The 115,343-nt window shown below is 48.5% G+C and carries 102 protein-coding genes and 1 other RNA gene (2 of these 103 running past the window's edge); 80 read left to right on the top strand and 23 right to left on the bottom strand.

Annotated elements, in window-relative coordinates:
• The 3 genes from rnr to Q9292_RS13575 all read left to right on the top strand — a co-directional run.
• Positions 1 to 1,877 carry the 3' portion of a ribonuclease R gene (gene rnr / locus Q9292_RS13565; RefSeq protein WP_313988989.1) on the top strand. 601 nt of this gene lie to the left of the window's left edge, so only the last 1,877 of its 2,478 coding nucleotides appear in the window; the start codon falls outside the window, past its left edge; the stop codon is at positions 1,875 to 1,877.
• Between the two features lie 188 nt (positions 1,878 to 2,065).
• Positions 2,066 to 2,818, top strand: a complete 753-nt coding sequence (gene rlmB, locus Q9292_RS13570; protein WP_194746855.1) for a 23S rRNA (guanosine(2251)-2'-O)-methyltransferase RlmB — start codon at positions 2,066 to 2,068, stop codon at positions 2,816 to 2,818.
• Between the two features lie 18 nt (positions 2,819 to 2,836).
• A complete protein-coding gene (locus Q9292_RS13575) occupies positions 2,837 to 4,615 on the top strand; it encodes an ABC transporter ATP-binding protein (RefSeq protein ID WP_313988993.1) in 1,779 nt (592 codons plus the stop codon).
• Between the two features lie 47 nt (positions 4,616 to 4,662).
• Here Q9292_RS13575 and Q9292_RS13580 read toward each other — a convergent pair whose 3' ends face one another.
• Both Q9292_RS13580 and mqo read right to left on the bottom strand, forming a co-directional pair.
• Entirely contained in the window at positions 4,663 to 6,411 is a 1,749-nt protein-coding gene (locus Q9292_RS13580) for an adenylyl cyclase (RefSeq protein ID WP_313988996.1), read from the bottom strand.
• Between the two features lie 141 nt (positions 6,412 to 6,552).
• Positions 6,553 to 8,040 carry a malate dehydrogenase (quinone) gene (gene mqo / locus Q9292_RS13585; protein ID WP_313988999.1) on the bottom strand — a complete coding sequence of 496 codons (1,488 nt, stop codon included), beginning with the start codon at positions 8,038 to 8,040 and terminating at the stop codon, positions 6,553 to 6,555.
• Between the two features lie 535 nt (positions 8,041 to 8,575).
• On the opposite strand from mqo, the gene Q9292_RS13590 reads away from it, so the two are divergent.
• From Q9292_RS13590 to cimA, 5 genes are all read left to right on the top strand, one after another.
• Positions 8,576 to 9,067 carry a urate hydroxylase PuuD gene (locus Q9292_RS13590; protein ID WP_275355042.1) on the top strand — a complete coding sequence of 164 codons (492 nt, stop codon included), beginning with the start codon at positions 8,576 to 8,578 and terminating at the stop codon, positions 9,065 to 9,067.
• A 62-nt stretch (positions 9,068 to 9,129) separates the two neighbouring features.
• Positions 9,130 to 10,320, top strand: a complete 1,191-nt coding sequence (locus Q9292_RS13595) for an aspartate aminotransferase family protein (RefSeq protein ID WP_313989003.1) — start codon at positions 9,130 to 9,132, stop codon at positions 10,318 to 10,320.
• Positions 10,321 to 10,341: 21 nt separating this feature from the next.
• Positions 10,342 to 11,256, top strand: coding sequence for an ornithine carbamoyltransferase (argF, locus tag Q9292_RS13600; RefSeq protein ID WP_313989006.1), 915 nt, complete (start codon positions 10,342 to 10,344; stop codon positions 11,254 to 11,256).
• A 267-nt stretch (positions 11,257 to 11,523) separates the two neighbouring features.
• Complete coding sequence (locus tag Q9292_RS13605) at positions 11,524 to 12,747, top strand: argininosuccinate synthase (RefSeq protein WP_275355048.1); 1,224 nt, start codon at positions 11,524 to 11,526, stop codon at positions 12,745 to 12,747.
• A gap of 5 nt (positions 12,748 to 12,752) precedes the next feature.
• Entirely contained in the window at positions 12,753 to 14,333 is a 1,581-nt protein-coding gene (gene cimA / locus Q9292_RS13610) for a citramalate synthase (protein ID WP_313989010.1), read from the top strand.
• Positions 14,334 to 14,355: 22 nt separating this feature from the next.
• On the opposite strand, the gene Q9292_RS13615 is transcribed toward cimA, so the two are convergent.
• On the bottom strand, positions 14,356 to 15,144 hold the full coding sequence (locus Q9292_RS13615) for a helix-turn-helix transcriptional regulator (RefSeq protein ID WP_313989013.1): 789 nt from the start codon (positions 15,142 to 15,144) through the stop codon (positions 14,356 to 14,358).
• Between the two features lie 150 nt (positions 15,145 to 15,294).
• On the opposite strand from Q9292_RS13615, the gene leuC reads away from it, so the two are divergent.
• The 29 genes from leuC to Q9292_RS13760 all read left to right on the top strand — a co-directional run bounded on the left by leuC (position 15,295) and on the right by Q9292_RS13760 (position 47,100).
• The gene (gene leuC, locus Q9292_RS13620) at positions 15,295 to 16,701 is read left to right on the top strand and encodes a 3-isopropylmalate dehydratase large subunit (RefSeq protein WP_275355054.1); all 1,407 of its coding nucleotides are present in this window, start codon (positions 15,295 to 15,297) and stop codon (positions 16,699 to 16,701) included.
• Positions 16,702 to 16,713: 12 nt separating this feature from the next.
• On the top strand, positions 16,714 to 17,352 hold the full coding sequence (gene leuD / locus Q9292_RS13625; protein ID WP_194746846.1) for a 3-isopropylmalate dehydratase small subunit: 639 nt from the start codon (positions 16,714 to 16,716) through the stop codon (positions 17,350 to 17,352).
• A gap of 176 nt (positions 17,353 to 17,528) precedes the next feature.
• Positions 17,529 to 18,593 carry a 3-isopropylmalate dehydrogenase gene (leuB, locus tag Q9292_RS13630; RefSeq protein ID WP_275356369.1) on the top strand — a complete coding sequence of 355 codons (1,065 nt, stop codon included), beginning with the start codon at positions 17,529 to 17,531 and terminating at the stop codon, positions 18,591 to 18,593.
• 107 nt (positions 18,594 to 18,700) lie between these two features.
• Positions 18,701 to 19,012: a pyrimidine/purine nucleoside phosphorylase gene (locus Q9292_RS13635; RefSeq protein ID WP_194746844.1), complete on the top strand. Its 312-nt coding sequence runs from the start codon at positions 18,701 to 18,703 to the stop codon at positions 19,010 to 19,012.
• Between the two features lie 103 nt (positions 19,013 to 19,115).
• Complete coding sequence (locus Q9292_RS13640; protein WP_194746843.1) at positions 19,116 to 19,610, top strand: YajQ family cyclic di-GMP-binding protein; 495 nt, start codon at positions 19,116 to 19,118, stop codon at positions 19,608 to 19,610.
• Between the two features lie 34 nt (positions 19,611 to 19,644).
• Positions 19,645 to 19,767 carry an entericidin A/B family lipoprotein gene (locus Q9292_RS13645; protein ID WP_313989020.1) on the top strand — a complete coding sequence of 41 codons (123 nt, stop codon included), beginning with the start codon at positions 19,645 to 19,647 and terminating at the stop codon, positions 19,765 to 19,767.
• A gap of 63 nt (positions 19,768 to 19,830) precedes the next feature.
• Positions 19,831 to 20,943 carry an aspartate-semialdehyde dehydrogenase gene (gene asd / locus Q9292_RS13650; RefSeq protein WP_313989022.1) on the top strand — a complete coding sequence of 371 codons (1,113 nt, stop codon included), beginning with the start codon at positions 19,831 to 19,833 and terminating at the stop codon, positions 20,941 to 20,943.
• Positions 20,944 to 21,152: 209 nt separating this feature from the next.
• On the top strand, positions 21,153 to 24,125 hold the full coding sequence (locus Q9292_RS13655) for a FimV/HubP family polar landmark protein (RefSeq protein ID WP_313989025.1): 2,973 nt from the start codon (positions 21,153 to 21,155) through the stop codon (positions 24,123 to 24,125).
• A 77-nt stretch (positions 24,126 to 24,202) separates the two neighbouring features.
• Complete coding sequence (truA, locus tag Q9292_RS13660; RefSeq protein ID WP_313989028.1) at positions 24,203 to 24,991, top strand: tRNA pseudouridine(38-40) synthase TruA; 789 nt, start codon at positions 24,203 to 24,205, stop codon at positions 24,989 to 24,991.
• Between the two features lie 15 nt (positions 24,992 to 25,006).
• Complete coding sequence (locus Q9292_RS13665; protein WP_194746838.1) at positions 25,007 to 25,654, top strand: phosphoribosylanthranilate isomerase; 648 nt, start codon at positions 25,007 to 25,009, stop codon at positions 25,652 to 25,654.
• A gap of 22 nt (positions 25,655 to 25,676) precedes the next feature.
• On the top strand, positions 25,677 to 26,879 hold the full coding sequence (trpB, locus tag Q9292_RS13670) for a tryptophan synthase subunit beta (protein ID WP_194746837.1): 1,203 nt from the start codon (positions 25,677 to 25,679) through the stop codon (positions 26,877 to 26,879).
• A gap of 79 nt (positions 26,880 to 26,958) precedes the next feature.
• Positions 26,959 to 27,759 carry a tryptophan synthase subunit alpha gene (trpA, locus tag Q9292_RS13675; protein WP_313989032.1) on the top strand — a complete coding sequence of 267 codons (801 nt, stop codon included), beginning with the start codon at positions 26,959 to 26,961 and terminating at the stop codon, positions 27,757 to 27,759.
• 50 nt (positions 27,760 to 27,809) lie between these two features.
• On the top strand, positions 27,810 to 28,676 hold the full coding sequence (gene accD / locus Q9292_RS13680) for an acetyl-CoA carboxylase, carboxyltransferase subunit beta (RefSeq protein WP_194746835.1): 867 nt from the start codon (positions 27,810 to 27,812) through the stop codon (positions 28,674 to 28,676).
• A complete protein-coding gene (folC, locus tag Q9292_RS13685) occupies positions 28,676 to 29,971 on the top strand; it encodes a bifunctional tetrahydrofolate synthase/dihydrofolate synthase (protein ID WP_313989035.1) in 1,296 nt (431 codons plus the stop codon). Before accD ends, folC begins: the two co-directional genes overlap by 1 nt.
• Positions 29,972 to 30,018: 47 nt before the next feature.
• Entirely contained in the window at positions 30,019 to 30,822 is an 804-nt protein-coding gene (locus Q9292_RS13690; protein WP_313989039.1) for an SPOR domain-containing protein, read from the top strand.
• A 6-nt stretch (positions 30,823 to 30,828) separates the two neighbouring features.
• Positions 30,829 to 31,347 carry a CvpA family protein gene (locus tag Q9292_RS13695; RefSeq protein ID WP_313989042.1) on the top strand — a complete coding sequence of 173 codons (519 nt, stop codon included), beginning with the start codon at positions 30,829 to 30,831 and terminating at the stop codon, positions 31,345 to 31,347.
• Between the two features lie 33 nt (positions 31,348 to 31,380).
• Entirely contained in the window at positions 31,381 to 32,916 is a 1,536-nt protein-coding gene (purF, locus tag Q9292_RS13700; RefSeq protein ID WP_313989045.1) for an amidophosphoribosyltransferase, read from the top strand.
• A 193-nt stretch (positions 32,917 to 33,109) separates the two neighbouring features.
• Positions 33,110 to 34,297, top strand: coding sequence for an O-succinylhomoserine sulfhydrylase (locus Q9292_RS13705; protein WP_313989047.1), 1,188 nt, complete (start codon positions 33,110 to 33,112; stop codon positions 34,295 to 34,297).
• A gap of 210 nt (positions 34,298 to 34,507) precedes the next feature.
• Positions 34,508 to 37,081, top strand: coding sequence for a DNA gyrase subunit A (gene gyrA / locus Q9292_RS13710; protein ID WP_313989050.1), 2,574 nt, complete (start codon positions 34,508 to 34,510; stop codon positions 37,079 to 37,081).
• Between the two features lie 24 nt (positions 37,082 to 37,105).
• Positions 37,106 to 38,185: a 3-phosphoserine/phosphohydroxythreonine transaminase gene (serC, locus tag Q9292_RS13715; RefSeq protein WP_313989053.1), complete on the top strand. Its 1,080-nt coding sequence runs from the start codon at positions 37,106 to 37,108 to the stop codon at positions 38,183 to 38,185.
• 23 nt (positions 38,186 to 38,208) lie between these two features.
• Complete coding sequence (pheA, locus tag Q9292_RS13720) at positions 38,209 to 39,291, top strand: prephenate dehydratase (protein ID WP_194746827.1); 1,083 nt, start codon at positions 38,209 to 38,211, stop codon at positions 39,289 to 39,291.
• 14 nt (positions 39,292 to 39,305) lie between these two features.
• Positions 39,306 to 40,427 (top strand): histidinol-phosphate transaminase, encoded by a 1,122-nt coding sequence (gene hisC, locus Q9292_RS13725; RefSeq protein WP_313989055.1) that lies wholly within the window; start codon positions 39,306 to 39,308, stop codon positions 40,425 to 40,427.
• A complete protein-coding gene (locus Q9292_RS13730; RefSeq protein ID WP_313989058.1) occupies positions 40,424 to 41,506 on the top strand; it encodes a 3-deoxy-7-phosphoheptulonate synthase in 1,083 nt (360 codons plus the stop codon). Before hisC ends, Q9292_RS13730 begins: the two co-directional genes overlap by 4 nt.
• Before the next feature lie 251 nt (positions 41,507 to 41,757).
• Positions 41,758 to 42,699 (top strand): pyrroloquinoline quinone biosynthesis protein PqqB, encoded by a 942-nt coding sequence (gene pqqB, locus Q9292_RS13735; RefSeq protein WP_194746824.1) that lies wholly within the window; start codon positions 41,758 to 41,760, stop codon positions 42,697 to 42,699.
• A gap of 9 nt (positions 42,700 to 42,708) precedes the next feature.
• Positions 42,709 to 43,470 (top strand): pyrroloquinoline-quinone synthase PqqC, encoded by a 762-nt coding sequence (gene pqqC, locus Q9292_RS13740; RefSeq protein ID WP_194746823.1) that lies wholly within the window; start codon positions 42,709 to 42,711, stop codon positions 43,468 to 43,470.
• A 14-nt stretch (positions 43,471 to 43,484) separates the two neighbouring features.
• Complete coding sequence (gene pqqD, locus Q9292_RS13745; protein WP_194746822.1) at positions 43,485 to 43,769, top strand: pyrroloquinoline quinone biosynthesis peptide chaperone PqqD; 285 nt, start codon at positions 43,485 to 43,487, stop codon at positions 43,767 to 43,769.
• A 14-nt stretch (positions 43,770 to 43,783) separates the two neighbouring features.
• On the top strand, positions 43,784 to 44,965 hold the full coding sequence (gene pqqE / locus Q9292_RS13750; protein WP_313989063.1) for a pyrroloquinoline quinone biosynthesis protein PqqE: 1,182 nt from the start codon (positions 43,784 to 43,786) through the stop codon (positions 44,963 to 44,965).
• A gap of 65 nt (positions 44,966 to 45,030) precedes the next feature.
• A complete protein-coding gene (locus tag Q9292_RS13755) occupies positions 45,031 to 46,230 on the top strand; it encodes a multidrug effflux MFS transporter (RefSeq protein WP_313989300.1) in 1,200 nt (399 codons plus the stop codon).
• A gap of 177 nt (positions 46,231 to 46,407) precedes the next feature.
• A complete protein-coding gene (locus Q9292_RS13760) occupies positions 46,408 to 47,100 on the top strand; it encodes a hypothetical protein (RefSeq protein WP_313989066.1) in 693 nt (230 codons plus the stop codon).
• Positions 47,101 to 47,165: 65 nt separating this feature from the next.
• On the opposite strand, the gene Q9292_RS13765 is transcribed toward Q9292_RS13760, so the two are convergent.
• Both Q9292_RS13765 and ppsA read right to left on the bottom strand, forming a co-directional pair.
• Positions 47,166 to 47,969, bottom strand: a complete 804-nt coding sequence (locus tag Q9292_RS13765; RefSeq protein WP_313989068.1) for a pyruvate, water dikinase regulatory protein — start codon at positions 47,967 to 47,969, stop codon at positions 47,166 to 47,168.
• Between the two features lie 44 nt (positions 47,970 to 48,013).
• The gene (gene ppsA / locus Q9292_RS13770; RefSeq protein ID WP_194746818.1) at positions 48,014 to 50,386 is read right to left on the bottom strand and encodes a phosphoenolpyruvate synthase; all 2,373 of its coding nucleotides are present in this window, start codon (positions 50,384 to 50,386) and stop codon (positions 48,014 to 48,016) included.
• 203 nt (positions 50,387 to 50,589) lie between these two features.
• Between ppsA and Q9292_RS13775 the strand changes: the two genes are divergently transcribed.
• From Q9292_RS13775 to miaA, 8 genes are all read left to right on the top strand, one after another.
• A complete protein-coding gene (locus Q9292_RS13775; protein ID WP_313989071.1) occupies positions 50,590 to 51,564 on the top strand; it encodes a hypothetical protein in 975 nt (324 codons plus the stop codon).
• Positions 51,565 to 51,684: 120 nt separating this feature from the next.
• Entirely contained in the window at positions 51,685 to 52,578 is an 894-nt protein-coding gene (locus Q9292_RS13780; protein ID WP_313989074.1) for an NAD(P)-dependent methylenetetrahydromethanopterin dehydrogenase, read from the top strand.
• A 7-nt stretch (positions 52,579 to 52,585) separates the two neighbouring features.
• Positions 52,586 to 53,695 carry an ATP-grasp domain-containing protein gene (locus tag Q9292_RS13785; protein WP_313989076.1) on the top strand — a complete coding sequence of 370 codons (1,110 nt, stop codon included), beginning with the start codon at positions 52,586 to 52,588 and terminating at the stop codon, positions 53,693 to 53,695.
• On the top strand, positions 53,661 to 54,656 hold the full coding sequence (gene mch / locus Q9292_RS13790; protein WP_275355092.1) for a methenyltetrahydromethanopterin cyclohydrolase: 996 nt from the start codon (positions 53,661 to 53,663) through the stop codon (positions 54,654 to 54,656). The genes Q9292_RS13785 and mch overlap by 35 nt, the downstream gene beginning before the upstream one ends.
• A 76-nt stretch (positions 54,657 to 54,732) precedes the next feature.
• A complete protein-coding gene (locus Q9292_RS13795) occupies positions 54,733 to 55,629 on the top strand; it encodes a RimK family alpha-L-glutamate ligase (protein ID WP_313989079.1) in 897 nt (298 codons plus the stop codon).
• Between the two features lie 9 nt (positions 55,630 to 55,638).
• Positions 55,639 to 56,499: a triphosphoribosyl-dephospho-CoA synthase gene (locus Q9292_RS13800; protein ID WP_313989082.1), complete on the top strand. Its 861-nt coding sequence runs from the start codon at positions 55,639 to 55,641 to the stop codon at positions 56,497 to 56,499.
• Positions 56,500 to 56,561: 62 nt separating this feature from the next.
• Positions 56,562 to 56,936 (top strand): 4a-hydroxytetrahydrobiopterin dehydratase, encoded by a 375-nt coding sequence (locus Q9292_RS13805; protein WP_313989086.1) that lies wholly within the window; start codon positions 56,562 to 56,564, stop codon positions 56,934 to 56,936.
• 32 nt (positions 56,937 to 56,968) lie between these two features.
• Positions 56,969 to 57,919 (top strand): tRNA (adenosine(37)-N6)-dimethylallyltransferase MiaA, encoded by a 951-nt coding sequence (gene miaA / locus Q9292_RS13810; protein ID WP_313989088.1) that lies wholly within the window; start codon positions 56,969 to 56,971, stop codon positions 57,917 to 57,919.
• 69 nt (positions 57,920 to 57,988) lie between these two features.
• Here the strand turns inward: miaA and Q9292_RS13815 are convergent, their stop codons facing one another.
• Complete coding sequence (locus Q9292_RS13815; protein WP_313989303.1) at positions 57,989 to 59,296, bottom strand: undecaprenyl-phosphate glucose phosphotransferase; 1,308 nt, start codon at positions 59,294 to 59,296, stop codon at positions 57,989 to 57,991.
• Between the two features lie 339 nt (positions 59,297 to 59,635).
• Between Q9292_RS13815 and epsL the strand changes: the two genes are divergently transcribed.
• From epsL to Q9292_RS13890, 15 genes are all read left to right on the top strand, one after another.
• Positions 59,636 to 60,838: an XrtB/PEP-CTERM-associated polysaccharide biosynthesis outer membrane protein EpsL gene (gene epsL, locus Q9292_RS13820; protein WP_275355102.1), complete on the top strand. Its 1,203-nt coding sequence runs from the start codon at positions 59,636 to 59,638 to the stop codon at positions 60,836 to 60,838.
• 213 nt (positions 60,839 to 61,051) lie between these two features.
• Entirely contained in the window at positions 61,052 to 62,080 is a 1,029-nt protein-coding gene (locus Q9292_RS13825; protein ID WP_275355104.1) for an SLBB domain-containing protein, read from the top strand.
• A gap of 17 nt (positions 62,081 to 62,097) precedes the next feature.
• Positions 62,098 to 63,456 carry a chain length determinant protein EpsF gene (gene epsF, locus Q9292_RS13830; RefSeq protein WP_275355106.1) on the top strand — a complete coding sequence of 453 codons (1,359 nt, stop codon included), beginning with the start codon at positions 62,098 to 62,100 and terminating at the stop codon, positions 63,454 to 63,456.
• Positions 63,457 to 63,491: 35 nt separating this feature from the next.
• Positions 63,492 to 64,358, top strand: coding sequence for a chain length determinant protein tyrosine kinase EpsG (gene epsG, locus Q9292_RS13835; RefSeq protein WP_275355107.1), 867 nt, complete (start codon positions 63,492 to 63,494; stop codon positions 64,356 to 64,358).
• 1 nt (position 64,359) lies between these two features.
• Positions 64,360 to 65,256 carry an exosortase B gene (gene xrtB, locus Q9292_RS13840; RefSeq protein ID WP_313989094.1) on the top strand — a complete coding sequence of 299 codons (897 nt, stop codon included), beginning with the start codon at positions 64,360 to 64,362 and terminating at the stop codon, positions 65,254 to 65,256.
• Positions 65,257 to 65,263: 7 nt separating this feature from the next.
• A complete protein-coding gene (locus tag Q9292_RS13845; RefSeq protein ID WP_275355111.1) occupies positions 65,264 to 65,980 on the top strand; it encodes an exosortase C-terminal domain/associated protein EpsI in 717 nt (238 codons plus the stop codon).
• Positions 65,981 to 65,996: 16 nt separating this feature from the next.
• On the top strand, positions 65,997 to 67,427 hold the full coding sequence (locus tag Q9292_RS13850) for a lipopolysaccharide biosynthesis protein (RefSeq protein WP_313989099.1): 1,431 nt from the start codon (positions 65,997 to 65,999) through the stop codon (positions 67,425 to 67,427).
• A 6-nt stretch (positions 67,428 to 67,433) separates the two neighbouring features.
• Positions 67,434 to 68,282, top strand: coding sequence for a glycosyltransferase family 2 protein (locus Q9292_RS13855; protein ID WP_275355114.1), 849 nt, complete (start codon positions 67,434 to 67,436; stop codon positions 68,280 to 68,282).
• A gap of 56 nt (positions 68,283 to 68,338) precedes the next feature.
• A complete protein-coding gene (locus Q9292_RS13860; protein WP_313989103.1) occupies positions 68,339 to 69,763 on the top strand; it encodes an O-antigen ligase family protein in 1,425 nt (474 codons plus the stop codon).
• An 11-nt stretch (positions 69,764 to 69,774) separates the two neighbouring features.
• Entirely contained in the window at positions 69,775 to 70,995 is a 1,221-nt protein-coding gene (locus tag Q9292_RS13865) for a glycosyltransferase family 4 protein (RefSeq protein WP_313989107.1), read from the top strand.
• 1 nt (position 70,996) lies between these two features.
• The gene (locus Q9292_RS13870) at positions 70,997 to 72,655 is read left to right on the top strand and encodes a GMC family oxidoreductase (protein ID WP_313989109.1); all 1,659 of its coding nucleotides are present in this window, start codon (positions 70,997 to 70,999) and stop codon (positions 72,653 to 72,655) included.
• Positions 72,652 to 74,073, top strand: coding sequence for an Atrophin-1 multi-domain protein (locus tag Q9292_RS13875; protein ID WP_275355122.1), 1,422 nt, complete (start codon positions 72,652 to 72,654; stop codon positions 74,071 to 74,073). Before Q9292_RS13870 ends, Q9292_RS13875 begins: the two co-directional genes overlap by 4 nt.
• A 39-nt stretch (positions 74,074 to 74,112) precedes the next feature.
• Positions 74,113 to 75,297 carry a glycosyltransferase family 2 protein gene (locus tag Q9292_RS13880; RefSeq protein ID WP_313989113.1) on the top strand — a complete coding sequence of 395 codons (1,185 nt, stop codon included), beginning with the start codon at positions 74,113 to 74,115 and terminating at the stop codon, positions 75,295 to 75,297.
• Positions 75,298 to 75,332: 35 nt separating this feature from the next.
• On the top strand, positions 75,333 to 76,436 hold the full coding sequence (locus Q9292_RS13885; protein ID WP_313989115.1) for an acyltransferase: 1,104 nt from the start codon (positions 75,333 to 75,335) through the stop codon (positions 76,434 to 76,436).
• 50 nt (positions 76,437 to 76,486) lie between these two features.
• Positions 76,487 to 77,551, top strand: coding sequence for an acyltransferase (locus tag Q9292_RS13890; protein WP_313989118.1), 1,065 nt, complete (start codon positions 76,487 to 76,489; stop codon positions 77,549 to 77,551).
• Positions 77,552 to 77,588: 37 nt separating this feature from the next.
• Here the strand turns inward: Q9292_RS13890 and Q9292_RS13895 are convergent, their stop codons facing one another.
• From Q9292_RS13895 to Q9292_RS13905, 3 genes are all read right to left on the bottom strand, one after another.
• Positions 77,589 to 78,554, bottom strand: coding sequence for an acyltransferase (locus tag Q9292_RS13895; RefSeq protein WP_313989120.1), 966 nt, complete (start codon positions 78,552 to 78,554; stop codon positions 77,589 to 77,591).
• A 252-nt stretch (positions 78,555 to 78,806) separates the two neighbouring features.
• Positions 78,807 to 79,775 carry an NAD-dependent epimerase/dehydratase family protein gene (locus tag Q9292_RS13900; RefSeq protein WP_275355129.1) on the bottom strand — a complete coding sequence of 323 codons (969 nt, stop codon included), beginning with the start codon at positions 79,773 to 79,775 and terminating at the stop codon, positions 78,807 to 78,809.
• Between the two features lie 10 nt (positions 79,776 to 79,785).
• On the bottom strand, positions 79,786 to 81,468 hold the full coding sequence (locus Q9292_RS13905; RefSeq protein ID WP_313989125.1) for a GMC family oxidoreductase: 1,683 nt from the start codon (positions 81,466 to 81,468) through the stop codon (positions 79,786 to 79,788).
• Positions 81,469 to 81,723: 255 nt separating this feature from the next.
• On the opposite strand from Q9292_RS13905, the gene Q9292_RS13910 reads away from it, so the two are divergent.
• From Q9292_RS13910 to Q9292_RS13935, 6 genes are all read left to right on the top strand, one after another.
• Positions 81,724 to 82,497, top strand: a complete 774-nt coding sequence (locus Q9292_RS13910) for a WecB/TagA/CpsF family glycosyltransferase (RefSeq protein WP_275355132.1) — start codon at positions 81,724 to 81,726, stop codon at positions 82,495 to 82,497.
• Positions 82,498 to 82,528: 31 nt separating this feature from the next.
• Positions 82,529 to 83,695, top strand: a complete 1,167-nt coding sequence (locus tag Q9292_RS13915; protein ID WP_275355133.1) for a nucleotide sugar dehydrogenase — start codon at positions 82,529 to 82,531, stop codon at positions 83,693 to 83,695.
• An 18-nt stretch (positions 83,696 to 83,713) separates the two neighbouring features.
• Positions 83,714 to 84,688, top strand: coding sequence for a UDP-glucose 4-epimerase GalE (gene galE / locus Q9292_RS13920; protein ID WP_313989130.1), 975 nt, complete (start codon positions 83,714 to 83,716; stop codon positions 84,686 to 84,688).
• Positions 84,689 to 84,718: 30 nt separating this feature from the next.
• The gene (locus Q9292_RS13925; RefSeq protein ID WP_313989133.1) at positions 84,719 to 86,131 is read left to right on the top strand and encodes a mannose-1-phosphate guanylyltransferase/mannose-6-phosphate isomerase; all 1,413 of its coding nucleotides are present in this window, start codon (positions 84,719 to 84,721) and stop codon (positions 86,129 to 86,131) included.
• Positions 86,118 to 87,563 carry a phosphomannomutase gene (locus Q9292_RS13930; RefSeq protein WP_313989136.1) on the top strand — a complete coding sequence of 482 codons (1,446 nt, stop codon included), beginning with the start codon at positions 86,118 to 86,120 and terminating at the stop codon, positions 87,561 to 87,563. The genes Q9292_RS13925 and Q9292_RS13930 overlap by 14 nt, the downstream gene beginning before the upstream one ends.
• 358 nt (positions 87,564 to 87,921) lie before the next feature.
• Positions 87,922 to 88,440 carry a PEP-CTERM sorting domain-containing protein gene (locus Q9292_RS13935; protein WP_313989138.1) on the top strand — a complete coding sequence of 173 codons (519 nt, stop codon included), beginning with the start codon at positions 87,922 to 87,924 and terminating at the stop codon, positions 88,438 to 88,440.
• 71 nt (positions 88,441 to 88,511) lie between these two features.
• Here the strand turns inward: Q9292_RS13935 and dapC are convergent, their stop codons facing one another.
• Entirely contained in the window at positions 88,512 to 89,705 is a 1,194-nt protein-coding gene (dapC, locus tag Q9292_RS13940; protein ID WP_313989140.1) for a succinyldiaminopimelate transaminase, read from the bottom strand.
• Positions 89,706 to 89,720: 15 nt separating this feature from the next.
• Here dapC and Q9292_RS13945 point away from each other — a divergent pair, with 15 nt between their 5' ends.
• On the top strand, positions 89,721 to 90,641 hold the full coding sequence (locus tag Q9292_RS13945) for a DMT family transporter (protein WP_313989142.1): 921 nt from the start codon (positions 89,721 to 89,723) through the stop codon (positions 90,639 to 90,641).
• Here the strand turns inward: Q9292_RS13945 and Q9292_RS13950 are convergent.
• The 11 genes from Q9292_RS13950 to Q9292_RS14000 all read right to left on the bottom strand — a co-directional run bounded on the left by Q9292_RS13950 (position 90,627) and on the right by Q9292_RS14000 (position 102,292).
• On the bottom strand, positions 90,627 to 92,408 hold the full coding sequence (locus Q9292_RS13950; RefSeq protein WP_313989144.1) for a tetratricopeptide repeat protein: 1,782 nt from the start codon (positions 92,406 to 92,408) through the stop codon (positions 90,627 to 90,629). The two genes, Q9292_RS13945 and Q9292_RS13950, sit on opposite strands and share 15 nt — an antisense overlap.
• Positions 92,405 to 94,381, bottom strand: a complete 1,977-nt coding sequence (mnmC, locus tag Q9292_RS13955; RefSeq protein ID WP_313989146.1) for a bifunctional tRNA (5-methylaminomethyl-2-thiouridine)(34)-methyltransferase MnmD/FAD-dependent 5-carboxymethylaminomethyl-2-thiouridine(34) oxidoreductase MnmC — start codon at positions 94,379 to 94,381, stop codon at positions 92,405 to 92,407. The genes Q9292_RS13950 and mnmC overlap by 4 nt, the downstream gene beginning before the upstream one ends.
• A gap of 36 nt (positions 94,382 to 94,417) precedes the next feature.
• Complete coding sequence (locus Q9292_RS13960; protein ID WP_313989148.1) at positions 94,418 to 95,707, bottom strand: cyclopropane-fatty-acyl-phospholipid synthase family protein; 1,290 nt, start codon at positions 95,705 to 95,707, stop codon at positions 94,418 to 94,420.
• Positions 95,708 to 95,723: 16 nt separating this feature from the next.
• On the bottom strand, positions 95,724 to 96,497 hold the full coding sequence (locus Q9292_RS13965) for a DUF1365 domain-containing protein (RefSeq protein WP_313989151.1): 774 nt from the start codon (positions 96,495 to 96,497) through the stop codon (positions 95,724 to 95,726).
• On the bottom strand, positions 96,494 to 97,747 hold the full coding sequence (locus tag Q9292_RS13970) for an NAD(P)/FAD-dependent oxidoreductase (protein ID WP_313989154.1): 1,254 nt from the start codon (positions 97,745 to 97,747) through the stop codon (positions 96,494 to 96,496). Before Q9292_RS13970 ends, Q9292_RS13965 begins: the two co-directional genes overlap by 4 nt.
• Entirely contained in the window at positions 97,747 to 98,691 is a 945-nt protein-coding gene (locus Q9292_RS13975; protein WP_313989156.1) for an acyl-CoA desaturase, read from the bottom strand. The genes Q9292_RS13970 and Q9292_RS13975 overlap by 1 nt, the downstream gene beginning before the upstream one ends.
• 73 nt (positions 98,692 to 98,764) lie before the next feature.
• Complete coding sequence (locus tag Q9292_RS13980; RefSeq protein ID WP_313989159.1) at positions 98,765 to 99,262, bottom strand: lipocalin family protein; 498 nt, start codon at positions 99,260 to 99,262, stop codon at positions 98,765 to 98,767.
• A gap of 38 nt (positions 99,263 to 99,300) precedes the next feature.
• Positions 99,301 to 99,939 (bottom strand): DUF6134 family protein, encoded by a 639-nt coding sequence (locus tag Q9292_RS13985; RefSeq protein WP_313989161.1) that lies wholly within the window; start codon positions 99,937 to 99,939, stop codon positions 99,301 to 99,303.
• Positions 99,936 to 100,703, bottom strand: coding sequence for a DUF1295 domain-containing protein (locus tag Q9292_RS13990; RefSeq protein ID WP_275355156.1), 768 nt, complete (start codon positions 100,701 to 100,703; stop codon positions 99,936 to 99,938). Before Q9292_RS13990 ends, Q9292_RS13985 begins: the two co-directional genes overlap by 4 nt.
• Positions 100,700 to 101,233, bottom strand: a complete 534-nt coding sequence (locus tag Q9292_RS13995) for a DUF2878 domain-containing protein (RefSeq protein WP_313989164.1) — start codon at positions 101,231 to 101,233, stop codon at positions 100,700 to 100,702. The genes Q9292_RS13990 and Q9292_RS13995 overlap by 4 nt, the downstream gene beginning before the upstream one ends.
• Before the next feature lie 15 nt (positions 101,234 to 101,248).
• Positions 101,249 to 102,292: a cyclopropane-fatty-acyl-phospholipid synthase family protein gene (locus Q9292_RS14000; protein ID WP_313989167.1), complete on the bottom strand. Its 1,044-nt coding sequence runs from the start codon at positions 102,290 to 102,292 to the stop codon at positions 101,249 to 101,251.
• A gap of 206 nt (positions 102,293 to 102,498) precedes the next feature.
• On the opposite strand from Q9292_RS14000, the gene Q9292_RS14005 reads away from it, so the two are divergent.
• The 7 genes from Q9292_RS14005 (at position 102,499) to Q9292_RS14035 (ending at position 108,646) form a co-directional block, all read left to right on the top strand.
• Entirely contained in the window at positions 102,499 to 104,292 is a 1,794-nt protein-coding gene (locus Q9292_RS14005; RefSeq protein WP_313989170.1) for a pyrroloquinoline quinone-dependent dehydrogenase, read from the top strand.
• Between the two features lie 181 nt (positions 104,293 to 104,473).
• The gene (locus Q9292_RS14010; RefSeq protein ID WP_275355161.1) at positions 104,474 to 104,989 is read left to right on the top strand and encodes an FxDxF family PEP-CTERM protein; all 516 of its coding nucleotides are present in this window, start codon (positions 104,474 to 104,476) and stop codon (positions 104,987 to 104,989) included.
• Positions 104,990 to 105,016: 27 nt separating this feature from the next.
• On the top strand, positions 105,017 to 105,556 hold the full coding sequence (locus tag Q9292_RS14015; RefSeq protein WP_313989175.1) for a PEP-CTERM sorting domain-containing protein: 540 nt from the start codon (positions 105,017 to 105,019) through the stop codon (positions 105,554 to 105,556).
• 437 nt (positions 105,557 to 105,993) lie between these two features.
• Positions 105,994 to 106,362 (top strand): hypothetical protein, encoded by a 369-nt coding sequence (locus Q9292_RS14020; RefSeq protein WP_275355163.1) that lies wholly within the window; start codon positions 105,994 to 105,996, stop codon positions 106,360 to 106,362.
• 121 nt (positions 106,363 to 106,483) lie between these two features.
• Positions 106,484 to 106,981 (top strand): chemotaxis protein CheX, encoded by a 498-nt coding sequence (locus tag Q9292_RS14025; protein ID WP_194746764.1) that lies wholly within the window; start codon positions 106,484 to 106,486, stop codon positions 106,979 to 106,981.
• On the top strand, positions 106,978 to 107,877 hold the full coding sequence (locus tag Q9292_RS14030) for a response regulator (RefSeq protein ID WP_313989179.1): 900 nt from the start codon (positions 106,978 to 106,980) through the stop codon (positions 107,875 to 107,877). The genes Q9292_RS14025 and Q9292_RS14030 overlap by 4 nt, the downstream gene beginning before the upstream one ends.
• A 10-nt stretch (positions 107,878 to 107,887) precedes the next feature.
• Positions 107,888 to 108,646, top strand: coding sequence for a hypothetical protein (locus tag Q9292_RS14035; RefSeq protein WP_313989182.1), 759 nt, complete (start codon positions 107,888 to 107,890; stop codon positions 108,644 to 108,646).
• An 88-nt stretch (positions 108,647 to 108,734) separates the two neighbouring features.
• On the opposite strand, the gene ssrA is transcribed toward Q9292_RS14035, so the two are convergent.
• Positions 108,735 to 109,100: a transfer-messenger RNA gene (gene ssrA, locus Q9292_RS14040) on the bottom strand.
• Positions 109,101 to 109,182: 82 nt separating this feature from the next.
• Between ssrA and Q9292_RS14045 the strand changes: the two genes are divergently transcribed.
• Positions 109,183 to 110,052 (top strand): prephenate dehydrogenase, encoded by an 870-nt coding sequence (locus tag Q9292_RS14045; RefSeq protein WP_313989185.1) that lies wholly within the window; start codon positions 109,183 to 109,185, stop codon positions 110,050 to 110,052.
• Between the two features lie 12 nt (positions 110,053 to 110,064).
• The gene (gene aroA, locus Q9292_RS14050) at positions 110,065 to 111,363 is read left to right on the top strand and encodes a 3-phosphoshikimate 1-carboxyvinyltransferase (protein WP_313989188.1); all 1,299 of its coding nucleotides are present in this window, start codon (positions 110,065 to 110,067) and stop codon (positions 111,361 to 111,363) included.
• A gap of 6 nt (positions 111,364 to 111,369) precedes the next feature.
• Here the strand turns inward: aroA and Q9292_RS14055 are convergent, their stop codons facing one another.
• Positions 111,370 to 111,597: a DUF2061 domain-containing protein gene (locus tag Q9292_RS14055; protein ID WP_275355173.1), complete on the bottom strand. Its 228-nt coding sequence runs from the start codon at positions 111,595 to 111,597 to the stop codon at positions 111,370 to 111,372.
• Between the two features lie 94 nt (positions 111,598 to 111,691).
• Between Q9292_RS14055 and cmk the strand changes: the two genes are divergently transcribed.
• From cmk to lapB, 4 genes are all read left to right on the top strand, one after another.
• Positions 111,692 to 112,366 carry a (d)CMP kinase gene (gene cmk, locus Q9292_RS14060; RefSeq protein WP_313989193.1) on the top strand — a complete coding sequence of 225 codons (675 nt, stop codon included), beginning with the start codon at positions 111,692 to 111,694 and terminating at the stop codon, positions 112,364 to 112,366.
• Positions 112,367 to 112,543: 177 nt separating this feature from the next.
• The gene (rpsA, locus tag Q9292_RS14065) at positions 112,544 to 114,040 is read left to right on the top strand and encodes a 30S ribosomal protein S1 (RefSeq protein WP_124551649.1); all 1,497 of its coding nucleotides are present in this window, start codon (positions 112,544 to 112,546) and stop codon (positions 114,038 to 114,040) included.
• A gap of 14 nt (positions 114,041 to 114,054) precedes the next feature.
• A complete protein-coding gene (locus Q9292_RS14070) occupies positions 114,055 to 114,342 on the top strand; it encodes an integration host factor subunit beta (RefSeq protein WP_018985241.1) in 288 nt (95 codons plus the stop codon).
• 127 nt (positions 114,343 to 114,469) lie between these two features.
• Positions 114,470 to 115,343, top strand: partial view of a lipopolysaccharide assembly protein LapB gene (lapB, locus tag Q9292_RS14075; RefSeq protein ID WP_194746693.1) — the 5' portion only. It continues 359 nt past the right edge of the window; the window shows 874 of its 1,233 coding nt (coding positions 1-874); the start codon lies at positions 114,470 to 114,472; the stop codon falls past the right edge of the window.

The raw sequence follows: 115,343 nt of genomic DNA on the forward strand, positions 1-115,343 counted from the left end.
GGCAGGTGGTGACGGTTGAGTTAACCGAATATCCTTCTTCGCACTCCAACCCCATGGGCAAGATTGTTGAGATTTTGGGCAATTATGCGGATAGCGGCATGGAGATTGAGATTGCCTTGCGCAAGCATCATTTGCCGCACCAGTTCAATCCTGCGGCGCTCAAGCAGGCAGAAGACTTTCCTAAAACCGTACAAGCCAAAGATTATAAAGGTCGCAAGGATTTGCGTGATTTGGCTTTGATTACGATTGATGGTGAAACCGCACGTGACTTTGACGATGCTGTGTTTGCTGAGCCGCAAGGCAAAGGTTGGCGCCTGGTGGTGGCGATTGCGGACGTGAGCTTTTATGTGCAGCCTGGGGACGCGCTGGATAAAGAGGCGTTTGACCGCGGTAACTCGGTATATTTTCCGCGTCGTGTGATCCCGATGTTGCCAGAGGCTTTGTCTAACGGGCTGTGTTCGTTGAACCCGGATGTTGAGCGCTTGTGCATGGCGTGCGATATGCAGGTGGACGGGCAGGGCGTGGTCAAGCAATACCAGTTTTACCCGTCGGTGATGCGGTCTAAAGCGCGCATGACGTATACCAAAGTCGCTGCTTTATTGCAGGGCGAAGATGCTGCGTTGAGTGAGGAATATACCTGGCTGTTACCGCATTTGCAGAACTTGAATAGCGTATTCAGACTCATGCTCACGCAACGCGAAAAACGCGGTGCGGTGGAGTTTGAATCCACTGAAACCATGATGGTGTTTAACGATAATGGCAAAATCGACAAGATTGTGCCTGTGGTGCGCAATGATGCGCATAAACTGATTGAAGAGTGCATGCTGGCGGCCAACGTCTGTGCCGCTGACTTTTTGCTTAAAAACGAGCAGACCTGCCTGTTCCGTATTCATGAAGGGCCGACGCCAGAAAAACTGGAGGCCTTGCGCCTGTTTATGGGCGAATTTGGTTTTGGTGTGGGTGGGGGCGAGAGCCCGCACGCCAAAGACTACGCCAAACTCATGCAGCGTATCAAAGAACGTCCGGATGCGCAGTTGTTACAGACGGTCTTGTTACGCTCGATGCAGCAGGCGGTGTACAGCCCGGATAACGTCGGCCACTTTGGCCTGGCGTATGAGGCGTATACGCATTTCACTTCGCCGATCCGCCGCTATCCTGACCTGCTGGTGCATAGAGCGATCAAGGCGGTGGTGGAAGGTAAGCGATATCAGGCCAAAGACTGGCATCACCTTGGTGTGCATTGCTCCATGACCGAGCGCCGTGCCGACGACGCAACCCGCGATGTGACGAACTGGCTCAAATGCTTTTACATGCAGGATAAAGTGGGCGAGGTGTTTAGTGGCACCGTGGCAGGTGTCACCAGCTTTGGTTTGTTTGTGGCGCTGGATGAGGTTTATGTGGAAGGCTTGCTGCATGTTACCGACCTGGGCAATGATTACTTCATTCATGACAAAGCCCGTCATGAGATGGTGGGCGAGCGCACCGGCGTGCGCTATCGTTTAGGCGACCGCTTAACCGTGAAGGTGGTGCGTGTGGATCTCGAAACCACGCGTATTGACTTTACCCTGGTCGGCAAGTCTGAGGGCGTGGTTGATCCGGCAGACAGTACTGTCGCTGAATCGTTGGCCGTGTCCAGCGTGAAAAAGACACGGTCTGCCAAGCCGGTTGAAAAGGTGGTGCCCGCAGTGTGGGAAGCACCCAAAACGGCTAAACAACCAGCCAAAAAATCAACCAGATCCGGCACCAGCACGCCTCGCAGCGCCGCAGAAAAGCCCGCTGCGAGCAAACCTGCTCCGGCCAGAAGCCGCTCAGCCAAAGACAAGGGCCGCCATTCTGCGCAAAAAAATAAAGGCAAACCCAAGGCGAAAGCCCGATAATCCCAGCCGTTCAATCAGATTGAAAAATCGCTTTACGAAAAATCTGGGATAATAGCGGTTAATGCAATATTGCCCTGCTTGGGGCATCTCGTCGCGCACGGGGCAGTGAATGTAGCTGCCTCTGCGCGATTCGTATTTTCACTTTTGCCAAAGCATAAGCAAAAGAGATCAAAAATTTAGGAGTGATTATGTCGGAAGCCCGCATTTTGTTTGGTTTTCATGCGGTGTTGAGTCGCATGCGTCAGCATGGTAGCAGCATTCAGGAAATTATTATTGACCAGGATCGGGTAGACGCGCGGATGCGTGATTTGCTTGAGATGGCTAAAGGGCAGAATATCCGCGTGATTCAGGCGGATCGCCAGCGCCTGGATGGCTTTATCGGTGCGCATGGCCGCCATCAGGGCGTGATTGCGCGCGTGATTGAAACGCCCATGCCTTACAAGGATATCCACGATGTGTTGGAGTCTGATCTGGATGAACCGCCGTTCTTCCTGGTGTTGGATGGTGTGCAAGACCCGCATAACCTCGGGGCTTGTTTACGTGTGGCCGATGCCATGGGCGTGCATGCGATTATTGCACCCAAAGATCGCTCTGTCGGCCTGAATGGCACGGTGCGCAAGGTAGCCAGTGGTGCGGCCGAAACGGTGCCATTTATTGCCGTGACCAATCTGGCGCGCACCTTACGCGAGCTGAAAGAAGCGGGGGTGTTTATTGTTGGCACTACCATGGATGCGCCAGGCTCTCTGCACAATACCAAGCTGCAAGGTCCTATTGCCCTGGTGATGGGGGCTGAGGGCGATGGCATGCGTCGATTGACCGAGGAAACGTGTGATGCCCTGATTACCATCCCCATGTTTGGCACGGTACAGAGCCTGAATGTGAGTGTGGCCAGTGGCATTGCGTTATACGAGATTCGCCGTCAGCGCGTCTTGGCCGTCTAACTAAAGACCTCAATCCCCATGACCCTAAGCTTGCAGGATTTATGGCAGCAACTGCGCCAGCAGGCCCGCCGTTTGTGGTTGGGGCAATGCCTGGCTTTTTGCGGGGCGATGGTGGCGGTACCGATTCCGCTATTGATGCCCTTGCTGGTGGATGAGGTATTACTGCACCAACCGGGCAAACTCACAAAATTGATGACGGCGCTGCTCCCCGCCGAATGGCTGGGGCCGATTGCCATTATCGTGGTGGTGACGGTGTTCACGATCAGCTTGCGCTTAAGTAGTGTGTTGCTCGGCGTGGCGACCACCCGTATTTTTGTCGGCTTATCCAAACAGGTGACGCTGGGGGTGCGGCAAATGCTGCTGGATAAACTGGGCAGGATACGCATGCAAGTCTATGAAAGCCTGGGTGCAGGGCAAGTCACTGCCAGGCTGCTCACCGATATTGAGACGCTGGACAAGTTTTTAGGTGAAACCATCGCCAAAGTGCTGGTCGCCGTCTTAAGCGTGATTGGCGTGGCTGGTGTCTTGCTCTGGATGCATTGGCAACTGGCGTTGATTATCCTGTTCTTGAATCCGTTTGTGATCGCGCTGACCATGGTCTTGGGCAAAAAAGTCAAAGCCTGGAAGCAGCGAGAAAATGGCGCCTTTGAAGTTTTGTCGCAATCGGTGAACGAGACGCTGGAAGTGATGCAGCAACTGCGGGCCAGCAATAGCGACCGCCGCTTTCTGGGTAAAGCCAAGCAGGCGGCAGAGGCGGTAAGAGCCGCCGCCACGGCTTCCGGCTGGAAGTCTGATGCTTTGGCGCGTTTGTCATTCGGCGTGTTTTTATTTGGCTTTGAGATTTTTCGTGCCGTCGCCATGTTGATGGTGGTGTTTTCCAACTTGTCTGTCGGCCAGATGATCGCCGTGTTTGGCTACTTGTGGTTCATGATGGGCCCGGTGCAAGAGCTGTTGTCGGTACAAGTGTCTTATTACGCGGCCAAGGCGGCGCTGGGTCGGATCAACCAGGTATTGGCGGCGGATGAAGAACCCCATTATCCTGCCACCGTACAAGCCCTGGATGCACATTCACCCGCAGCAATCCGCCTGCAAAACGTGACCTTTGCTTATGGCGAAGGCGATCCTATTCTGGCTGATGTGACGCTGGATATTGCACCGGGTGAGCAAGTGGCGCTAGTCGGCGTCTCAGGCGCGGGCAAGTCCACCCTGGTGCAACTGTTGCTGGGCTTATATGCCCCCACTCAGGGCCAGATCTTATTCAACGGCCAGCCGATTGAGCAGTTGGGCTATGCACAAGTGCGCGAACACTTGGGCGTGGTGTTGCAACAACCCATGTTGTTTAATGACAGCGTGCGCCAAAACCTGAGTCTGGAGACCGCTTATTCGGATGATGCCTTATGGCAGGCGCTTGAAGTTGCGCAGCTGGCGCAATTTGTGCGCGATTTGCCACAAGGGCTGGCGTCGCAGCTCGGGCGCAGTGGGGTGCGCTTGTCCGGTGGCCAACGTCAACGGCTGGCGATTGCTCGCATGATGCTGAAACAGCCGCAAATCGTCATCTTGGATGAGGCGACCTCCATGCTGGATACGCATACAGAAGCTTTGCTGCATCAGGCAATGCGCACTTTTTTGCGTGGGCGCACGACCATCATCATTGCTCACAGATTATCTGCCGTGAAAGAGGCTGACCGCGTGCTGGTGTTTGATGGGGGCCGCATCATTGAGGAAGGGCAGCATGACACGCTGGTACAGCAGGCCGGCAGTGTCTATCAACGCTTGTATGGCCAGCAGGCCAGCTAATATTTGAACCGCCTGCAGCTAAATGCAGGCGCTCACAAGGGAATACGTTAAGGCTTCAACAGACGAGACACTTCACTACCTGGTTTGGCAGCGTCGCCACTGGTATTGAGCACATGGGTGATTTCGCCCGTCCCACCCAGCGAAACGCTGGTCATGCGCTCAAACTGGATATGTTCACCCAGTGGTGCCTCAATCGCGCTACTCAGTTTGACTTCCGGGTTGTCATTAAAAAAGCAGTACACGCCCATGCCGATGGCCCTGTGCTGTGTGACGTGATCAGCCACCTTGTAAGAGGCAAAGCCGTTGCTGTTGCCATTCATCCAGCTGGCCTGGTTGGGGACATCATAGGGCGCTTCACTCTGATAAAAATACACAGCGCCATTTTCGCCATTCCACACGGTTTGGTAGTCGTGGAAGTGCTCGACAAACAAGCCATACATGGTGACACCATCCCCGTTCACCACGATGCCATGCTTGGTTTTATTCATAGACCAGCCGATGCCGTTGCCATGGTCGCCGCGCCATACCCACAAGTTATCGCCAATCACGTGATTGCTATTGATGATGACGCTATGCGTGGCATTACCCGCGCTGGCGCCGCCTACCCGGAAAAACACATCATGCAGGCTGATCGGGTTTTGGGCATGCGAAGTGGCGGTTTTGCTTTGGCCAACTTGCAATAACACCTCACTGTTTTTCTCACCTGCATCAAACAGCAGGCCGCCCAGGATCACGCCATCGACATCTTGCACTTGCATGGCGGGGTTGCCATGGGTCGGCAGCAGGGTGGCGATGCCTAAGCCGAGCACCACGGTATTGGCGCGCGAAATGTTGAGGGCTTTGTCTAGCGGGTAAATGCCCGGCGTCAGCAACAGATGCAGGCCTTTGGCAAGCGCCGCATTCAGGCTGTCAGCGTTATCTGTTGCCGCTTTGGCAATATAAAAACGGCGCAGGGGAATCGTCGTGCCGTCCAGGTGGGCGTCTTGCCAACTGATGCCTTGCGTCTGCTGACGCAAGGGTGGGACGTAAACCTGGTATTCACCAGCCGCGGTCACTGTCAAAAACGGCTTCTCGCGTACGATAGGCGTTTGCGGGACGTCGGTATAGGGTGGGTTAGGCCAATGCGACGCATCCGGGGCATGCTTGACGCCAACAAAGACCATATTCCAGTTGGCATTGGTCCAGCTGCCAATGTTGCTGTTTCGGGTTAACCATTGCTGCTGGGTGCCCGAATTGACTTGCTGGTCAATCAGGCTGTCAGCGATAAAGCCGCCACTGGACCAGCCGCCATTATCATCCAGCAACATATTGCCACGCACATGCAGACGGCGTAGCGGTGAAGCTTGCGACACCGCCCATTGCATGGTGCCATTATCCGGCGTCACCGACAGGTTCTCTACGCTACGCCAGAAATTTTGTGTGGCATCTTCTTCGTGCCAGGTGGCCTTGACCTCAATCCCGCCCTGCAACATGACGTCATCAGGGTAGCGGCCCAGACCCATGAGTTGGGTATAAAAGCCCAACTTGATCTTGTTATGGTAGACGCCCGGTTTGAACAATACCGCATAGCGTTCAGGCCCAAACTGGTTACTTTCTTGTTGTTTGAACAGGGCATCCATCCTGGCCTGTACTTCTTCCGCCGGCATTTGTGGGTCGAGTACAAACACGTTCTCGCCAAAGTCGGGGGCACTGGCTTGCACTTTATGGGCATCCGCCGGGCATCCCGCTAAAAACAAAGCGGTGAGGCCCGCGCCAAATAGGGTAAACAGTGTTTTGTCGGCAATCCCGGAATACATAAACAGTTCGCTTTCTCTTACAAGTCCTCTAGTCAGGACCACGCTATTGTCCAGAAAATTCAAATTTTGTTGGCTTGCATGGCCGTCAGCAATGGGTGGTGCGATCCCGGGTTGCCAGACCTGATGAGCTAGTTCAGCGAACTAACCCAGTTGCAAGGTACTCAAGGTTTCGCTACGCACACGTGCCAGTAGTTGCGCATCGTCAATCAATGATTCTCCATAGGAGGGAATCATGGACTTGAGCGTCTCTTGCCAGGTCTGGCTTTGCATGCGTTTGGCAAAGCAGCGCTGTAATACATCCAGCATGGCCTGGACGCTCACCGATGCGCCAGGCGAAGCGCCGAGCAAGGCAGCCAGGCTGCCATCGGCGCTGGCCACAATCTCAGTGCCAAATTCGAGTTTGCCCCAATGCTGATGGCAGCGCTTGATGATTTGTACCCGCTGCCCGGCGTGCGCCAATTGCCAGTGCTGGCTATCGGCCGCAGGCAGAAATACGCGCAAGGCAGACATGCGCTGCTCATGCGTTTGAAACACTTCCTTGATCAGGTATTTGGTCAGGTCCAGATTGTGTCGGCCCGCACCGAGCAGGCTCTTGATGTTTCTGACTTTGACGGATTTGGCCAGGTCGAAACGCGAGCCTTGCTTGAGAAAACGCGTGGTGAATCCGGCATAGGGCCCAAATAGCAGCGCAGGCTTGCCTTGTATCATGCGCGTATCCAGATGCGGCACCGACATGGGTGGTGCGCCGACCGCAGCCTGGCTGTAAACCTTGGCATGATGGGTGTTGATCAGCGAGGGTTCATTACAAATCAACCATTGGCCACTGACCGGAAAACCGCCATAGCCATTCGCTTCAGGGATCCCCGACTGCTGCAACAAGGGCAAGGCGCCGCCGCCGGCACCTAAAAACACAAACTGGGCTTCCAGAGTTTGTTTTTTACCAGTGACCAGATCCTGCACTTGAACTTGCCAGGGATGTTTTTCGCGTTTATTCACTTGCTTGAGCTTGGTCACGCGGGATTGGGTGAGCAAGGTAAAGTTGGCTTGTGTCTTGAGGTGAGTCACCAACTGCCTTGTCAGTGCGCCAAAATTGACATCCGAGCCATGGGCAACGCGTGTGGCAGACATGTGCGCGCCGCTTTCACGGCCACGCATCATCAGGGGCATCCACTCGTTCAGGGTTTCCGGCTGGTTGCTCCACTGCATCTCTGCAAATAAAGGATGTGCTTGTAACAACTCAAATCGCTGACGCAAAAAAGCACCGTCTTCAGCACCCCAAACCGCACTCAGGTGCGGGACGCGCTGGATAAATGCTGCCGCTTGCAGTGCCCCTTCTTTTGTCAGGGTAGACCAATATTGCAGAGACACCTCAAAGGCGGCGTTGATCTCCAGCGCGCGCCGAATCTGAATGTCTCCCTGCCGGTTTTTGGGGGTGTAGTTGAGCTCACAATACCCCGCATGGCCAGTGCCTGCATTATTCAGTGCATCAGAACTTTCAAGCGCAACGTCTTCGAGTTGCTCCACCATGCATATGCTTAAGGTCGGGTCGAGTCTATGCAATAGAGACGCAAGCGTTGCGCTCATAATGCCGCCGCCAACCAGCACGACATCGATGTCTGTTGTTGCCATGGTGCGAGTGTCCCCTCATTGTCGCGCCTGCAGATTGGGCGCAAATTATATTGACGCCGCGCATTATAAATCGAAAAACCACGCGTATCATCTAAACTTGATGCTTTCGTGACGCATGCCAATGAGCCTGGGGCTAACTTGTCAATAAATTGCTTTTACGGTAAGCTTGAGGATGAAATTAAAAAGGTTCAAAACCACAAAAAAATCAAGCCTGGCTTGGGTTTATCTTCAACCGGATTTGACTGGAACAAGATTTACTGGGTCGTTGATCTGAATTTCCGATTTGGTGTTGTCTCATGGCAGTCGTTATGCTCTTGAGACACCTAAATTTAGGCGCATGAAAATGTTTGCGAGTGGCTAGCCGGCATAGCCACCATGCGGATCTAGTCCGATCAGACTTAAAAACACAAAAGGGTTGGGGTGTATATGAAAAATCCGTTGGAATCTGTTGCAGGATCCGTTCTCTCTGGTGTGTTGCTCACGCTGGCGCTGGTTTTTTTCCTCAAAAATTTTGTGGTTGCAGGAGGCTGATACGATGGAACTGGTTCCGGCACTCGCAAGATGGTTTCATGTATTGGCAGGCATTACCTGGGTGGGCCTGCTTTATTATTTTAATCTGGTGCAAATGGCAGGCTTGAAAGCGGCCGCTGCAGACGGTACGGCTGCGGGTATTAACAAACATATCGCGCCACGTGCCTTGCTGTGGTTTCGTTGGTCTGCTGTGGTGACCTGGCTGGCAGGTGCGGCATTGTTGGGCCCACATTTTACCGATGCGTTCGCCTTGCGAGGCGGGTTTGAATTGATTGGTGTGGGCGCCTGGCTGGGGACCATTATGCTGTTTAATGTTTGGGTACTGATTTGGCCCAATCAGAAAAAAATACTTGGCATGGTGGCGGCAGATGAGCAGGCCAAAAACAATGCAAGACGTGTCGCCATGCTTGCCTCACGCACGAACTTGATGCTTTCCTTGCCCATGCTGTTTTTTATGGCCAATGGGTTGAGTCATCGAGCCGTATTAGGGTTTTAGCGGGTTTAAGACGTTTACGGCGGCTTAAGCCGCCGTTTTTGTTTTTTGAAAAAGGGTTTGAAATGCATTCGGAACATTTAATGAACACCTATGGCAGACAGCCAGTGACCTTTGTTAAAGGTGAGGGCGTCTGGCTCACAGACACTGCCGGTGATCGCTATCTGGATGCGTTGTCTGGCGTGGCGGTGAATGGCTTGGGGCATACCCACCCCAAATTTGTAGCGGCGCTCAATGCACAAATCGCCAAACTGATCCATGTCTCCAATATCTACCAGATTGCAGAACAAGCTGCGTTGGCCGACAAAGTGGCCGAGTTGTCTGGCATGGATCGCGTATTTTTCTGTAACTCAGGCTGTGAAGCCAATGAGGCCGCGATTAAATTGGCGCGTTTGTACGGACACAACAAAGGCATAGACCATCCTGAAATCATCGTCATGGATCAAAGCTTTCACGGCAGGACCATGGCTACTTTGTCAGCGACCGGTAACCGCAAGGTGCAAGCCGGTTTTGAGCCCTTGGTAAGTGGGTTTGTCCGCGTGCCTTTTGATGACATCGAAGCCGTCAAAGCGATTGCAGCCCATAAAAACAATGTGGTGGCTATTCTGGTTGAGCCTGTGCAAGGTGAGGGCGGGATTCATATTCCAGCTAGTTTGAAAGCCTATTTGCAAGGCTTACGTGCGCTGTGCGATGCCAATGGCTGGTTACTGATGCTGGATGAAGTCCAGTCAGGCATTGCCAGAACCGGCACCTGGTTTGCTTTTCAGCACAGTGGCATCCTGCCGGACGTGATGACATTGGCCAAAGGCTTGGGTTCAGGCGTGCCGATTGGGGCTTGTGTCGCGCGTGGCGTGGCTGCAGAAACCTTTACGCCTGGTAAGCATGGGTCAACCTTTGGCGGGAACCCGCTGGCCACGGCTGCTGGTCTGGCCACGCTGAATATCATCGCCGAAGAACAATTACGTGAAAACGCACAGACGGTTGGCGACTATATTCGCGAACAGTTTACGCTTGCGCTCAAAGGCGAAGCCGGAGTCGTCAATGTACGCAATGCCGGCATGATGATCGGCATTGAGCTGGACAAACCATGTGCCGAGCTGGTCAAGCAGGCGTTGGCAGCAAAACTGTTGATTAACGTCACCTCAGAAAAAGTGATTCGTTTGTTACCACCGCTGATCATGAATAAGCAGGAAGCAGATGAGTTGGTAAGCAGGTTAACGCCCCTGATTTTAAATTTCTTAAAGGCAAATGCTTGATTACGCAAGCGTCTACACATCATGAGTATTAAACATTTTTTGCAATTTAATGACCTGACACGCGACGAGATAGAGCACATCTTTACCCGTGCCAAATGGATTAAATCGCAATTCAAGGATTACAAGCAATATTGGCCGCTGGTCGATCGCACGCTGGTCATGATTTTTGAAAAAGCCAGTACGCGTACCCGCTTGTCTTTTGAAGCTGGCATGCAGCAACTGGGCGGCTCAGCCATCTATCTCAACACCCGTGACTCGCAACTGGGGCGTGGCGAGCCGGTAGAAGATGCGGCACAGGTGATTTCGCGCATGAGTGACATCGTTATGATCCGCACGTTTGAGCAAAGCATCATTGAGCGTTTTGCGCAAAACTCGCGCGTGCCGGTGATCAATGGTCTGACCAACGAATATCACCCATGCCAGATCCTGGCGGATATTTTTACCTTTATCGAGCACAGAGGTTCGATCCAGGGTAAAACCGTGGCCTGGATTGGCGACAGCAATAACGTCTGTAACACCTGGTTGCAGGCGGCAGAAGTGCTAGACTTTAATGTACATGTGTCGACCCCGCCTGGCTATGAAGTCGAACCAGAGCGCGCTAACTTGTACGGCACGGATCATTTCGAGTCATTTGCTGACCCGATGGAGGCAGCTCTCGGCGCCGATCTGGTCACGACCGATGTCTGGACCAGCATGGGCTTTGAGGCCGAAAACGAAGAGCGCCGCAAAGACTTCGCCGATTGGCAAGTCGACGCTGACATGATGAAGGTCGCAAAAGCCGATGCCGTGTTTATGCACTGCTTGCCTGCGCACCGTGGTGAAGAAGTTTCGGCCGAGGTCATTGATGGCGCGCAAAGCGTGGTCTGGGACGAAGCCGAGAACAGACTGCACACGCAAAAAGCGCTGATGGAATATTTGTTGTTGGGCAAAGTTTGATTTTTCACCACAGAAACCCAGAGTGTTTCAAGGTGGTTTTCTCCTTGCCCTCTGTGATCTCTGTGGCAAAAAATTGTTTTTTATAGGTTCACTCTGACACGACGTTGAAATTAAGCGTGCCAGACTGGCGTGACAACAAATGTGACGCCAAAAACATGTGTTAGCCACAGAGAACAAAGAGGTCACAGAGAACAAGTGCTTTTACAGATTTTCTCTTTATCTCGTTAGCTGTGAGGTAAAAATATTTTTTATGGAAATACAACTTCAATGAGCGATATTAAAAAAGCCGTATTGGCCTATTCTGGCGGCCTGGACACTTCCGTGATTCTGAAATGGTTGCAGGACACTTATCAATGTGAGGTGGTCACGTTTACTGCTGACCTTGGTCAGGGTGAAGAGCTGGAGCCCGCGCGCGAAAAAGCCAAAAAATTTGGCGTAAACGAAATCTATATTGATGACCTGCGTGAAGAGTTTGTGCGTGACTTTGTGTTCCCGATGTTCCGTGCCAACACTGTTTACGAAGGTGAGTATTTGCTTGGCACCTCGATTGCGCGTCCGCTGATTGCCAAGCGCCTGATTGAAATTGCCAACGAAACTAAAGCGGATGCTATTTCGCATGGTGCCACCGGCAAGGGTAACGACCAGGTGCGTTTTGAGCTGGGTGCCTATGCCTTGAATCCCAACATCAAAATAATCGCCCCATGGCGTGAATGGGATCTGTTGTCCCGTGAAAAACTGCTGGCCTATGCCGAAAAACATGGCATCCCGGTTGAGATGAAGCACAAGCAAGGGGGCAGCCCTTATTCAATGGATGCCAACCTGTTGCATATTTCCTACGAAGGCCGCCACCTGGAAGACCCGGCAGCGGAAGCCGAGGAAGACATGTGGCGCTGGACCGTATCCCCTGAAAAAGCCCCAGACGCGGCCGAGTATCTGGACCTTGAGTTCAAACAGGGTGACATTGTTGCGCTTAATGGCAAATCCATGAAAGCACACGAGATTCTGGCTGAGCTGAACCGCTTGGGTGGCAAACATGGTGTGGGTCGTCTGGACCTGGTGGAAAACCGCTATGTAGGCATGAAGTCCCGTGGTTGCTACGAAACTCCGGGCGGCACCATTATTCTGAAAGCGCACCGTGCGATTGAAAGCATTACGCTGGACCGCGAAGTGGCGCACTTGAAGGATGATTTGATGCCACGTTACGCCAGCCTGATCTATAACGGCTACTGGTGGAGCCCAGAGCGTGTTGCCTTGCAAACTTTGATCGACCATACCCAGGCGACGGTGAATGGCTGGGTGCGCGTGAAGTTGTACAAAGGCAACGTGATTGTGGTTGGCCGTGACAGCAAAACTGATTCGTTATTTGACTCGACCATTGCGACGTTTGAGGATGACAAAGGCGCTTATGACCAGAAAGATGCCGGCGGGTTTATCAAGTTGAATGCTTTGCGCATGCGTATTGCAGCCAACTTGCACAGCCGTAAAAAATAATTCTTATGGCTCATCGACGCGTCATTGCCTACGACTCTACCTTGCGCGATGGCGCGCAAGCGCAGGGAGTGTCTTTTTCGGTTGAGGATAAACTCAAGGTGGTTCAGCGTTTGGACCAATTGGGCATTGGCTACATTGAGGCCGGTAATCCTGGCTCTAACCCGAAAGACCTCGAGTTTTTTGCCCGTGTCGGCGAGCTCCATCTGCAGCATGCCAAAATTATTGCGTTTGGCAGTACACGCCGGATTGGCATTACCGCAACAGAAGACAAGAATTTGCAGTCACTGTTATCAGCCAACACAACGGCGGTGGCCATTTTTGGCAAGAGTTGGGATTACCAGGTCACTGACATTCTGCGTACGACGCTAGACGAAAACCTGGCCATGATTGCCGATACCATTGCCTACCTCAAGGCGCAAGGCAAAGAGGTGGTGTTTGACGCCGAGCATTTTTACGATGGCTATCAAGCCAATGCCGACTATGCCATGCAGACATTGCAAGTGGCGGTAGACGCTGGGGCGGATGTGTTGGCCTTATGTGATACCAATGGCGGCACTTTCCCGAACGAGGTATTCAGCATCACGCAAACAGTGGTGAGCCGTTTCCCTGCAGTGCAGATCGGCATTCATTGCCATAACGACTGTGAAATGGCGGTCGCCAACTCGGTGGCTGCCGTGCAGGCTGGCGCCATCCAGGTGCAAGGCACCATCAACGGCATCGGTGAGCGCTGTGGTAACGCCAACCTGGTGTCGATTATCCCTAATGTGCAGCTAAAACTGGGTTTGGCCTGTATTTCAGAGTCGCAATTATCCGAGTTGACGGCCGCCGCACGCTTTGTCAGTGAAGTCGCCAATGTTGCGTTTAACGACAAGGCGCCTTATGTCGGGCAGGATGCCTTTGCGCACAAGGGCGGCATGCATATTGATGCAGTGAATAAGAATCCGAAATCTTATGAGCACATCAACCCTGGCATGGTTGGCAATGAGAGACATATTCTGGTCTCTGAAGTCGCGGGTCGCGGGGCGATTTTGCGCAAGTTGCAACAAATTGATCCTAGCCTGACCAAAGAGTCTCAAGCGGCAGTAAATATCCTGGAGCAGCTGAAAGCACTGGAGCATGAAGGGTATCAGTTTGAAAATGCCGAGAGCTCGTTTGACTTGCTGATGCAGAAGTTACTGGGCAAGTTCAAGCCGTTTTTCAGCCTCAAGCAATACCATGTCAATATTTACGAACCGTCCGCGGATGGGTTGAATTCCTCGGTGACGATACACGTCAGCGTGAATGGCCAGGAAACCAGCGCAACCGCTCAGGGCGATGGTCCCGTGAACGCCCTGGACAAGGCCATGCGCAAGTCGCTGCAGCCGTTTTATCCGGCCATCGATGAAATCAAGCTGGTGGATTACAAAGTGCGGGTGCTGGACTCCAATCTGGCCACGGCAGCGAAGGTGCGTGTCTTGATTGAGTCTACCGATCAGCAAAGCAACTGGACGACCATCGGTGTTTCTTCTGACATCATTCAGGCATCCTGGCTGGCCTTGAAGGATGCGATTGAATATAAGTTGTCGCAATCGCGGACAAGCCCATAAGCGCAGCAAACCCGAACGCTGATTAGTCAGCAGGTTGCAGCAACACCAGTTTAAGGTGTTCCTGTTCTACCGGACGTAGCGTCACCTGCTGATATTGAATCAAGCCTTGCGTCGGATGTTGAAAGGCGCGCTGTCCGCCTTGTCTTTCCAGCACATCATGCTGTTTCCAGAACGCTGCAAACTCTGCACTGGCATTACTCAGTTCGTCGATGAGTTTCTTGATTTCAGGCTCTTCCAGCCGTGTGCGGCTGTCCGCTCTGAATTCTGCCACCAGTCTGCGCGCGCGCATGTCCCAGTTCACTACAAACTGTTTTGCCGCCGGATGCGCAAACACAAAGCGTAGCAGGTTAGGGTGTTCGCCAGCAGGCCACTCAATATCCAGCAGTCCACTAAATAAATCACTTGCTGCGGTATTCCAGGCCAACATGTCCCAGGTGCGGCCCATGATATACGCCGGAATCTGGATGTGTTTCAGCATGGTCACCAGGGTTTTCGGCGCCGTATCAACTTGGTTCTGGTGGGCATGCGGGTCACGGCGGTCTGCCATGTCAAACAGATAGCTACGTTCAGATTTGCTCAGTTTGAGCGCATTGGCCAGGCGGTCCAGGGCTTCGGCCGACACATTGACTTCGCGCGCTTGCTCGATCCAGGTGTACCAGGTAGCGCTGATCCCTGCCAATTGAGCCACTTCTTCGCGGCGTAGCCCTTGGGTGCGACGGCGAACGCCTGATGGAAAACCAAAGGCTTCCGGGCTGCCACGCTGGCGCATGGCTTGTAAAAATTCTGCGAGCTCCTGGCGTCTTGAATCCATCTTTTCCTGTTGAGCATCAATTGCTTGCGTGTGCAGCGGCTGTTTAAAGTGGTAGTTTCAATACTAGTATAAATCATATTCTTGTAAGGGTATTGAAACTTAGGTATTCTGCGCAGGTTATTTATTTTGTGTGGTTTGAAAGGAACTGTCATGGCAGGTAAAACGCTGTACGACAAATTATGGGATTCGCATGTGGTGCGTGAAGAAGCAGACGGCACCTGTCTGATTTACATTGACCGCCATCTGGTGCATGAAGTGACCAGCCCACAGGCTTTTGAAGGCTTGCGTCTGGCCGGGCGTAAACCATGGCGTAATTCCAGCATTGTGGCTAACCCTGACCACAATACACCGACCAAAGACTGGGACAAAGGCATTGAAGATCCAGTGTCCCGTTTGCAGGTGGAAACGCTGGATAACAACATCAAAGAGTTTGGTGCCTTGGTGTATTTTCCTTTTAAAAACAAAGACCAAGGCATTATTCATGTGATTGGGCCTGAAAATGGCACGACCTTGCCTGGTATGACCGTGGTCTGTGGCGATAGCCATACCTCAACTCATGGTGCCTTTGGCGCGTTGGCGCACGGCATCGGTACCTCAGAGGTTGAGCATGTCTTGGCTACACAAACCCTGGTCGCGAAAAAATCCAAGCGCATGCTGGTGAAGGTCGATGGCCAATTGGGCAAAGGCGTGACGGCCAAAGACGTGGCGCTGGCGATTATCGGCAAAATCGGAACCGCTGGCGGTACGGGTTACGCGATTGAGTTTGGCGGCGAAGTAATCCGTGGTTTGTCCATGGAAGGGCGCATGACACTGTGCAATATGGCGATTGAAGCCGGCGCACGTGCGGGCCTGGTGGCCCCGGATGAGAAAACATCGGCTTACCTTGAAGGTCGCCTGCATGCGCCTAAGGGCGAGCATTGGGCGCAGGCTGTCGCTTACTGGAGCACCCTCAAATCCGACGCCGATGCCGAGTTTGATACCATCGTCACATTGAACGGTGCAGAGATTGCCCCGCAAGTGACCTGGGGGACCTCGCCTGAGCAAGTGCTGCCCATCGGCTCCACTGTGCCGGATCCTGCCCAGGAAGCCGATGCAACCAAACGCACCAGTATTGAAAACGCGCTCAAATACATGGGCTTGACTGCCAATACCCCGATTGAGCAAATTCAGCTCGATAAAATCTTTATTGGTTCCTGCACCAACTCGCGTATTGAGGACTTGCGTGCCGCTGCCAGCGTCGCCAAAGGTAAAAAAGTGGCCAGCAATATCAAACTGGCGATGGTGGTGCCGGGCTCTGGCCAGGTGAAGCGCCAGGCCGAAGCTGAAGGCTTGGACAAGATTTTTATTGAGGCTGGTTTTGAGTGGCGTGAGCCTGGCTGCTCCATGTGTCTGGCCATGAACTCAGACCGCTTGAGCCCTGGTGAGCGTTGCGCTTCAACCTCTAACCGTAACTTTGAAGGCCGTCAGGGTCCGGGCGGACGTACGCATTTGGTCAGCCCTGAAATGGCGGCAGCTGCTGCGATTGCCGGTCATTTTGTTGACGTGCGTAGCGCCTAAGAGGAGAACATTATGAAAGCATTTACTACCTTGAATGGGCTGGTTTGTCCGCTGGATCGAGCCAACGTGGACACTGACGCGATTATTCCCAAGCAGTTCTTAAAATCAATCAAACGGTCTGGCTTTGGCCCGTATTTGTTTGACGAGTGGCGCTATACCAACTATGGCGAGCCTGGTATGGATTGCAGTACCCGTCCATTAAACCCAGATTTTGTCTTGAACCAGCCGCGTTACCAAGGTGCACAAGTCCTGCTCGCGCGTGACAACTTTGGCTGCGGTTCTTCACGTGAGCATGCGCCATGGGCGATTGAAGACCAAGGCTTCCGCGTCATTATTGCGCCCAGCTTTGCCGATATTTTCTTTAATAACTGCTATAAAAACGGTATTTTGCCCATCGTGGCTGCTGCCGAGCAGGTAGATCAGTTGTTCAAAGAATGCTTTGCCAATGAAGGGTATACGCTGAATGTCGATCTGGTAGCGCAAACAGTGACCACGCCTTCTGGCCAGTCATTCAGCTTTGAGATTACACCGACACGCAAGCACAATTTGCTCAATGGCCTGGATGAGATCGGCCTGACCTTGCAGCATGCAGATGAAATCAAAACGTTTGAAGAAAAACATAAGGCTGCACAACCCTGGTTGTTCGCATAAAACGTGATTCATCTGCGACACAATGAACAGGCGTGGTTGCGCGGTGCTCGAAATCCTCATGTACTCAATATACATTCCGGTTTCTGCGCTCCGAGCGCCTAGCCACGCCATCGCTCGCGACGGTTTTTCATCGTTTTTATTGAGATTGTATATATAGTTAGGAAAAAATAATGGCATTGAATATTGCAGTGTTGCCAGGCGATGGCATCGGCCCGGAAATTATTAAACAAGCCTTGCGCGTACTGGATGTGTTGCACAAAGAAGGTCTGGAAATGACCTTCACCGAGGCACCGTTGGGTGGTCAGGCGTATGACCAGTTCGGTCATCCCTATCCAGAGTTTACGCAAAAAGTTTGCCGTGAAGCGGATGCTGTTTTGTTGGGCGCGGTAGGCGGCCCACAGTATGACACCCTGGACCGTCCATTGCGTCCAGAGCGCGGTTTGCTGGCGATTCGTAAAGACTTGGGTCTGTTTGCCAACTTGCGTCCAGCGGTGCTGTTCCCAGAGTTGGCTAACGCTTCTACGCTAAAACCTGAAGTGGTGGCTGGTCTGGATATCATGATTGTGCGTGAACTGACCGGTGACGTCTATTTTGGTCAGCCACGCGGCATGCGCACCAACGAGCAGGGCGTGCGCGAAGGTTTTAATACCATGATTTACAGTGAGCCAGAAGTCCGCCGTATTGCGCACGTCGCTTTTCAGATCGCGATGAAACGCCAGAAAAAACTGTGTTCAGTAGACAAGGCCAATGTGCTGGAAACCACCGAGTTCTGGAAAGAAATCGTGATCGATGTAGCGAAAGAATACCCGGAAGTCGAGTTGAGCCATATGTATGTGGACAATGCCGCCATGCAGCTGATTCGCAACCCGAAACAGTTTGACGTGATGGTAACCGGTAACATTTTTGGTGACATTCTGTCTGATGAGGCCTCCATGCTGACTGGTTCAATTGGTATGCTGGCTTCTGCATCCTTGAACGAGAGCAAAAAAGGCCTGTATGAGCCATCACACGGTTCTGCACCGGATATCGCCGGCAAGAACCTGGCTAACCCGATTGCCACCATTTTGTCTGCGGCCATGATGTTGCGCTACAGCTTCGATAATGAGGCTGCCGCCACCCGCATTGAAAATGCTGTGAAAAAGGTCCTGGCAGCGGGCTACCGTACCGGCGACATCTATGAAGAAGGCACCAAGCGCGTGTCATGCTCCGAGATGGGCGACCAAATCGTAGCGGCCATGTAACACGGGTTGCGCGGGCGGATGTAATTTCATCACGCTCGCGCAGATTTAGCTGTGATATAGTCCTTTGCTTGTTTTGCAGCGTATTGAAATTAAACAGGAATTTAAAAATGGCGCAATTTGATAATGTCAGTGTAAAAAAGAAAGCTAATGTCTATTTTGATGGCAAATGTGTGAGTCACACCGTGCTGTTCCCGAATGGCACGCGGTGTACCGTAGGCGTAATTTTTCCGAGTACATTGACCTTTAATACAGGCTCCCCGGAGTTGATGGAAATCAACGATGGTGTTTGCAAGGTACGCCTGAAAGGCGAGGAAAACTGGACCACCTACAAGGGCGGTGAGAAATTCACGGTACCGGGTAATTCCAGTTTTGAGATTGAAACAGTAGAGACCGTAGACTACGTCTGCCACTTCGAATAATTGCGATTGCTCGGCATGACTGCGTTGGTCGCGCTGGTCGTACTCAATGTACTGCCTGCGCGCTTCCGCCTTGTCCTGCCATCGCTTGTGAGGTTTTAAAAAAATGCCTAGCTTTGATATTACATCCGAAGTCGATATGGTTAATTTGAAGAATTCGATTGATGCTGCCAGCAAGCAGATTACCAATCGCTATGACTTTAAAGGTACTTCGGCCAACATCGAGTTTAACGAGAAAGACAAAGTGATCACTTTGTTTGGGGACAATGATTTTCAGCTGGATCAAGTGAAGGATATTTTGCTGCCAGCCATGGAAAAAAAAGAGCCAGAGTCTTCCAAGCGACTGGAGCACAAGGATGTGCAAAAGGTGTCTGGTAACAAGGTCAAGCAGGAGTTGATTGTGCGTGATGGCATTGATAGCGACCTGGCCAAAAAAATCACCAAGCTGATTAAAGACAGTGGCATGAAAGTCCAGGCCACCATTCAGGGCGACACCGTGCGCGTGAATGGGGCGAAGCGAGACGTCTTGCAAGAGGCGATTGCGTTTGTGAAAAAGAGTATTACTGATTTTCCGTTGAAATTTGGTAACTTTAGAGACTGATGACGGTCAGCATTGGTCATTTGAGGAGAGGATGATGTTTAAAACGTTAATTTTGGGTGTGATCACTGCATTGACCTTGGCCGCCTGCAATACCATTGACGGCATGGGCAAGGATCTGGAAAAGGCTGGCGAAGCCGTGCAAAAGTCAACCAAATAAGGGTTGAATCAAAATTATCTGCGTTTATCCGCACGGCTGTGCGGTTAACAATAAAGGTTGAATATGTTGAAGGTAGGGTTTGTAGGCTGGCGTGGCATGGTGGGTTCTGTGCTGATGCAACGCATGCGTCAGGAAAATGATTTTGCGGATATCGAACCGCAGTTTTTCACCACCTCGCAAGCAGGCGGTGCAGCACCCAATGTGGGTAAAGCATCTCCCGCGCTTAAAGATGCGAAAAATATAGACGTATTGAAGCAGATGGAGGTGATTGTCACCTGCCAGGGCGGCGATTACACCAGTGAAGTGTTCCCGCAATTGCGCGCTGCGGGCTGGAACGGTCACTGGATTGATGCTGCCTCGACCTTGCGTATGGAAGATGATGCCGTGATTATTCTTGATCCGGTCAATATGCATGTCATTAAAGATGCGCTCGCGAATGGCGGAAACAACTGGATAGGCGGCAATTGCACGGTTTCGTTGATGTTGATGGCGCTCAATGGCTTGTTCAAGGCCGATCTGGTTGAGTGGGCAACGTCCATGACCTACCAGGCCGCGTCTGGTGCCGGTGCACAAAATATGCGTGAATTGATTACGCAAATGGGCGTGGTCAATGCCTCTGTGGCTGACTTGCTGGCTGATCCTGCTTCTGCGATTCTGGATATCGACAAACAGGTGGCCGATACCATCCGCAGTGAAGCGCTACCGCAATCCAACTTTGGCGTGCCGCTTGCCGGTAGCCTGATTCCTTGGATAGACAAGGATTTGGGCAATGGTCAAAGCAAGGAAGAGTGGAAGGGGGGCGTTGAGACCAACAAGATTCTGGGGCGCTCGGCAAATCCGATTGTGATTGATGGTTTGTGTGTGCGCATTGGCGCCATGCGTTGCCATTCACAGGCTTTGACGCTCAAACTGCGCAAAGATGTGCCGCTCGATGAGATCAACCAGATGCTGGCGGAAGCCAACCCCTGGGCAAAGGTGATTCCCAACGAACGCGAAGTGAGTATGCGTGAGTTAACGCCAGCGGCGATTACCGGCACGTTGACCACGCCGGTGGGGCGTTTGCGCAAACTGGCAATGGGTGGCGAATATCTGTCCGCGTTTACAGTCGGCGACCAGTTATTGTGGGGTGCAGCCGAGCCATTGCGACGCATGTTAAGAATTTTGGTAGAAGCTTAAGTAGTTTGTGAAGTAGCAGCCCGTAAAGCTATGATTTATCAATGAAATCATAGTCTTTTCGGGCTTTTGCTTTTTTGGGGCTAGTGTTTAATGGATGCGAGACACTAAAAACAGTGTATTTATTGCCTGCAAGCCGTCTGCACGCGCTTGCGTGGCTGTCTGAATGATGCTATTTTGACAAAAGCCATGAATGAAAAAAGGGTGAATCGGTGCGTAAAATTCAATTAAAAAAAATAGCCTTTGCCTTGAGTCTGGGTGCTGCCATGTCAGCGCATGCTGCCGGATTGGGTACCATCACGTCCAGCTCAAAACTGGGGGAACCACTCAATGCTGAAATCGAGCTGTTGGCCGTCACGCCTGCAGAGTTGAGCAGCATTCAAGCTGCGCTTGCCAGTGAGCAGGTATATCAGGATCAAATGCTGGAAAAGCCTGCGGCTTATCCATTCATCAAAATTGAGGTTGGCAATAATACAAAAGGCCTGCCTATCCTCAAGTTGAGCAGTACACAACCGATTACAGAAGCCTTCCTGGACATGCTGATCCAGGTAGACTGGCCGACCGGTCGCCTGGTAAAAGAGTACACCTTACTGTTAGACCCGCCCGGTTTTAACTCTAATTATGCTGCCGAAGCTGCGGCGACGCCCACGGTGAAACAGTCAGAAGCCCAACCTGCGCCAGCCGTGGCCGCTGAGAGCCGTCCTGCAGAAACTAAGAGTGCGAAGGCTCCGACTGCAGCCAAGCCAGCGGTCAAAAAAGTCGAGCCTAAATCACCGGCTCAAGACACTGCCTCTGAGGCGCAAGCGTTGACGACAGAGCGTGGTGATACGCTATATGCCATCGCGCGCCAGATGAAGCCAGACAATGTCAGCATGGATCAAATGCTGGCTGCGCTTTATCAATCCAATCAGGACGCTTTTGACGGTAAAAACATGAACCGTCTCAAGGTAGGTAAAATCATTCGTCTGCCTGACCAGGCAAGCCTGGAGCGTCTGAGTCGCAAGCAAGCGCAGCAAGTGGTGGCTGAGCATACGGCCAACTGGCTAGCTTATAAAAATACGCTGGGCAAAGTGGTTAAGGAAAGTGCGCCTGCCCAGACCGGTGGCAACACTCAACAATCCGCAGGCAAGATTGGCAGTGCGGGTGACAAACCATTGCCACAGTCCAAGCCAGCCAAGGATGTATTAAAGCTTTCGGCAGGTGACGAAAAATCGACTTCGTTGACTGACAAGGCCAACAGCAAGGCCTCCGTGACTGCTGCACAAGAGGACGCGACCGCCAAAGCGAATGCGATCAAAGAAGAGCAGGCACGTGCTGCAGCGCTCGAGAAGCAAGTGGCCGACATGAAAAAGCTCGTGGAAATGAAAAGCAATGCCATGGCACAGGCTGAAAAAAATGCTGCGCAGGCAGCGTCTGCATCCAACGCTGAACAGAATAAAACGGCTACCGAGCCAGTTAAGCCTGAACCAGCCAAGTCAGAATCTACAACCTCTGCTCCGGCGAAAGCAGAAGCAGATAAGGCCGCTGGTGAGAAAACAGAGCCGGCTAAAACCGAGTCACCCAGCACTGCTGCAGAAAACAAGCCAGCGGCACCACCGGTCGAGCCTGCGCCTGAAGTTGCAGCCACCCAACCCTCATTTATGCACGTGTTGCTTGAGCGTCTGAAGTCAATCAACCCGGTCTTGCCATTTGCCTTGATTGGATTGCCTATCTTGCTTTGCATTTGGGCTGTGATCCGTATTCGTCGTAAAAAGCAGATTGATAACTTTGAAGACGTGATTGTGACCTCGCCTGCCACTGAAATGCAAAACAATACAGTGTTCGGGGATACACAAGCGGCTGCTTCGGGCGACACTTCGTTTCTGACCGACTTCTCGCAAAGTGGGGTAGGCGGCATGATTGACTCTCATGATGTTGATCCGATTGCCGAGGCTGAGGTGTATATGGCCTATGGCCGCGATGCGCAGGCCGAAGAAATCCTCAAAGATGCCATTCAAAAAGATCCTGACCGCCATGAGCTCAAACTTAAACTGCTGGAAATTTATCAGGCAAGCGCGAATAAAGGCGCATTTGAGTCGTTGGCCAGTGATCTTTATGCCAAGCTGGGGCCGGCTGACAGTACCTGGGCAAAAGTGACGGCCATGGGACAGAAGCTGGACCCTGAAAACAGCCTGTATCAGGTCAGTGCAGAGCCCGTCAGTGCACCGGAGGATAGCAATGCCAATGCTGCCAGTGCAATTGAACCCTCTGCTCCCGCCCAAAATGAAGAAGGCTACCATTTCAATTTTGAGGCTCCCGCTTTAGAGTTTGAGTCTGCAAATGCAGCGGTCTCGGCTTCAAGCGAGCCTGTTGAACCGTCTCAGAATAATGAGGTCGCCGAAACTGAGAAAAATGAGGCTGAGGCTGCCATTGGTATGAGCGAACAAGCGGAGGACGAGCCATTGGTTTTTGAGCCAGCTGCGTTGGCTGAAACTGATGTTGCAAAAGAAACGCTTGCACAGCCTGGCGCAACAGCATTGACGCTCGAGGATGAGCCGTTGTCATTCACCGCGCCCGAGCGTGCTGCAGCTGAACCGGAAGTGTCAACTCTCAACAGCACTGGGCTTGAAGATGTGGCAGATTCTGTAAATGAGGCAGCCGCTACGGACCCTGCGCTGCAGGTCGCCAGTGCCGAGGCTGAGTTGACCCCAAAATCACTGGATTTGCCATCACTCAATCTGGATGATGCTGAACAGGCTGCGGCGCCATTTGCCGCGCCTGCTAATTCAGTCAGTGGCGAGCCTGCATTGTCCAATGAAGACGCTGTATTCGAGTCCCTGCCGGAGCTCTCTCTGGAATTGGGGGGGCCTAACGATGCAGCCGGAAATGATCCTGAAGACTTGTCTTTGGACGATCTGGATATGGAAGCTCCGGTGGCCTCATTGAATGAGCCCGTTGCGCCAGAGGCAGTTGCTCCTGAAGCTGAGTTCCCTGAGATTTCCCTGGATGTGAGCGAGGCGGCGTCTGCGCCAGCAGAAGACCCTGTCGACGAGCCTGAAGAGGTCAACACCAAGCTGGATTTGATTCAGGCCTATATTGATATGGAAGATGTCATTGGTGCCAGAGAACTGATCGAAGAGGTGATGGCAGAAGGTGGTGAACGCCAGCGGCAACGCGCCAGTGAGTTACTCGAGAAAATTGCATAATCAAAGGCCGGGTTTCCGGCCTTGTTTTTGTGTGCCTTGATTAGGCGTTATCGCACTCAGCCCTTATACTAGGCGCCATGAAAATTGCGATTGGCATAGAATATCATGGCGCTCACTTTCAGGGCTGGCAAAGTCAGCCCAATGGTGCCGGGGTACAGGATGCATTAGAGCGCGCAATTGCGCTGGTTGCAGGCGAACAGGTGCGTTTGCATGCGGCGGGACGGACGGATAGTGGGGTGCATGCATTGATGCAAGTGGCCCACTTTGAGACTTCAATTGTCAGGCCATTGAATGCCTGGGTGCGTGGCAGTAATGCACATTTACCACCCTGGGTACGTGTATTGTGGGCAAGCGAAGTCGCAGATGATTTTCATGCCAGGTTTAGTGCAAGGGCACGCAGTTATCAGTATGTGCTATACAACCACCCGGTTGCGCCTGCGAGTCAGCATGGAAGAGTAGGCTGGTATCATCGGCCACTGGCGGTTGCCGCCATGCAGCAGGCCATGCAAACCCTGCTTGGCGAGCATGATTTCAGTGCGTTTAGGGCCAGTGAGTGTCAGGCCAGTAGCCCGGTGCGCACCCTCTCTCAGGCAGCGCTTAAGGCGCAGGGGCGTTACCTGATTTTTCACTTTCAGGCCAATGCCTTTTTGCAGCATCAAATCCGCAATATGGTCGGCGCATTGGTCTATGTTGGACAAGGGAAGCTGGATGTCTCAGCGTTTGCCGAGCTGCTGCAACATCGGGATAGACGGCTTGCTCCGCCCACCTTCATGCCCGATGGTCTGTATTTTACCGGCGTTCAATATGAGGCCGCCTGGCAATTGCCGCCATGTAGTGCCGATTGGGATGCATTCAACACGGATTGAACCTGACTAAACAAGATGAGAAGAACCAGAGTTAAGATTTGCGGGATTACCCGGTTAGAAGATGCGCTGGCGGCGATCGCTGCTGGCGCAGATGCGTTGGGGTTTGTATTTTACGCGCCCAGTCCGCGTGCGGTGAGCGCTGAGCAGGCAAGGGCAATTGTGGCTGCGTTGCCTCCATTTGTCAGCAAAGTGGGATTGTTTGTCAATGCGCCAGCCGACGAGGTGCGCCAGGTGATTGCCACGACCGGTCTGGATTGTTTGCAGTTTCATGGCGATGAGTCTGCGCAGGATTGCGCACAATTTAATCTGCCATATTACAAGGCAATCCGCGTCAAACCAGGGGTAAATTTGATACAATGCGAGTCTGATTTTGCTTCTGCGACCGCTTTGCTACTGGATACCTATTCTGAAAAGGCCGTGGGCGGAACCGGCGAAGCCTTCGACTGGTCACTGATCCCGTTGCAGATGCAAAAGCCCTTGATTCTCGCTGGCGGATTGCAAGTGGAGAATGTGGCGCAAGCTGTTGAGCAGGTTCAGCCCTATGCCGTGGATATTAGCGGTGGGGTGGAAGTACAAAAAGGGATAAAGTCCCCACAAAAAATAGCTGCATTCATGCGGCAGGTCGTGCAGGCAGATGCTGTACATAATGGGCGGTTTGAGTAACGAGATAGATACGGAGTAATACATGCAAGTCTATGATATGCCAGATGCGCGTGGCCATTTTGGTCCTTTTGGTGGGGTTTTTGTAGCTGAAACCTTGGTCGAGGCGTTGGAAGAACTGCGCCTGATGTATGAAAAATACCGTCACGACCCTGAATTTCTGGCTGAGTTTGCTTATGATCTCAAGCATTTCGTCGGTCGCCCCAGCCCGATTTACCATGCCAAGCGTTTGTCCGACAAAGTCGGTGGCGCTCAAATTTACCTCAAGCGCGAAGACCTGAATCACACGGGTGCGCACAAAATCAATAACACGATAGGTCAAGCCTTGTTGGCTAAGCGCATGGGTAAGCCACGTGTGATTGCCGAAACCGGGGCCGGTCAACACGGCGTTGCTACAGCTACGATTGCGGCCCGTTTGGGTCTGGAATGTGTGGTCTACATGGGCTCGGAAGATGTTAAGCGCCAGGCGCCTAACGTGTTCCGCATGAAACTGCTGGGAGCGACCGTTGTGCCGGTTGAAAGTGGCTCAAAAACGCTCAAAGATGCCTTAAACGAAGCCATGCGTGACTGGGTGACCAATATCTCGGATACGTTTTACATCATTGGTACCGTTGCCGGCCCGCATCCTTACCCGATGATGGTCAGGGACTTTCAGGCCGTGATCGGCGTGGAAGCCAAACAGCAGATGCAGGAAATGCTGGGTCGCCAGCCCGATGCTGTGGTGGCCTGTGTTGGTGGTGGTTCCAACGCGATGGGGATCTTCTATCCCTATATTGATGTAGAAGGCGTACGCCTGATTGGCGTAGAGGCTGGTGGTCATGGCTTGACCACTGGCCAGCATGCCGCACCTTTGACCGCTAACAGCCCAATCGGTGTCTTACATGGCAACCGTACCTATCTGATGCAGGATGAAGACGGCAACATCATAGAAACGCATTCGATTTCTGCCGGTCTGGATTATCCCGGTGTGGGTCCTGAGCATGCCTGGTTGAAAGACATCAAACGCGCCGAGTATGTGGCCATTACGGATGATGAAGCCATGGCTGCCTTCCATAACTTGTGCCGTACCGAAGGCATTATCCCCGCGCTGGAGTCCAGTCATGCCTTGGCTTATGCTGAAAAGTTAGCCAAAACCATGTCACCAGATCAGGTTGTGTTAGTGAACTTGTCTGGACGCGGCGACAAAGATATCAACACCGTCGCAAGCTTGGCCAATATTACATTGTGATGCGCAGCAGCCAGGGAGAAAGACCTCTCTGGCGCATGTGCATCTTTCATTTTCTGAACCCTTAAAAACACAGATTCTTATGTCCCGTATTCAGTCGGTTTTTGCCTCGCTCAAGGCGCAAAACAAAAAAGCATTGATCCCCTATATCACGGCAGGTGACCCGCATCCCGATCAGACCGTGCCTTTAATGCATGCGATGGTTGCTGCTGGCGCAGACATGATCGAGCTTGGTGTCCCTTTTTCTGATCCGATGGCCGATGGCCCCGTAATTCAGCGTGCCAGTGAGCGCGCGTTGGTGCACAAAATGGGCTTGCGTAAAGTGCTGGGCATGGTTAAGACCTTCAGGGAAACCAATCAGCAAACGCCGATTATCCTGATGGGTTACGCTAACCCCATTGAAGCCATGGGCGCTGCAGAATTTGTTGCATTGGCTCAAGCTTCAGGTGTCGATGGCGTGTTGACTGTGGATTATCCGCCTGAAGAGTGTGATACGTTCAATCAAACGCTCGCAGCTGCAGAGATAGACAGCATTTTCCTGTTGTCTCCGACGACAGAGCCTTCACGTACCGAGCTGATTGTGAAACAGGCGACTGGATTTCTTTACTACGTTTCGCTGAAGGGCGTAACTGGTGCGGCCAACCTGGATATCACTGAAGTGAAAAAACGCGTGGCTGAAATTCGTCAACAGACAAGTTTGCCCATAGGCGTTGGCTTTGGTGTGAAAGATGCGGCCACCGCGCGTGAAGTGGCCGCGATTGCCGATGCGGTGGTTGTCGGTAGCCGGATGGTGTTGGCGATTGAACAATCCGATGCGGCAAACTTGCAGGCAAATGTACAAGCCTTGGTAAAAGAATTACGTACTGCGATTGACTCTGTTTAAGCTGTGATGAACAGGTATTCAGAGATCGTCATCTATCAGTAGGAGAAGTTATGAGTTGGTTAGACAAGATTCCCCAAAAGATTAAACGTGCAGTAGGCTCGGTACAAAAGCGTAACGTGCCCGAGGGCTTGTGGCATAAATGTGATGCCTGCCAGACCGTGTTATACCGGACCGATCTGGACGCGAACTTGGAAGTCTGTCCGCAATGTGGACATCATCATCGTCTGGGTGCGCGTGATCGTTTGAACGTCTTGCTGGATGAAGCGGGACGCGTTGAAATTGGTGCCGATGTCACGCCCGTGGACGCACTAAAGTTCAAGGACAGTAAAACCTACGCCGAGCGTATGAAGGCTGCCCAGCGTGATGTCAAAGAAAAAGATGCACTGATTGTGATGCGCGGAACGATTGAAGGCGTTCCTGTCGTTGCTGCCGTGTTTGAATTTAAATTCATGGGCGGCTCTATGGGCTCAGTCGTTGGTGAGCGTTTTGTGCGTGGAGTACAAGCAGCGATCGAGCAGAAATGTGCCTTTATCTGTATCTCTGCCAGTGGCGGTGCGCGCATGCAAGAGGGCTTGCTCTCATTGATGCAAATGGCCAAAACCAGTGCGGCATTGACCAAGTTGTCCGAAGCAGGCTTGCCTTACGTGTCGGTGTTGACTGATCCGACCATGGGTGGGGTTTCTGCCAGTTTTGCCATGCTCGGGGATGTGATTATCGCCGAACCGAATGCCCTGATCGGCTTTGCAGGCCCGCGTGTGATCGAACAAACAGTACGTGAAACCTTGCCAGAGGGTTTTCAGCGTGCAGAATTTTTGCTGACGCATGGTGCGATTGACATGATCGTCGACCGTCGTGAAATGCGTGGCAAATTAAGCCAGGTGTTATCCAGCTTATTGAACATTGCCAAAGCTGCCTGATGTCCACTGTGATACCCGAGCATCCGCAAACGGTTGAGGATTGGCTCGGTTATATTGAGTCATTGCATCCCAAATCCATTGAGATGGGCTTGGGCAGGGTGCAAGCCGTTGCGCAGCGATTACAGCTCACTTTTCCATTCACCGTCATTACGGTGGGTGGCACCAATGGCAAAGGCTCGACCTGTGCCATGCTGGAGCACATTTATACTGCGGCCGGTTATCAGGTCGGCTGCTATACTTCCCCACACCTTGTGCACTATCAGGAGCGCGTGCGCTTCAACGGGCAAGTCATTGCTGATGATCGCTTATGCCAGGCCTTTTCCGCAGTCGAGCAGGCGCGGGGCGATATCACACTCACCTATTTTGAAATGGGGACGCTGGCGGCCTTATGGGCGTTTGAGCAACAGGCGCTAGATGTTGTGGTGCTGGAAGTCGGCTTGGGCGGACGCCTGGATGCCGTGAATATCGTCGATGCCGCCTGTGCCATTGTCACCAATGTAGACCTGGACCACATGGAGTATCTAGGGGATACGCGTGAATTGATTGGCCGCGAGAAGGCTGGCATCTACCGGGCTGAGCAAATCGCTATCTGCGGCGACGCCGAACCGCCGCTGTCCTTGCTTGCCTATGCAGAGCAATTGGGCGTTAAGCTATACCGCTACGGTAGTGACTACCAGATAGACATCCGCAAGTCACAAGTCGCGCATTATGAAGATGCGTTCGGCGTGTTGGATATTGCCAGTTTGCGTTTGTATGGCCGCTACCAATGGAATAACGCCGCCAATGTAATTTTTGCCGTACGTGCATTGCAATCACAGTTGCCAGTAACTTCTTCGGTCATGTTACAGGCGCTAATAGACACCGAAGTGACCGGACGTTTTCAGTACTGGCAACGCTCCCCCGACATTATTCTGGATGTCGCCCATAATCCACATGCTGCGCGTGCCTTGCGGGATAATCTCCAGCAGCTTAGTACCGGTGGTGGACGCGTCATCGCTGTGTTTTCCATGTTGTCTGACAAAGACATCGCCAGTGTTGTCGATATCCTGCATGATGTCTTTGACGAATGGCATATTGCCCAGATTGCGCATCCGCGCGCGGCAGATATTCAAGAGTTAAACACATATCTGGCCCATCAGGTTGCGCCTGCTCGGCTGCATACATATGCCGCGTTGCCTGATGCCTTGCGAAGCGCCTATAAGAAAGCAGCGAAAAATGATAAAATTATCGTATTCGGTTCCTTTTTTACCGTGGCCGCAATCCTTGAATTAACGCCTGATCAGTGGGGCTGCTAGAGAGCGTCCTGCACTTGAAATCTGCTGAGTGAGAACTTCAACACATTATGGCGAGAGATGCTTTGACTGAAAATGAGCTGTTGCTCAAGAAAACTGCCCGCAGGCGGTTAGTGGGTGCGGTCACCCTGGTAATTCTGATGCTGATTATCCTGCCGTTCGTGCTCAAGGATAGAGTCGTGGATACCAGCCAGGAAAATGTCGAAATCACTGTGGTAAACCGCCAGGCGACCCGGGAACCGATTTTAGAGCTGCCAGAAGATGAAGTTGTGCTTGATAATGAAGCCGCGCCTGCAGGCAATGAGCCCCCTCCCACTCAAGTTGTAAAACCCGTTGCGACCGAGTCCGCAGCGTCTGCCCCAGTTGCAGCAGAAACACCAAAGCCTGCGAAAGTCGAAGCGGCGCCTGTTGTGACTGCCGAGCCTGTCGTTGCCAAAGTTGAACCCAAAGTTGAACCCAAAGTTGAACCCAAAGTTGAACCCAAAGTTGAACCCAAAGTTGAACCCAAAGTTGAACCCAAAGTTGAACCCAAAGTTGAACCCAAAGTTGAACCCAAAGTTGAACCCAAAGTTGCGCCAGTGAAACCTGCGGTTAAAGAAGCCGCTGTGGAATCCGATAAAAAAGCAGGCAAGTTTTTTATCCAGTTTGGGGTTTTTTCTGATCCAAAAAATCTTGAAAATCTCCAGGTCAAGCTGAAGCACGCAGGGTTTGAAACGGCCACTGAGAAAGTCGATGCTGCTGGACAGAAGCTGCGTCTGCGAACACGGACTTATGCGACACGTAACGAAGCGGCAGCCACCCTCAAAAAATTGGAAGCGGCAGGTTTTAGCGGTATCGTCGCCAGTAAGTCATAAGTACTTATGACAATATTTGATTATGTAGTATTAGGCATTCTTGGTTTTTCGATTTTGGTCGGTCTCATGCGTGGTGCCATTCATGAGCTGTTTTCTGTGCTCGGATGGGTATTGGCTTTTTATTTAGCCAACCGCTTCAATAGTCAGGTGATCGCTTATATGCCAGAACAGATTCCTGGTGAGGCGATCAAGGCCATGGCCGCATTTTTACTGGTATTTTTACTGGTATTGTTTGTTTGTACCTTGCTGGCGCTGTTGTTGACCACGTTGATTAAAGCGGTCGGATTAGGTGGCCTGAACCGTATTTTGGGCGGTGCGGCTGGGGCGCTGAAGGGGCTGCTGATTGTCTGTATTCTGGTGATGTTGGCTGCCATGACGGAACTTCCAAAGGATCCGCGCTGGTCAAATGCCATGTTCAGCGCGCCAATTGAAGTGCTGGTCTTGAAATTGCTACCCTGGATGCCATCTAGTATTGCCAAGCATGTGCATTTGGACCAGCAACAGCTCGACGAGTCAGTGATTTAATTTGTAATCTCAAGTGTTTGATAGGATGTCACTATGTGTGGAATTATCGGTATTGTAGGCAAGAACCCGGTGAATCAGTTGTTGTATGACGGATTGCTGGTCTTACAGCACCGTGGTCAAGATGCCGCTGGCATCGTGACCTGTGATGGCAATACCTTCCATATGCATAAAAATAATGGTCTGGTGAAAGACGTCTTTCATACGCGCCACATGCGCAATCTGGTTGGTAATGTGGGTATCGCGCATGTCCGTTATCCAACCGCGGGTTCCTCCAGTGCGGCAGAAGCCCAGCCTTTTTATGTCAACTCACCATTTGGCATCGTGTTGGGCCACAACGGCAACCTGACTAACTCCGAGCAGTTGAAGTCAGAAATGTTCCGTCAAGACCTGCGTCATATCAATACCAATTCAGACTCTGAAGTGTTGTTGAACGTCTTGGCACACGAAATTGAAAGCACCTCAAAAAATGCCCTGTTAAACAGTGATATGGTGTTTGATGCGGTGGCAGGCGTGCACAGACGTTGTAAAGGTGCCTACGCTGTGGTCGCCATGATTGCTAATTTCGGGCTGCTGGCGTTCCGCGATCCGCATGGCATCCGTCCGCTGGTTATCGGCAAGCAGGAAACAGAAAAAGGCACCGAGTATATTGTGGCTTCCGAGAGCGTGGCACTGGATGTACTGGGCTTTACGCTACTGCGTGATGTAGAGCCTGGTGAGGCCGTGTTTATTGATATGGATGGCAATATGTGCAGCCGACAATGTGCCGAAAATGCCAAGCTGACTTCCTGCATTTTTGAATATGTCTATCTGGCTCGCCCGGACTCTGTGATTGATGGCGTGTCTGTCTACCAGACCCGTCTGGACATGGGGACCTTGCTGGCAGAAAAAATTAAACGCGAATGGGCCGATAAACAGATTGATGTCGTGATTCCGATTCCTGATACCAGCCGTCCAAGTGCGTTGCAACTAGGTATTGCCTTGGGTCTGGATTATCGCGAGGGCTTTATTAAAAACCGCTATATTGGCCGTACCTTCATCATGCCAGGTCAGGCCTTGCGCAAGAAATCCGTGCGCCAGAAGTTGAATCCAATCGGGATTGAATTCAAAGGCAAAAACGTCTTGCTGGTAGACGACTCAATTGTACGTGGCACCACCTCACAGCAAATCGTGCAAATGGCGCGCGATGCCGGTGCGAACAAGGTTTACTTTGCCTCTGCTGCGCCACCGGTGCGTTATCCTAACGTGTATGGCATTGATATGCCCAGCCGTCACGAATTGCTGGCAACCAACCGTACCGATGAAGAGATTTGCGCTGAAATCGGTGCAGATGCCTTGATTTACCAGGATCTGGACGCCTTGCGCGAAAGCATTACCAAGTCCAATCCACATATGACTGAATTTGATTGCAGTTGCTTTGATGGCAAATACGTGACCGGCGACATTGACGCCGCTTATTTGAATCGTATTGAGTCTGCCCGCAGTGACATGAGTAAAAAACAGTTGCCGCCAAACTCCACCACCCAACTGGATCTGAACTTGTTATCAACGGATTTGGTGGGTGTCGAGTAAGACTTGACAGCCTACTTTAAAAGGCGTTTAATGAAATTGCGCTGATTTGAGTGGCGAACTTTAAACGAAGCCAAACTCAGCTTGCGGGCGCATTATAAATACTGCTAAAGCGAGAGCCCAAAGACCCGTTTTAGCGCAATGCTGAAACGGGTTTTTTATTGCCGTCCGTTTGCGGACAGAAGTTTGAGGAAGTATGAACGATCAATACCATTTGGAAACGCTGGCGGTGCGTGCTGGCACCTTAACCACCGAGTTTGGCGAAAACTCAGAGGCGCTGTTTTTAAACTCGAGTTTTCGCTTTAAAAATGCAGCGCAAGCGGCAGCACGTTTTGGCGGCACCGAGCCAGGTAATATTTATTCCCGTTTTACAAACCCGACCGTCACCATGTTTCAGGATAAACTGGCCGCACTTGAAGGCGCCGAACAATGCGTGGCGACTGCCAGTGGCATGTCTGCCATTCTGGCTTGCATCATGGGGATGTGCAGTGCAGGTGATCATGTGGTGGCGTCACGCAGTATTTTTGGCACTAGCGTGCAGTTGTTCACCAACATCCTCAAGCGCTGGGGTTTGGAGGTGACGCTGGTTTCCTTAACGGATCTTGATGCCTGGCAAGCGGCCATCCAGCCGAATACCAAACTGTTTTTTGCTGAAACGCCATCTAACCCGCTAACCGAGATAGGGGATATTGCCAAACTGGCAGCGATTGCGCATGCCGCAGGTGCTTATCTGGCGGTAGATAATTGTTTTTGTACACCAGCCTTGCAGCAGCCGCTTAAATTGGGCGCGGATATTGTGATTCATTCCGCCACCAAATATATCGATGGACAGGGTAGGGTGCTGGGCGGGGCGGTGTTGGGTAGTAAAGCCTTGATGGAGCCTGTGTATGGCTTCTTGCGTACGGCAGGGGTGACCATGAGTGCATTCAATGCCTGGGTGTTTGTGAAGGGGCTGGAAACATTGCAAGTGCGCATGGAGGCCCATGCGGCGCGTGCATCGGCTTTGGCGCAATGGCTGGAGCAACAGCCTGGCGTTGAACGTGTATTTTATCCTGGGTTAAGCTCGCACCCGCAATATGCCCTGGCGCAGCAGCAACAGCGACTGGGCGGTGGCATCGTCAGCTTTGAAGTGAAACCACGCGCCGGTCAAACCGGTCAGGAAGCCGCCTGGGCATTGATTGATGCCACACGCTTGATTTCGATTACCGCGAACCTGGGGGATGCCAAATCCACCATCACCCATCCAGCCACGACCACGCATAGCCGGGTGAGTGCTGAGGCGCGGGCTGAGGCGGGTCTCAAGGATAACCTGGTTAGAATAGCTGTTGGGCTTGAGCATGTTGAGGACTTGAAAGCCGATTTGCAATTGCTGACAACCTATTAATTTGTGTGCATGGTCTGTGAGTCGATTTGACTGCGAGGAGCATGGTCTGCAAAGGGAGCATTTAGGCTCCCTTTTGCATTTTACATAGGTTGTCCCTGCTTACGTTGAGGCACGTAAGGCCCGGGGTCTATCGGTGGTGATTTAGCAAGCGGAAGTGCGCTATTTATGCTAAAATCGCGTGATAACTTTTAACTATAAATTGGGTCAAGAATGAGTCAGTCTCCAGATCAATTTGCTAAAGAAACCCTGCCTATCAGTTTAGAAGACGAGATGCGCCGCAGCTATCTTGATTACGCCATGAGCGTGATTGTAGGACGGGCGCTCCCGGATGTTCGTGATGGTCTCAAGCCTGTGCACAGGCGTGTATTGTACGCGATGCACGAGCTGTCAAATGATTACAACAAGCCCTACAAAAAATCTGCGCGTATCGTCGGCGATGTGATCGGTAAGTATCACCCGCATGGTGATACGGCTGTGTACGACACCATCGTCCGTATGGCGCAGGACTTTTCATTGCGCTACATGCTGGTAGACGGCCAAGGTAACTTCGGTTCGGTCGATGGCGACAATGCTGCGGCGATGCGGTATACCGAAATCCGTATGTCCAAGATCGCACATGAGCTATTGGCGGATATCGAGAAAGAAACCGTAGATTTTGGCCCTAACTACGACGGCAGCGAGCAAGAGCCGCTCATTATGCCGACCCGAATTCCTAACCTGCTGATTAACGGTAGCTCAGGCATTGCCGTGGGCATGGCAACCAATATCCCGCCTCACAACCTCAACGAAGTATTGAATGCGTGTTTTGCCCTGCTCAAGCAGCCAGAAATCAGTGTGGATGAGTTGATTGAGTTGATCCCAGCCCCTGATTTCCCGACAGCCGGGATTATTTATGGCACGGCAGGCGTGAAAGAGGGCTACCGCACTGGCCGTGGCCGTGTGGTAATGCGTGGTCGCACCCACTTTGAAGACCTGGACAAAGGCGGTCGTCAGTCCATCATTATTGATGAGCTGCCATATCAGGTAAATAAAAAGACCCTGATTGAAAAAATTGCCGAGCTGGTCAACGAGAAGAAAATAGAAGGTATTTCTGACCTGCGCGATGAGTCCGACAAGTCCGGCATGCGCGTGGTGATTGAGCTCAAGCGTGGCGAAGTGCCAGAGGTGATTTTAAATAACCTCTACAAGCAGACACAACTGCAAGACACGTTCGGCATGAACATGGTGGCCCTGATGGATGGCCAGCCACGGTTGCTTAACCTCAAACAGATGTTGGAAGCGTTCCTGCGTCATCGCCGTGAAGTGGTGACACGCCGGACTGTGTTTGAGTTACGTAAAGCGCGTGACCGTGGGCATGTGCTGGAAGGCTTGGCAGTGGCGTTGGCCAACGTGGACGAGATGATTGCCATCATCAAGGCCGCGCCAACCCCGCCTGAAGCGAAAAAAGAGTTGATGGCCCGCAGCTGGCATTCACCAGTGGTCGAGGAAATGCTCAAGCGCGCCGCCATGGAGGCCTCGCGTCCAGAAGGACTGTCGGTCGATTTTGGCCTGACACCGCAAGGTTACAAACTGTCAGATGTACAGGCGCAAGAAATTCTGCAAATGCGTTTGCAACGTTTGACTGGTCTGGAACAAGACAAGATTGTCAGCGAATACAAAGAAGTGATGGATATCATTGCTGACTTGCTGGATATTTTGGCCAAACCTGAACGTGTCACCGCCATTATTGTGGACGAGTTGAATGAAATCCAGAAACAGTTTGGTGACAAGCGCCGTTCAGAGATCGAGCAGAATACGCAAGATTTATCGCTGGAAGATCTGATTACACCGCAGGATGTCGTGGTGACCTTATCACATACTGGCTATGTCAAATCGCAGCCGCTAGACGAATACCGTGCCCAAAAACGCGGTGGTCGTGGCAAGCAGGCGGCCGCCACCAAAGAAGATGACTTTATCGACAAGATGTTTGTCGCCAATACGCACGACTACATCCTGTGTTTCAGCAGTCGTGGTCGTGTGTACTGGTTAAAAGTGTATGAAGTACCGCAAGGTAGTCGTGTCAGCCGTGGCAAGCCGATTGTGAACCTGTTCCCGCTAGAGGAAGGCGAGAAGATCAATGCGATCCTGCCGGTGAAAGAGTTTGACGAAAATCACTACGTCTTTATGGCGACCGCAATGGGGACCGTGAAGAAAACAGCGCTGACCGAGTTTGCAAATCCACGTAAGTCCGGCATTATTGCCATTAACCTGGATGATGGTGACTACCTGATTGGTGCTGAAGTAACCAACGGCCAGAACGATATTGTGTTGGTCTCCAATGGTGGTAAAGCGGTCTGGTTTACCGAAGATGATGTGCGTCCGATGGGACGCGCGACGCGCGGTGTACGTGGCATGAAGCTGGCTGCGAAACAACAGGTTCTGTCCTTGCTGATTGCCGAGAACGATCAGCAGTCTGTCTTGGTTGCCACTGAAAATGGTTACGGTAAACGTACAGTGTTGTCCGAGTTCCGTCATTCCGGCCGCGGTACCCAGGGTGTGAAAGCCATTGCCATCAGCGAGCGTAACGGTCTGGCCATTGCTGCCAAGCTGGTGACGGCTGAGGATGAAATCATGTTGATCACGACCGGTGGCGTGCTGATTCGCACCCGCGTCAAGGAAATCCGTGACATGGGCCGTGCCGCACAAGGCGTGACGCTGATTAACCTGGGCGAAGGTGAAAAACTGTCTGGCTTGGAAAAAATTGTCGAAACTGATGACGACACTGACACCGACATTGAAGAATGACCTTACTCAAGAATATTTAGGCACATGAAACAGATTTTTAATTTTTCTGCCGGTCCGGCAGTGTTACCAAAACCTGTGCTGGAACGTGCCCAGGCTGAAATGCTGGATTGGCATGGTTCAGGCATGAGCGTGATGGAAATGTCTCATCGCGGCAAGGAATTTACCAGTATTCTTGAGAAAGCCGAAGCCGACTTACGTCAGTTATTAGCGATTCCCAGCAATTACAAAGTATTGTTTTTACAGGGCGGGGCGATTGCTGAAAATGCCATCATTCCCATGAACCTGTTAAACGGCAAGTCTGCTGATTATGTGGTGACGGGTTCCTGGAGCAAGCGTAGTGTTCAAGACGCAAAAGCTTATGGCCAGATCAACATTGCCGCAACGGCAGAAGCAGATGGCTTCACTCATGTGCCCGCATTTTCCGACTGGAAGCTCAATAAAGAGGCGGCCTACGTTCATTACTGCACCAATGAAACCATCAATGGGGTGGAGTTTCTTGAGGTGCCTGAGACGCATGGTGTGCCGATTGTTGCTGACATGTCTTCGCATATCCTGTCACGCCCGATTGACGTTTCAAAATACGGTGTGATTTATGGCGGTGCGCAGAAGAATATAGGCCCTGCCGGATTGTGCCTGGTCATAGTGCGTGAAGACTTGCTGGAGCAGGCTTCTCCGCTCACGCCGGCAGTGTTTCATTGGAAAACGCAGGCAGACAACCAAAGTATGATCAATACGCCACCGACTTACAGCATTTATATTGCTGGTCTGGTGTTTGAGTGGTTGCTGGCTCAGGGTGGCGTGGAAGCGATTGAGAAAATTAACATCGCCAAAGCCAACCTGCTGTATGACTATCTGGATCAAACCGAGTTTTACAGTAATCCGATTGAGCACGCCTATCGTTCGCGCATGAATATTCCCTTCCGTTTGCGTGACGAGGGCTTGAACGAAGCCTTCCTCAAAGCAGCGGATGCGCGAGGCTTATTGCAACTCAAAGGACATCGCTCAGTCGGCGGCATGCGTGCCAGCATCTACAACGCGATGCCGATTGAAGGCGTGCAGGCACTGGTCGCCTTCATGCAGGAATTTGAAAAAAATAATTCGTAAAACACATTAAAATTAAGCTTTAAATGTCTGATTTATTGAAACAATTTAGAGATAAAATTGACGCAATTGATGCGCAGGTGCTTGCGCTCGTCAACGAGCGTGCCAAGTTGGCACGCGAAATCGGTCATTTAAAAGATGATGGTGTGATCTACCGACCCGAGCGCGAAGCACAGATTATCCGCCGCCTGCAGGCTGAAAATCAGGGCCCGTTAGCGCCTGAAGCCGTGAGCCATATTTTCCGCGCCGTCATGTCAAATTGTCGCGCACTGGAGAAAGAGCTGGCCATTGCTTTTCTTGGCCCGCTGGGGACTTATAGTGAAGAGGCTGCACTCAAGCAATTTGGCGAGGGTAGGCAGGCCGTGGTGTGCGGCAGTATTGATGAGGTCTTTCGCACAGTAGAAGCAGGGCAGGCAGATTATGGCGTTGTGCCGGTCGAAAACTCAACCGAGGGCGCGGTGGGCATTACGCTGGATTTACTATTAGGCAGTGCGTTGCAGGTGGTTGGTGAAATCACTTTACCTGTGCACCACTGTTTGCTGTCGGCGCAGCAGGATCTCAACCAGATCACGCATGTCTTTTCGCACGCGCAGTCGTTGTCGCAATGTCATGAATGGTTGAACAAGGTACTGCCTAATGCCCAGCGCGAAGCAGTGACCAGCAATGCACGCGCTGCGCAAATGATTCATGAATTGGTTGCCACACAAGGCACGTTTGCAGCGGCAATTGCCAGCAAGCGCGCGGCAGAACTGTTTGACTTGAATATCCTGGCCGAGAATATTGAGGATGATCCCAAAAACACCACGCGTTTTCTGGTGTTGGGCAATCATGCTGTCGCGCCATCCGGCCAGGATAAGACCTCGCTCGTAATGAGCGCACATAACCAGCCAGGTGCTGTCCTGCAATTGCTGGAGCCTTTATCGCGTCATGGCGTGAGCATGACCAAGCTCGAGTCACGTCCTTCACGCCAGAATCTCTGGAACTATGTATTCTTTGTGGATATTGAAGGTCACCAGCAACAGCCGGCAGTGCAGGCGGCCTTGCAAGAGCTGGCTGCACGTGCCACTTTCCTTAAAGTGTTGGGTTCATACCCAACCGCCATTATTTAACTACGTCTTCGATTATGTCTGACTTATCCAGCGATACTATTTTGTCTGCTTTGGCGCCTGCCAATATTCGTGCGATTGCGCCTTACCAAGGCGGTAAACCGATCAGTGAACTCGCTCGCGAGATGGGCCTTAACGAAGCCGATATTGTCAAATTGGCATCGAATGAAAACCCGTTGGGCATGAGTCCGAAGGCGCAAATGGCGATAGAAGATGCCATCGATGACATCGCGCGTTATCCTGATGGTAATAGCTTTGTTTTGCGCGATGCCGTAAGCCACAAGTATGGCGTCACTCCCTCGCAAATTGTGTTTGGCAATGGTTCGAATGATATTCTGGAATTAGCGGCGCGCGCATTTTTGTCTGCAGGCGATGAGGTGATTTATTCACAACATGCGTTTGCCGTGTATCCCTTGGTGACACAGGCCGTTGGTGCCACTGGTATGGTGGTGCCCGCCATCGACTTTGGTCATGATTTGCCTGGTTTTTTAGGTGCTATGACGCCTAAAACCAAACTGATTTTCGTGGCAAACCCAAATAATCCAACGGGTACATTGATTCCTAAAGCAATATTAAAGGATTTTCTACGCCAGGTGCCTAAAAATATTCTGGTGGTATTGGATGAAGCCTATGACGAGTATCTGTCAGCCACGGACAAATCTGAAGCGATTGGCTGGCTAAGCGAGTTTGAAAACCTGATCATTTCGCGTACTTTTTCCAAAGCCTATGGTTTGGCCGGATTACGCGTTGGCTTTGGTCTGATGCATGCCAGCCTGGCTGATTTGATGAATCGCGTACGGCAGCCATTTAATGTGAATAATCTGGCACAAATTGCAGCGACAGTGTCTTTGCAAGATGACGACTTTGTGGCGCGCAGCTATGCCGCCAATCAGGCCGGGATGGCGCAAATTACCCAAGGCCTGACGCAATTAGGCTTGAGTTATATCCCGTCATTCGGCAACTTTGTCAGCTTTAAGGTGACCAATGCTGGTGCCGTTAATCAGGCCTTGCTCAAGCATGGCGTGATTGTGCGGCCGGTGGCCAACTATGAAATGCCGGATTATCTGCGCGTCAGCATCGGCCTGTTTAGCGAGAATGCACGTTTTCTGGACGTGCTGGAAAAGATTTTAAAGTCATGACTGCATACGAAAAATTAGCCACCGACGACGTCAGGGTGCTGGAAGTTAAACCGCTCATCAAACCTGCAGAGCTGTTGTCACGCCTGCAGGAAAGCACGGTGAGCACACAAAATATCCTGCAGACGCGCACGGCCATTCACCAGATTCTGCATCAGGGCGATGACCGCTTGCTGGTCATTGTTGGGCCATGCTCTATTCATGATACCGAGGCGGGCATGGAGTACGCCAGGCGTCTGCTTGACGTTCGTCAGCGCCTGGGCAACGAGTTGCTCATTGTGATGCGGGTCTATTTTGAAAAGCCGCGTACAACAGTTGGCTGGAAGGGACTTATCAACGATCCGCATCTCGATGGTACTTACGACATTAATTTGGGCTTGGAGAAAGCTCGCCGATTTTTGCTCGATGTAAATGAAATCGGCATGCCAGCCGCCACCGAGTTTCTGGATGTGGTTTCCCCGCAATACACGGCAGACCTGGTCAGCTGGGGCGCCATTGGCGCCCGTACGACCGAGTCGCAAATCCACCGTGAGCTAGCCTCTGGCTTGTCCTGCCCGGTGGGCTTTAAAAATGGTACCGATGGGGGCGCCAAAGTCGCGATTGATGCGATCAAGGCCGCTGCCAGCCCGCATCATTTCCTGTCAGTCACAAAAGAAGGCGAGTCGGCGATTTTTGCAACCAAGGGCAATGAAGACTGCCACGTGATTCTGCGCGGTGGCAAAACCCCTAACTACGATGCAAACAGCATTGCGGCCGTGTGTGATCAATTGGCTGAAGCGGGGCTGGCACCTGTTTTGATGGTGGATTGCAGTCATGGCAATAGCCAAAAACTGTATAAAAACCAGATGGTCGTGGTCGATGATGTCGCGAAGCAAATTGCTGGCGGCGATGCCCGGATCATAGGCGTTATGCTGGAGTCGCATCTCAATGAAGGCCGTCAGGATCATACGCCTGGTTGCAGCCTGAATTATGGTCAATCGATCACGGATGCCTGCCTAGGCTGGGACGACTCGGTCTCTGTGCTGGAGACACTGGCCGCAGCCGTGAAAGTCCGGCGCGCTAAGCGCGCTGCTGAGGAATAAGCCTCTCTGAACATCCGCCGTGCTCGAGGGCACGGCTTTTTTACGCCCATTTGCGAGCAAAACCTGAGTGCTCATGATAATCATGAGGGGGGAATCATTGTGAGTAGCAGGCTCTGACTGCAACGCATGCGTATGATGCCAGTCTTACTGATGAACAAGTGGCAAGCTGTTGCTGCAAGTGCAAACACAGAATTGTTGTATGATGCAGCGGTACAACACGATTAAAAGATCCAATGGAATAACGAGCGATTATGCATATACATGTTTTAGGTGCCGGGGCAGGCGGGGGCTTTCCGCAGTGGAATTGTAATTGTCAGAACTGTGATGGTCTGCGTAAAGGTACGATCAAGGCCAAACGCCGTACGCAATCATCCATCTGTGTCTCCAGTAATGGCATCGACTGGGTGTTGTTCAATGCCTCCCCAGATGTATTGCAGCAGATCCAGGAGTTTCCACCGTTGCAACCTGGGCGCGCCATTCGTGACTCAGGCATCCAGGCGATCATTTTGATTGATGCGCAAATTGACCACACGACAGGCTTGTTCATGTTGCGTGAAGGCCAGGTCAAGCGTGAGATTTATTGTACACAGGCCGTCTATGGCGACCTGACCTCTGGCAACCAGATTCTGAATATTCTGGGCCATTATTGCGGCGTGAATCATCATGAAATCCCGATTGATGCCAGTGATATCAGCCATGCGCACAGTTTTGAGATTCCCAACGTGCCCAATCTGCGGTTTACTGCCGTGGCCTTAAAGAGCGCAGCACCACCATATTCGCCACACCGCAATGACCCGCATCCGGGCGATACCATAGGCGTATTGATTGAAGAAATCACCACAGGCAAAAAGTGCTGGTATTCCCCAGGGCTGGCAGAAATTGAGCCGCATTTACCACCACTGATGCACCAGGCGGATTGCATTATGGTCGATGGCACTTTTTGGACCAATACTGAAATGCTGGACATGGGCTTGATGACCAAGACTGCACGTAGCATCGGTCATAATCCCCAGTCTGGCCCAGGCGGCATGATAGAAGAGTTGGACAAGTTTGGTACGGATAAGGCAGTGCGCAAGGTACTGATTCATATCAACAATACCAACCCCATTTTAAGGGAAGATTCCGCCGAACGCGCCATTCTGTCCGATCACAAGATCGAGGTGGCGTATGACGGCATGGACATCATTCTATAGGAGAGCATTATGAACGCAGTCAGCCACGATAACTTGCCATGGTCCCGCGAGGAGTTTGAAGCCAAACTCCGTGAAAAAGGGCAGGGCTATCATATCTATCACCCACTGCATATGTTGATGTATGAGGGCAAGTTGAGCCGAGAGCAACTGCAATGCTGGGTTGCCAACCGCTATTACTACCAGATCATGATCCCGCAAAAAGATGCGGCTATCATGTCTAACTGCCCTGATAAAGAAGTGCGTAAAGGCTGGATTCACCGGATTACGGATCATGATGGCTATGAAGGATCAGAGGGCGGCATAGAGGCTTGGGTCAAACTGGGGGAAGCCGTTGGCTTGACACGTGAACAGGTGACCTCACTCGAACTGGTGTCACCTGGCGTCCGTTTTGCGGTAGATGCTTATGTGAACTTTGCCCGTCAGCGCCCTTGGCAAGAAAGTGTCTGCTCCAGCCTCACCGAATTGTTTGCACCACACATCCACCAGCAACGCATCAGTTCCTGGCCCACCATGTATCCGTGGGTAAAAGAAGAAGGCTTTATTTACTTTAAAAAGCGTTTGACCGAAGCCCGTCGTGACGTTGAGCAGGGCCTGGATATTACGCTGGATTATTTCAGTGTTAGCCGTGACATGCAGTTGCGTGCGCTGGACATTCTGCAATTCAAGCTGGATGTCTTGTGGGTGATTGCTGATGCCATCATGCTGGCCTCTACACAAGTCAAGGTTGAAGACCGCGACTATACCCGTCAGCCCGTGATTAAATTCAGATAAGCGAAAGCATTGTGATGGAAAACAACATTCAACATTCAGATATTTACGCCATTGCCTTGCATCATCGCTTTCAATGGGAAGAGGCACAACAGAGTTATGTCATTCTGTTTCCTGAAGGCATGGTTAAATTGCATGGTGGCGCAGGCGAAATTCTGAAGCGTGTGGATGGCAAGACCAGTGTCGGTGAGATCGTGGCTGATCTGAAGGCCACGTTTCCCGACGCTGAAGATATTGAATCCGATATCGTCGGCATGTTTGACCTGGCGTTGGGTAAAGCCTGGCTACGCAAAATCAATTAAGCAAAGGTAACAACATGGCACAAATGAATAACGGTGTAGCATCCAGCGTGACGCGCAAACAGCCATTATGGTTGCTGGCGGAAATCACCTATCGCTGTCCATTGCATTGCGCCTTCTGTTATAACCCGACCGATTATGACAAGCATACCAAAAACGAATTAAGCACCGAGGAGTGGATCAGAGCCTTGCGTGAAGCCAGAAACATGGGCGCCATACAGCTGGGCATCTCAGGCGGGGAGCCTTTGTTACGCGATGATATTGAAGAAATTGTGGCAGAAGCGCACAAGCTGGGCTACTACAGTAACCTGATTACTTCTGGCGTTGGGCTGACCGAAAAACGTATTCAGGCCTTTAAAGAAGGCGGCCTGGATCATATTCAGTTATCCATGCACGATATCACTGAAGAAATCAACAACTTCATCACCAATACCAAAACCTTCGAACTCAAGAAAAAAGTCGCGGCCATGATCAAAGACCATGGCTATCCCATGGTGTTAAATGTGGTGATTCACCGCTATAACATTGGGCATGTCGACAAGATTCTCGAGATGGCCGAAGCGCTGGGGGCCGATTACGTCGAACTGGCCAATACGCAATATTATGGCTGGAGCCTGGTTAACCGCAGTCAGCTGATGCCGACGCGCGAACAGCTGGCAGAGGCCGAGCGCATGACCAACGCTTTTCGTGAGCGGGTAGGCAACAAGATGAAAGTATTTTTTGTCGTGCCGGATTATTTTGCCGATAGACCTAAAAAATGCATGAACGGTTGGGGCGAGGTGTTTATGATCGTCACCGCCAATGGCGACGTATTACCTTGCCACTCGGCGCGTGCGCTGCCCGGACTGATCTTCCCGAATGTGCGGGAAGATGGGCTGGAGTGGGCCTGGAATGAATCGCCAGCCTTCAACAAATATCGTGGGATGGATTGGCTCAAGGAACCTTGCCGCAGTTGCGATGAAAAAGAAAAAGACCTCGGTGGCTGCCGCTGCCAGTCTTATTTGCTCAGTGGCGATGCTGAGGCTGCTGATCCGGTCTGCACCAAGTCACCGCATCGACATTTAATTGATGAAGCAATCAAGGATTCGGAAAACCCTTTGTTACGTGAGCAACCGATCATTTTCCGTAACGATAAAAATTCCAAGAAATATGTAGAAGGCGATAAAGAGCGTATTGAGCAGTTTCACGCATTGCCTTGATGCCTTGCTCACCTGCATAATGTCAAAGGTGCCAGTTGGCACCTTTGCTTTTTAAAAGGGTATTTATTTTGCTTTCCCGTGCTTCTCTTTTGGTCCTGGTGCTGGCCATGCTCGCTGCTTTAGCCCCGTTTGCAATTGACACTTATCTGCCAGCCTTTCATGTGATGGCCGCTGAATTCGGCACAGATGAGCTGGCGATCCAGCAGAGTTTGACCTTATATCTGCTCCCTTATGCTGTGATGACGCTTTGTCATGGCGCGATTTCAGATGCGATTGGACGCATTACCACGATTAAATGGGGCCTGGCGATTTTTATGCTGGCCAGCCTGGGTTGTGCATTTGCACCAAACGTGCAGACCTTATGGCTGTTCCGCGCGCTACAGGGCGTCAGTGGCGGGGCAGGTAACACCGTGGCACGCGCGATGGTGCGCGACCTGTTTGACGGGCCACAAGCGCAACGGGTGATGGCCACGGTACAATTGCTCTTTGGCATTGCGCCTGCGGTGGCTCCCATTCTGGGCGGCGTATTGCTGGGCATCCATTGGCAAGCCATTTTTCTCTTTCTGGCATTATATGCGGCGGTTGCCCTATGGATGGCGGTGCGTCATCTTCCCGAGACCGTTAGCCCAGAAAAACGCATTGCTTTTTCAGTGGCTGGTATCGCCCACACCTATGGGAAAATGCTTAAGAACCGGCTGTTTCTATGTTTGATCACTTGCCTCGGTCTGAATTTTTCGGCGTTTTTTATTTATGTGCTGGCCAGCCCGGTGTTTCTGGTCAAACATCTGCATTTAAATAGCCAGCAATTTGGCTACCTGTTTATTCCTACGGTCACCGGAATGATGCTGGGCTCATGGATTTCTCGCTATACAGCGGGCAAGGTCGCTGCGGCCAGGCTGTTACGCTGGGCTTTTGCCTGGATGGTCGCCATTGCAATATTGAATGTCTGCGTGCAAGTGGCGGCAAGTGATCAGCTGCATGAGGCCTGGTGGTTAGCCATTTTGCCTATTGCCTTATTCAATATCGGCATGGCTACGGCCATGCCGGTGCTATCCATTGCCGCGCTGGATTGTTATCCAAAATTACGGGGGACGGCTGCCTCGGCACAGGCATTTATGCAAATGCTCTGTTCTACCTTGAGTTCGGCATTGGTGGTGCCATTGGTATGGCACTCGCCCTTGACACTTGCCTCCGCCATGCTCGCAATGACAGGCGTGAGCGCGTTGTTGCTGTTTTTCGTGCGTAGGTTAAAGGTCAGCGCTTAATGTGAGCTTCATCGTCACTTTTCTCTGCTTACTTTATCAGGGAGTGTGCGATACGCTGAAATATAGGGCATTTCCCGATTTGATCGCATGTTTGATACACCCTCAGCTGTTTTAAGATAAAGCTGTAAACACTTGCCTTAAGTGAGTGATCCTAAAAAGAAATAGTGGGAGTCAAATATGGAAATGAACCGCGAACAAGAAGCGCAAAAAGCGTATGTCAGGCTGCTGACCGGTCAGGGCGTCAGCCAACGTGTTTTGGTACAGCGTGAATTTGTCATTGTTCGGTTAAGTGCATTTTTGAAAGATATTCCTGCAGATGGTAGCCATTATCGCCAGGCCGTAGACCGCTTTATTGCCGGTATTGATCCGGCAGAGATTCCAACGGTCTTACCGGTGATTCGTGAGTTTTTCTCGTTTTGGGTACGCGACATCAAGGCGATTGCCGCCATGAGCCAGGCAAAAGTCTTTAGTGGCACAACACCGGTGACCACTGTCACGCAGGATGAGCTGTTCAAGCATTGGTATGAGTTGGATAAAACCGTATTGAATAGCCAGGAAAAACAAACAATAGATGCATTTGAGCAGGTGATACTGATGCGTGGTTACGAGCCATCGGTATTCAAGGAGCGCATGCGCATGGCCAAATGTCTGCTACTTTCGTTGCGTCATGTGTCGTACAAGCAATCACACAGCTATCGCCAAATGGTCGATCGCAATCTGCCTCTGTTCAATGCGCTGGGTTCCCAGCATACCTTCTTGAGTGTTTCGCGCGAGTTTTATTATTTCTGGCGTGCTGATATGCTGAAACCGCAATCTTCACCAGCCAAGCCTGCTGTGAGCCAATCACGTGATATGGCCATGGCGGCATAATTGCCTGAGTCGCTATTTGGCTGCATCATCCCTGGTATTGGGGGAAGGTAACAAAAAACGCCAGCTTAGCGCTGGCGAATTTTTTGCAGGATCAATGCCGCTAGCTCTTCAATCGAGCGGCTCGTTGAGTCTGCCCATGGGATGCCAGCCTTACGCATCATGCCTTCGGCAATTTCGATTTCCTTGCGGCAGTTATCCATGGAGGCGTAAAAGCTGTCTGGACGGCGCTCGCTACGCACGGAGTGCAGGCGCTCAGGTTTGATGGTCAGACCAAAGATTTTGTCCAGGTTTTTTTGTAAAGCCGCGGGCAGGGCACCGCGTTCAAAGTCTTCTGGAATCAATGGATAATTGGCCGCCTTGATACCAAACTGCATGGCCAGGTAAATACTCGTCGGTGTTTTCCCGCAACGAGAAACCCCGATCAGAATCACATCCGCTTCATCCAGCCCCGAGTTAGTCATGCCATCGTCGTGGTTGAGCGTGAAGTTAATCGCCTCCATGCGCTCAAGATAACTTTGCCCTTTGACGCTATAAGCAATGCTGGCGCCTGTCAGTGGCTCTTGGTTAAGCTCGGATCCCAGCGGGTAGATAAAGCGATGGAACAGGTCAATAAAGTAAGCGTTGGCCTGCTTTAAATGATTACGATGCTCACCGTTACCGATGGACATAATCACGATAGGACGAATCCCATCCTGCTCAGCCACTCGTTGGATATGTTCAAACGCGGCTTGTACTCTTTCATCGTTATCGGTGAAAGGCAGGCGGGTCGTGGTGAATTGTGTGTTTGGAAAATGCTCGAGCAGCTTGCTCAAGGCACCCGCCGTAATCCCCGTACCATCAGAAATAATAAATACAGAACGGTGATTCATACAGGTAGGTGCCTCAAGTCAAATGCTGTTTTAATACTGACTGCTTATTTTTTTGTCAGACGTTGCCAGGTCGCAACCACGGTATCCGGATTCAGCGACACGGACTGGATGCCTTCGGCAACTAGCCACTCAGCAAAGTCTTCGTGGTCAGAAGGACCCTGACCGCAAATCCCGACGTATTTGCCCAAACGGTTGCAGGTATTGATGGCCATCTTCAACAGCACTTTCACTGCATCATTACGCTCGTCAAACCCATCGGCCAGGATGCCTGAGTCACGGTCCATGCCCAATGTCAGCTGTGTCAGGTCATTGGAACCGATGGAGAAGCCATCAAAGTACTCCAGGAACTGCTCTGCCAGCAAGGCGTTGGCCGGGATCTCACACATCATAATCAGGCGCAGACCATTTTCGCCGCGCTTCAGGCCATTGGCTGCCATGATTTCGGTCACGGCACGCGCTTCTTCCAGCGTACGAACAAACGGAATCATCAACTCAACATTGGACAAGCCCATTTCATCACGTACTTTTTTCATGGCCTGGCATTCCATGGCAAAACACTCTTTAAAGTCTTCAGCCATGTAGCGCGCTGCACCACGGAAACCAATCATTGGGTTTTCTTCATCGGGCTCATAAATGTCGCCACCGACCAGTTTTTTGTATTCGTTAGACTTGAAGTCTGAAGTACGCACAATCACTGGTTTTGGATAGAAAGCGGCGGCAATAGTCGCCACGCCTTCGGCCACTTTGTCGATGTAGAACTGTTTGGGGCTGGCATAGCCGCGGGCACGGTTCTTGATCGTCGCCTGTATGGCTGCCGGCATGGCGTCAACGTTCAGGATAGCTTTCGGGTGAATGCCAACCATGTTGTTAATCACAAATTCTAGGCGGGCCAGACCTACACCGTCATTTGGGGTTTGCGCAAAGGTAAACGCCATATCCGGGTTGCCAACGTTCATCATGATCTTGCAGGGTGGTTTGGACAGCTCGCTATTGGATTGCGTAGACACTTCATAGTCCAGCGCGCCGTGATAGACAAAGCCGGTTTCACCTTCTGCACAAGACACCGTCACAATCTCGCCATCGCGCAACAGGTCAGTCGCGTTGACCGAGCCTACGATCGCTGGAATGCCCAGTTCACGTGCAATAATCGCTGCGTGGCAAGTGCGGCCGCCACGGTTAGTCACCAAGGCGCTGGCGCGCTTCATGACGGGCTCCCAGTTCGGGTCAGTCATGTCGGCAACCAGAACATCCCCTGGCTGTACTTCATGCATTTCAGAGGGATCCAGCACGATACGCACTGGACCAACGCCTACTTTTTGTGTCACAGCACGACCGGCGACCACTGGCACGGAGGCGTGTTTTTGCAGCTTGAAGGTTTCTGTGACATTGTTAGCCGCTTCCTGTGATTTCACTGTTTCAGGACGGGCTTGCAGGATGTACAGTTTGTTATCCAGACCGTTTTTACCCCATTCAATATCCATTGGACAGCCATAATGCTGTTCAATCGTCATGGCATAGCCGGCCAATTCCAGAATGTCCGCATCAGTCAGGGAGTAGCGGTTGCTTTCAGCAGGATCAACTTCCACAGTGTGGGTGGATTTTCCGGCTTGTGTCGCATCCGAGAATATCATCTTGATCAGTTTTGAGCCCATGGTGCGACGCACAATGGCTGGTTTTCCTTGCGCCAGCAATGGCTTATGTACATAAAACTCATCCGGGTTAACCGCCCCTTGCACCACCGTTTCACCCAAGCCGTAAGAAGAGGTGATGAACGCGACATCACGGTGGCCGGATTCAGTATCAATGGTAAACATGACACCGGCACAGCCAATGTCTGAACGTACCATTTGCTGCACACCTGCAGACAAGGCAACATCGGCGTGCACAAAACCTTTGTGTACACGGTAGGAGATAGCACGGTCGTTATATAAAGAAGCAAACACTTCCTTGATGGCGTGGTTGATGTTGTCCAGGCCATGAATATTGAGGAAAGATTCTTGCTGACCGGCAAAAGAAGCATCAGGCAAATCTTCAGCGGTGGCAGAAGAGCGCACCGCAAACGTGGTCCCTGGCGCTGATTTTTCAATCAATTTGGCATAATTGTCAGCAATCGCCGCCTGCAGGACAGGGGGGAACTCGGCTTCCATGATCCATTGGCGAATTTGTGCGCCTACGCGAGCCAGTTCTTGCGTGTCATCAGCATTTAGCTTGTCTAGCAAATCGTTAATCTTGTTGTTCAGTCCGCCTTGCGCTAAAAACTCACGGTAGGCATCTGCGGTCGTTGCAAAACCAGTTGGAACGCGCACACCTTTGGCAGAGAGCTGAGAAATCATTTCACCCAGTGAAGCGTTCTTGCCGCCCACGGATGGCACATCGGTGTTTCGTAGATTCTCAAATGGAATAACATGACTTACCATATAAAACCCTTAATGATTTAAAACTGGTGATAATCTATCGCGAAATGCAATGGATTGAATTCGATAAATAGAGGCCGTTTGCCAGACATCGTCTGATTATAGAATGACTTTTATTCCGTGCATTATGCCAAAATCATGTTTTAATGTCACGTCAACGTCAAAGACGTGAAATAATTTTTTTCACACTAAATAATATTAATGCCATGAATGCTCAGATCCCTGTCGATCGTTCGGTCAGTGTGGCCACTTATGGGCGTTTGCACCTGGGTTTTTTTAACCTCGGTGCGGACGATACGCGCCGGTTTGGCAGCATGGGGGTGGCGATCGATGCCTTTCAAACCTCGCTGACTGCCAGTATTGGCCCACAGTCTGCGCCACTGGATAGCTGGGCCGCTGCCATTGTACACCGTCATCTGGCTGCGCTTGGCGTGCAACAAGCCGTCAATCTGAATATACAGCAGGCAATCCCTCGCCATGGTGGGCTGGGCTCAGGCACGCAGATGGCCCTCGCCATTGGCGTCGCCCTCAATCACCTGTTTGCTCACACACTCACTGAATCGCACATTGCAGCCTTGCATCAGCGTGGTGGTCGTTCGGGCATAGGCATTGGTACCTTTGTTCAGGGCGGCCTGATTGTCGATGGCGGCCGTGGCCCGAATACCGTGGTGCCTCCCATTCTGGGTAGGCATGCGTTTCCGCAAGACTGGCATTTTTTGCTAATCACCGACAATAGCCGCGATGGCCTGCATGGGCAAGGTGAAAAAACAGCATTCCAACAATTGGCCCCGCAATCGGCCGCAGCCACCCAGGCGATACAGCAGCAACTGCTCAGTCACGGACTGCCTGCCTTGATCGAACAGGATTTTGCTGCATTCAGCCAGTTTGTAGGCGATTTGCAAGCCTACAATGCCGAGTATTTTGCCCCGGCCCAGGGTGGCCTCTACGCCAGCCAAGGCGTCAGCCAGATTCTGGAGCAGCTCAAAGCGCAGGGGCATCGTGGCTTGGGGCAAACCTCCTGGGGGCCGACCGGATTTGTATTATTACCAACGCGTGCAGCAGCGGTAGCGTTGCAGATGCAATTGCTTGCCAGGTATGAAGATCGGCCTGCACTGGGGTTTATCGTCACGGCAGCCATAAATTCGCCAGCCTTGATTGAGGTCAAGGCATCTGTCGATTAACTTTTATTAAGATAATTTTGAAAAGTTACAATTTTCACGGTCTGCTCTTGATTTTGAACGGGGCTCTTAGTGTGTATATTTGAGCATGAATCTATTTAACAAACGGTTTCAGGGGGAACAATGAAGAAAACCAGCATTATGCATTTGTTTACAGCCGCAAAAAATGCGAGTCCATTTGATGTCAATATGGCATTTGATGCAGGCTATGAAAAAATTATTTCTTATACCGACGTCACCCTGAATGAAATCATTCCATTGACTCAGGATGCCATTTTCTCCCGCAGTCCGAGTGGCCTCAAACAACAGGCCTTGTTTTTTGGCGGCCGTGATATTCAAGTCGCGCTTGAAATGCAGAAGCAGGCACGTAGTGCCATGTTCAAACCTTTTGAGTGTCATACTTTTTCTGATCCTTCTGGCGCGTTTACAACCGCTGCAGCCATGTTGGCCAAGGTTGATTTTTACTTGCAAAAATCCGGCAGCGGCCTGGGCAAGGAAAAAGTCGCCATTTTTGGCGCCAGTGGTACGGTGGGTTCTACCGCGGCATTGATCGCGGCACGCCAGGGCGCAACGGTGCTAATGGTAGCCCATGCCGAAATCGCGAGCATGCAGGCTTATGTGGACAAGTTGTCGACCAGTTACGACGTCAAATTGCAAGTGGTGGATGGTAGCAATGAAGCTGCGAAAATGGCGGTGTTGAACGAAGCCAGCGTGGCATTGTGTGCAACCCCGGCCGGCGTGCGTGTGCTGGAGGTGCGTCATTTCGTCAACTCCAAAACACTGAAGGTGGTTGCAGATGTCAATGCCGTACCGCCGTCTGGCATTGAAGGCGTGGACACCTTCTCGAATGGTGGCATGATTGAAGGCACGCAAGTCGCCGGTTTTGGTGCGCTGGCGATTGGTCAGCTCAAATATGTCACCCAGAATAAATTGCTGGAGCAAATGTTGCAGAGCGAGAGCCCGATGCACATTGACTATCACGAGGCATATGAATATGCCTGTGCGCACGTAGAATAGGCTGCGCTTGCGGTTGGCCATTTTGTCGCACAGTGCACGCATTTATAGCCAGATGGCACGACGTGAGGGCTTTGACGTGTTGGCTGTGGACGCGTTTGCGGATGCCGAGACGCGACAAGCCGCACAAGCCTGTTTTATCTGGCCAGGGTTTGACAACCCCGGGGCTGCACACGGGATGGCCGACCTGCTTGCGCAACTCGATATGTTTGCGCCAGAGGCCGTTGTGTTCGGTTCAGGATTTGAAGCCAATACAAAAGCGTATCAAGCATTGTGCGAGCGCTATCCAGTGTACGCCAATGCTGCTGAGGTCGTGATGCAGGTGAAGGACCCCTTCGTATTGCAGCAGACTTGTGAGCGCAGCGGCGTAGCATCGCCCATGGTGACAAGGCAAAAGCCGGTTTCTGGCACTTGGCTGTATAAACAGATCGGAGCATGCGGTGGCGGGCATGTGCAGATTGATGATTTCGCAGCGACAGGGCCGTCTGCAGCTTTTGACCAAACCTATTGGCAAGTTTTTCAAGCGGGCCAGGCCGTTGGTCTGTTGTTTATCGCCCAGTCGAACGCATGCCAGCTGATTGGCGTACATGCGCTCAAACAGCGCCCCGGCGGCTTTACCTATGCCGGCGCGAGCCGCCTGCACGATGAAAAAATATGGGCGGCAGCGCAGCAGGTGTTGAACGCGCTCCTGCCAAAGTTAAATTTGGTTGGCTTGAATAGCCTGGATGCGATCTGGGTAGAGGACACTTTACATGTGCTCGAGATCAATCCACGACTCAGTGCCAGCATGCGATTGTATAGCCAGAGGCCTCTGATACAGGCACATCTGGCCAGTTGCCAGCAAGCGCAAGGGCCTGCACTTAGTCGACTGACAGGCTACGCCAGCCATTGTATTGCTTATGCCCAACAGGCTATCACGGTCGGCTCACTCGACTGGCCAGAATGGGTAGAAGATCGGCCAACAACCCATGAGATTGCAGCTGGGCAACCGGTGTGCAGTCTTTATGCTGAAGCAGAGACTGCGTGCGGGGTGCGCGCGGCCTTGCAAGACCAAAAAACACAACTTGAAAAATTATGGGGGACGTATGTCTGCAAGCACATCGAATTCAATATCCACTAATGAGCAACCGTCAAGCATTAGCGTTCAACGCTACAGCGCACCGCTAGTTGCTGAGCTGGTTGCCAATGCAGCCGCCTTGGGCTGTGCGGTATCCACGCACGAGACAGGGGCAACCATCGTCGATGCGGGCATTCAAGTGCCGGGAGGATTGGAAGCTGGTCGCCTGATTGCTGAAATCTGTATGGGCGGACTCGGTAATGTGGCCTTGCGCCATGTGCCGCAATTTGCCAACTGGCCATTAAGTGTGGTGGTCACGGCCAAACAACCGGTGATTGCCTGCCTGGGCAGCCAGTATGCCGGTTGGGCGCTGTCGCATGAAAAATTCTTTTCGCTGGGTAGCGGCCCTGCAAGGGCGATTGCGCAGCGTGAAGAGGTGTTTAAAGACATCAATTACCGCGACCAGGGCGAGCAATCGGTATTGGTGCTTGAAACTGACAAGGTGCCGCCTGCCGCCGTGATTGAAAAAGTATCCAAAGACACCGGGCTTCCGGCGAATAAACTCACCTTTATCCTGACGCCCACACGCAGTGTGGCCGGTTCATTACAAGTGACTGCGCGCGTGCTCGAAGTAGCCTTGCATAAATGTCACGCCTTGCATTTTGATTTGTCTGCCATTGTGGATGGATACGGGATTGCGCCGGTGCCTGCACCATCGCCTGACTTTATCGTCGGCATGGGCCGCACCAATGATGCGATTTTGTTCGGTGGCTTTGTGCAGTTGTTTGTGAATACGGACGATGCTGCCGCAGAAGCCCTGGCAACACAATTACCTTCTTCCGCCTCCAAAGACTATGGTCGTCCTTTTGCTGAGGTATTTAAAGCGGTCAATATGGACTTTTACCAGATTGATCCGATGTTATTCTCTCCGGCCAAAGTCAGTGTCAGTAATGTGAAAACAGGCCGCACATTCTTTGCCGGAAAGTTTAATGAAGATCTTTTAAATCAATCTTTTGGTAGCTAAATCTAAAGTGATTTAATATGTTCTGAACGCAGGCGTCGGGTCTCAAAACCTGCACCTGCGTCATCGTACAAGCCTTATGCAAGTTGTTCCCATTTTTACTGACGAAGTGGCCCAGGCCGGTGGCTGGCATGGTCAGAGCTTGGCTCAGGCGTTTGCACGTCGTGGCTGGCAAGCGCTGATGGTGTCACTGGATAGCTGTCATCTGAGTATCGCTAATCAGCAGGTGCTGATTCATATCCCCGGCTTGACCCAACCAGCCCCCATGGCCTTTGTGCGTGGGGTGGCCGCAGGCACGACACAACAAATTATTACGCGCATGAACCTGCTGCATACTTTGCAGCGGCAGGGCATGGTCATTTATAACTCGGCACGTGCCATCGAAACCACGGTGGATAAAGGGCTCACCAGTCAATTTTTGGCAGAGCAGGACGTGGCGACGCCAGCTACCTGGGTTTGTGAGCATCGGCACATTGCGCATATGTTGATGCAGCAGGCACTGGATACTGGAAAAACGCTGGTGATCAAGCCTTTGTTTGGCTCGCAAGGCAAAGGCGTGCGTCTCATCGAAAGCCGTCAGCAGTTTGCCTTGCCGCAAGACCCTTTCGTTGATGGCGTGTATTACTTGCAGGAAAAAATTGAATGCGGGCCTTACCAGCATGATTACCGTGTGTTTGTGGTGCGCGGGGAGCCGATTGCCGTGATGCAGCGGCAAGGTGACAGCTGGTTGCATAATGTGGCGCGTGGTGCACGTTGCAGTGCCTGTGACGAACAGGATGTGGCTGACATTGGCGTGCGTGCTGCACAGGCTGTGAATATCGCCTATGCCGGGGTCGACGTGATGCGGGACAAGCATGGCAAATTGTGGGTGATCGAGGTCAACAGTATCCCGGCCTGGCGTGGGCTGCAAAGTATTACCTCGTTTGACATCGCGGATGTGCTGGTCAATGATTTGTTACAGCTGGCTGATGCTTAAATGATGCAGATGAATACACAGATTCAAACCGCCTATTTGCAGGCTTGCCTGGCCGAGCTAGAAGCGCTCAAGCCCGGCAATGTGCATATTTTTGCCGATGGACATGGCATGCAGGTCCAGCATTTCGTTGAGAGCGCACGTGTCTCGGCACCTGCGCTGTGTGATGATGCACAATTTGGCAAGCGCAGCCTTGGGCAACGTATTTTGCAGGCCTTGCAGGCCACCTACACCCAAGTCGGTTGCAATACCAATTTGGGGATTGTCTTGTTGGCCGCGCCGCTGGTGCAGGCTACGGTGGATTATGCGGCTTTGCCGTTAAAGACCGGCTTGCAGCAAGTCTTGCAGCAGACCACGGTGGAAGATGCGGCAGCGGTCTATGCCGGGATTCGTCTGGTGAATCCGGCCGGCATGGGGCAGCGCAGTGAGCATGATGTCTCAGAAGCGCCACAGATCACCTTGTTGCAAGCCATGCAACTGGCCAGCGCGCAGGATGAAATCGGCCGTCAATATAATGAGGGCTATGCCCGTCTGTTTGAGGAAGCACTGCCCCTTTATCATGAACAATGCCAACGCTGGGAACGTCCCGCCTGGGCGTTGACGGCGGCTTATTTGTACTGGCTTTCAAGCGTGCCGGATAGTCATATTGTACGCAAATATGGCTTGCAGACAGCGCTGGAGGTGCAAACTACCGCCGGGCAGCATTATCAGGCACTGCTGGCGCTAGATAATCCTAAAACCTACCTGCCTGCATTGCTGGCCTGGGATCAGTCACTCAAAGCGGAGCGCTTAAATCCGGGCACCAGTGCGGATTTAACGGTCATCACAGCCATGTTGGCAACCATGCAAACAACGGGCGCCCACACCCTATAAGTCAATGCCTGACCTGCGGTATACTGCAGGATTGACATGTTTTAGTCAGTCTGGAGCCGCGTATGTCCGAGCAAGTATTCACCGAGCAGGAAATTCAACAGCATCTGAGCGCATCTTTGCCGCATTGGTACTATGAAGAAGGCTGGATACGCCGAAAATATAAAACCAATAGCTGGAAAGGGACGCTGATGGTGGTTAACACCATCGGTCATCTAGCAGAAGCGGCTTGGCACCATCCTGACCTGACGGTTTCTTATGCCTTTGTCATCGTCAAGTTATGCACGCACAGCGCAAAAGGCATCACGATGAAAGACATAGAACTCGCCAGAAAAATTGAAGAGGTGATTCAATGGCAACCTGCTCAGCAAGCAGGCTCAGCCTTAGAGGGCACACCACAAGATGACCTCCGCTTTAGTTACGTCAAATACGACCAATAACTGTTTTTACGTTTAATCTTCATTGTTGTTGTATGCCTGCCCCAGATAAAAGCCATCTACCGCCAGCGATCTTTTTTATGGGCCCGACGGCTAGTGGCAAAACAGCCGCCACCATTGCGCTAGCCCAGCGCTTTCCGGTGGAAATCATCAGTGTCGATTCTGCGCTCGTCTATCGCGGCATGGACATTGGCACCGCCAAACCCGATGCCGAGACCTTGCGCCAGGCGCCACACCATTTAATCGATTTAATCACGCCACTGGAGCAGTATTCCGCCGCCCAATTTGCCAAGGATGCGTTAGCGCTCATGCACACTGCCACCGCCAACGGACGCATCCCGGTGCTCGTGGGCGGCACCATGCTTTATTTCAACGCCTTGCAACATGGCTTGAGCGACTTGCCGCCGGCGGACCCTGTCATCCGCGTGCAAATCGAAGCTGAAGCCAGTGCGGTTGGCTGGCCTGCCATGCATGCCCAATTAGCCAGCATAGACCCCAGCGTCGCTGCCAAAATCCATACCACTGACTCACAACGCATCGAACGCGCCTTGGAAGTGTATCGCATCAGTGGTCAGCCCATGAGTGTCCTGCGCGCGCAGTCCGAAAAAGTCACGCTACCGTTTGATATCCTCAAAATCGCCCTCATGCCTAGCGATCGCGGTGTCTTGCATCAGCGCATTGCCGATCGTTTTCAAGCCATGCTGAAACAAGGCTTTATTGAGGAGGTTCAAGGCTTGCTCAATTCCTATCCGCAACTCACCACCGAGACACCAAGTATGCGTTGTGTCGGTTACCGTCAGGTGTTGCAGCACCTCAATGACGAGATTGACCTGCCCACCCTGGCTGATCACGGCGTCTACGCGACGCGGCAATTGGCGAAGCGCCAACTCACCTGGTTACGTGGTATGGATGATGTCGAGGTCCTGGATTGCCTGAGTCATGATTGGACAAATCAGATGCTGACAAAGATAAAATCGCATCTCTAATTGTTGATTGATGTTTGAAACAAAAAAGCCTGACAAGAATGTCAGGTTTTTTACTATTGCAGAACCTATTTAATAGGCGCTGTCTTGTCCCACGGCGGTCAACCAAACGGTTTTTGCTACGATCAACATATCCAGACGAGGGCTCCAGTTGCGCAAGTACTCCAAATCGTAATGTACCCGCTGCTCCATTTTTTCCAAGGTGTCAGTCTCGCCACGAAAGCCGTTGACCTGCGCCCAGCCGGTAATCCCAGGCTTGACCTTATGGCGCACCATATAGCCTTTAATCAGTTTGCGGTACTCTTCATTATGCGCCACCGCATGAGGGCGTGGCCCAACAACACTCATGCGTCCTTGCAGCACATTAATAAACTGAGGTAACTCATCCAGTGACGTTTTGCGCAAAAAAGCACCCAGGGGCGTGATGCGCTGGTCATTTTTAGTCGCTTGCGTCACTTTGGTACCATCCTCAGTCACGGTCATTGAGCGGAACTTATACACCAGAATCTCCTGGCCATCCAACCCGTAACGGCGCTGCTTGAATATCACCGGACCTGGGGAGGTGAGTTTTACCCCCGCTGCGATAATCAGCAAGATGGGGGAGATTAATATCAGTACAATTAATGAAAACAAAATGTCTGCCGTGCGTTTAATCATGCCGTCCACCCCTGTAAACGGCGTTTCGCAAACAGAAACCACAGGAATGCCATTCACGTCGGAAACCCGGCCCTGAATCAAATCAGTGACAAAAATATCAGGCACAAAATAAATTGAGGCGGTGGTATCTTTCAAGTCATCCAGCAGTTTCAAAATGCGAGGATGGCTAGACATCGGCAGCGCAATATAAATAGTATGTATCTGGTGTGACTTGCAGTAGAGAGGAATATCCGTCAAGGCGCCTAAGATCTCAAAGCCATGATTCTGGGGCGCGCGCTCAGGCGCGCGATCCTCAAAAAAGCCCAATACGTTGACACGGCTATATTCATCAGCCAGTAAATTATTTGCAACAACCAAGCCTTGTTCATTGAGGCCAATGATCACTGCATTTTTGGCTGCCCCCTGCAAACGGATGAAAAATGGAGAAAGCTCTTTGAGTGCCGTCAGGCCCAGAATCTGCGCAATAGGTGTACCGATTAGCCATGTATAAATGATTTGAGGCGTAAATAGCGACATGTAACCAGTGATTTCGGCAAAGATCAGCACCATGCTTGCCAACAATAACCACTGAAAAATGACATCCCGCGACATTTTCCAAAAACCTAACCGTATTTTTGCGCCACTTGGAAATGTGACCGAAAACAAAAGAATTGAGGTGAAAAAGATCGAGATTGGAATACGGTCTTCAAAATAGATAAAAATTCCCCACATGAAAAAAACCATAATCAGCGGCTCGACAATCGACTCTACAAAATAAAGCGGGCTGCGTGGGCCAGAAGAGAGTCCAGCAATGGTTCTGATTGGGGGTTTGATTGTTTTTTTCATGATTTCTAAGTTCTGGGTATCGATTTGAGTTTAACCAAATTAAACAAAGTCAGCAATTACCAATTGGTAAGAAAACTAAAGGGATGATGATAAAAATATATTTTTCTTTCACTGAGGAGTTTACGCGCCAAGGTCAAGATAATAAAACGATTATCAAAAAGTTAAATTTCTGTAGTAATAAATCCAGATTTACAGGTTAGAATGTAAGTCAAGTATCTAATCGAAGTTGCTTAAATTATGTCATCACACAAGCAATCACAAAAAATCAGAATAAATCCCGCTTTACAATGTTGGCTTGCTTTTTCGTTTGGTATTGCTTCAGTCAACGTCGTTGCTGATGAGTTTGATACTTTGCAATTCAATACCTCTGTAAGTCGTGCTTATGATGACAACTTATTTAGAGTTAAAAATAATCAAACATCTGACCAAATTACGACCTATACTGCGGGTATCAAGCTTGATAAAACATATTCTTTACAACGTATTATTGCTGACATTTCATATGTAGATTACAAGTATCAAAATAGTACTTTTCTGGATTTTGATGCAATTAATTACGATGCAAAATGGCTATGGTCGTTGACTCCAGCTTTGACTGGCACCTTGTCAACAAGCAGAAATAAGACTTTGAATGGGTTTAGTGATTTTCGTTTGCTTACACAAAACATTAGGACAACCGACGTCAATCAATTTAGAGCTGAATACTCTCCATATAAGGTTTGGGCATTAATTGCCGGACTAACAGAGTCAGATGTTCAAAACAGTCAAACCTTTAACGCAATTGCGCAATATAAAGCGACAGCATTAGATTATGGTGCAAAATATAACTTTGCCTCGGGCAGTAATTTAAGCTTTCTCGCCCATAACCGAGATGGTAAGTTTGATCGCGCATTAAATCCTAATGCACTGTTCGATAATGGATTTAGTGAGAATGAGTTTGAACTTGACTTCGTGTTGAAACCCACTGGTAAAAGCAACCTTACAAGTAAAATTGGACACTTATCAAGAGAGTATGACAATTTTACAGTGCGTAACTATGATGTCTGGATTGGGTATGTACGTTACGATGTGCTTTTAACTGGAAAGATCAGAGCCAGTATTGATTTGACTCGCTCAGCAAGTCCCTTTGAGACTGAATATAGTACATACAGCCTGACTGATTCCGCAACTCTAGGGTTTAATTATTTATATTCGGAAAAAATTACAATCTCCTTAAATGGTCGCCTTGCAGAGCGTGATTTCAAAAAACGAGTGTTGTTGACAGCAGCTTCAAGAAATGATGACGAAAAGAGCATCTCTGCTTCGTTATCATGGCGGCCAATTAAAAATGTCGGTTTGACTTTAAACACTAGCCGATCAAGTCGAAACGCAAGTACCTCTTATAACAGTTTTGACTACGAAGATCTCACTACGAGCGTTATGGTCGATTTAAAGATCTGATTAATTATTTGTTAGGGATAACATTCCAAGATTAGCGCTAATACTTAATTCTTCTTAAAAACCTGAAATTTAAGAAATATGTCACAAACAATGGGTTTAATGACAAATTAAATCTATCTGTTGAATTAATATTTTTTAAATATCCAATTAAACTTGCATTAAAGTTGCCGTAATACGTATTTAATTATTAACGACGAAAAGAGTTCATCGCTTATGAAACAGTTTTTTAAGTTACTCTCAACCATTTTAATATTAGTAGTTTCAACATTGGCCCATGCAGACTATACCCTTGGTGCAGGGGATTATGTCAGAGTCACAGTGTATGGCGATGCAGATTTAATGCGTGAGACACGTGTTTCAGAGGATGGCGTATTGACGATGCCTTTAATTGGTGAGGTCAAGGTGGGTGGTTTAACTACCATCGAAAGTGAAAAGCGCATTGCAGAACAGTTAAAACGTGGCGGCTTTATCGCCAATCCACAAGTTTCGGTGCTTGTATTGGAGTTTATGAGTAAAACAGTCTCTGTGTTAGGTGGAGTGCTCAAGCCAGGCCGTTATCCAATCACCAGACCAACTGATGTGAAAGATATGTTGGCAGAAGCTGGTGGACTCAATGCTGAGGCCTCCGAAATCATTACGGTTGTGCGTGGTGACAAACGCAGCGAGTATGATTTACATGAGGTGATTGAACATCGCAACCTAAATGATCAAGACATCAGACTGACAGGTGGCGAAACAATTTACGTGAGTATGCGCGACGTGGCCGTAACCGGCCAGGTTTTACGTCCCGGTAAATATGGTATTCAAGGTGGAACACGCAAAATCAGTGATTTTGTCGCCTTGGCGGGAGGATCTACCGAAGCTGGTGGGGAAACACTTTATTTTACAACTCAGCGTTCCGGTAGTGCAGTGACTCAAGAAATCAACATTGATGAACTCTTCAGATCGCCTGCTAGTGCCTTGAATAAAGAGTTGATGCCTGGTGATGTTATTTACGTTCCCAAAGCACCACAGGTGTATATTTATGGCGAAGTGCAACGTCCTGGAATGTACAAGATAGATAAAAATATGACAGTTATGCAGGCAATTGCAAAGGCTGGGGGTTTAACAGTGCGAGGTACGCAACGTTCAGTCAAACTTCATAGAAAAAATTCTGAGGGAGCAACAGTAAAACAAGCACCTGATTTGTCGGGAACCTTGCAGGATGAAGATGTATTGTTTATCGAAGAAAGCCTGTTGTAATCAAAAAAGGGTAGTTTATGAATTTTTCTCAATTTGTGCAGATACTTCTTGCGCGTTACAAAATGATCATTGCGATTGCTGTGATAACGTTGTTAACAGCATGCTTGGTCAGTTTGTTATTTCCTAAAAGTTATAAGGCGGCAACGACTATTATCCTAAATTACAAGGGTGTTGATCCCGTCACAGGGCTATCAATGCCAGCACAGTTGATGCCAGGCTATATGGCTACACAGGTAGACATTATTCAAAGTAAAAATGTGACGCTAGATGTCATCAAGCGGTTACAACTAACAGAAGTTAAAGCCTTACAAGAGCAGTTTGCTAGTGCAACAAAAGGTAAGCAAGCAGACATTAATGAGTGGTTGGCAGATTTACTAGAGCAAAAGCTTGACGTTATCCCATCTAAAGAAAGTAGTGTGATTAGCATCGGCTACAAAGGCGTGGACCCCGTATTTGCCGCCACAATGGCAAATGCATACGCCGAGTCATATATCAATCTTAGTCTAAAATTAAAAATTGATCCTGCTATCAAAGCTTCTCAATATCTGTCTGAACAAACGAAGGTACTTCATGACAATCTTAAAGCTGCACAAGACAGATTGTCAGACTATCAGCAGAAACATGGCATCACAAGCATTCAGGATGCTTATGATGTTGAAACGTCCAAGTTGAGAGATTTATCTTCTCAGTATAGCTTGGCGCAATCGCAATCTATTGACGCAAACTCAAGAAGAAATGATGCTTCGAAAAATATGAGTGAGTCTCCTGATGTTGTTCAAAATCCTGTGGTTCAGAATTTGCGAATGAGTTTAGCTACAGCTGAATCCAAATTAGCCGAAATGGGACAACGCTATAGTAAAAATCACCCATCTTATATTTCGGCTGAAGCTGAAGTAGCTAAATTGAGAAGTCAGCTAAATGCTGAAGTTGATCGTGCTGTAGTAAGTTTAAGTAACAGTGCCAGCATTAACTCTCAACGTCTTGGCGATTTGAAATTTCAACTTGAAAAACAAAAGCAAAAGGTACTTGAACTTAACAGATCTCGCTCAGATTTGTCGGTACTCGAAAAAGAAGTGCAGATTGCAGAAGTGGCGCTTGAATCTGTGAACAATCGGTTCAGTCAGACTGCGCTTGAAGGGCAGTCTACTCAAGGCGACATCTCAATCCTTGAGCCTGCAGTACCACCTTTAAATCCGAGTAATCCAAGCATTTTATTAATTGCACCATTTTCCTTGATTATTGGATCATTATTGGGCTGTTTGTTCGCCATCCTCGCAGAATTAATGGATCGTCGCATCCGTAGCAAAGACGATCTGTTGGGCTTGAATATTCCTGTGTACGAATACCATATCAAAACGATTCCTATCGCAAATTAGCGATAACACTATTTATCAGGCAAAAGTGATCTTGTATGAATATTATTGAAACAGACAACAAATCAACGTTAAAGACAGTCTCTTCCAGTATTGGGCATTTATTGCTTGATATGGGAAAAATTACGGATAAAGATGCTGAACGTATTCTGAAGTTTCAAAAGGAAAAGGCCATGCGGTTTGGTGAAGCCGCTATGGCTTTGGGTTTTGTCACAATGGAGGATATCAATCAAGCGTTATCTTATCAGTTTGACTATCCATATCTGACACCTGATAAAGCATCCTTTAATTCAGGGCTGATTGCAGCTTTTGACCCATTCTCCAAAGAAGTCGAGTCTTTACGCTCTTTACGAACTCAACTGATTTTACGCTGGTTTGAACGAGGTTTTAAAAGCATTGCGATATCTTCAGCCACTGAAGAGGATGGAGCAAGCTTACTGGCCGCAAACCTGGCAATCGTTTTCTCCCAATTAGGTGAGCGGACATTATTGATTGACGCGAACCTGCGCCAACCAACACAGCATAAATTATTTAGATTAAGTAACAACCAAGGTTTATCAGATATTCTGGTTGGTCGAGCCTCTACCGATGTTGTCGTCAGAATTCCATCATTGCTAAACTTGAGTATTCTCAGCGCGGGTGCAACGCCACCCAATCCACAAGAATTGCTTAATAAAGAGGCGCTTGATGACTTGCTAAAAGTGTTTGCAGAGCACTACGATGTGATTATTTTGAACACTTCTCCGATATTAGCATCCTCCGATGCTCAGATTGTGGCAAAAAAGGTGGGGGGCGTGCTCATTTCAACGTTGCAAAATAAAACTGCATTAAAAGATACTCAAGAAGCCTATGAGGAATGTCGTAGTTTGGGCATAGATGTGCAAATAGCATTGAATGCAGGTTAGTATGGTTGTATCGACCGCAACTTCCCCTAGAGGGCCAAACTCAAAGTTACTCGGTTATATTGCAGTAATACTGGCAGTTCTGATTTTGTTTGTTCCGGTCTTTTATGACCTTTTTGTGACCGTATGGAACACAGATACTCAGTCGCATGGACCCATAGTGTTAGCCGTAGGCGTTTGGTTCTTTTATTTCAAGACCAAACAAATTCTTGAGAAGCAGAACAACTTTAAACCTAATCCATATCTTGGTTGGCCTTTTATTGTTGCTGGTGCGGCGTTATATTTGGTGGGCTATTCACAAAGTGTTTATATACTGTCTATATTGTCATTGGTGTTTATCTTATGTGGATTCATCTGCATTATTTTTAGTGCAAACACTGCGCTAAAATATTGGTTTGCACTGTTTTTCTTTGTGTTCCTGATTCCTTGGCCTGCTTCGGTCATCGATACCATTACTCAGCCGATGAAAATTGCAGTATCTTATGCTGCAGACCATCTGCTTTATATGCTGGATTATCCAATTGCACGCTCAGGAGTAATACTGCAAATTGGGCAATATAAATTGTTGGTCGCTGATGCATGCGCCGGACTGAATTCGTTATTCACGCTAGAGGCTATAGGGTTACTATATATCAATGTCATCAATCATCAGGCATTTTGGCGTAATGTATTACTTGCTGTCTTAATTGTTCCAGTTTCCTTTATTTCCAATGTCCTTCGAGTGTGCACGCTAGCTTTAATTACCTATCACATGGGCGATGAAGCTGGACAAGGGTTCTTGCACAATTTTTCTGGCATGGTGCTTTTTATGACTGCGTTGATTTTAATTATTGTGATTGACTCACTGATTCAAAAGTTGGCAGAAAAATTCAAAATCAACAGTCTGTTAAGCCAAGATTAGTCGTCTTATGAAAGATATTTATCTCAAACTCCCTTCAATCAGCTTGATCACCGGGCTCAAGTTCTTGGTTGTCAGTTTAGTATGTCTCTTATTAGCGATGTCACTTAAGCCTGACACACATTATGCCCAGCGGCCGAGCAACTTTGAACAAACAATTCCAAGAGTAGTTGGTAGCTGGGTTGAGGTACAGCAAGCGAAGCCACAAGTTAACGTAGTAAGTGATGAAAAAACACTGATTAATCAGCTGTATGACGACACTCTCATGCGAACCTATGCTGATGCAGAGGGGCATCAAGTAATGGTGGCACTTGCCTATGCAAAAGAGCAACGGCAGGATGTAAAAATCCACCAGCCAGATGTTTGTTACCCAGCGCAGGGATATCAACTAATTCATTCTAAACTGAAACAGTTTACGAATCTCGGCAGTCGAGATTCTGTTTTTGGAAAACAGCAACTTTACTACGGGCAAAATCATTATGAAGCAGTCAGCTACTGGATTCGTGTGGGTGATCGTAGCATGACATCAGGCTTGCAAATGCGTCTTAAGATTATTCAAGATGGATTATTAAAGCGTCGTTTGGATGATGGCATTCTTGTGCGTGTTTCAATGGTCGTGGCAGATGAGGCCCAAGTAAAGCAAGCTTATGCAATTCAAGAAAAGTTTCTCGCTGATTTTGTAGTCGCTGTTGAGCAGCAATCTCCAGGATTACTTTTACCTAATTAATGTTGAACAATATTGAATGACAGCTGTTTCCAATGCCAAGTGGGTGGCAGTCTCACAATTAGCAAGAATAGCCTCGCAGCTTGCCAATATTTTTGTACTTGCACGAATATTGCCACCAAGTGATTATGGATTAATGGCAATGGCCACAGTCGTCACTAATCTAGCGTTATTGATTCGTGATCAAGGGACCTCCGCAGCGATTATCCAAAAAGAAGATCTGACTCATCACACAGTCAACACGGTGTTTTGGTTTAATATTTTCGTCGGTTTAAGCATTGCCGGCATCATTATGTTGGCTTCGCCGATTATCGCAGGATATTTTAAACATGCTGAGCTGATTGAAATCCTTGTCATATTAGCCTTGGTTTTTCCTATTTCGAGCTCATCCATCTCCCATCAAGCACTATTAGAGCGAGAGTCTCAATTCAAGAAACTCGCATTTGTTGAATTAATATCTTCATTTGTTGCCATGGTGATTGCTGTGGTTGCTGCTCTAAAAGGTGCTGGCGTATACAGCCTAGTATTACAAGCAATTTTAATGGCATTGCTTTCCTCAATCCAAATATGGTTCCTATCTTCATGGCGTCCAAAAGGAAAGCCCAGTTTTGCAGAGCTCAAAATGTTGTTGCCTTTTACAGGGCATATGACTGTGTTTCAATTGATTACTTATTTTTTCAGAAACGCTGACAGCATGGTGGTGGGCAGGGTACTCGGGGCTGCCTCTCTGGGTATCTATTCCATGGCATACAAAGTCATGTTGTTGCCTGTGCAAAATATTACGTGGGCCTCCTCTCGTGCGCTATTTCCTGTTATGAGTCGGCAGCAGGGCAATCTGGAAGAAATGGGTAAATTATATCTTCAGACAATCGCCTTTATTGCGTTTTTAACAGCACCGCTTATGGCTGGAATTTATGCGCTTAGAGAGCCATTTGTAGATGTCGCATTTGGCCATCAGTGGATGGATGTTGCAAGTGTTTTGGCATGGTTAACGCCTGTTGGGTTTATGCAGTCAATTTCAAGCACAACTGGCACAGTGTTTATGGCACAAGGTAAAACCCGTTTGCTAATGTGGCTATCACTAGGCAGTGCATTAGTTCATGTTCTGGCTTATTATATTGGTGCAAGAACTGGTGTGAATAGTGTTGCAGAATGGTATTTATATGCCAGTGTTGTGACAGGCATCCCCCTGGTGTTGATCGCGGGTAATTTTGTAAAATGTTCGGCTCTGGACTTGCTTAAAGCAATCTGGAAACCAGTTTTAGTATCGCTTCTGATGTGCATTGTGACTCGACGCACTTTTGTAATTCTAAATCAGCATATAAGTCTGCTTGCCAGCTTTATTCTGGCAACTTTGTTTGGAGGTCTTGTTTACCTTCTGCTAAGTTATTTTATTTCCCCATCTTTGATGAAGACCTATCTCAATAAAGTATTTGCTAGGAAAAGTTGACCAATCATGAGAGTTTCTGTCTACATACCGACTAAAAATAGAAGGCAAGCGTTAGAAAAGGCAGTAGACTCTGTGCTAGGCCAAACGCACAGAGATATTGAGGTAATTGTTGTCAGCGACGGCTCAACTGATGATACTGAGAGCTATCTTAAACAGAAGTCTATAAGTGATCCTCGTCTTAAATATTTTATTAAGCCACAATCAGGTGGAGCACCGGCAGCGAGAAATCTTGCCATTAAAAGTGCGACTGGTGAGTTTATTACAGGACTAGATGATGATGATGAGTTTTTACCAAATCGCATTGAGTTATTAATCAGCTATTGGAAAATGCTGGAAAAACACTCTATAAGGCCTTCATGTATTTATACTCCTGATCTAATTTACAGGGATGGGCTTGAAGTTGACCAATCACGCAAGCTGGGACATGTAAGTCATGAGCAATTGTTTGATTTCAATCATATTGGGAATCAAATTTTTGCACCAAAAGACGTTTTTATTGGGGCTGGTTTATTTGATGAGGAAATGCCGGCTTGGCAAGATATGGAATTCTTTTTCAGAGTTCTAAAAAAGTTTGGCAGGGCGTCGTTACTCGATATTCCAACACAAATAATGGATGACACCCCACGAACGGATAGAATTTCTATCAAATCAAGAACCCGTTTGCAAAAGGCTTATACCCGTTTTGTATACAAACATTGTCAAGACTCTAAACGAAATGCGCAAAAGTTATTTTTGCAAATGTTTTCAAGGTACTATAACAATCGCCCAACTCTTACAGACTGGATCGCATTCATAAAGTTAGGCTTTTGGCCCAAAGGTTACTTGGCACTACTAACTGCAACATTTAGATACTAATATACGTAACTTGGCTAAGCCACCAATCGACTATTTAATCTAGGTCTGGTAATAACGTGTCAAAAATTAATATTAATAAAACCAAAATTGCTCTTTCAATGCTGGCAGCATTTTCGGCAATTTTCTTTGGTTTGGTTTCACTTTTTATTACACAGGTGGTAGGGGAACATTATATTTATCTGCTAAGCCTGCCTGTAGCAATTGTTATTGGGCTCGTGTTTGTATTTGATCGATATTTCTTTTTTTTACTAGTCATCCTGACACGGTCATCACTTGATGTTGTTTTTAATTCCATCAAACTTGGTAGCTTTGGAATTGGCGCAGTTCTGAATGCATTAGTAATTCTAATTGCAATATTAACAATTTTTGAGAAGCCTAACCCTAATCAACCAGATATTTCGAACATCAAAAGAGCATGGGTAATTTTTCTTACATTGTCATTCTTTTCATTGGTGTATTCGCCCGCAGTACTGCAAAGCGTCAAAGTTTTTTTGATTTATGTTTCATATGCCTCTATGTTTCTTTTGGGCACAAAACTTGTTGACTCTCAACGTGATTTTGATAAATGGATTAAAGTGGTTGCTTTTTCCTCGATTATCCCAGTTTTATATGGACTTTTCTGTATCGTATTTGGGGGTAGAGGAATGGCCTTTAGTTATCAAGAAGGCTTTCGACTTAGAAGCACCTTTCCACATCCTAATCCGTTCGCACCATACTTGGTGCTAATGATCACCGTTTGTTTTTACATATACAAATCTAAAATTACATCTATCGGAAACGGTCTGCGCAAGACGTTACCACTTTATATATTGTTATTAGTAGCGATGCTAATTATGACCAAAACAAGGTCCGGGTGGGTTGCTTGCTATATGTTCTTTTTCCTATATGCAATCTTGCATGAGCGTAAATATTTATTCTTAGTGTTACTTGCCCCATTTGTTGCCTTATTAATTCCAGAGGTACAAGAACGTGTTCTTGATTTAACTAGTGATAACGATTTTGGTTCAAGTGGTTATGGCCGGTTGAACTCTTATGCTTGGCGTCTCAAAATTTGGTCTGATAGTTTAGCTTGGATGTCAAAGACACACTACCTGACTGGTTATGGTCTATATAGTTTTATTCACCACTCAACAAGCTTTGCAATGGCAAACGCATTTCAAAAACAGGACTTTGACATTAACGCCCACAATATTTACGTTCAGTTATTTTTCGAATTAGGCATTTTTGGATTATTGTCCTTCTTATATCTTCTGTTTGAGGTATTCAAAAAACTCTTGAGCATTTACAAATTTAACAAATTACTAGTTTTTACAGTTATCGTTATGTTGCTGGAATTTGCATTCATGGGCTATGCCGATAACTTGCTTGATTATCTAGTATTCAATTGGTATTTGTGGTTCACATTAGGTTTAACAATTTCAGCTTCGAGACTGTTCCAAAAGCCTGAACAAGACACTCACCCCCAAAAAATATCCACATAAAGAGTCTTAATATGCGAATTGCATACTTTACAAGCAGTTATCCACGTGCCACTGATACATTTATACAACGCGAGGTGATTGGACTCAGAGCATCTGGCGTTGAAGTGCTAACGTGTGCCCTAAGACAACCCGAGGGTGCTAATAATGTGAGCCCTCTGATTTTAAATGAGCGTAAACAAACCACTTATTTTTTGCCAGCTGGCCCGCTAAAGCTTATCCAACTGAATTTTAAGTATTTTGTGAGTGCCACCTCAAGCTACTTTAAAACGCTGCACTTGGCTTTTAAAACTCGTCGTCCTGGCGTGAAGGGCTCGCTCTACCAACTTTTTTACTTTCAAGAGGCATTGTTGCTCGCAAATTACCTACAACAGAATCATGTGCAACATGTGCATAATCATTTTGGTGATAGCAGTGGTATGGTGACGATGCTTGCGAGTCAGTTAACTGGCGTGGGTTATAGCGTCACCTTTCATGGGCCGCATATTTTCTTCGAGCCAACTTTGCTTGCACTTAGGGAAAAGGTCAAATATGCAAAATTTATAGTTTGTATAAGTAATTATTGCAAAAGCCAGATGATGCTTTTCTCTGACGTAGAAGATTGGCATAAACTCAAAATTGTTCACTGTGGTGTTGATGTAGACAAGTATTCTTTTGATGATAAATCTGTTGATAGTCAAGCAGCTGGGCCCGTAAAACTATTGTATGTGGGTAGATTAGCAGCAGAAAAGGGTGTACCTGTTTTATTGAAAAGTTTGATTGACTTGAAAAACGAGGGTTATCAGTTTCATCTAACCCTCTTGGGTGATGGTCCTGAGAGAGCTAGCCTTGAGTCTGAGGTTGATAAACACGGACTGACAGGAATGGTCTTTTTTGGTGGCTTTGCTAGTCAAGAAACTGTCAGAGAGACTTTGTTAGCAAGTGATGTATTTATTTTACCCAGCTTTGCCGAGGGTGTCCCTGTGTCACTGATGGAAGCGATGGCCTGTGGCATCCCAGTCATTGGAACTAATGTTGGAGGCGTTACTGAACTGATTGAGCATGGTGTTTCTGGCATGGTTGTTGCTCCATCCGATGAACAAGCGCTGAAAAGTGCCATTTTTCGGTACATTAAACATCCGGAGTTACGTGAAACAGTCCGTTCAGCTGCAAGAGAAACTATTGAATCTGATTTCAATTTTAAAATTGAAGTTAGCAAACTTGAACAGCTGATTCGGGAGCAAGTGCAAAGCTAATATGATTGGTTACCTCAATAATACTCATATTTCAGAATTAGAGTCATATCCGCTTTGTATCATTGGTGCTGGCGCAGCTGGCATATCTTTAGCCGTTCATCTTAGTCGGCTTGGTCATCGCATATTGTTGATAGAGGGCGGTGATTGGAACGAAGGTTCCGAAGTACTCGACGCATATATGGGGAAAGCGACGCCACCACATCCACAAACGACTGAATTTAGATATCAGCGGTTTGGGGGAACAACGCACCTATGGGGGGGGAGATGCGTACCACTTGACTCACATGATTTTGAGAAGCGCGCTCATGTTCCAGAGAGTGGCTGGCCAGAAGGAGCAAAAGACATCGCTAACTATTATGCTCAAGCCCTCGATTATTGCGATGCCGGTGATAATAATTTCAATATTTCAGCCTTCGGTCCCAACACTAAACCAATATTTAGCGAAGCGCCAACATTAGCGCCTGATTTGAATGAGTATATTGAGAGATATAGCCTACCTACAGATTTTGGTAAAAAATTTCGGCAAGAGCTTGAAAATTCAGTCAATGTAAAAGTCCTCTTGCGCGCGCGCTGTACTAAACTAAATACAAGTGCTCAGAATGGTGATGTCGTTGAGACAATCACCTTGCATGATGGTCAACAATCGGTTGATGTGAAAGTTAATCAAATTGTCTTAGCCGGAGGAGGGATTGATACAACTCGACTATTGCTAGTCAGTCGTCAGTATCAACCTGCCTGGAGCCATCTTGATGGCAGCCTTGGTAAGTATTATGCGTGTCACTATGACTTGATTTATGGAGCGTTACGATTTAAAAATGAACGTCCCATTTTTGATTTTCAAAAAACAACTGAAGGCGTTTATGCCAGACGAAAGCTTCAATTTTCAGCAGAGTTTCAAACTAAGCATGGTTTGTTGAATTCTGCATTTAGGCTACATTTTCCAGCATACGCGGACCCTTCTCATGGTAGCGGGATTTTATCTACTATTTATCTTGCAAAGTCAATATTAAAGCCCGAGTATCAAACCATTTTAAATCATGGTGGCAATCAATCATTAGAGCGTGTTGACTATGCAAAACATGTCTGGAATGTTGTCTCGGATCCAGTATCTGTCATTCGGTTTGCTTACGACTGGTTATTCAAAATAAAGTTGGCGAAAAGACGTATTCCCTACACGCTGGTTGCAAACCGTAATGGAACATATCCTATTGAGTTTAATAGTGAGCAAGTATCAGATGCAGTCAATCGCATTGAGTTGCTTGACGAATACGACCGATATGGCATGCCTAGAGTAAGCGTGCATTGGAAAATGACGGCTAAGGATATCGCCTCTGGAATTAAATCTTTTAATTTATTACAACAACAATTTGAGAATACCAACGCATGCAGACTTGAGTTTGACCAAAAAGAGTTAGAAAAGGCAATGGAGAGCGCTTTACCTGTTGGCGGGCACCATATGGGAACAACCCGTATGGGAACCGCTCCGAATGATAGTGTGGTAGATGTTAATTGCAAAGTGCATGGAGTCAAAAATCTGTATATTGCGAGCGCATCGGTTTTTACCACGAATAGCCATGCTAATCCAACACTTACGATTGTTGCATTGGCATTACGGCTTGCTGATCATTTAAATCATATTCAAGCCTTAAGGAGTAAATGATGAAAGCTTTTCATAAAACCAGTCTGTTAGTATTACCTTGGCTCGCATATGTTGCATTTAATCATAATGTAAGCGCAGCAGATGTCGCATTGTATAGCAAACCGTTTGCTGTAAATTCTTTATGGAAGAGTAGGCCAGTATCTCCAAGTTTCTCTGATTTTGTAATTCCAACTTCAAAATATAATCCCAATATTCACGAGGGAGTATTATCCTCAGGATGCTTTTTTGCCGATGAAACTAGTGGCCCTGTAACCGTTAAACCTAATCCTGGACAAAAAGGGGTTTATGATGCTGATGCAGAAACTAATCAGCCAAAAATTGAAATTCCACACTGGCCAGCTGATCTTGTTCCTGCTTCTGGTGGCGATGGTCATGCAGATATTTACGATACAGCGAGTGGAGTGATTCATTCATTTTGGAAGCTCAGAAATACAAATGGGGAATGGACTGCCAATCTTTATGCTTGGTCACCGATAGACGGGACTGGTTGGGCTGATCCGGCACACTATTATCAGGGTGCTCGGGCAGTAGGTATTGGTGCATGTGCAGGCATTATTCGGAAAAATGAGTTTGCAAGTAGCGATCCTATTTATCCACATGCTCTGGCTATGTCACTTGCATTAAATGGTGCAGCCTCTAATCCAGGATATGTCTATCCTGCTACCTCAGCTGACGTATATGCACCGAAAAATACTGGTCAGATTCCAGAGGGTGCTCTAGTTATGCTGCCTGAAAGTTTTGACGTTTCAAAAATCAAGACGCCCGAGTTGATAAAAATTGTTAATACGCTAAAAGTTTATGGCGCTTACATTGTTGATACAAACGATGGCACACCATTTATCATTTATGTTGAAAATGGCTCAGGACTTAATCTGCATAAAAATGGCTACAATTACAAGGCAGCAAATGAATTGCATTTAATTAGACAGTCTTTGCGAATGGTAACTTCAGCTAAGTCATGGGTCGATGCCTCTGGGAATCCATTCATTCCTGAAAAGAATTTCAACATTCTATCAATGCGAGGCCCATGGTGTGTTTATCAGCGGACCGCATGTATACAAAACAGTCCAACTGCAGGAAAGTTTGATACTTGGAAGCAGGCAGTCATCTTTGGCCCTACTACTAGTGAGGTCGTTCAATCAAATCCTTCTGGGCGATCACTAACACAAGTCACATGGGCAAAACCTAAAATGGGTGAAAAGTATAAAATCACCGCAAAAACCACTGGTGGTGGTAAACTCAGACTCATTATCAAGGACAAAAAATATAAAACTAGAGTTGATACATATGATCTTTCGGATGGTCAATCTAGAACATTTGCATGGCCAGCCGATGATGTTACCTCAAATGTTGTTGTAACTAGTGGTATAGGTGCTGGATCAAGTGTAAGTGGCACATTAATTCGCGTTGATCAATAATGTTCAGACCTGAACAGAATACGTTTCCAAGTAGAAATTATGCTTATAGTTGTTGAAATCCTTTTTTTTACGGTATTTGCCATACTGGTAATTCCAGTACTAACATTTTGTATACAAATCTTGGTGGCTGTTTTACCTGGGTTTCGTAACCAAAAGGTTGAGCCGCAGTCAGCAGCAATTGCACTACTGATCCCAGCCCATAACGAATCCGCTGGGATCAGTGCAACGCTTGAATCTATCAAGAAATCTGCTACGCCTAACACCCGAATTGTGGTGATTGCTGATAATTGCTCGGACAATACGGCAGAGATTGCAAGAAGTAACGGTGTGGAGGTCATTGAGAGAGCACATGAAACGTTGCGTGGCAAAGGATACGCGTTAGATTTTGGTATTCAACACCTTAAGACTAATCCTCCAGAGGTGATGATTGTTTTTGATGCCGACTGTATTGTATATCCAGATACTATTAATGCTTTAGCTCAGGCTGTTATCAAAGGTAAGCGTGCAGTTCAAGCCTTGTACTTAATTCAGGCAAAACCAAATTCACCCGTAAAAACTAAATTGGCTGAGTTTGCCTATGTCGTTAAAAGCTGGACTCGACCGCTGGGATTTTATCGCCTGGGTATGCCTATGCAACTGATGGGCTCCGGGATGGCTTTTCCATGGGAGCATGTTAAAAATGCTAATCTTGCCAAAGGATATATTGTTGAGGATATGAAATTGGGTATAGACCTAGCCGAGCAAAGGTTCGCCCCCAAATTTTGTCCTGAAGCATATGTTACAAGTGAGTTCCCATTAAATGATGAGGGTGCTGACTCTCAACGGAAAAGGTGGGAGCATGGCCATATTGGCATGATTGTACAAGAGGGACTGCCACTGTTTCTTAAGGGATTACGTACAGCAAATATTGAAATGACCGCAATGGCTTTAGATTTGTGTGTTCCCCCAGTTGCGCTGCTATTCTTGCTAAGTGCATTATTTGCAATTATTTCCGCAGTCTTGATGTTGCTTACTAACACTACATTCCCTTGGGGGTATGGTGTAATTCAATTCCTGTTATTAGCTTTATTTGTCATGATCTCATGGGTTAAGCACGGTACTAAAATATTACCGTTTTTTGAGCTTTTGACTTACGCGCCAGTTTACGCTGTTAGTAAAATCCAGCTATACGCTAAGTTTTTTGTGAATCGTCAGATTGAATGGGTTAAATCCAAAAGAGATTAGCGGACGTTTTCATTTTTTAAGTACAAAACACATCAATGAGTAAAACTATAAAAAAAATTGATCAATTAGAGAGTCTCCGCGGTATTGCCGCATTACTGGTCGTTTTATACCACGTTCCAGCATGGAATCCCTTGATCCACAATATATCCATTATTCGAAGTGGATTTATGATGGTAGATTTGTTTTTTGTCTTATCCGGCTTTGTAATTTATACCGCATATGCAAATCGAATCAACACAGTTTATGAGTTGGCAAAGTTTCAGTTTTTGCGATTTGGTCGCTTATATCCTGTACATTTACTCTTTTTGTTATTGTTTCTGGGCATTGAAATATTGAAATATGTTTTACAACATCATTTCGGAATTGCAAGCCTTAGCAAGCAACCATTTGAAGATAACGATCTTGCAGCATTTATGCGAGATATTTTTATGGTTAAGGCATTCTGGCCAAATGAACAGGCCATCACATTCAACAGCCCGGCTTGGTCTATCAGTGCTGAGTTTTACACCTATCTAATTTTCGGATTGATTGTTCTCAACTTTTCAAAAATTAAGAATTATATTTTTGCCGCCCTAGGCCTATCAGCCACTGCCATTCTCTTCATTTATCATCCTGAGCAGCATGATTTCATGCTTAGATGCATCGCAGGATTTTTTATCGGCTGTATGTTAGCCCTTGGCATTAGTAAAGTTATAAACTCTGTCTTTTTAAGTCCTTATTGGATACCGGTCTGTTTTGTATTGATTGGGTTATTTATGATCTTCGGCCATGATGCCAAAGCATTAAAGGTTTTAATTTACCCCTTAACGTGTTTGCTCATTGCATCAATCTTGCTTTCAAAAGACCATTTTTGGAAGCATTTCCTGTCTCATCCGACCTTAGTTTGGTTAGGGACAATTTCATTCTCATTATATATGTCGCATGGTTTAGTTCTCTGGTTTTATCAACAAGTGATTAGGGTACTCTTTCATCGGCCAGAAATGATAGTCGAGAGCTTATCAATACCACAATTTGAATTCCCATTGGCGGTTGCTCTTACCATTGGTTTTCTGGCAGCTTGTTTAATTATTGGTTACCTTACTTACAGGCTGGTAGAAAGTCCATTTCGCGAGAAATCACGCCAACTTGTCAAAGTTTAGCCAAATAGTGTCTGGCTCCGAGCTTATTCAGCATAACTAGAAATCAATATATGAAATACACACCAGAACTAGATGGAATCAGGGCGTTATCGATATTACTTGTTATGATCTCTCATGCTGGGTTCGGGCATATCGTTCCTGGAGGTTTTGGCGTTACTATCTTCTTTTTTATTAGCGGATACTTGATTACTTCACTATTGATTAGTGAGGCAGAAAAAAACAATCATATAGATTTAAAAAAATTCTACATACGACGGTTTTGGCGATTACTCCCACCAGCTATTTATTTCATCATCATCTCAAGCCTATTGATTCTCTTTATTAATCAGTCAATAAAGGTGTCAGAGATTTTTGCCGCATTATTTTATTTCGCTAATTACTATAAAATTTTTATACATTTTTCGAATGTAGATGGCTTGCTCTCTCCATTTAATATTTTATGGAGTCTTGCTATCGAAGAACATTTTTACATTTTGTTTGCGCCGCTACTTGCGTTCACTTATCGTTCAAATCGTTACTATCAAATAATCGTTATTTTTTTACTCCTACCGCTACTGATCAGACTTGGCTACGCCCTGATTTTTCCAGACCTGTTGCATGAAGGGGGGTACACTTATACGGCAACGGAGGCAAGGATAGACTCGATAGCATTCGGTTGTTTCATGGCTTGTCTGATGCACAAGCCAGCTCAAAAAGAGTGGCTTGAACGGCATTTACTTAAATTTGGTTATTTTGTTCTCGGATTAGCTGCAATTCTCTTTTCACTATTGGTTCGGGATCTGTTTTTTAGAGAGACATTCAGATATAGCTTACAAAACGTTGGGCTGTTTTTAATACTTCTGAATGTATTATTTAATCAAGCAAATATTTTTGCCGCAATTAGGCGCTTTTTGGCGTTACCCTCACTCACTTTTATTGGCAAGCTAAGCTATTCGTTGTATTTGCAGCATTGGTTATCAATGACGCTTATTTCGTATGCAATAGGTTTGAATAAACTTTCGCTTGCCTGGCAACTGGGATTTTGGGGCCTAACCATTATCACCACCTTGATTTCTTACTATGTAATTGAACAACCAACAATCGCATTAAGAAGAAAATATGGCTCTAATGTATGATTTGATCTTCCTGCAATTGTCGACTGCCAGCTCATACCTATTTCGCCCATTTCTGATTAAGTGCCTTTCTTACCGGTACTTCAATAAAACGATAACTAAAGGATGCAATGATTAGTGCTGCTAAGAGCAATACTAATTTTGATTGACCTGAATGAATCATTTTATAAAAGGGCTGTTGCCATAAATAAAGCGAGAATGAAATTAAACCCACCCAAGTAAGTGCCGGGTGGCAGATGAATTTCATCAGATACTCTGGTAGTTCTTTAATGCTGCAGATAGCGGCCGCGACACAGACTGTCCCAAGGCTGTATTTGATTGGGTCTGGCACCAGATTGATGTTGAGAAGTAAAGCCATGCCAAGTAGCAAAACAGAAGCCAGTGCCGGAATGTGCTGGCTGGATCGTTGAATTAGCAGAAAACTAATGACGCCAATGAGAATAGAGGCGCTGCGGGTGTCACTTCTCCAATACACATTGTAATAATCAAGATGTTCTGTGGCCGTAAGTAGGGCGCCGTTGATCAAAAATAATACACAGATAGCAATGAGCGGTTTGATTGGATCAAAGTTGTATTTTCGGGCCAAAAACGCAATGAATGCCAGCAGGATGTAGGTGTGCTCCTCAATACAGAGTGACCAAATGTGATCTAAAACGGGGGTGTGGTTTGCGTATATGCTGTAGTAATTGTAGGTGAAGGTGAGTGTAGCCAATACACTTCGGTAATCCACATGCAGCGCGTTTTCTGACCGACCAAAAATGAGCCACATTGCAATGATAAACACAAACAGTGCTGGCCATACCCGCGAGATGCGTCGTTTAAAAAAACTAGGCAGTGGGGTGTGTTTGATAAATAAGATTTCTGCCATCAGCCTACCACTGAGCACAAAAAACATTTCAACGCCAAATCTGCCAGCATTAAATCCGTGAATGGAAAGAAAGTGGCCAGCTAAAACAGCAATAATCGATAGCCCGCGCCATCCATCAAGATAGGTATAACGCTTCATTAAAAACCATAATGCGAATATGTAGAATTGAGAGCTACAATAGCGCAGTAGATTTTTTGTGTTTATCAGCGGAAATTTAAAGCTTTGTAGGAATTTCCACGTTAAACCCTAAGGCTTTTATGCTGAAAGCACGCACAATGATGCGATAAAATTGTGTTTTATAAATTAAGATATTATCAAGATTGCCAGCTCTTCTTACTTGCGTTTTTAATTGGTATTTTTAAAACTCATGCTTTTATCGAAATTGCACGATTATTGATCACCTTTTAACCATTTAACTGAACTTAAAAAACTCTCCTGGTAAGGCGTAAAGTTCATTTTGCTGGATATTTTGCTCGAGTTCAGAAAAATCTGCTGTTTAAAAAGTCTTACGAGTGATGGCGGCAGCGGTTCTGGAAATTGCTTAGCCAGGTTTTTCTGGCCTGCTTTTTCAAGTATTTTTTGAGATATTTTTATGGCTGGACTAAACGCTTTTGAATCTAGCTTGAGCTGCATGGGGTGTATACGTTTGACCGGAGTGGCGCCAATGGCTTGCGCTAAATCGATAAAGTATTGGTTCCAGCGTGGACTGTCAGGCGCTGCAAGGTTGTAATGATGAATGTCGCCGGCATTGAGCGGCAGTTGCAACCCGAAATGTATCGCTTTAACGACGTCATCCACGTGCACCAGATTGCTCCAGCCATCCCCGGCACTGCCAAGGTCACCGAGCCTAAAGGTGTTGAGCAGATTGGCGACACGTTCTACCCATTGCACGCTGCCCGGCCCATGAATGCAGCCTGGTCTGAACACGACTACTTTACCGCCAGCTTGTGCGTAAGCTTGCATGTGCTGTTCGGCCTCGCATTTGGCAGCCGCATACCAGTTGTAAGTCGGGTCAAACGGTGAGTTCTCGGTAATGATGCCCTCACTGGCGCCATAGACTGACATGGTACTCAAATGCACAATTGTTGGCTTGCCTGCCGCCAATGCCGCTTCGGCCAGGATTTTTGCACCTTGGCCAATGCCGTCTTTACTCCCAGCGACACAATTCACTACTGCATCGACTTGTTTGAGCTGTGTGGTCAGGTCAGCCAGATTCATACTATCTAAAATGACATGCCCCTCAATATTGCTGCGCATTCTGCCTCTGGAGGCAGCAATGGAGGTGATATTTGAGTGTTGCAAGTGCGTATGTAGCCGACTGCCTACATGACCAGTGGCGCCAAGGATTAAGACTTTCATGCTTGCTTCCTTACGATATGATTGAATGAGTAGATTTGCCTGCCTGCAGTGTTTCTGCAATATGGTCTGCCAGGCGTAAGCTCATGGCGACAATGGTCAGGGTAGGGTTGGCTTGGCTACTGGTAGGAAAAACCGCAGCACTGGCAATATAAAGGTTACTAATGTCATGCACTTTGCAGTTTTCATCGACTACGGAGCTTTCAGGCTGCTTACCCATGCGTGCAGTACCAATGTGGTGTCCACCGTATGCACCAAAACGAGTCAAATCAGCCTCTAACTGCTCATCGTTAAACTCAAAGGTAGCAAGTCCACTTTGGTTGATTTCCTGTTTAAACACTTTGAGCGCTTTGCGGATAGACTCAATATCTTCAGGGAGATATTTCCAGTCAATTTTGACCTTGGGCATGCCTAGCGCATCCGTCTCATTGATCAAGGTAATCCGGCTCTCAGGGTTGGGATATTGCTCACCGTGGATTTCAAAGGTGAACTGATTGCTTTTGTTGCTCAAAATCACAGAAGGAAATTTACGCTTGGCCAGCGTGCGCTTCGTAATCCAATGGTATAAAAATTTTGTCGTATCAATGGGGTCGAGAATAATATTTGCAAAGTGTTTTAAGTAAGTGGATAGAGTTGCTTGCCCATCTTTTAAGCGCTTTCCGTACTCGTAGCTGATAAAGTTCTTGGCTAAGAACAATCCGGATAGCACTCCAATTCTATGTGAGGGATCCACGATTTTTGGAAAATGTAATCTGGCCACCATATTGCCTACTCTTAATTTCTTTTGAGTGTCGGCAGTTAATGCAAAACGACGGCGGCAATAAACCCCCTCAGGTGAAATTTCATATCCATGCCGAACATTTTTGGTGGTACCAAGTACGGTTAATTGTCCTAGGTTACCTGCTATGTGACATTGGTAATACCTACCGACCAAATCATATTTATTGCCAATTCCAGTGGGCATTACATCGTTTGATGCCAAAAGCAATCGTGCTGTTTCAATACCGCCTGTCGCCAGGATGAACTGCTTGGCAATCACGGAAAGCTTGGTACCCTGTAAGCTGACCACATCCAGGTGTTTTACTTGCTTGCCATCCATGCCAAGTCGAATGCCGGTGCAGTTAGCCCCCAGCAGTATTTCAATATCCTCAGCCAGAATCAGTCTTTGCCTGTAACGATCTCCCATATTTGTCGGGCAAGAAAACCTTTCAAGATTATTGGTTTTTAGGATGTCACTTTTGAAGCCTTTGATTGCTGCCTGTTGCTCAGGATCAAACACCTTGTCGGCATCATATTCATAAGTGCCTGCTTCTAGTAATTGATTGGCAACTTGGTAGTAGGGTGCCAAGTCATCATAACCAATTGGCCAGCCGCTATGCGGAACATAGTCTCGGGCCTCAAAATCAATCGGATCAAACGGCATACAACGCCCCCCCCATATGGTCGTTGAGCCGCCAAATCTTCTTTGACGGTATTTATCAGGAGGACTATGGAGCTTTTCGTCAACGACTTCACCTGCGTAAAGCTGTTGTACCTGGTCATTCTCAACCTCCAATCCCGACTCTAAAAGCAGAACTTTCAATCCTCGTCCAGACAAAGATAATGCCAGTGAGATGCCAGCTGCACCTGCACCTACAATACAAACATCAGCCTCCAGCGTTGCACCTGAGGGGTAGTTATTCAAATTACTAATCATATTTTTTTGTTAAATCACTTAAAAAAATTCACAAATAAGCGTTATTATTGAAATTGTAGATGGGGTGTAAGCAGTGGCGTCAAGACCAGAATAGGTTAAAACGTCTTATATCGCATAATCCTTATGGGTTATACCATATCACACAGGTTCTTTTTTTATTCACGTGCGACTGAAAAAATAATCATAATTTTTTACGTAACCCTACGTATTTTGGTCACAAATATATATCTAAACTTGTTGAGTCTCAGTCTATTTATGTCAAATACCATAGAAATGTTCGGAATCACCATTCACAAGTTTTCGATGAATGAGTCTGTTGATGTATTGCAAGAGTGGCTTCAGTTTGGAGATAATTCTTGCAAATATGTAGTTACCCCGAATGTCGATCACATTGTGCAATTAGAAAAAAATCCAGCATTCCAGCAAGCCTATGCAAATGCAGCGATGACTGTTGCAGATGGAAAACCTGTAGTTCTGGCCTCTAAATTGCTTGGAAAACCATTACCTGAAACCGTGCCTGGTAGTGATCTTGTTCCGAATATATTTACCCGGTTTCAACAAAACAATCTCCCTTTGCGTGTTTATCTGCTGGGTGCCATGCCAGGAGTCGGTGAGGTTGCTGCTGCGAATATCAAGGCGCAATGGCCTGTCGTTGAAGTCGTTGGCATTCTAAGCCCTGATTTTGGTTTTGAAAAAGATAGTGCTTATTGTGATCGCATTTGCCAATCGGTAGCAGATGCAAAAGCAGATTTGCTAGTAATTGGCCTAGGTGCGCCAAAACAAGAAATATGGGTGAATAAATACGCGAATAAATTGCCAGTAAAAGTGGCGCTTTGCGTTGGTGCGACTATCGATTTTTTAGCTGGGAATAAACCCAGAGCGCCTATGTGGATGCGCAGATTTGGTCTGGAATGGATGCACAGAATGTGCTCGGAGCCCAAACGACTTGTTAAAAGATATATGGTTGGTGCGATTATTTATCCCAAGTTGTTTATGCGGGAATGGTTGAAAAGTAAGCCGCATCACTGAAATTTAGTATACAAAAATAGAAGGAGCCACTGTGAAAATTGCAATTGCTGGTACTGGTTATGTTGGTTTGTCATTGGCAGTATTATTAGCTCAAAAAAATGAAGTCGTTGCGCTGGATATCGTGCCAGAAAAGGTGGCACTACTGAATCAAAAACAATCGCCAATTGTTGATCGGGAAATAGAAGACTTTCTGGCCAACAAATCGCTCAATTTTAAAGCGACCACTGATAAGAACGAAGCATATAAAGACGCTGCATTTGTGGTGATAGCCACACCAACCGACTATGATGTCGAAACCAATTACTTCAATACCAAATCCGTAGAGGCCGTGATCAAGGATGTAATGGCGATCAATCCAAGTGCGGTTATGGTGATCAAATCAACGATTCCTGTGGGTTACACCGAAAAAATTCGTGCCGAACTTAATTGCGATAACCTGATTTTTTCACCGGAATTTTTACGGGAAGGTAAAGCACTTTACGACAATCTTTATCCATCGCGCATCGTTGTGGGAGAGGTCTCAGAACGTGCACAAACATTCGCTAATTTGCTGAAAGAAAACTGTCTCAAACCTGACGCCCCCATTTTATTGACTAATAGTTCAGAGGCGGAAGCGATCAAATTATTTGCCAATACCTTTCTGGCGATGCGTGTGGCATATTTCAACGAGTTGGATACTTATGCAGAAACGCATAATTTGAATACACGCCAGATTATCGAAGGCGTCTGTATGGACCCGCGTATCGGTAATCATTACAACAATCCTTCTTTTGGTTACGGTGGCTATTGTTTGCCAAAGGACACAAAGCAACTGTTGGCAAACTACTCACAAGTTCCACAAAATCTGATTAACGCGATTGTGGATGCAAATACCACGCGTAAAGACTTTGTGGCCATGAGTGTTATCAAAAAGAATCCCAAAGTGGTTGGCATTTATCGCCTCATCATGAAAGCAGGGTCAGACAATTTCAGAGCCTCGTCCATTCAGGGAATTATGAAGCGGATTAAAGGTAAAGGGATTGAGGTAGTTGTCTATGAGCCAGTCCTGCAGGAATCCGAGTTTTTCAACTCTAAGGTAATCAGGGATCTAGAGCAGTTCAAACAGATGTCTGATGTGATCATTGCCAATCGACAAGCCAAAGAGCTCTCCGATGTGGTGGATAAGGTCTACACTCGCGATTTGTTCGGCAGCGATTAATCAATTCTGGATATTTCTATGCGCGTATTAGTCGTTGGTGGAGCTGGGTATATTGGCTCACATATGGTGAAAATGCTACTGGGTGCCGGGCACGAAGTGGTTACTTTGGATAATTTATCCAGTGGGCATCGAGATGCAGTACTGGGCGGTGTCTTTGTTGAAGGCGATTTGGCTGATAGCGATTGCTTGAACAACGTGTTCAAGCAATACACCCCTGATGCAGTTATGCATTTTGCTTCGTTTATACAAGTGGGTGAATCGGTACGCAAGCCGGATATTTATTATCGTAACAATGTTACCAATACATTGAATTTGCTAGATGCCATGCGTGAGTTTGAGGTGAATAAATTTATTTTCTCCTCAACTGCCGCGGTCTTTGGTGAGCCTGATTATGTGCCGATTGACGAGGCGCATCCGAATCGGCCGTTGAATCCGTATGGTCGATCCAAGTTAATGATAGAGCAGGTGCTTGCTGATTATGATAAGGCTTTTGACTTGCGCTCGGTATGTCTACGTTATTTCAATGCTGCTGGCGCCGATCCAGACGGGCAGTTAGGCGAGCGCCACGACCCCGAGACGCATTTGATTCCACTGATACTGCAAGCAGCCTCAGGGCGTAGGGAAAATATTCAGGTATTTGGGCGGGATTATGATACGCCAGATGGCACCTGCATTCGTGATTACATTCATATTGTCGATTTATGCTCCGCTCACCTTGCCGCGCTCGAACACCTGAACAAAGATGGAGAGAGTGATCGCTTTAATCTTGGTAACGGTGAGGGATTCTCCGTGCAGGAAGTGATTACAGCGGTGCAGCAGGTGTCAGGGAGAGCAATTACCGTGATCAATGGTCCAAGGAGAGAGGGTGATCCAGCGAGACTGGTTGCTGACTCCACGAGAGCGAGAAGCACATTAATGTGGCGCCCTAAGTTTACAGACCTGGAGACAATTGTCGCCCATGCCTGGCAGTGGGAACTTAAACAGTTAAGTTAAAACGTTGAAAATTGGTATAAGGTTGAAAAGATGAAAATTGTTCCTGTGATTCTTTCAGGCGGCTCGGGTACACGTTTATGGCCGTTGTCGCGTGCAGTGTTACCTAAACAGCTATTGCCTCTGGTAAGTGAAAATACAATGCTACAGGAGACACTACTGCGGCTGGCTAGCTGGGCAGAAATTGAGTCACCTATTGTTGTATGTGGCAATGATCATCGTTTCTTGGTTGCTGAGCAATTAAGACAGGTCGGCTTGAATCCAGAAGCGATCGTCCTTGAGCCGATTGCAAGAAATACAGCGCCTGCTATTGCGGCCGCGTCGTTGATTTTGAAGGACACAGATGCGCTGATGCTGGTGTTGCCAGCTGATCATGTGATTACCGATGTTGCTGCTTTTGAAGCGGCTGTTCGTCGCGCCAGTGTGGCGGCCAGTATGGGCAAGCTGACTACTTTCGGCATTGAGCCCACACATCCCGAAACAGGTTATGGCTACATTCAATCAGGTGATGGCCTGGAGGCCGCAGAAGGATGTTATACCGTTGCACGGTTCGTTGAGAAGCCTGACGCCGAAACGGCACAGCAGTATCTTGATGCCGGCAACTTTTACTGGAATAGTGGCATGTTTTTGTTTAAACCAGCCATTTTTCTCGCCGAGCTGAAACAACATGCCCCAGCCATGCTAGATGCAGTGACCATGGCTGTGGCTAATAGCTACAAGGACCTTGATTTTGTGCGCTTACATGAAGCGTCATTTGCCAAGTCTCCGTCAGATTCGATTGATTATGCGGTCATGGAGAAAACGCAGCTGGCAGCAGTCGTACCAGCCAATATGGGGTGGAATGATGTTGGATCGTGGACCGCGCTGAAAGAGGTCCAGCCAAACGACGAATCAGGAAACGCTATTCGTGGCGATGTTTATCTCAGGAATGTGAAAAATACTCTGGTGCGTGCCGAGCATAGATTTGTAGCAGCGGTAGGGGTAGAGGATCTTGTGATCGTTGAGACCGGTGATGCCATTTTGGTGGCACACCGAGACTGTGCTCAAGATGTGAAAAATATTGTAGATCATCTCAAAGCCAGCGGTCGCACTGAGCACCAGGTACATCCACGCGTGTATCGTCCATGGGGCTGGTACGAAGGCATTGATGTTGGGGAGCGATTCCAGGTAAAACGCATTATGGTCAAGCCTGGCGAAAAACTGTCTCTGCAGATGCATCACCATAGGGCCGAGCATTGGGTAGTGGTGAGTGGCTCTGCCATGATTACAGTGGATGATATAACCAAGCTTTATACTGAAAACGAGTCTACATATATTCCTATTGGATCTACCCATCGCTTGGAAAACCCCGGTAAGTTGCCATTACATCTGATTGAGGTGCAATCGGGAAGTTATCTTGGTGAAGACGATATCGTCCGCTTTGAGGATACGTATGGGCGCAATTGAGATGAATGCGCCTAAAACACTGCAGCAGTTAATGCAGAAAAGTGGTGTCGCGTTTGGAACCAGTGGTGCCCGAGGTCTGGTCACAGCAATGACTGAAGAGGTGTGTGCGGCTTACACGCAAGCTTTTGTGCAGGCGATGCAGCGTGAATATGTATTTAAAACAGTGGCCATCGCTACGGATCTTCGCCCTAGTAGTCCAGTGATTGCGCAATATTGCTCCAAGATGCTCTTCCAGTTGGGATTGGAAATCATATTCTGTGGTGCTATTCCAACACCTGCATTAGCGCTTTATGCGCAAAAACATAAAATCCCCGGAATCATGGTTACAGGCAGTCATATTCCGTTTGACCGAAATGGACTCAAATTTTATCGTCCAGATGGTGAAATAACCAAGGCAGATGAAGAAGTAATGCTGGCCACCAGTCTTCTTCCTCTACAAGATTATAGTATCAGCCTGCCATTGCCGACACCTGATGCAAGAAGTGATTATTTAGAGCGATATGTAGACATGTTGGGCGCTGATGGGTTTAAGGGCTTGAGACTTGCGATCTACCAACACTCAAGTGTAGGTCGTGATCTGATGCAAGAGCTCTTTAGCATCTTGGGGGCTGAGGTTATTTGTCTTGAGAGATCGAATACCTTTGTTCCCATTGATACAGAGGCGGTTTCTGATGCAGATGTTCAGCGAGGAATAGATTGGGCAAAACAATACAACGTTAATGCCATCATCTCAACAGATGGAGATGGTGATAGACCGCTCATCGCCGATGAGCATGGAACTTGGCTGAGAGGCGATATTGTGGGGCTATTAACGGCTCAATGGCTCAATATTCGTCATCTAGCGGTCCCTGTAAGCTGTAACTCAGCGATTGAAGTGAGTAGATTCTTTGACCAAGTGATCAGAACGCGTATTGGATCACCCTATGTAATTGCTGGGATGGCGTTACTCCATGAACAGGGTAAGCAGCATATTGCTGGATTTGAAGCAAATGGTGGTTTTTTACTGGGTTCTTCAGTAAACGCTTATCCGCACTTGGCGCCTTTGCCAACGCGTGATGCATTATTGCCTGTCATGTGTTTGTTGGCCGCTATGCAGAAATATAATAAACCGCTCTCTACAATAGTGGCAGGTTTGCCGTCCCGCTTCACCGCAAGTGACAGATTGCAGCAGTACCCGACAGAAAAAAGTAAGGAATTAATTGAGGATTGGTTTGAATTCCCAGAAAAATTGATGAGCCTTTTACAAATCGATGAAATGGTTATAAAAAAAGATATTACTGATGGATTAAGGTTAACCCTTACCTCAGGAAATGTCATTCATCTCAGACCATCAGGGAATGCGCCTGAGCTTCGATGTTATGCAGAATCCCATTCAATCCCTGCCGCTGTGAGATTAGTAAAGGCAGTACTAGAACGAATCTCAACTTTGTAAGAGTCTAACTTGTCCGAAAATAATATTCGATTGTCATATTTCTGACAAATTATTTTGCTAAGTTATGTAATAAAGCTGTAGAATATGCATCTATTTAGTGCATAACTGCTGATATCAAGTTTATATTGGTGCAGCTTTGATATTGGGTAAATATGAAAAAAGATAAATCATTATAAAAAAATAATTTAAATCAATGAGTTGCGTCTTTTTTTGAGCTGGCCTATTTTTTGCTAGTTTTGTAATAATTCTTTCATAGTTTGAATTCGATGTGCCAACCGATAAATTGCAGTCAGTAATTCAACCATATTAGTTTTTTAAGTTGTTCAATTTTATTGTTTTTTTAAATAGAGGAGAGGTTATGAAAGCATCTCATGTTTTAGGTCCAATTGCTCTTGCAATGACTTTGGCTTTTTCAGGCCAAGCATCAGCAACCGTAGTTAACGTTACTCCATTAGGCAATTTGAATGATGGTCCAGTATCAAACCAATCGTTGTTACAGGTTGGTGCTTTTTTCTTGCCAGATGTTTATACATTCAGTTTGACATCTGATTCAAATGTTACCGTTGACTTTAAAGCCTTGCTTGGTATCAGTGCTGGCTCCAGCTTCAGTTTATACGACTCAGCAGATAACCTGATTTCCAGTTACTCCATTCCGTCTCTGATTGTAAATGCAACCACATCCTTGTCATTTATCGATATTGGTGCGGGCACTGGTTATCAGTTTAAATTTAACCCAGGTGCTTTTAATGTGACTCTTTCCAATAAATTGACATTTACTGCAACACCTGTGATTCCCGTTCCAGAACCAGAAAACAACGCTTTGATGTTGGCTGGCTTGGGTATTATTGGGCTGATCGCCCGCAGAAAATTTGTTTAATTTTTTGTGTCTGATAAAAAGCCGATTGCTATAGCAATCGGCTTTTTTATTGCTCCATCTCATTTTGCTTTTTATATGCGTAAGTGCTCGCAAATTCGTTGTGTGGCAGCTATGGTTTCTGCATTTGATGCAACAAGCGCCATTCGAATAAAGCCTCGTCCCGGATTGACGCCATGCGCTTCACGGGCAAGAAATGAGCCTGGCAACACGGTGATATTCAGGTCTTGATAGAGCTGTTTGGCTACAGCAGTATCATCTTGCTCGGTATTGATCCACAGGTAAAATGCGGCATCAGGTAGTTGCGTTTGTGGCCAGACAGTTTGCAAGCGTGGTGTGACGGCCGCAAATTTTTCACGGTAAAGTGCGCGGTTGTGTTGAACGTGCGCTTCGTCATTCCAGGCCACGATACTTGCAGCTTGTACAGCCGGATTCATGGCGCAGCCATGGTAAGTGCGGTATAGCGCAAACTTTTCTACAATCTCTTCATCCCCTGCGACAAAGCCAGAGCGCATGCCAGGCACATTTGACCGTTTGGACAGTGAGCTGAACATGACGATGCGTTTAAACTCGCGACCAAGTTGATGCGCGGCTTGCAAGGCACCAACGGGCGGCTGCGCTTCATCAAAATAGATTTCCGAATAGCACTCGTCTGAGGCAATCACAAATCCGTATTGATCAGAGAGTTCAAACAGCGTTTTCCAGGCCGCAATGTTCATGACTTTGCCGGAAGGATTGCCGGGACTGCAGACAAATACCAATTGCGTGCGCTTCAGGACCTCACTAGGTACTTGCGTGAGGTCCATCACAAAGTCATTCTCAAGGGTCGTATTGATAAAGTAGGGCTGGGCGCCTGCCAGAAATGCAGCACCTTCGTAAATCTGGTAAAACGGATTGGGCGAGATGACCACTGGCACTTGTGAGCCCGTGTTGTCTATCACCGCTTGCGCAAAGGCGAATAATGCTTCGCGGCTGCCATTAACCGGCAAGATGGCTTTATCGATATTGAGTGCCGGGATCTGGTAGCGGCGCTGTAGCCATTGATTGATGGCTTCACGCAAGGCCGCTACGCCGATTGTGGTAGGATAGCTGGCCAGTCCACTCAGGTTGTTCGCCAGTGCTTCAGAAATGATGGCTGGCGTGGTGTGCTTGGGCTCACCGATAGACAGGTTAACGTGGCAATACTCAGGATTCGGCGTCAGTCCTTGAAACAAGTCGCGCAGACGTTGAAAAGGGTAGGGCTGGAGAAGATTTAAATGTGGATTCATAGGTGTGTATTATAAGTGACGCTTTCGCATAAACAAAAAGCTTCGCAGCAAAAAAAGTGGGCATCTTTGGCGCTGGTGTATGGCGCCTTGTGCTGGGGCGTGATTTGGTACCCTTACCGCCTGCTGAATGAGGTCGGTCTGTCTGGCGTGCAATCCAGCGTACTGAGTTATTTCGTGGCCTTGGTAATTGGTATGCTGCTGTTCTGGCGGCGGTCAGCGTATATCTCGCAGATTCCTTTTTCAGCTTATGGCTTAAGTCTGGTGGCGGGCTGGACCAATCTCGCTTATGTGCTGGCGGTGATTGATGGGGAAGTCATGCGGGTTATGTTGCTGTTTTATCTTTCGCCATTGTGGACGCTGCTGTTGGCCAGAATCTGGTTGCATGAGCCCTGGCATCTGCCGCAACTGGCGGCGATAGGCTTGTCTTTGCTTGGTGCGACCTTGATGCTGACAGACGGCCTATGGATTTGGCCGTGGCCACAATCCACCTCAGATTGGTTAGCGTTATCCGCCGGCATTGGTTTTTCGCTGACCAATGTGATTACCCGTTACTCCACCCACCTCTCGGTTGCGGCAAAAGGCATGCTGGTTTGGATTGGCGTATTTGGTTTATCTATGTTGGTATTACTCTGGCTCAATGGGGTGAATGGCTTTGCATTTATCACGGATGTGACACCCATGATGGGGCTTTGGTTGGTGTTGATCGCATTGCTACTGGTTTCTGCCACCTTGCTTGTCCAGTATGGCGTCACCAAAATCCCGGCCATTCAAGCCTCAGTGTTATTTATGACCGAGTTGATTGTCGCCGCTATCGCCGCCTACTTTTTGGCACATGAAACGATGTCTGTGACAGAAATGATGGGCGGCCTGTGTATTATTGCCGCTGGCGTACTATCAGTCGTCACCGCGGAGACGGAAGATTCAGCCGCTGGATAAAAGCAATTGCTGATACGCCTGCTCAAGCTGGCGGCAGAAGCTGTCCGGGCTAAACAGGCGATTGGCATGCTGTTGCAAGCGCGCTTTGATGGCGGCTAATGCTGCTGGCGTTTGTGCCAGCATGACCGCACGTTGCTCCAAAGCCTGCCAATCCTGGCAAATACACTCATCCAAGCCGAGTTGCTTGAGCAAACTTGCGCTGACGCGTGCCGGGAAGGTGCTGCCTTGCACGGTGAGCAAAGGAATGCCTTGCCACAGCGCGTCACTAGCAGTGGTATGGGCATTGTAGGGTGCGGTGTCCAGCATTAAATCTGCATGCTGCTGCCTGGCGATGTGTTGTTCGATACTGGTGCGCGGCGCGAAAATCAAACGATCAGCAGCGACGCCCAGTGCCATGGCGGCGTTTGTCAAATGCTTGGCTGCCCAGACATTGCCTTCGAGCAGCCACAATACGCTGCCTGATACCTGTTTTAAAATCCGCATCCAGCAGGCAAACACCTCAGGCGTAATCTTGAAACTCTGGTTAAAGCAGCAGAACACAAAGCCTTGCGCTGGCAAACCATGTGAGTGGCGGCTACCTGCGTCTGTAGTGGGTCGACGTGCATTATTCGGTTGATAGCAGGGCAATATGATCTCTTTCTCCGCCAAGGCCACTTCTGCCAAGATTTCATCCACGATAATCGCATCGTATAGCGGTACCCCATTAAGCATGCCCATGCTGCCGGGATACCCCAACCAGTTGACGTGCTTGCGCGCCGGTTTATAAGCGGCGACGCCACTGCGACTGCGTTGAGTAAAGCCGGTTAAGTCTACCAGCAGGTCAATCTCCGCTGCGCGCATATGCTGCGCCACCGCTTCGTCTGTCATGTTGCTGATTTCCAGCCACTGATCTGCGGCCGCATGAAAAGCGTGCCATTCGGCAGACTGATCATTGTGGCTATTACTGTATAACAGGATTTCAAACTGCTCGCGATGGTGTGCAGCGATGACCTCAGTGACCAAATAAGCCAAGGGGTGTTTACGAAAATCCGAGGATAGATAAGCCACTTTAATGCGTGCACCTGCTGATTTGGCCGCTGGCGGAGCCAGTGGTTGGATGTGCGCGTAATGTTGTTGCGCCCAACGGCTGGCACAGGCTAACTGCTCCTGATCCGAGGTGCCTGGCATGGCCAGAAAGGCAAATGGCGGGATTTGTGCCTGAGGCAGCGCCTGTAACGCGTAACGCACCTCTGCAATGGCTTGCTCAAGCCCTTGCCAGTCAGCCATATGCTGCTTTTGATGGATCCAATGCACCTTTGCGTGCAGCAGTTTGGGATTTAATTGCAGGGCACGCGCATAGGAAGCCACTGCCAAGTCCAGCTGGCCTTGCTCACGGTAGGCATTGCCCAGATTGTTATGGCATTCCGCATCTTGCGGATCCAGTTGCAATGATTGCTGGTAGTGCTGGATGGCGAGCGCTGTTTGCCCAAGTTTGCGCAGGCTATTGGCCAGATTAAAATGCACATCGGCCTGCTGCTTGTCTTGTGCCAGTGAACGCCTGAAAAAGGTGGCTGCCAAAGTTTCATCTCCGCGCAGGCTGGCCACATTACCGAGTTGCATCAATATCTGCGGATGTTCTGGCACCAGTTGCAGGGCGTGCTGAAAAGCGCTTTCCGCCGCATTGGCTTGCTTGGTTTGCAAGTAATACCGTCCCAGCTCGTAATGCAGTTCCGGGTCATCTGGCGTGCGGCTGAGCTGCTGCTGAAGTTTGGCTAGCTGATCAGTCATGTTTTCTCTTGCTCACTAAACGGCTGTAGCAATGGCTTCCAGCCGGCCTGTTTAAACAATAACCGCTGCGGATGCAGACCTAGCCAAAAAGTATCCTCAGAGAGTTGTGGCAAGGTATGGCCAAAGTCTTGCAGCATGCGTCTGGCTAGTATGGCTGCACAATAAGGGGCTGTCATCAGGCCTTTGCTACCGTGCGCTGCATGCACATACAACCCTTGTGCAGCGGGCAAGTCAGCGAAGCTGTTGACGGAGGCATGACTGTCCATCAAGTGTTGTAACGGCAAAAGCGGACCCACATAGGGTAAATAATCCGGCGAGCCACAACGTAGCGAAGCCCGTGCCGAGATCACGGCCGTGTGCGCCACTGGACCAAATTGTGGGCTGAGCGTGCTCACCATATGCAGATTTTGCTCGCTATCTTCAGCACGCACGCTGGTATCCGTCTCGCCTGGCGCAAAGGTGGCTCCCATGGCATGCGTTCCTTGATGCGCTGGGGTTAGATAGCCATCCCCACACAAGATGGTACGCAAGGGTTGCATCGCCGGTTGCGCGGCAATCACCCCCATTTGTCCACGCACCGGATTGAGCCACATCCCACTCTCAGGAATTAAAGCTGCCGCTTCAGCCGCATTACACACCACCACGGCATCAAACGTGCCCAAGGGGTTGCTATCACTGAATAGCTGCCAGCCGGAAGAAATGCGTGAAAGCTTGTCGACCGCCTGCGCTAAATGCAGCCTAATTTTTGGCTGCTTCACCATCTGCTGGCAAGCCCGCACCGGATTGACCCAGGCCCCGTGCGGAAAATATAAGCACTCATGGCCAATCTGAACGCCCGCGCATTCGCTGGCTGCTGCTGCCGTCATTTTGTGGAGCAGTGGCATATCGACGCCAAGCTGTTCATAGCGGTTGGCAACTTTTTGCACGCGTTTATGTTCACGTGGGCTGCCACCGAGTTGTAATAACCCGACGCTCTGGAAGCCGTCGTCGCCCAGATTGAGCTGCGCATAATGCCGCAGGCTATAACTATAGCTACGCCAGGCGAGCTGGTCATTCATCGGTTTTTCGGCATTGAGCCTGGGATAGAGCATGCCTCGGGGATTGCCAGAGGCCCCCGTAGCGACTTGCGCCGCACGCTCAAACACATGCACTTCACAGCCGAGCGACGCCAATTGATTGGCCGTGCTGCAGCCCGCAATGCCTGCACCTATGATGGCCACTTTAGGCAGCGGGTTGATCGCTGGTGCAGTCGTCGTGGGCCAATTTCCACATAACATTTCACGCTTGTTGCCAAAGCCTTTAGTTTTTTGGACTACAAATCCGGCGGCTTGCAAGCCGCGCTTGACCACACCCGCACTGGTAAAGGTGGCAAATGTGGTGCCTGTGTGCGCACAGGTGGCCATGCTTGCAAATAAATATGGTTGCCACATTTGCGGATTCTTGGACGGCGCAAAGCCATCGAGAAACCAGGCATCGGCCTTCAAAGTGAGCTGTGGCAAATAATGCGCACTGTCCCCGATAAACAAGGTCAGGCTGGCCGAGAAACTAGGCAGCTCAAGCTGGTTAATGCCTGGCTGTAACAAGTGATATTGTGCGCAGAGTGCCGCGCTTGCTTCGGCCAGTTCTGGAAAATGCGCATGCGCGGTTCGCAAATCCTGCAAGGTGAAGGGCGCAATTTCGACGCTGACAAAATGCAGGTGGGCGTGAGCAGGGGCGGTGTCACGCCAGAGCTTGAGAGCCGCCAGAAAATTGAGGCCGCTGCCAAAGCCCGTCTCTACAATGACAAAATGACTCGCTGTGTCGGCCGGGAGCTGCTGCCAGCGTTCAGCCAAATGGTTATGCTGCAAAAACACATAACGGGTTTCTGCCAGCCCATGCTGCGGATGCTCGGGACTGACAGAAAAATAAACATCATCGAATTCGGGGGAGTAGGGCAGGCCATTGCGCCACTCCAAGACTGCATGTGTACTCATGCCGCCAAGTTTATCATGGCCGGAGCATGCGCTGCTTTAGGCCACGCGCTTAAGCTGACGATAACCAGGTTTGGCCAACAGCAAATGCACGTCGCCCAGCGCGCATTCTGCAAAGCCACCCTCGCAATAACTCAGGTAAAAGTCCCACATACGAATAAAGGTCTCGCTATAGCCCAGCCGCTGTACGGCATAGATGTTGGCAAAAAAGTTTTCCCGCCAGAGACGCAAGGTGGTGGCATAGTCCAGGCCAATATCCTGCAAGTCCACCAGCCGCAAGTCGCTGGCGCGCGTCATGCTAGCCAGCATGGCAGTGTTCGATGGGATATTCGAGCCTGGAAAAATATAGCGCTGGATAAAATCCACGGAGCGGATGGCACTGTCATAACGCTGATCCGCAATTGTAATAGCCTGAATCAATGCAACACCGTTGGGCTTCAATAACTGGCTGACTTTGTTGAAATACGTGTCGTAGTATTGATGACCGACCGCTTCTATCATTTCGATTGAAACCAGTTTGTCGTATTGCCCATGCAGATGACGGTAATCCTGCTTGAGCAGCGTGATGCGGTCTTGCAGTCCTGCTTGCGCGATTCTGCTTTGTGCCAACGCATATTGTTGCTGCGAAATGGTGGTGGTGGTCACATGGCAGCCATAGTGTTTGGCCGCATAGCTGGCGAAGCCGCCCCATCCCGTGCCAATCTCGATCACGCGATCGTTGGCGCTAAGCTGTAACTTCTCGCAAATAACCTGTAACTTACGCTCAGAAGCCGCTTGTAAACTAGCGGGTTCCGTGTCAAACATGGCAGAGGAATACATCATGGTCGGGTCCAGAAATAACTGGAACAAGTCATTACCGAGATCATAGTGCGCGGCAATATTCTTTTTGCTGCCTGCCTCGCTGTTGCTATTGAGCCAGTGAAACAGTTTGAGCACGGGCTTGCTTAGCCATTGATAGCCGCCTTCCAGTGTGTCCATGACAGATTGGTTAAGCACCATCAGGCGGATCACATCTGTTAATGTGTCTGCTTGCCAGTAGCCCAGCATATACGCCTCCCCCGCACCAATGCTGCCGCCAAATGCAATTTCGCCATAAAAACGCGCATCAAGCACGGTAATGCTGGCTTGAATCTGACCTGGTTGTGCCTGGCCAAACACATGCGTTTCTGTGCCATCCACAAGCGTAAGCTGGCCAATCTGCAGTCCCGCCAGACGTTTGAGCACCTGCGATTTGGCCAGTTGCGCTACCCATTTGGCGCGGCTTTTGGCCTTGAGCGGTTTGGTCAGGGTGTCCGTTGGCAAGGATGAAGGGCTGGGAAGGGTATTCATAGTATTCAATTCAGCGTCAGACGTTTTGATCAGGATGGGGATAGAACGGCACTTTTTTGAGCCAAAGCCGCAAGGCTTGCCAATAAATGGCGGCAATCACTTTCAGTGTCATCCACGGGTACTGCCATAACAGGCGATTCAAAGTAGCCGCCTGCCAGGGCTGTCTGTTTAGTTTCAAGGTGGCAAAAAACATGGACTGTTGATCACGCCAGTTTTGCATATGCACGCTGAGGACCTCCGCTGGCAACGAAAATTGCCATTGATACTGGATATCCATAGGCATAAATGGCGAAACATGAAAGTCTTTTTTGAGGCTGAATACACCATTCTCGGCCGTATTCATGGCATGCACATAAGCAAACCGTTCTTTCCATGGAGTATTGGTAATGTGGCTCACAATCGCTTGTAATTGGCCTTGCTCATCGTGGCAGTAATAAAAACTCACCGGATTAAAGCAAATACCCCAGTAACGGCAATGCGTCAGCAAGCCGATGCGGCCCAGTGGACGCTGCCCGGTTTCCTGTTCAACCAGGTTACGCACGCTGACATCCAGCGGCTCGTGGCTGGGCCCCAGATAGTCCTGGCGCCGAAAATAAGCCAGATTTGGTTTAAGATAAGACCATAAGCGATTGTTTTTAAAAAGCTTTGGCAATTCATCCAGATCCAGATACAACATAAACAGCCGGTAGCGAAAACCATGCAGGGTTGGCTGTAGCCGTTGATGGCTCACCCAACCTGTATAAATGGCACTTTGCAAGCAGTCTGTTTGCAATGCGGCGGGGGGACTCATAAATGCATCGCCTGAAAATGTTGTATGGCCGCCAGTGCACTGACCACGCCGTCCTCGTGAAAACCGTTGCGCCAGTAGGCGCCGGCATAGCCAGTCCGGTGTTTGCCACTGATCTCGGCATGGCGGGCTTGTGCCTGGGCGCCTGCCAGCGTGTACAAAGGATGGCGGTAGTGCAGCTTTTTAATCACCTTGTCTGGCGCGATGGCATCGGTGTAGTTCAAGGTGACCAGTAAAGGCTCGCTGGACTGGATGCCTTGCAGGATGTTCATGTTATAGGTGACCTGCACCTTGTCTGTCGCTTGCGCCGTAACGTGGTAGTTCCACGCCGCCCAGGCTAGCTTGCGTTGCGGCATCAGACGGGCATCCGTATGCAGATATACCGTGTTATCCTGATAGGGAATGGCGCCTAGGATGTCGCGCTCGGCCGTTGTGGCCTCAGCGCCCAATATCTGCAAGGCTTCATCACTGTGGCAGGCAAAAAAGACAAAATCAAACCGCTGTGATTGCCCGTTTTGCGTGGTCACGCTGACGCCCTGTGCATCGCGTTGCACAGCCTGCACTGCTGCATTGAGCTGGATACGGTCACGATAGCCGGCAGTGATTTTTTCCAGATAGCGCGCAGAACCGCCGACGATGGTGCGCCACTGCGGCCGCTGGTCTACCGTGAGCATGCCATGATGGTGAAAAAAGCGCACAAAGAAGCGGGCAGGGAACTGCAGCATCTGTTCTGAATCAGTTGACCAGATCGCGGCCCCCATAGGCACGATGTAGTCGCGGATGAATTGGCTTGAATATCCCTGCTGTTTTAAATAGTCACCCAGCGGAATTTCATCGCCTGTAGCGAGCAGAGCCAATGAGGTTTTGTTAAAGCGCAAGATATCCAGAATCATGCGGTAAAACGCTGGAGACAGTAAGTTGCGGCGCTGGGCAAACAGACTGTTTAACGTCGTACCGTTATATTCCAGCCCGCTGGCTTCGTTGCGCACGCTAAAGCTCATGTTGCTGTCACGCCAGACGACACCCGCTTCACGCAAAATACGCTCAAACTCAGGATAGGTTTTATCGTTAAATACAATAAAGCCAGTATCTACCGCATGCGTCTGACCACCAACCGTCACCTCATGTGTATGCGTATGGCCACCGATGTAGTCGTTAGCTTCAAACAGGGTGATGTCATGCTGCTGATGCAAATAATAGGCAAGGGTATTGCCAGCGATACCGCCGCCGATAATGGCAATCTTTAATCCCATTACAGCGGCCTTTCCTGATGATGCTGATCACGCACCTCAACCGGTACTTGCTTTAAATTCCAGATTAACCCTAATGCAGCCAGGACTCTCAGTCCGTAATAGGTCAAATCAATCTCCCACCAGTAAAAACCTTGTTTGACCGAACCCGGAAAATGATGATGATTGTTGTGCCAGCCTTCACCCAGCGTCAGCAGGGCAATCAGCCAGTTATTGCGACTGTGGTCGCGCGTGGCATAACGGCGGCTACCCCAGACATGCGCCAAGGAGTTGACACAAAAGGTGGCGTGATAAAGCGCCACGGTGGACACCACAAAGCCCCACACCAGTAACTGCCAGCCGTTGGTTTGTAATTGTGGCGCATAATGTGCCAGGGCAGTCCCCAGTAAAAAGATGCCTAAAGCCAGTGCGAGCGGCACCAGGCTGTCAAAACGGTCCAACCAGCAGAGTTCACGAAAACGCGTCAATTCACGCACACGCTCTAATTGCGTCTTGAAATTGGCATGGCTCAGAAACCAGCCTAAATGACTCCAAAGCAAGCCATGCTGGTGTGGGGAATGGATATCTTGCGGCTGATCTGCATGCACATGATGACTGCGGTGGTGGGCGGCCCACCACAAAGGACCGCGCTGTACTGCAGTGGCTCCAATCAAGGCAAATAAGAACTGTCCAGCGCGCGAGGTTTGAAAGGTCTTGTGGGCAAAATAGCGGTGATAAAAGCCGGTAATCGCAAACATGCGGATCAAATAAAGCCCGATGGCAAAGGCCACCGCAAAAGGACTCCAGCCCACCCAATATAAAGCGATCAGGGCAAGATGCAGGCCAACAAACGGCAGCACCCGCCACCAGTCTATGCTCTCCGCATGCGCACTGGCTGGCGGCTGGTAGCGCTGGTTATCCAGCCAGCCAATGAGCCGCCATAGCAGCCCGGTGATTCTGTGTTGCATGATTCGTCCTCTCTCAAATACGCGTCGCCTGTTGCGCGTATGGTGATGTTTGTTTGATCAACAACTCACCCTTTTATTGTGGTTGATGCTTGAAAACCTCTAGCTTGCTGGTGTCATAGCCCATGGCCCTGATTCTAGCGACCAGTTGTTCATAGCTGGCCTGATCCAGTGTTGGTTTCCTCGACATCAGCCAGACATAATCCCGTTTGTTACGCGCAATGATCGTATGCTGGTAATCCTGGTCCAAGTAAGCAATCAGGTATTCTGATTTGAACGGCCACACAAACTGCATGCGCCACTCGGCATTGCCAGTGCCCGGCACAATAAAACCCGTCGGGTGATAGACTTTAAGTGGGCCTGTGAAACTGCCCTGACGAAAGCTGAAAGTAGTGGCAATACTGCCATCCGAAGTCTTTTCATAGCGCTCAACCGGATTGTAAGGATCCTTTTCAATGAAGGTCGGGATCGCTGCAATCACATACCAGTCACCCATAAAACGGTCCAAATCCACTTGCTCAACCGTTTTAATCGGAGGCAAGTTTTGGCAAGCGGTCAGAGAAAAAATACCCATTATACAAATCACTTTAAATAATTTATTCAACATATTGATTAAATGAGTTTATATTTAATTTTATAGCCTTCTGGCGTAATCGACTCCAACGCCACCCACTGCTGTTGCTGATCGTACCAAAGCGTAATTTTCAGTTTGTCTTTGCCCTTTAAACGGCCATTGAGCCGATATTGATGGGTGAGGGTGGTCTGACCTTTCACCTCTATAGTTTTGCTGCCTTCATCCGTGACAGTCACATCCAGATATTCTGCATTTTGTGGGTTAAGTAAACGGGATTGCTTGAGTATTTCGGGATTCCAGTAAGCAAAGGTCATGATACAGCCTGGCAGGGTTTGCGTACTGCCATTTTTATCAAGTACAAACTTATTATTTTGTATCGCCCCTTTGACGTCGGTGATTTCTTTATTTTCCTCGGTGTGTGCCGTCAGTTGAGACAGGCAGTTGCCTTGCCACTGTTCATCGGCCTGGTGCTGGTAGCGATAGGCATTAATAAACAGCACTTTGACCTTGAAATTGGCGCGGCTTTGCAATTGGTTCTGATCCAGGCTAAAGGTGTGCGTCCCAATTTTTTGCTGGTCCAGATAGACCTCAAATGACCACTCCTGCGCCTGTAGGGGAACAGCGAATAACAGCGCCAGGCCAGTTAAAGTGTGTCGCGTGGTAACCTTAGTTTTCATTTTTCAGCTCGCTTGGGTATCCCGGGAATAAATGCATTAGTATTTTTGACGTATTCGGCATACCCGGGACGACGGCTGTGGATAGTCTGCTCCATCAAACTCACACCACTGACTTTTAACAGCAAGAACGTCATCAAAAGCGGAGACACCCAAACCCAATAGCTCGCTGATGACGCCGCCAACAGCGCAAATCCCCACCAGATCAGACACTCACCAAAGTAGTTTGGGTGACGGCTGTAGCGCCATAAACCAGTATTCAGTACTTGGGTTTGATGTCCGGCGGAAGCCCTGAATCGTGTGAGCTGCAAGTCCGCCACCACCTCCCAATATAGACCGAGCACAAATAACAATACGCCGGCCAGGTCCAGCCAATTCAACGCAGCAGTGCTTGAGATGGCCGCGAACAGTGGATAAGAAATGATCCAGGCCAGCAGCGCCTGAAAAGCGAACACAATGTAAAGGCTTTTCAACCAGAAATAAGGCTCATTGTTTTTGCGTATCGTGTCATATCGATGATCTTCTTTGCCCCAGTTGCGCCAGGTTAAAAAAATACTCAACCTTAGCGACCATAAGGTCACTGCGAACAGCACCAGGCAGGCGCGTAATGAAAGGTCTTGCAGGAATATGGCGGTGACATAGGCCGTGATGGCAAAGAACAGGCTCCACATGCTATCCACATGGCTGTAGTGTTTGGTGATAAAACTTAAGAACCAGCCGCAAAGTGCAAACAACACAATCGCGATCAGCGCGTAGTAATAAATCATGTTTGCTCCAAAGCGAGAGACTGGTTAAAGCGATGACGTAACCACAGCATGAGTGGTAACAGAGTGGCCCATTCAAAGGCAAACCAGGCCAGGCTATAAAGGCTTGGTAATTGAATGGCCCCCACACTTTCAGCCCCTAAATAAGCAAGGGGGCCGAACACTGCCCCCAGCATGAACGCCAAGGCATATTTATGTTGTAACCAGCGCATGCTGACGTTCAGCGTGGTGGCAAAGGCAAGCCATAAGGCCAACATCCAGAGCGGGATGTAGGCCAACCACTGCGTATGGTTTTCAAATAGGATCCATTGCAACTTATATGCAAATTGGTCTGCCACTGCGCCAATCACTGCCGTCAATAAGAGCGGCAACGTTTGCGCCCAACCCTCGACCAGCGATAAATGCAGCAGGGTATAGAGCAACACTGCAGCGAAAACGGCTGTACTCAAGCCGGGTTTAGCGGACAATACGCACAGCCACCAGATCACTTGAAAAGAAATAAAATTAAATATAATCAATTTCTTATTGGTCATATTTAATCTTTCAGATTATCGTTTGGCAAATAAATAGTGGCTGACCCACCAGGTCTGGCCATGGTTGTAACCGAACAGTTCTGCGCAGGCCATGAAAAAAATCCGCCAACGTTGACGCCACATTTCTGCATCGGCCTGCCCATAGATAGAAGCCAGGACAGGGGTCAGTGCCTGATGGTTTTTGTCCATCAGTTGCAGCCAGGCATTCGCCGTTTTTTCATAATGCGTGCCGTCCCAGCGCCATTTGTCTACCAATTTCAAATCATCCTGAAAATACAGCGGCAAATCATCACTAGGCATCATGCCACCACTAAAGAAATACTGGCTCATCCAATCATCTTCCGCTTTGACATCAAAAGCATAAGGGGTGTAGCGGTGGACAAAAATATGCTTGAAAAACAAACCACCCGGCTTCAGCCAGCGCGCCACTTTGCCATAGAGCACTTGGTAGTTGCGCATGTGTTCAAACATTTCAACCGAAACAATGCGGTCGTAAGTTTGCTCGGTATCAAACACATTCATGTCTGCAGTGATGATATGAATGTTTGACAGGCCACGCGCTTTTGCCTGACTCATAATATATTCAAGCTGCGAAGCGGAGTTTGAGACCCCCGTAATCTGCGCCTGCGGATAATGGCTGGCCATCCATAGCGTCAGCGAACCCCAGCCGCACCCCAGCTCTAAAATATGTTGACCATCCTGCAACTGGGCATGTGCACAGGTTTGCGTAAGCGCAAGTTGCTCGGCTTCATCAAGCGTACGTGTGTCCGGCAACCAGAAACAGCTACTGTATTTGCGATTGCGACCTAAACAATATTGATAAAAATTGGCAGGTACTTCGTAATGCTGTGCATTGGCTTTTTCAGGCAGTGGCGCGATCTCTGCCTGAGCCATTACCTGCACAAACTGGACCAGACTTGACTGCGCTTGCTCACAATCCTGTTCAGAAATTTCTTCCAGCCTTGATTTGCACAAGCGCTGAATGCCTTTACGGATCAAAGCATCAGAGAGGTAGCCTTTTTCAGCCAATTTTAAGGCAAATGTTACAGGTGAAGTCATGATGATAATTATTGTATTAACTAAATGATCCTAGTATAAGTCCATTCGTCCTTCCGATTAGTTTCATTGATAGAAAACTTTTTATCACATCCAAAATTTAGGTGAATGTTGCTGGAGTTTACAGAGGGATATGCTGAACTCGTTGCCGGATAAGTTTTAGGTGTATACTAACCTGTATAGTTAAAAATATAGCCGGGGTTATCATCATGCAAAACAACACTTCGACGGTATGTGCTGTAGTGACACTTTCTGTCATGCTTTTGGCTTGTTCGCATGCCAGCAAACCAGAAAAAACGGCTTCCGCCAATGTCGATTGGCCAAGTTATGGCTTGAATCTGAAGGCGCAGCGTTACTCTGCCTTGTCTCAAATCAACCAGAAAAACGTTCACCAGCTTGCGCTCGCCTGGAAAGTGGAAACCGGTGTAAAAGCCACGTTTCAAGCCACTCCGATTGTGGTCAATGGCGTCATGTATGTCAGTTTGCCCTACAACCATGTGTTGGCGCTGGATGCGGCGACGGGTCAACAGCTATGGAAATACACGCACGACCGCAAACCAGACTGGCCGATGTGCTGCGGTCCAGCCAACCGTGGCGTAGCCGTGGCAGAAGGCAAAGTGTTTATTGGTACAGTGGATGCCAGGCTGATTGCATTGGATGCCAAAACGGGCGCAAAGCAGTGGGATATTGATGTCGCCGCTAATCAGGTGAGCACCGAGCACCAGGACGCCTTAAGTGGTGATGACCCCAATAAAACCCGCAAAGTGACAGGGGGCACCGGGGTAGGCATTGCGATGGCCCCGGTTGTTTATAATCATAAGGTCATGATCGGCATTACCGGTGTCGGCTATGGCTTGCATATTGACAATCCACGCAGTGATGCGCCTTTGGGCGCGGTGATCGGCGTCACTGGCCGTTATGGCCGTCCAGGCTTTTTGGCGGCTTATGACGTGAATGATGGTCATCAGGTCTGGCAGTTTGATACGATACCCAAGCAGGGTTGGGAAGGGCAGTTTGTGACTAAAACGGCCGATGGCAATCAGTTTCACAGAGACACCGCCGCTGAACGGACAGCACTTAAAGACTACCCTGACGCCGCAAAATTTGGCGGGGGCTCAGCCTGGAGTACACCAGCCATTGATACCGCAACCAATACCCTATACTTTGGCACAGGCAATCCCTCACCGCAAATGAACGATATTTCGCGCCCAGGAGATAACTTATATACAGTTTCTTTAGTGGCGCTCGATACCGAAACCGGTCAATACAAATGGCATTATCAACAAGTTCCTCACGATCTTTGGGGCTATGATCTGGCAAGCCCACCAGTACTTTTTGACTATCAATACTATGGTAAGACTATTCCTGCCGTGGGGCAGGCCAGTAAAACGGGCTGGTTTTACATTCACGATCGCAACACTGGTCAGTTCTTGGCCAAGTCAGCCCCATTTGTGCCACAACACAATTTATTTGCCAAGCCAAGTCAAGAAGGCACTGTCATCTATCCAGGCATTTTAGGCGGTGCCAACTGGTCACCTGTCAGCCTCGATGAAAAACATCAGAAAGTTTATGTGGCTGCAATGCATAGCCCGATCAAATATACCGTTCACGAAACCACAGTGAATCCGGGCGAAAAACCTATTCGCTATGCGGCCAGTGAACCCACAGACGACCCTAGATGGGGTGTACTCAGTGCAATTAATCTGACTGATGGCAATATTTTATGGCAGCGAAAAACGAATCAACCGCTGATCGGTGGTGTACTAGCGACAGATGGCGGGTTAGTGTTTTGTGGAGAAGGAGAGGGTAAGTTTGCTGCGTACAGCAATATGACTGGTGACTTGCTATGGCAATATCAATCTGAGTATGGTGTAAATGCCCCTCCAATCAGTTATCAAGTGAATAACGAACAATATATCGCTATTGTTAGTGGGGGCAATTCGTTATTTGGATTCAAGCAAGGGGATAGTATTTACGTTTTCAAACTTAACTCAATCAAATAGTTGCTATTCCCTAATAATAAGCCCCCTAAAAGTCTTTCTTTTGTACAATGAATACTTTATATTGATTAAATGTATTTATAGTTAGCTAGAAGATAAGTGATTAGTCATAATGGACTATTGAGCCAGATGTGCAAAATATGAATAATCACTAAAATAAACTTTGTTTAATTCTGGAGAAGTCATGTTTAAGTCGTTTTTTAAGTTGTCATTACTAGCCATTGCAATCGCTGCTTCAACTTCAGTTGCTCAAGCACAAGATTTTGGCCCATATACATCCAGTCAAAGTCTTGATTTCACTCGGTTGAAAGCTGATGCAGACTTTATTAAGAACTCTGGCTCAATCTCAACTCGTGGCGCTTACTTTGACGACACTTATCAAATTAACCTGTTACAAGTGTCTGATTTTTCATACAACATATCTGAAATTACTACTGCTGATGATGTTAAGTATGATGTTACTTTCTTGAATTTTGGTTTTTATGACATTAATGGTGCTGCTGTTACCACATTTACAAACCTAGCCGCAGGAACATACTTCCTGACAGCGAGTGGTAAACTGGCAGGCACTGATGGCGGCGATTTCAACGTAAGTTTCAATATTACTCCGGTAGCCTCAGTACCAGAAGCTGATTCCTACGCATTAATGTTAGCTGGCTTGGGATTGGTTGGTATGATTAGTCGTCGTAGAAGCAAATAAATTAACTGCTTTGAGAAGGAGAGTTTTATGAAACATGCTAAATACTTTATTGCTGCCTCTTTTTTTTGTTCATCTGTTGCTAGTGCAGCATTCTCTGTTTCTGATGCTGACCTTGTAAATCCAAACAGCAATAACTCCTTCTCGACTGCACAATCAGCTTTTACCCTGACAGCCGGTAATAACTACACTATTACTGGGAATATCACCAGCAATGACATCGATTACTACAAAGTCATTATCGAGCCATCTAGTTCATTGATATTGAATATTAAGCTTAGCGCGCCCAATATGAACCCAGGACTAGGCTTATACGATGTTGGAGGTAATTTATTGTCTTACGACACTGAGACAGGTGGAACTCAATTTGCGGCAATACTAAATTATGTATTAGATCCTGGTACATATTTTATTTCAGCAGAACGTTCGTTTTTTAATAGCCCAAACTTCGCTTACTCTATTACTATTGGTATCCCCGGTGTTAATCCTGTCCCGGAACCTGAGTCTCTAAGTTTATTGGTATTTGGTATAGGTATACTCGGATTAATTTCTCGACGCAAATCACGATAGTTCAACTTTTCGTTTATCAATGCAAAGGGCTCGCTGAGCCCTTTTTCTATAAGTAATATAGATGCAGGACCTCCAACATCAGTTTGCTTTCGACTGAGTCGACTTACTAATTTTTAATTGGTAGGGCAATCGGGGATCAGCGCCAGCATGCATATTTAAGCGCTAAATCTAGCAAATCATTCCCACATTTATTTCCACAGAAAGCACTAATCATCTGGTTAACACTACCTGAAAGAAAGCTTTCCTCTTATTCAATAATTTAACATAATATACATTATGCGAAACTAAATAAAGAATCACGTTTCTCAATGAAAACTAAGACGTCAACTCGCTTATCCAAGTATAAGTCTTCGGTTGCTTTAAGTTTGCAAAAACAATTTTTACATTATCTTACAAAGTGCTAGTATTAGCTTTCAAACAAGAAAAAGGGAGGAAACATGAAAGAAGAAAAACAAATTGAAAAAGTGCAGACGCAACTCACCCTGCTCTGGTGCTTAAAAATCGGGGAATTCTTAGGCACCATTGATCAGCAGAAACTTATCCATCAGTTAAACTTGAAACCTATTGTCCTCAGAAGATGGTTATTGGGTAAGATGGTCGTCCCTAGCACTATCATTTATCAAGTAAAACAACTGGCCTATGCACCGCCACGTACACGCAAATGTAGAAAATTACGCATGACTGCGTGTGGTGAACAAAATTTAGCTTCGTTGAAGGTAAGGTGTGAATGGAAGATCCGCTTTTTTGATGAGATGAATAAGCGAGCAAAGTACAAGTTTTGTAAGAAATTAAAGCGGATCATTTAATTCACAGAGTAAATCCAATGAATGGCAATTGAAAAATTTACCTGCTTTTTACACCATTTATTCAGTCTTCAATCCTTTTTAAGCTGCGTTAGCATCAATATCCTATTGTTGGAGATGCTACATGCAGCTTTTGCCTACACAGGAAATGGTGAAAAAAATATCTGACTCCTGGTCGTTTGTAAGCGGTTCCGCTTTCAACTTCAAGGAAAGTCAGCGCTATACATTTCACAATCATGACAACCTCATGGCGGTTGTTCTTCCACTTTATATTGACCAATTACCGCAACATGAGTCGATTGCGATTGGTTTGATATTAGATGATGCTGAGGCACACAAAATCGCATCTCATATGTTTGGCTTATCTTCTGACGAATTATCCGATGAGGATGTTAAAGATGCCAAAAAGGAAACATGCAATATCATGGGGGGCGGCTTGATTGTAGATGAGCACAGTGAATTGGGCCTACCCAAAGAGATTCCTTTAGAAGAGTTCTTTGAACTCCAAAAAACGGCAACATTTAGCCGTTTATTTGTAAGCGATAAACCAAACGAAGACCTGGTGAATCTGGTGATCTTCGATGTAAATAATCATAAGTTTTCAGGGGTATTTTCATTATGAGCACAATGACGGGTGAAGCAGCCAAATTCTTGATTGTGGATGACAGTCGTGCAATACAAAGTATTATCAAACGTGCGATTGAAGGGTGTAATTATCCAAAGCTCGAAATTCAAACTGCGACAGATGCTGAAGCTGCGATGAATATTCTTGAGGGCTATCGCCCTGACTTGATTATTACTGACTGGCACATGCATAAAATCAGTGGCCTTGAATTTTGTCAGCATGTCTGCCAAACATACGGAAAAAAAATCCCAATTGGCTTTGTGACCACGGAATCTGCCGCCGAAAAAATCGATCAGGCTTATCAAAGTGGTGCAAGATTTGTAATTAACAAACCCTTCCAGGATATTGATTTAAGATCAAAAATATTAGAGATCATTCCAGTGGGCGGAATCACTGAGCAGCCTGCGGCTATCCCAGAGAATCTCGCGACTAGCCATCAAATGCTCTCAAGCATGCTGAAGGGTCAGGCTTTTACGCTAGAGCCCTGCCCTCCACTGGGATTAACGGATTTGACTGAAAACAATTTCATTGGATTATTTGGCGAAAACGGGAAAACACCCCCCGTCAATGCGCTTGCTATCATGGAAATGAACGCTGTAGGCCTGTTGTGGGCGTTGAATAATGAAAAACCCGAAATGCTTAAAACTATACTCGCCAGTGGTGGCGCCAGTAACGACCAACTCGATGAAGCGAGAAGGTTCATGGATGAGTTTGGTGCGGGTATGTCAATTGGACATAAAAATGGTCCATTGAAGCTGGCTAGATCAAGTATAGTCAGTCGGCAATTTCCCCGCCTTGAGATGTCGTTGAAGAGCAATGCTGGCCGTATGGATTATCGAATCAATGTACCAGAAATCGGGACAGGATTTATTACTTATATCAAACTCCTGTAAGGAGAATAGGATGCCATTTTCTTGGGGTGAATTACTGAGCGGTGCCGGGATTATCGTTAGCTTGGGTGCCGCCTTTTTATTAGTCAAGTTGCTCATCAGCAATACATTACAGCAGGAAAAGTTTTTTAACGCACTGGGTAAGTGCTATACAGAGCTCGAGTCATCCAGCGATCGACTAGACACGCTCTGTACTATTCTGGATAGAAGATTTTCCAACTATGAGGAAAACCATAAACAATCAGATCCATTGTTAATCAATAGCATACAGCGTTTTGATAAAGTAGCACAGGAGATCAGGGATCGCCTGGATGATTTGTTGCTATCGGAAGCCTCGGATAACATTATTGCTGAGCGATTGAGTGAGCCTGTGCTGCAAGAGCTGAATAAATTGCAAACACATCTAGAGCAAATGGCTGGTCAACTCCGGCGCAATAACAATTTGTCTGCTGACGAAAATGTCGAAATGGCTGCCATGAGAAAGCGGATTGAAAGCTATCAATCCATGATGATGAAAGCAAGATCAGAAGCCAAAGAGGCTGAAAACACCATGGCGGAATTGCGTCAGGAAATACAGCAACTACAGGTCATGAACAATCGCCCACTGCAATCAGCCAATGATGCATTCACAAAAGAGCTACAATTCCAACTGAATGAAATGGAGCAACAAAAACGCAGACTTGAGGAACAGCTTGCGGCATTAACCACAGAGAAACAGCGCAATGAAATAGAAAAACAATTCATTGAAGACCGTTTTATGGAGTTATCGTAACGCAGATGCAAAACAAAAAAGCCACCCGAAGGTGGCTTTTTTGTTTACGCTCATTGTTCAATCAAATCAATGCATTGAACATTTTAAATGGTGGAGCTGGGGGGAATTGAACCCCCGTCCGCAAGCCCTCCACAGACAGTTCTACATACTTAGCTGTGTTGTTTATATTTAACCAGGCATCCACCAACGAGCAAGCAGATGACAAGCGAGTTGCCTTGGATTTAATGCCTTACCAAGCAACCCGGTAAAGCACGATCCTCTCTAAATGACGCTGCTGCCGGTTACCCGGCCCGACCGAGAGGCTCTTCGGTGCAGCGTTCAGCCGGGATTAAGCGGCTAAAGCGTAAGTTTCGTCGTTTGCGACTATACTTTTTCAGATGGATTTACGAGGGAACCTGAATCCTCGGTATGCCCTGCACTGCTTTGCAACCCACGTCGAAACCGGGTCAGCCCCAATACAGGCTTTGGATTATACGCCTTAAACGGTGGTGAGCCAAACTTAAAGGCGCATTGCTTCGACATGGTACAATTTATAAATGTTCAAGAAAATTGTGATTTTTGGGGTAGGTTTAATAGGGGGCTCCATCGCGCTGGCCCTAAAAAAACACCCGGAGGCTCCTCACATTGTTGGTGTGGGCCGCGCTCAACAAAGCTTGCAGGAAGCACTGGATTTGGGTTTGATTGACAGTGCGGAAACGGATATTGCTTCTGCACTGCACGCGGCGGATCTGGTTATCATTGCCACTCCAGTGGCGCAGACGCCGGCGATTTTAAAGGCCATCCGCCCCTATTTGGACGAGTCGACCATTATCACAGATGCCGGCAGCACCAAGTCGGACGTGATGGCGTACGCGAGGGCTGAACTTGGGGACCAGGTTAATCAATTTGTGGGTGGTCATCCGATTGCTGGGGCGGAAAAAAGTGGCCCTGCTGCTGCCATGGCTGATTTGTATCTCGGTAAGAATGTCATTCTGACGCCTGATGCGCAGACCTCTAACTCAGCGCTCGATCAAGTCAGCAGGCTTTGGCAGCAATGTGGTGCAGTGGTTTCGCACATGAGTGCGCAAGAACATGACAGCGTATTTGCAGCCGTCAGCCATTTGCCGCACCTGCTTGCCTTCGCACTGGTGGAGGATCTGGCCAAGCGTAGCAATGCGGAATTGTTGTTCAAATTTGCCGCCAGCGGTTTCCGCGACTTTACGCGCATTGCAGGCAGTCATCCTGAGATGTGGCGTGATATTGCACTGGCTAACAAAACCGCCTTATTAAGTGAACTTAGGCTCTATCAACAAGCGCTCAGCGACATGACGGCACTCTTGGAGGCTGATGACAGTCGTGCTTTGCACGATTTGTTTGAACATGCCAGCCGTGCACGTAATGACTGGGCCAAGTCAAAAATTCAATAATTACCAATCGCTATGGAACAACTGCATTTACCCGCTGCCCACAAAGCCCAAGGCGCAATCACCCTGCCTGGCTCAAAAAGTATCTCAAACCGTACGCTATTGCTCGCAGCACTTGCTGACGGCGTCACTGTCATTCGCGACTTGCTCGCCTCAGACGATACCGCCAGAATGCTGGAGGCCTTATCAGCGTTAGGCGTCAAGCTGGAAAATATCTCTGAAAATGCCTGGCAAGTCACGGGCTGTGGCGGCAACTTTCCCAATAAGCAAGCGGATTTGTTTCTGGGCAATGCGGGGACGGCCTTTAGGCCCTTGACTGCCGCACTGGCATTCTCAGGCGGTGACTACCATCTGCATGGGATTGCGCGCATGCATGAGCGCCCGATTGGCGATTTGGTGGATGCCTTGCAACAGGTGCGCGCGCAAGTCAGCTACCTGGGGAATGCGGGCTACCCTCCCCTGCAAATTTCGCCAGCGCAGCTGGATGTCAGTCAAGCGATCAAAATACGAGGTGATGTGTCAAGCCAGTTTTTGACAGCCTTGTTGATGGCCTTGCCGCTAACAGGCCAGGCGGCCAGTATTGAAGTGGTAGGCGAACTGATCTCCAAGCCTTATATCGAAATCACGCTCAACCTGATGCAACGCTTTGGCGTGACCGTGCAACGGGATGGCTGGCAGCATTTTTACATTGCTGCAGATGCGCGTTATCACGCGCCAGGAGAAATATATGTAGAAGGTGACGCGTCAAGTGCCTCTTATTTTATTGGTTCGGGTATTGTTGCGGGGGACGTCACCGTCAACGGCGTCGGCGCGCAAAGCATACAAGGCGACATCCGCTTTGCTGAGGCGGCCAACCTCATGGGCGGACGGATCAGCTATGGCGACAACCACGTGCGTGCTGAAAACACAGGCACATTGAAGGCGATTGACCTTGATTGTAATCACATCCCCGATGCGGCCATGACTTTAGCCGTGATGGCCATGTTTGTGCGTGGTGATTCGGATCAGCACCGTACAACCACCCTACGCAATATCGCCAGCTGGCGCGTAAAAGAGACCGACCGCATTGCAGCCATGGCAACAGAACTGCGCAAAGTCGGGGCCACAGTGGTCGAAGGCCCGGACTACATTCAGGTCACCGCCCCCTTGCAACTGACCCCTAACGCAGTAATTGATACCTATGATGACCACCGCATGGCCATGTGCTTTTCATTGCTCAGCCTGGCCGGCGTGCCCATTACCATTAATGACCCAAAATGTGTGGGTAAAACCTTTCCAGAGTACTTTAAGGTATTCGCCAGCATTGTTCGCTAGCCATTCTCAAGCCGCATACGCCCACTCATGCTCGTCAGGCTCTGCGGCAGGCGCCACGTCGTGAGAATGCTGATGCTGTTGCCAGGCACGCTCGTGAAAATAAAACACCACGGTGTTGCAGGCCGGTTCAACCAGCGCCATCAGCCCACCCACCAGCAGGCTGCCTGTGAAAAGATAGGCAATGGTGAACGCTACGCTAAAATGCAGCATGGCAAAAGACATGGTTTTAATCATGGTGTGCTCCTTATTAACGATGTAGCCATGATATAAAAGCCAAAAGTCAAAATCCAATTCATTGTTTTTAACTGATTGATAAGTAAAATTTATTATGAATAATCCTCTCCCTCCAGTCATTGCCATTGACGGCCCTTCTGCTTCTGGCAAGGGTAGCGTCGCTGAACGCGTGGCAACTCATTTTGGATTTCATTACCTGGACTCGGGTGCGATTTATCGTCTATTGGCTTATGCCGCTGCTCAACAAGCCGTGGACTGGTCAAATGCTGATGCGCTGGCTGATATCGCGACACAGATGCAGATCAAGTTTGAGCATGGCCAAGCTTATTTAAACGGCGAGCAAGTCAGCCACCATATTCGTACTGAACAGATGGGCAAAGGGGCCTCTGAAGTCGCTGTACACCCTGCCGTACGCACCGCGCTGTTGCAAACGCAACGCAATTTCAGGCAAGCCCCTGGGTTGGTTGGCGATGGCCGAGATATTGGCTCTGTCATTTTCCCGGATGCCGGATTGAAAATATTTTTGACAGCCGCGGTCGAAACGCGCGCAAAACGTCGCTACGATCAGTTAATTCAACGCGGCGATCACGCAGATTACGCTTTGATTCTAGCTGATTTGCAGCAGCGAGATTTACGCGATAGCCAGCGCGCAGTCGCGCCACTCAAGCAATTGCCAGATGCGGTTTTGCTAGACACCACCGACATCAACATTGAGCAAGCGGTGAATATCATTATCGAAGCATTTAAAAAAGCGGCGCAAACTAAATAAAAACACACATAAGTCATTGAACCCAATAATTTTTTTGTGTATAGTCTTGGATTCGGGTTGCTCAAGTCATGCTTGGGCAATATTTTTTAAACCTTTTCCATTGTTGGCGCTTTTGCCTTGCAATGGCTCGCTGCAAGATGCCTGTCTTCATGCGAGTAAAAATTGGACAATTTTTTAATGGCTTCTATTTCTAATACATCCTCTTCCATGGAATCTTTTGCAGCCCTCTTCGAAGAAAGCCTGGCCCGCCAGGAAATGCGCGCTGGTGAAGTAATCACAGCCGAAGTAGTTTCTGTAGACAATGATTTCGTTATCGTGAACGCCGGCTTGAAATCCGAGAGCGTAATTAACGCCAGTGAATTCAAAAACGCACAAGGCGAACTGGAAGTTGCCGTTGGCGACTTCGTTAAAGTAGCGATCGAAAAACTGGAAGATGGTTTTGGTTCTACACAACTTTCTCGCGAAAAAGCGAAGAAAATGCAAGCATGGCTGGATCTGGAAGAAGCCATGAACGAAGGCCGTGTAGTTAAAGGTTTTGTCAGCAGCCGTGTTAAAGGCGGTCTGCGCGTTTCTGTCAGCGGCATCATGGCTTTCTTGCCAGGCTCACTGGTAGACATTCGTCCAGTTAAAGACACCACTCCTTACGAAAACAAAGAGTGGGACTTCAAAGTCATCAAGCTGGATCGCAAGCGTAACAATATCGTGGTTTCCCGCCGTGCTGTGATGGAAGACACCTTGGGTGCCGACCGTGAAGCATTGCTGGGCAGCCTGACAGAAGGTGCAGTGATCAAAGGGATCGTTAAAAACATCACTGACTACGGCGCGTTCGTGGATCTGGGTGGTATCGATGGCCTGTTGCACATCACTGATTTGGCATGGCGCCGTGTGAAGCACCCATCTGAAGTGCTGACCGTTGGTGAAGAAGTTGAAGCCAAGATCCTGAAATTCGATCAAGAGAAAAACCGTGTTTCTCTGGGCATCAAACAATTGGGCGACGACCCATGGGTGGCATTGAGCCGCCGTTACCCAGTCGGTACACGCCTGTTCGGTAAAGTATCTAACCTGACTGACTACGGTGCGTTCGTTGAAGTAGAACCAGGCATTGAAGGTTTGGTACACGTGTCTGAAATGGACTGGACCAACAAGAACATCCACCCAGGCAAAATCGCTCAACTGGGCGACGAAGTTGAAGTGATGATTCTGGAAATCGACGAAGACCGTCGTCGTCTGTCACTGGGCATGAAACAGTGCAAACCAAACCCATGGGATGATTTCGCTGCAACCCACGCTAAAGGCGACAAAGTTTCAGGCCAGATCAAGTCTATCACTGACTTTGGTGTGTTCATTGGCTTGCCAGGCGGTATTGATGGCTTGGTACACTTGTCTGACCTGTCCTGGACTCAGTCTGGCGAAGAAGCGATCCGCAACTTCAAAAAAGGTGATGAGCTGCAAGCGGTTATCTTGGGCATTGACGTTGAGAAAGAGCGTATCTCTCTGGGCGTTAAACAGTTGACTGAAGATCCAAGCGGCAACAGCGCACCAATTGGCGAAGACAAAGGTGGCAAACCAAAAGCCAAAAAAGCAAAAGCAGATGATGTCATGATTGATGAAGCTTCTGCCGGGACAACTAACTTGGGTGCTTTGCTGAAAGCCAAACTGGATAGCAAAAAATAAGAAGGCTTTAGATCATGACAAGATCTGAACTAATAGACCTGCTTGCCCAGCGCTTTCCGCAACTTGTGCTGAAAGACGCAGAGTTATCCGTCAAGACCATCCTTGATGCAATGACGGAAAACCTGGCAACAGGTGAGCGTATCGAAATACGCGGTTTTGGCAGCTTTAGCTTGAACTACCGCCCGCCTCGTTTGGGACGTAACCCGAAAACTGGTACCAAAGTACAGGTGCCAGCGAAATACGTGCCGCACTTTAAGGCTGGTAAAGAGTTGCGTGACCGCGTAGACGCGATCGAATCTTAATTTTTGTGATTCAGCAGTAAAAAACGGTATCTTCGGATACCGTTTTTTTTGGCTGCTCAGACCGCTATTGATGGCGCATTGAGGAGCGCTTGGGTAAAATGTCATGTGATCAAACAAGAGAGCTTTTATGCTGGTTGAATTCGAGTATTGGTGGTTATTGATTCTGCCTCTGTTTTTTACATTGGGCTGGATTGCAGCCCGCGTGGATATCAAGCAACTGATTGCTGAATCCACCTCATTGCCAGCCACCTATTTTAAAGGTCTGAATCTGCTCATTGCTGACCAGTACCACAAAGCGGTGGATGCGTTCAGTGAGGCGCTTTACATGAACAAAGACTCCCTGGAACTGCATTTTGTATTGGGGAGCCTGTTTCGCCGCACAGGTGAGACAGACCGCGCGATTCACTTGCACTTAAATCTCCTAGAAAACTACGAACTCACCGAGCAGCAATCGACATCAATCAAAGTTGAATTGGCGCAGGATTACTTCAAGGCAGGCCTATATGATCGTGCCGAAGAAATTTTTCAAACACTGCGCCATACTCGCTATGAACAAGCGGCCTTACGTCACCTGCTTGAGATTTATGTCAAGGAACGCGAATGGTCACTCGCCATTGGCATTGCCACCGAATTAGAGCGTTCGTCAGGCGTCTCTTATCGCAAAGAGGTCGCTCAGTATTATTGTGAATTGGCTGCCAATGCCATGATCAAGCAGGATTGGTCCTCTGCAAAAGTCCAACTCGAACAAGCGCTGGACGCCAATAAGAACTGTGTACGCGCAAATGTCTTATTGGGCGATATCGCTGCACATCAAGGCCACCATTCTGATGCGATTGCACTTTGGAAACGCATAGAAATGCAGCATCCAGAACATCTGGGCCTGGTCGCGCAAAAAATGCTTAAAAGCTATGCTGCGCTGTATGGTGAAGAGGAAAGCGAAGGCGACCTCAAACTGTCCAGAGGCTTAAAGGAAGGCCTGAGCCAACTCCATTACTATCTGG

The sequence above is a fragment of the Methylophilus sp. VKM B-3414 genome, from assembly GCF_032248435.1.
Lineage (GTDB): Bacteria > Pseudomonadota > Gammaproteobacteria > Burkholderiales > Methylophilaceae > Methylophilus > Methylophilus glucosoxydans.

Bases quoted from the DNA above. Each gene is read 5' to 3' on its own strand.
- Q9292_RS13765 (WP_313989068.1), bottom strand. From the start codon at position 47,969: ATGAATCACCGTTCTGTATTTATTATTTCTGATGGTACGGGGATTACG.
- Q9292_RS13705 (WP_313989047.1), top strand. From the start codon at position 33,110: ATGAACGATCAATACCATTTGGAAACGCTGGCGGTGCGTGCTGGCACC.
- Q9292_RS13760 (WP_313989066.1), top strand. From the start codon at position 46,408: ATGGAAATGAACCGCGAACAAGAAGCGCAAAAAGCGTATGTCAGGCTG.
- Q9292_RS13885 (WP_313989115.1), top strand. From the start codon at position 75,333: ATGAGTAAAACTATAAAAAAAATTGATCAATTAGAGAGTCTCCGCGGT.
- Q9292_RS13730 (WP_313989058.1), top strand. From the start codon at position 40,424: ATGACTGCATACGAAAAATTAGCCACCGACGACGTCAGGGTGCTGGAA.
- folC (WP_313989035.1), top strand. From the start codon at position 28,676: ATGTCCACTGTGATACCCGAGCATCCGCAAACGGTTGAGGATTGGCTC.
- truA (WP_313989028.1), top strand. From the start codon at position 24,203: ATGAAAATTGCGATTGGCATAGAATATCATGGCGCTCACTTTCAGGGC.
- Q9292_RS14045 (WP_313989185.1), top strand. From the start codon at position 109,183: ATGTTCAAGAAAATTGTGATTTTTGGGGTAGGTTTAATAGGGGGCTCC.
- Q9292_RS13640 (WP_194746843.1), top strand. From the start codon at position 19,116: ATGCCTAGCTTTGATATTACATCCGAAGTCGATATGGTTAATTTGAAG.
- pheA (WP_194746827.1), top strand. From the start codon at position 38,209: ATGTCTGATTTATTGAAACAATTTAGAGATAAAATTGACGCAATTGAT.
- Q9292_RS14035 (WP_313989182.1), top strand. From the start codon at position 107,888: ATGCCATTTTCTTGGGGTGAATTACTGAGCGGTGCCGGGATTATCGTT.
- Q9292_RS13775 (WP_313989071.1), top strand. From the start codon at position 50,590: ATGAATGCTCAGATCCCTGTCGATCGTTCGGTCAGTGTGGCCACTTAT.
- Q9292_RS13805 (WP_313989086.1), top strand. From the start codon at position 56,562: ATGTCCGAGCAAGTATTCACCGAGCAGGAAATTCAACAGCATCTGAGC.
- pqqD (WP_194746822.1), top strand. From the start codon at position 43,485: ATGGAAAACAACATTCAACATTCAGATATTTACGCCATTGCCTTGCAT.
- ppsA (WP_194746818.1), bottom strand. From the start codon at position 50,386: ATGGTAAGTCATGTTATTCCATTTGAGAATCTACGAAACACCGATGTG.
- mqo (WP_313988999.1), bottom strand. From the start codon at position 8,040: ATGGCAACAACAGACATCGATGTCGTGCTGGTTGGCGGCGGCATTATG.
- aroA (WP_313989188.1), top strand. From the start codon at position 110,065: ATGGAACAACTGCATTTACCCGCTGCCCACAAAGCCCAAGGCGCAATC.
- Q9292_RS13875 (WP_275355122.1), top strand. From the start codon at position 72,652: ATGATGAAAGCTTTTCATAAAACCAGTCTGTTAGTATTACCTTGGCTC.
- Q9292_RS13930 (WP_313989136.1), top strand. From the start codon at position 86,118: ATGGGCGCAATTGAGATGAATGCGCCTAAAACACTGCAGCAGTTAATG.
- Q9292_RS14015 (WP_313989175.1), top strand. From the start codon at position 105,017: ATGAAACATGCTAAATACTTTATTGCTGCCTCTTTTTTTTGTTCATCT.
- xrtB (WP_313989094.1), top strand. From the start codon at position 64,360: ATGGTTGTATCGACCGCAACTTCCCCTAGAGGGCCAAACTCAAAGTTA.
- Q9292_RS13870 (WP_313989109.1), top strand. From the start codon at position 70,997: ATGATTGGTTACCTCAATAATACTCATATTTCAGAATTAGAGTCATAT.
- dapC (WP_313989140.1), bottom strand. From the start codon at position 89,705: ATGAATCCACATTTAAATCTTCTCCAGCCCTACCCTTTTCAACGTCTG.
- Q9292_RS14010 (WP_275355161.1), top strand. From the start codon at position 104,474: ATGTTTAAGTCGTTTTTTAAGTTGTCATTACTAGCCATTGCAATCGCT.
- leuD (WP_194746846.1), top strand. From the start codon at position 16,714: ATGAAAGCATTTACTACCTTGAATGGGCTGGTTTGTCCGCTGGATCGA.
- Q9292_RS13845 (WP_275355111.1), top strand. From the start codon at position 65,264: ATGAAAGATATTTATCTCAAACTCCCTTCAATCAGCTTGATCACCGGG.
- argF (WP_313989006.1), top strand. From the start codon at position 10,342: ATGAGTATTAAACATTTTTTGCAATTTAATGACCTGACACGCGACGAG.
- pqqC (WP_194746823.1), top strand. From the start codon at position 42,709: ATGAACGCAGTCAGCCACGATAACTTGCCATGGTCCCGCGAGGAGTTT.
- cmk (WP_313989193.1), top strand. From the start codon at position 111,692: ATGAATAATCCTCTCCCTCCAGTCATTGCCATTGACGGCCCTTCTGCT.
- Q9292_RS13910 (WP_275355132.1), top strand. From the start codon at position 81,724: ATGTCAAATACCATAGAAATGTTCGGAATCACCATTCACAAGTTTTCG.
- Q9292_RS13800 (WP_313989082.1), top strand. From the start codon at position 55,639: ATGAATACACAGATTCAAACCGCCTATTTGCAGGCTTGCCTGGCCGAG.
- Q9292_RS13635 (WP_194746844.1), top strand. From the start codon at position 18,701: ATGGCGCAATTTGATAATGTCAGTGTAAAAAAGAAAGCTAATGTCTAT.
- Q9292_RS13950 (WP_313989144.1), bottom strand. From the start codon at position 92,408: ATGACTGATCAGCTAGCCAAACTTCAGCAGCAGCTCAGCCGCACGCCA.
- pqqE (WP_313989063.1), top strand. From the start codon at position 43,784: ATGGCACAAATGAATAACGGTGTAGCATCCAGCGTGACGCGCAAACAG.
- Q9292_RS13890 (WP_313989118.1), top strand. From the start codon at position 76,487: ATGAAATACACACCAGAACTAGATGGAATCAGGGCGTTATCGATATTA.
- Q9292_RS14000 (WP_313989167.1), bottom strand. From the start codon at position 102,292: ATGACTTCACCTGTAACATTTGCCTTAAAATTGGCTGAAAAAGGCTAC.
- Q9292_RS13865 (WP_313989107.1), top strand. From the start codon at position 69,775: ATGCGAATTGCATACTTTACAAGCAGTTATCCACGTGCCACTGATACA.
- Q9292_RS13590 (WP_275355042.1), top strand. From the start codon at position 8,576: ATGGAACTGGTTCCGGCACTCGCAAGATGGTTTCATGTATTGGCAGGC.
- Q9292_RS14055 (WP_275355173.1), bottom strand. From the start codon at position 111,597: ATGATTAAAACCATGTCTTTTGCCATGCTGCATTTTAGCGTAGCGTTC.
- accD (WP_194746835.1), top strand. From the start codon at position 27,810: ATGAGTTGGTTAGACAAGATTCCCCAAAAGATTAAACGTGCAGTAGGC.
- trpA (WP_313989032.1), top strand. From the start codon at position 26,959: ATGTCCCGTATTCAGTCGGTTTTTGCCTCGCTCAAGGCGCAAAACAAA.
- Q9292_RS14070 (WP_018985241.1), top strand. From the start codon at position 114,055: ATGACAAGATCTGAACTAATAGACCTGCTTGCCCAGCGCTTTCCGCAA.
- epsF (WP_275355106.1), top strand. From the start codon at position 62,098: ATGAATTTTTCTCAATTTGTGCAGATACTTCTTGCGCGTTACAAAATG.
- Q9292_RS13905 (WP_313989125.1), bottom strand. From the start codon at position 81,468: ATGATTAGTAATTTGAATAACTACCCCTCAGGTGCAACGCTGGAGGCT.
- Q9292_RS13850 (WP_313989099.1), top strand. From the start codon at position 65,997: ATGACAGCTGTTTCCAATGCCAAGTGGGTGGCAGTCTCACAATTAGCA.
- Q9292_RS14005 (WP_313989170.1), top strand. From the start codon at position 102,499: ATGCAAAACAACACTTCGACGGTATGTGCTGTAGTGACACTTTCTGTC.
- Q9292_RS13575 (WP_313988993.1), top strand. From the start codon at position 2,837: ATGACCCTAAGCTTGCAGGATTTATGGCAGCAACTGCGCCAGCAGGCC.
- Q9292_RS13965 (WP_313989151.1), bottom strand. From the start codon at position 96,497: ATGAGTCCCCCCGCCGCATTGCAAACAGACTGCTTGCAAAGTGCCATT.
- Q9292_RS14020 (WP_275355163.1), top strand. From the start codon at position 105,994: ATGAAAGAAGAAAAACAAATTGAAAAAGTGCAGACGCAACTCACCCTG.
- Q9292_RS13935 (WP_313989138.1), top strand. From the start codon at position 87,922: ATGAAAGCATCTCATGTTTTAGGTCCAATTGCTCTTGCAATGACTTTG.
- asd (WP_313989022.1), top strand. From the start codon at position 19,831: ATGTTGAAGGTAGGGTTTGTAGGCTGGCGTGGCATGGTGGGTTCTGTG.
- Q9292_RS13995 (WP_313989164.1), bottom strand. From the start codon at position 101,233: ATGACCAATAAGAAATTGATTATATTTAATTTTATTTCTTTTCAAGTG.
- Q9292_RS13825 (WP_275355104.1), top strand. From the start codon at position 61,052: ATGAAACAGTTTTTTAAGTTACTCTCAACCATTTTAATATTAGTAGTT.
- Q9292_RS13895 (WP_313989120.1), bottom strand. From the start codon at position 78,554: ATGAAGCGTTATACCTATCTTGATGGATGGCGCGGGCTATCGATTATT.
- Q9292_RS13985 (WP_313989161.1), bottom strand. From the start codon at position 99,939: ATGAAAACTAAGGTTACCACGCGACACACTTTAACTGGCCTGGCGCTG.
- mch (WP_275355092.1), top strand. From the start codon at position 53,661: ATGTCTGCAAGCACATCGAATTCAATATCCACTAATGAGCAACCGTCA.
- Q9292_RS13900 (WP_275355129.1), bottom strand. From the start codon at position 79,775: ATGAAAGTCTTAATCCTTGGCGCCACTGGTCATGTAGGCAGTCGGCTA.
- Q9292_RS13980 (WP_313989159.1), bottom strand. From the start codon at position 99,262: ATGGGTATTTTTTCTCTGACCGCTTGCCAAAACTTGCCTCCGATTAAA.
- trpB (WP_194746837.1), top strand. From the start codon at position 25,677: ATGCAAGTCTATGATATGCCAGATGCGCGTGGCCATTTTGGTCCTTTT.
- Q9292_RS13990 (WP_275355156.1), bottom strand. From the start codon at position 100,703: ATGATTTATTACTACGCGCTGATCGCGATTGTGTTGTTTGCACTTTGC.
- Q9292_RS13970 (WP_313989154.1), bottom strand. From the start codon at position 97,747: ATGGGATTAAAGATTGCCATTATCGGCGGCGGTATCGCTGGCAATACC.
- pqqB (WP_194746824.1), top strand. From the start codon at position 41,758: ATGCATATACATGTTTTAGGTGCCGGGGCAGGCGGGGGCTTTCCGCAG.
- epsL (WP_275355102.1), top strand. From the start codon at position 59,636: ATGTCATCACACAAGCAATCACAAAAAATCAGAATAAATCCCGCTTTA.
- Q9292_RS13595 (WP_313989003.1), top strand. From the start codon at position 9,130: ATGCATTCGGAACATTTAATGAACACCTATGGCAGACAGCCAGTGACC.
- rpsA (WP_124551649.1), top strand. From the start codon at position 112,544: ATGGCTTCTATTTCTAATACATCCTCTTCCATGGAATCTTTTGCAGCC.
- cimA (WP_313989010.1), top strand. From the start codon at position 12,753: ATGGCTCATCGACGCGTCATTGCCTACGACTCTACCTTGCGCGATGGC.
- Q9292_RS13665 (WP_194746838.1), top strand. From the start codon at position 25,007: ATGAGAAGAACCAGAGTTAAGATTTGCGGGATTACCCGGTTAGAAGAT.
- Q9292_RS13690 (WP_313989039.1), top strand. From the start codon at position 30,019: ATGGCGAGAGATGCTTTGACTGAAAATGAGCTGTTGCTCAAGAAAACT.
- Q9292_RS13605 (WP_275355048.1), top strand. From the start codon at position 11,524: ATGAGCGATATTAAAAAAGCCGTATTGGCCTATTCTGGCGGCCTGGAC.
- Q9292_RS13925 (WP_313989133.1), top strand. From the start codon at position 84,719: ATGAAAATTGTTCCTGTGATTCTTTCAGGCGGCTCGGGTACACGTTTA.
- Q9292_RS13960 (WP_313989148.1), bottom strand. From the start codon at position 95,707: ATGAATACCCTTCCCAGCCCTTCATCCTTGCCAACGGACACCCTGACC.
- hisC (WP_313989055.1), top strand. From the start codon at position 39,306: ATGTCTGACTTATCCAGCGATACTATTTTGTCTGCTTTGGCGCCTGCC.
- galE (WP_313989130.1), top strand. From the start codon at position 83,714: ATGCGCGTATTAGTCGTTGGTGGAGCTGGGTATATTGGCTCACATATG.
- gyrA (WP_313989050.1), top strand. From the start codon at position 34,508: ATGAGTCAGTCTCCAGATCAATTTGCTAAAGAAACCCTGCCTATCAGT.
- Q9292_RS13815 (WP_313989303.1), bottom strand. From the start codon at position 59,296: ATGGTTTTTTTCATGTGGGGAATTTTTATCTATTTTGAAGACCGTATT.
- Q9292_RS13615 (WP_313989013.1), bottom strand. From the start codon at position 15,144: ATGGATTCAAGACGCCAGGAGCTCGCAGAATTTTTACAAGCCATGCGC.
- Q9292_RS13975 (WP_313989156.1), bottom strand. From the start codon at position 98,691: ATGCAACACAGAATCACCGGGCTGCTATGGCGGCTCATTGGCTGGCTG.
- mnmC (WP_313989146.1), bottom strand. From the start codon at position 94,381: ATGAGTACACATGCAGTCTTGGAGTGGCGCAATGGCCTGCCCTACTCC.
- Q9292_RS13645 (WP_313989020.1), top strand. From the start codon at position 19,645: ATGTTTAAAACGTTAATTTTGGGTGTGATCACTGCATTGACCTTGGCC.
- leuC (WP_275355054.1), top strand. From the start codon at position 15,295: ATGGCAGGTAAAACGCTGTACGACAAATTATGGGATTCGCATGTGGTG.
- Q9292_RS13695 (WP_313989042.1), top strand. From the start codon at position 30,829: ATGACAATATTTGATTATGTAGTATTAGGCATTCTTGGTTTTTCGATT.
- Q9292_RS14025 (WP_194746764.1), top strand. From the start codon at position 106,484: ATGCAGCTTTTGCCTACACAGGAAATGGTGAAAAAAATATCTGACTCC.
- Q9292_RS13795 (WP_313989079.1), top strand. From the start codon at position 54,733: ATGCAAGTTGTTCCCATTTTTACTGACGAAGTGGCCCAGGCCGGTGGC.
- Q9292_RS13855 (WP_275355114.1), top strand. From the start codon at position 67,434: ATGAGAGTTTCTGTCTACATACCGACTAAAAATAGAAGGCAAGCGTTA.
- Q9292_RS14030 (WP_313989179.1), top strand. From the start codon at position 106,978: ATGAGCACAATGACGGGTGAAGCAGCCAAATTCTTGATTGTGGATGAC.
- Q9292_RS13780 (WP_313989074.1), top strand. From the start codon at position 51,685: ATGAAGAAAACCAGCATTATGCATTTGTTTACAGCCGCAAAAAATGCG.
- rlmB (WP_194746855.1), top strand. From the start codon at position 2,066: ATGTCGGAAGCCCGCATTTTGTTTGGTTTTCATGCGGTGTTGAGTCGC.
- Q9292_RS13580 (WP_313988996.1), bottom strand. From the start codon at position 6,411: ATGTATTCCGGGATTGCCGACAAAACACTGTTTACCCTATTTGGCGCG.
- Q9292_RS13880 (WP_313989113.1), top strand. From the start codon at position 74,113: ATGCTTATAGTTGTTGAAATCCTTTTTTTTACGGTATTTGCCATACTG.
- epsG (WP_275355107.1), top strand. From the start codon at position 63,492: ATGAATATTATTGAAACAGACAACAAATCAACGTTAAAGACAGTCTCT.
- purF (WP_313989045.1), top strand. From the start codon at position 31,381: ATGTGTGGAATTATCGGTATTGTAGGCAAGAACCCGGTGAATCAGTTG.
- serC (WP_313989053.1), top strand. From the start codon at position 37,106: ATGAAACAGATTTTTAATTTTTCTGCCGGTCCGGCAGTGTTACCAAAA.
- miaA (WP_313989088.1), top strand. From the start codon at position 56,969: ATGCCTGCCCCAGATAAAAGCCATCTACCGCCAGCGATCTTTTTTATG.